The organism is Sphingomonas sp. (assembly GCF_019749955.1).
Classification (GTDB): Bacteria; Pseudomonadota; Alphaproteobacteria; order Sphingomonadales; family Sphingomonadaceae; genus Sphingomonas.
The window spans coordinates 1-109830 of sequence record NZ_JAIEPC010000014.1 but is presented as its reverse complement, the minus strand read 5'-3'; the positions used below and the strand labels follow the sequence as shown (position 1 = coordinate 109830).

112 protein-coding genes, 2 tRNA genes and 2 pseudogenes (1 of these 116 only partly in view) are annotated in these 109830 nt (G+C 65.7%); 68 read left to right on the top strand and 48 right to left on the bottom strand.

Annotated features, from left to right (window positions below):
• The 3 genes in view from mnmG to K2W81_RS04750 are tightly spaced (at most 57 nt apart) and all read right to left on the bottom strand, a layout consistent with a single transcriptional unit that may run on beyond the window.
• A protein-coding gene (mnmG, locus tag K2W81_RS04760; protein WP_294101869.1) for a tRNA uridine-5-carboxymethylaminomethyl(34) synthesis enzyme MnmG crosses the window boundary here: on the bottom strand, positions 1-1486 show its 5' portion. It extends 350 nt beyond the left edge of the window; only the first 1486 of its 1836 coding nucleotides appear in the window; its start codon is at positions 1484-1486; the stop codon falls past the left edge of the window.
• Positions 1487-1543: 57 nt separating this feature from the next.
• Positions 1544-2827, bottom strand: coding sequence for a tRNA uridine-5-carboxymethylaminomethyl(34) synthesis GTPase MnmE (gene mnmE / locus K2W81_RS04755; protein WP_294101868.1), 1284 nt, complete (start codon positions 2825-2827; stop codon positions 1544-1546).
• Between the two features lie 5 nt (positions 2828-2832).
• Positions 2833-3063: a DUF6489 family protein gene (locus K2W81_RS04750; RefSeq protein WP_294101867.1), complete on the bottom strand. Its 231-nt coding sequence runs from the start codon at positions 3061-3063 to the stop codon at positions 2833-2835.
• Between the two features lie 48 nt (positions 3064-3111).
• Here K2W81_RS04750 and K2W81_RS04745 point away from each other — a divergent pair, with 48 nt between their 5' ends.
• Positions 3112-3591, top strand: a complete 480-nt coding sequence (locus K2W81_RS04745) for a methylated-DNA--[protein]-cysteine S-methyltransferase (protein ID WP_294101866.1) — start codon at positions 3112-3114, stop codon at positions 3589-3591.
• Positions 3592-3635: 44 nt separating this feature from the next.
• Here the strand turns inward: K2W81_RS04745 and rho are convergent, their stop codons facing one another.
• The 3 genes from rho to hemE form a co-directional block, all read right to left on the bottom strand.
• Complete coding sequence (gene rho / locus K2W81_RS04740) at positions 3636-4892, bottom strand: transcription termination factor Rho (RefSeq protein WP_294101865.1); 1257 nt, start codon at positions 4890-4892, stop codon at positions 3636-3638.
• 171 nt (positions 4893-5063) lie between these two features.
• Positions 5064-5519 (bottom strand): CopD family protein, encoded by a 456-nt coding sequence (locus tag K2W81_RS04735; RefSeq protein WP_294101863.1) that lies wholly within the window; start codon positions 5517-5519, stop codon positions 5064-5066.
• Position 5520: 1 nt separating this feature from the next.
• Entirely contained in the window at positions 5521-6546 is a 1026-nt protein-coding gene (gene hemE / locus K2W81_RS04730) for a uroporphyrinogen decarboxylase (protein WP_294101961.1), read from the bottom strand.
• A gap of 294 nt (positions 6547-6840) precedes the next feature.
• Between hemE and K2W81_RS04725 the strand changes: the two genes are divergently transcribed.
• The 11 genes from K2W81_RS04725 to K2W81_RS04675 all read left to right on the top strand — a co-directional run bounded on the left by K2W81_RS04725 (position 6841) and on the right by K2W81_RS04675 (position 13630).
• On the top strand, positions 6841-7656 hold the full coding sequence (locus tag K2W81_RS04725) for a pyruvate, water dikinase regulatory protein (protein WP_294101959.1): 816 nt from the start codon (positions 6841-6843) through the stop codon (positions 7654-7656).
• Positions 7653-8249, top strand: a complete 597-nt coding sequence (locus tag K2W81_RS04720; RefSeq protein ID WP_294101862.1) for a nucleoside triphosphate pyrophosphatase — start codon at positions 7653-7655, stop codon at positions 8247-8249. Before K2W81_RS04725 ends, K2W81_RS04720 begins: the two co-directional genes overlap by 4 nt.
• The gene (locus K2W81_RS04715) at positions 8246-9052 is read left to right on the top strand and encodes a shikimate dehydrogenase (RefSeq protein WP_294101861.1); all 807 of its coding nucleotides are present in this window, start codon (positions 8246-8248) and stop codon (positions 9050-9052) included. The genes K2W81_RS04720 and K2W81_RS04715 overlap by 4 nt, the downstream gene beginning before the upstream one ends.
• Complete coding sequence (coaE, locus tag K2W81_RS04710; RefSeq protein WP_294101859.1) at positions 9049-9642, top strand: dephospho-CoA kinase; 594 nt, start codon at positions 9049-9051, stop codon at positions 9640-9642. Before K2W81_RS04715 ends, coaE begins: the two co-directional genes overlap by 4 nt.
• A gap of 8 nt (positions 9643-9650) precedes the next feature.
• Entirely contained in the window at positions 9651-10340 is a 690-nt protein-coding gene (dnaQ, locus tag K2W81_RS04705) for a DNA polymerase III subunit epsilon (RefSeq protein WP_294101858.1), read from the top strand.
• A gap of 37 nt (positions 10341-10377) precedes the next feature.
• Entirely contained in the window at positions 10378-10950 is a 573-nt protein-coding gene (raiA, locus tag K2W81_RS04700) for a ribosome-associated translation inhibitor RaiA (RefSeq protein WP_294101857.1), read from the top strand.
• Between the two features lie 85 nt (positions 10951-11035).
• On the top strand, positions 11036-11503 hold the full coding sequence (locus K2W81_RS04695; protein ID WP_294101856.1) for a PTS sugar transporter subunit IIA: 468 nt from the start codon (positions 11036-11038) through the stop codon (positions 11501-11503).
• The gene (locus K2W81_RS04690; RefSeq protein WP_294101855.1) at positions 11493-11963 is read left to right on the top strand and encodes a PaaI family thioesterase; all 471 of its coding nucleotides are present in this window, start codon (positions 11493-11495) and stop codon (positions 11961-11963) included. The genes K2W81_RS04695 and K2W81_RS04690 overlap by 11 nt, the downstream gene beginning before the upstream one ends.
• Entirely contained in the window at positions 11960-12298 is a 339-nt protein-coding gene (locus tag K2W81_RS04685; protein ID WP_294101854.1) for a DUF1491 family protein, read from the top strand. The genes K2W81_RS04690 and K2W81_RS04685 overlap by 4 nt, the downstream gene beginning before the upstream one ends.
• Before the next feature lie 153 nt (positions 12299-12451).
• Positions 12452-13087: a cell wall hydrolase gene (locus K2W81_RS04680; protein ID WP_294101853.1), complete on the top strand. Its 636-nt coding sequence runs from the start codon at positions 12452-12454 to the stop codon at positions 13085-13087.
• 54 nt (positions 13088-13141) lie between these two features.
• Positions 13142-13630: an MmcB family DNA repair protein gene (locus tag K2W81_RS04675; RefSeq protein ID WP_294101852.1), complete on the top strand. Its 489-nt coding sequence runs from the start codon at positions 13142-13144 to the stop codon at positions 13628-13630.
• 19 nt (positions 13631-13649) lie between these two features.
• On the opposite strand, the gene K2W81_RS04670 is transcribed toward K2W81_RS04675, so the two are convergent.
• Positions 13650-14270: an ankyrin repeat domain-containing protein gene (locus K2W81_RS04670; RefSeq protein WP_294101958.1), complete on the bottom strand. Its 621-nt coding sequence runs from the start codon at positions 14268-14270 to the stop codon at positions 13650-13652.
• Positions 14271-14341: 71 nt separating this feature from the next.
• On the opposite strand from K2W81_RS04670, the gene K2W81_RS04665 reads away from it, so the two are divergent.
• The 3 genes from K2W81_RS04665 to K2W81_RS04655 all read left to right on the top strand — a co-directional run bounded on the left by K2W81_RS04665 (position 14342) and on the right by K2W81_RS04655 (position 16141).
• A complete protein-coding gene (locus tag K2W81_RS04665) occupies positions 14342-14944 on the top strand; it encodes an SCO family protein (protein ID WP_294101851.1) in 603 nt (200 codons plus the stop codon).
• A gap of 85 nt (positions 14945-15029) precedes the next feature.
• Entirely contained in the window at positions 15030-15464 is a 435-nt protein-coding gene (locus tag K2W81_RS04660; protein ID WP_294101850.1) for a YcgN family cysteine cluster protein, read from the top strand.
• Positions 15461-16141, top strand: a complete 681-nt coding sequence (locus K2W81_RS04655; RefSeq protein WP_294101849.1) for a SprT family zinc-dependent metalloprotease — start codon at positions 15461-15463, stop codon at positions 16139-16141. Before K2W81_RS04660 ends, K2W81_RS04655 begins: the two co-directional genes overlap by 4 nt.
• Here K2W81_RS04655 and K2W81_RS04650 read toward each other — a convergent pair.
• Positions 16117-18213 carry a transglycosylase domain-containing protein gene (locus tag K2W81_RS04650; RefSeq protein ID WP_294101848.1) on the bottom strand — a complete coding sequence of 699 codons (2097 nt, stop codon included), beginning with the start codon at positions 18211-18213 and terminating at the stop codon, positions 16117-16119. The genes K2W81_RS04655 and K2W81_RS04650 overlap by 25 nt on opposite strands.
• A 55-nt stretch (positions 18214-18268) precedes the next feature.
• Positions 18269-18667 carry a peptide-methionine (R)-S-oxide reductase MsrB gene (msrB, locus tag K2W81_RS04645; RefSeq protein ID WP_294101846.1) on the bottom strand — a complete coding sequence of 133 codons (399 nt, stop codon included), beginning with the start codon at positions 18665-18667 and terminating at the stop codon, positions 18269-18271.
• Positions 18668-18847: 180 nt separating this feature from the next.
• Here msrB and K2W81_RS04640 point away from each other — a divergent pair, with 180 nt between their 5' ends.
• Positions 18848-19312, top strand: coding sequence for a nuclear transport factor 2 family protein (locus K2W81_RS04640; RefSeq protein WP_294101845.1), 465 nt, complete (start codon positions 18848-18850; stop codon positions 19310-19312).
• A gap of 178 nt (positions 19313-19490) precedes the next feature.
• Here K2W81_RS04640 and K2W81_RS04635 read toward each other — a convergent pair.
• Positions 19491-19577: transfer RNA gene (locus tag K2W81_RS04635), tRNA-Leu, on the bottom strand.
• Between the two features lie 122 nt (positions 19578-19699).
• On the opposite strand from K2W81_RS04635, the gene K2W81_RS04630 reads away from it, so the two are divergent.
• Positions 19700-21058: an MATE family efflux transporter gene (locus K2W81_RS04630; RefSeq protein WP_294101843.1), complete on the top strand. Its 1359-nt coding sequence runs from the start codon at positions 19700-19702 to the stop codon at positions 21056-21058.
• On the opposite strand, the gene K2W81_RS04625 is transcribed toward K2W81_RS04630, so the two are convergent.
• Positions 21030-21722: an MJ0042-type zinc finger domain-containing protein gene (locus tag K2W81_RS04625; protein WP_294101841.1), complete on the bottom strand. Its 693-nt coding sequence runs from the start codon at positions 21720-21722 to the stop codon at positions 21030-21032. The genes K2W81_RS04630 and K2W81_RS04625 overlap by 29 nt on opposite strands.
• A gap of 183 nt (positions 21723-21905) precedes the next feature.
• Here K2W81_RS04625 and ftsE point away from each other — a divergent pair, with 183 nt between their 5' ends.
• Genes ftsE through K2W81_RS04605 form a run of 4 tightly spaced genes read left to right on the top strand, consistent with a single transcriptional unit; the run spans position 21906 to position 24731 of the window.
• Complete coding sequence (gene ftsE, locus K2W81_RS04620; protein WP_294101840.1) at positions 21906-22619, top strand: cell division ATP-binding protein FtsE; 714 nt, start codon at positions 21906-21908, stop codon at positions 22617-22619.
• A 5-nt stretch (positions 22620-22624) separates the two neighbouring features.
• Positions 22625-23512, top strand: a complete 888-nt coding sequence (locus K2W81_RS04615; protein WP_294101839.1) for a permease — start codon at positions 22625-22627, stop codon at positions 23510-23512.
• A complete protein-coding gene (locus tag K2W81_RS04610) occupies positions 23509-24045 on the top strand; it encodes a YdcF family protein (protein WP_294101838.1) in 537 nt (178 codons plus the stop codon). Before K2W81_RS04615 ends, K2W81_RS04610 begins: the two co-directional genes overlap by 4 nt.
• On the top strand, positions 24042-24731 hold the full coding sequence (locus K2W81_RS04605) for a 1-acyl-sn-glycerol-3-phosphate acyltransferase (protein ID WP_294101837.1): 690 nt from the start codon (positions 24042-24044) through the stop codon (positions 24729-24731). Before K2W81_RS04610 ends, K2W81_RS04605 begins: the two co-directional genes overlap by 4 nt.
• 147 nt (positions 24732-24878) lie before the next feature.
• On the opposite strand, the gene hisC is transcribed toward K2W81_RS04605, so the two are convergent.
• Positions 24879-25973 (bottom strand): histidinol-phosphate transaminase, encoded by a 1095-nt coding sequence (gene hisC, locus K2W81_RS04600; RefSeq protein ID WP_294101836.1) that lies wholly within the window; start codon positions 25971-25973, stop codon positions 24879-24881.
• Between the two features lie 63 nt (positions 25974-26036).
• Here hisC and K2W81_RS04595 point away from each other — a divergent pair, with 63 nt between their 5' ends.
• Positions 26037-27152 (top strand): homoserine O-acetyltransferase, encoded by a 1116-nt coding sequence (locus K2W81_RS04595; protein ID WP_294101835.1) that lies wholly within the window; start codon positions 26037-26039, stop codon positions 27150-27152.
• Positions 27149-27739, top strand: coding sequence for a methionine biosynthesis protein MetW (metW, locus tag K2W81_RS04590; protein WP_294101834.1), 591 nt, complete (start codon positions 27149-27151; stop codon positions 27737-27739). The genes K2W81_RS04595 and metW overlap by 4 nt, the downstream gene beginning before the upstream one ends.
• Before the next feature lie 150 nt (positions 27740-27889).
• Here the strand turns inward: metW and ssb are convergent, their stop codons facing one another.
• Genes ssb through K2W81_RS04575 form a run of 3 tightly spaced genes read right to left on the bottom strand, consistent with a single transcriptional unit; the run spans position 27890 to position 30561 of the window.
• On the bottom strand, positions 27890-28411 hold the full coding sequence (gene ssb / locus K2W81_RS04585; protein WP_294101833.1) for a single-stranded DNA-binding protein: 522 nt from the start codon (positions 28409-28411) through the stop codon (positions 27890-27892).
• A gap of 10 nt (positions 28412-28421) precedes the next feature.
• Complete coding sequence (locus tag K2W81_RS04580; RefSeq protein ID WP_294101832.1) at positions 28422-30287, bottom strand: ferrous iron transporter B; 1866 nt, start codon at positions 30285-30287, stop codon at positions 28422-28424.
• A 13-nt stretch (positions 30288-30300) separates the two neighbouring features.
• Positions 30301-30561, bottom strand: coding sequence for a FeoA family protein (locus tag K2W81_RS04575; protein WP_294101831.1), 261 nt, complete (start codon positions 30559-30561; stop codon positions 30301-30303).
• Positions 30562-30698: 137 nt separating this feature from the next.
• Between K2W81_RS04575 and K2W81_RS04570 the strand changes: the two genes are divergently transcribed.
• Genes K2W81_RS04570 through K2W81_RS04560 form a run of 3 tightly spaced genes read left to right on the top strand, consistent with a single transcriptional unit; the run spans position 30699 to position 31927 of the window.
• Positions 30699-31091, top strand: a complete 393-nt coding sequence (locus K2W81_RS04570; protein WP_294101830.1) for a hypothetical protein — start codon at positions 30699-30701, stop codon at positions 31089-31091.
• Positions 31084-31626, top strand: coding sequence for an RNA polymerase sigma factor (locus K2W81_RS04565; RefSeq protein ID WP_294101829.1), 543 nt, complete (start codon positions 31084-31086; stop codon positions 31624-31626). Before K2W81_RS04570 ends, K2W81_RS04565 begins: the two co-directional genes overlap by 8 nt.
• Complete coding sequence (locus K2W81_RS04560; protein WP_294101828.1) at positions 31619-31927, top strand: hypothetical protein; 309 nt, start codon at positions 31619-31621, stop codon at positions 31925-31927. Before K2W81_RS04565 ends, K2W81_RS04560 begins: the two co-directional genes overlap by 8 nt.
• Before the next feature lie 3 nt (positions 31928-31930).
• Here K2W81_RS04560 and K2W81_RS04555 read toward each other — a convergent pair whose 3' ends face one another.
• Both K2W81_RS04555 and K2W81_RS04550 read right to left on the bottom strand, forming a co-directional pair.
• Positions 31931-32596: a COQ9 family protein gene (locus K2W81_RS04555; protein ID WP_294101826.1), complete on the bottom strand. Its 666-nt coding sequence runs from the start codon at positions 32594-32596 to the stop codon at positions 31931-31933.
• A gap of 10 nt (positions 32597-32606) precedes the next feature.
• The gene (locus K2W81_RS04550; RefSeq protein WP_294101825.1) at positions 32607-33473 is read right to left on the bottom strand and encodes a DMT family transporter; all 867 of its coding nucleotides are present in this window, start codon (positions 33471-33473) and stop codon (positions 32607-32609) included.
• 119 nt (positions 33474-33592) lie between these two features.
• Here K2W81_RS04550 and K2W81_RS04545 point away from each other — a divergent pair, with 119 nt between their 5' ends.
• On the top strand, positions 33593-34684 hold the full coding sequence (locus K2W81_RS04545; RefSeq protein WP_294101824.1) for an alkene reductase: 1092 nt from the start codon (positions 33593-33595) through the stop codon (positions 34682-34684).
• A 192-nt stretch (positions 34685-34876) separates the two neighbouring features.
• On the opposite strand, the gene K2W81_RS04540 is transcribed toward K2W81_RS04545, so the two are convergent.
• Positions 34877-36250, bottom strand: coding sequence for a cytochrome P450 (locus tag K2W81_RS04540; RefSeq protein ID WP_294101823.1), 1374 nt, complete (start codon positions 36248-36250; stop codon positions 34877-34879).
• 73 nt (positions 36251-36323) lie between these two features.
• Positions 36324-36743 (bottom strand): 6,7-dimethyl-8-ribityllumazine synthase, encoded by a 420-nt coding sequence (gene ribH, locus K2W81_RS04535; RefSeq protein ID WP_294101822.1) that lies wholly within the window; start codon positions 36741-36743, stop codon positions 36324-36326.
• A gap of 532 nt (positions 36744-37275) precedes the next feature.
• Here ribH and K2W81_RS04530 point away from each other — a divergent pair.
• Both K2W81_RS04530 and K2W81_RS04525 read left to right on the top strand, forming a co-directional pair.
• Positions 37276-38004, top strand: a complete 729-nt coding sequence (locus K2W81_RS04530; protein WP_294101821.1) for a hypothetical protein — start codon at positions 37276-37278, stop codon at positions 38002-38004.
• On the top strand, positions 38001-38402 hold the full coding sequence (locus K2W81_RS04525) for a hypothetical protein (protein WP_294101820.1): 402 nt from the start codon (positions 38001-38003) through the stop codon (positions 38400-38402). The genes K2W81_RS04530 and K2W81_RS04525 overlap by 4 nt, the downstream gene beginning before the upstream one ends.
• A 6-nt stretch (positions 38403-38408) precedes the next feature.
• Here K2W81_RS04525 and ribB read toward each other — a convergent pair whose 3' ends face one another.
• The 5 genes from ribB to K2W81_RS04500 all read right to left on the bottom strand — a co-directional run bounded on the left by ribB (position 38409) and on the right by K2W81_RS04500 (position 42464).
• Complete coding sequence (ribB, locus tag K2W81_RS04520; RefSeq protein WP_294101818.1) at positions 38409-39710, bottom strand: 3,4-dihydroxy-2-butanone-4-phosphate synthase; 1302 nt, start codon at positions 39708-39710, stop codon at positions 38409-38411.
• A gap of 49 nt (positions 39711-39759) precedes the next feature.
• On the bottom strand, positions 39760-40386 hold the full coding sequence (locus tag K2W81_RS04515; RefSeq protein WP_294101817.1) for a riboflavin synthase: 627 nt from the start codon (positions 40384-40386) through the stop codon (positions 39760-39762).
• Positions 40387-40412: 26 nt separating this feature from the next.
• Positions 40413-41381, bottom strand: a complete 969-nt coding sequence (gene ribD / locus K2W81_RS04510; RefSeq protein ID WP_366932212.1) for a bifunctional diaminohydroxyphosphoribosylaminopyrimidine deaminase/5-amino-6-(5-phosphoribosylamino)uracil reductase RibD — start codon at positions 41379-41381, stop codon at positions 40413-40415.
• The gene (locus K2W81_RS04505) at positions 41378-41689 is read right to left on the bottom strand and encodes a hypothetical protein (RefSeq protein WP_294101813.1); all 312 of its coding nucleotides are present in this window, start codon (positions 41687-41689) and stop codon (positions 41378-41380) included. Before K2W81_RS04505 ends, ribD begins: the two co-directional genes overlap by 4 nt.
• A 91-nt stretch (positions 41690-41780) precedes the next feature.
• On the bottom strand, positions 41781-42464 hold the full coding sequence (locus tag K2W81_RS04500; RefSeq protein ID WP_294101811.1) for an energy transducer TonB: 684 nt from the start codon (positions 42462-42464) through the stop codon (positions 41781-41783).
• Positions 42465-42609: 145 nt separating this feature from the next.
• On the opposite strand from K2W81_RS04500, the gene K2W81_RS04495 reads away from it, so the two are divergent.
• The gene (locus K2W81_RS04495; protein WP_294101810.1) at positions 42610-43545 is read left to right on the top strand and encodes a ribose-phosphate pyrophosphokinase; all 936 of its coding nucleotides are present in this window, start codon (positions 42610-42612) and stop codon (positions 43543-43545) included.
• A 30-nt stretch (positions 43546-43575) separates the two neighbouring features.
• Here the strand turns inward: K2W81_RS04495 and K2W81_RS04490 are convergent, their stop codons facing one another.
• Positions 43576-44172 carry an HAD-IA family hydrolase gene (locus tag K2W81_RS04490; RefSeq protein WP_294101809.1) on the bottom strand — a complete coding sequence of 199 codons (597 nt, stop codon included), beginning with the start codon at positions 44170-44172 and terminating at the stop codon, positions 43576-43578.
• Between the two features lie 15 nt (positions 44173-44187).
• Entirely contained in the window at positions 44188-44718 is a 531-nt protein-coding gene (locus tag K2W81_RS04485; protein WP_294101807.1) for a sterol desaturase family protein, read from the bottom strand.
• 119 nt (positions 44719-44837) lie between these two features.
• Here K2W81_RS04485 and sucC point away from each other — a divergent pair, with 119 nt between their 5' ends.
• From sucC to K2W81_RS04430, 11 genes and pseudogenes are all read left to right on the top strand, one after another.
• Positions 44838-46037 (top strand): ADP-forming succinate--CoA ligase subunit beta, encoded by a 1200-nt coding sequence (gene sucC / locus K2W81_RS04480; protein ID WP_294101806.1) that lies wholly within the window; start codon positions 44838-44840, stop codon positions 46035-46037.
• Positions 46034-46741 (top strand): hypothetical protein, encoded by a 708-nt coding sequence (locus tag K2W81_RS04475; RefSeq protein WP_294101805.1) that lies wholly within the window; start codon positions 46034-46036, stop codon positions 46739-46741. The genes sucC and K2W81_RS04475 overlap by 4 nt, the downstream gene beginning before the upstream one ends.
• A gap of 115 nt (positions 46742-46856) precedes the next feature.
• Positions 46857-47099, top strand: coding sequence for a hypothetical protein (locus tag K2W81_RS04470; protein WP_294101804.1), 243 nt, complete (start codon positions 46857-46859; stop codon positions 47097-47099).
• A gap of 18 nt (positions 47100-47117) precedes the next feature.
• On the top strand, positions 47118-47867 hold the full coding sequence (locus K2W81_RS04465; RefSeq protein ID WP_294101802.1) for an electron transfer flavoprotein subunit beta/FixA family protein: 750 nt from the start codon (positions 47118-47120) through the stop codon (positions 47865-47867).
• Positions 47868-48068: 201 nt separating this feature from the next.
• Positions 48069-49010 (top strand): FAD-binding protein, encoded by a 942-nt coding sequence (locus K2W81_RS04460; protein ID WP_294101801.1) that lies wholly within the window; start codon positions 48069-48071, stop codon positions 49008-49010.
• A gap of 262 nt (positions 49011-49272) precedes the next feature.
• Complete coding sequence (locus K2W81_RS04455) at positions 49273-49887, top strand: hypothetical protein (protein ID WP_294101800.1); 615 nt, start codon at positions 49273-49275, stop codon at positions 49885-49887.
• 18 nt (positions 49888-49905) lie between these two features.
• Positions 49906-50013 (top strand): annotated as a pseudogene (locus tag K2W81_RS04450) (FAD-binding protein); the annotation flags it as partial.
• A gap of 190 nt (positions 50014-50203) precedes the next feature.
• Entirely contained in the window at positions 50204-52564 is a 2361-nt protein-coding gene (locus K2W81_RS04445; protein WP_294101798.1) for a TonB-dependent receptor, read from the top strand.
• 77 nt (positions 52565-52641) lie between these two features.
• Entirely contained in the window at positions 52642-53250 is a 609-nt protein-coding gene (locus tag K2W81_RS04440; RefSeq protein WP_294101797.1) for a bifunctional 2-polyprenyl-6-hydroxyphenol methylase/3-demethylubiquinol 3-O-methyltransferase UbiG, read from the top strand.
• A gap of 327 nt (positions 53251-53577) precedes the next feature.
• Complete coding sequence (locus tag K2W81_RS04435; protein ID WP_294101795.1) at positions 53578-54816, top strand: dipeptidase; 1239 nt, start codon at positions 53578-53580, stop codon at positions 54814-54816.
• 131 nt (positions 54817-54947) lie between these two features.
• Entirely contained in the window at positions 54948-55370 is a 423-nt protein-coding gene (locus tag K2W81_RS04430) for a hypothetical protein (RefSeq protein ID WP_294101793.1), read from the top strand.
• 10 nt (positions 55371-55380) lie between these two features.
• Here K2W81_RS04430 and K2W81_RS04425 read toward each other — a convergent pair whose 3' ends face one another.
• Positions 55381-56385 (bottom strand): histone deacetylase family protein, encoded by a 1005-nt coding sequence (locus K2W81_RS04425; RefSeq protein WP_294101792.1) that lies wholly within the window; start codon positions 56383-56385, stop codon positions 55381-55383.
• 113 nt (positions 56386-56498) lie between these two features.
• Between K2W81_RS04425 and K2W81_RS04420 the strand changes: the two genes are divergently transcribed.
• The 3 genes from K2W81_RS04420 to K2W81_RS04410 all read left to right on the top strand — a co-directional run bounded on the left by K2W81_RS04420 (position 56499) and on the right by K2W81_RS04410 (position 59061).
• On the top strand, positions 56499-57797 hold the full coding sequence (locus K2W81_RS04420) for a sodium:proton antiporter (protein ID WP_294101790.1): 1299 nt from the start codon (positions 56499-56501) through the stop codon (positions 57795-57797).
• A gap of 148 nt (positions 57798-57945) precedes the next feature.
• Positions 57946-58137 carry a hypothetical protein gene (locus K2W81_RS04415; protein ID WP_294101788.1) on the top strand — a complete coding sequence of 64 codons (192 nt, stop codon included), beginning with the start codon at positions 57946-57948 and terminating at the stop codon, positions 58135-58137.
• A gap of 39 nt (positions 58138-58176) precedes the next feature.
• On the top strand, positions 58177-59061 hold the full coding sequence (locus tag K2W81_RS04410; RefSeq protein WP_294101786.1) for an SPFH domain-containing protein: 885 nt from the start codon (positions 58177-58179) through the stop codon (positions 59059-59061).
• A 138-nt stretch (positions 59062-59199) separates the two neighbouring features.
• Here K2W81_RS04410 and K2W81_RS04405 read toward each other — a convergent pair whose 3' ends face one another.
• A complete protein-coding gene (locus tag K2W81_RS04405) occupies positions 59200-60813 on the bottom strand; it encodes a lysine--tRNA ligase (protein WP_294101784.1) in 1614 nt (537 codons plus the stop codon).
• A 54-nt stretch (positions 60814-60867) separates the two neighbouring features.
• On the opposite strand from K2W81_RS04405, the pseudogene K2W81_RS04400 reads away from it, so the two are divergent.
• The 3 genes and pseudogenes from K2W81_RS04400 (at position 60868) to K2W81_RS04390 (ending at position 65175) form a co-directional block, all read left to right on the top strand.
• Positions 60868-61881: pseudogene (locus tag K2W81_RS04400) on the top strand (cupin-like domain-containing protein).
• Between the two features lie 39 nt (positions 61882-61920).
• Positions 61921-64623 (top strand): ATP-dependent DNA helicase, encoded by a 2703-nt coding sequence (locus K2W81_RS04395; protein WP_294101783.1) that lies wholly within the window; start codon positions 61921-61923, stop codon positions 64621-64623.
• Positions 64624-64632: 9 nt separating this feature from the next.
• Positions 64633-65175 (top strand): histidine phosphatase family protein, encoded by a 543-nt coding sequence (locus K2W81_RS04390; protein ID WP_294101782.1) that lies wholly within the window; start codon positions 64633-64635, stop codon positions 65173-65175.
• Positions 65176-65304: 129 nt separating this feature from the next.
• On the opposite strand, the gene K2W81_RS04385 is transcribed toward K2W81_RS04390, so the two are convergent.
• Positions 65305-65826: a DUF177 domain-containing protein gene (locus K2W81_RS04385; protein WP_294101781.1), complete on the bottom strand. Its 522-nt coding sequence runs from the start codon at positions 65824-65826 to the stop codon at positions 65305-65307.
• Positions 65823-66341, bottom strand: coding sequence for a ubiquinol-cytochrome C chaperone family protein (locus K2W81_RS04380; protein WP_294101780.1), 519 nt, complete (start codon positions 66339-66341; stop codon positions 65823-65825). The genes K2W81_RS04385 and K2W81_RS04380 overlap by 4 nt, the downstream gene beginning before the upstream one ends.
• Before the next feature lie 133 nt (positions 66342-66474).
• On the opposite strand from K2W81_RS04380, the gene bamE reads away from it, so the two are divergent.
• Positions 66475-66966, top strand: coding sequence for an outer membrane protein assembly factor BamE (gene bamE / locus K2W81_RS04375; protein ID WP_294101779.1), 492 nt, complete (start codon positions 66475-66477; stop codon positions 66964-66966).
• A gap of 135 nt (positions 66967-67101) precedes the next feature.
• Positions 67102-67608: an RcnB family protein gene (locus tag K2W81_RS04370; RefSeq protein WP_294101778.1), complete on the top strand. Its 507-nt coding sequence runs from the start codon at positions 67102-67104 to the stop codon at positions 67606-67608.
• A gap of 58 nt (positions 67609-67666) precedes the next feature.
• Here K2W81_RS04370 and pbpC read toward each other — a convergent pair whose 3' ends face one another.
• Positions 67667-69799 (bottom strand): penicillin-binding protein 1C, encoded by a 2133-nt coding sequence (gene pbpC, locus K2W81_RS04365; protein ID WP_294101777.1) that lies wholly within the window; start codon positions 69797-69799, stop codon positions 67667-67669.
• 1 nt (position 69800) lies between these two features.
• On the bottom strand, positions 69801-75557 hold the full coding sequence (locus tag K2W81_RS04360) for an MG2 domain-containing protein (RefSeq protein ID WP_294101776.1): 5757 nt from the start codon (positions 75555-75557) through the stop codon (positions 69801-69803).
• A 146-nt stretch (positions 75558-75703) separates the two neighbouring features.
• Here K2W81_RS04360 and K2W81_RS04355 point away from each other — a divergent pair, with 146 nt between their 5' ends.
• The 5 genes from K2W81_RS04355 (at position 75704) to K2W81_RS04335 (ending at position 81569) form a co-directional block, all read left to right on the top strand.
• On the top strand, positions 75704-77077 hold the full coding sequence (locus K2W81_RS04355) for a glycosyl transferase family protein (RefSeq protein ID WP_294101957.1): 1374 nt from the start codon (positions 75704-75706) through the stop codon (positions 77075-77077).
• The gene (locus K2W81_RS04350; protein WP_294101775.1) at positions 77074-78102 is read left to right on the top strand and encodes a hypothetical protein; all 1029 of its coding nucleotides are present in this window, start codon (positions 77074-77076) and stop codon (positions 78100-78102) included. The genes K2W81_RS04355 and K2W81_RS04350 overlap by 4 nt, the downstream gene beginning before the upstream one ends.
• Positions 78103-78152: 50 nt before the next feature.
• The gene (locus tag K2W81_RS04345) at positions 78153-79067 is read left to right on the top strand and encodes a sulfite exporter TauE/SafE family protein (RefSeq protein WP_294101774.1); all 915 of its coding nucleotides are present in this window, start codon (positions 78153-78155) and stop codon (positions 79065-79067) included.
• 38 nt (positions 79068-79105) lie between these two features.
• Complete coding sequence (locus tag K2W81_RS04340; protein WP_294101956.1) at positions 79106-79822, top strand: TIGR02186 family protein; 717 nt, start codon at positions 79106-79108, stop codon at positions 79820-79822.
• 136 nt (positions 79823-79958) lie between these two features.
• Complete coding sequence (locus K2W81_RS04335) at positions 79959-81569, top strand: DUF87 domain-containing protein (RefSeq protein WP_294101955.1); 1611 nt, start codon at positions 79959-79961, stop codon at positions 81567-81569.
• Between the two features lie 35 nt (positions 81570-81604).
• On the opposite strand, the gene K2W81_RS04330 is transcribed toward K2W81_RS04335, so the two are convergent.
• On the bottom strand, positions 81605-83077 hold the full coding sequence (locus K2W81_RS04330; protein WP_294101773.1) for a M23 family metallopeptidase: 1473 nt from the start codon (positions 83075-83077) through the stop codon (positions 81605-81607).
• A gap of 234 nt (positions 83078-83311) precedes the next feature.
• On the opposite strand from K2W81_RS04330, the gene K2W81_RS04325 reads away from it, so the two are divergent.
• The 6 genes from K2W81_RS04325 to K2W81_RS04300 all read left to right on the top strand — a co-directional run bounded on the left by K2W81_RS04325 (position 83312) and on the right by K2W81_RS04300 (position 88908).
• Entirely contained in the window at positions 83312-85813 is a 2502-nt protein-coding gene (locus K2W81_RS04325) for a helicase-related protein (RefSeq protein WP_294101772.1), read from the top strand.
• A gap of 1 nt (position 85814) precedes the next feature.
• Positions 85815-86117 carry an RNA-binding S4 domain-containing protein gene (locus tag K2W81_RS04320; protein WP_294101771.1) on the top strand — a complete coding sequence of 101 codons (303 nt, stop codon included), beginning with the start codon at positions 85815-85817 and terminating at the stop codon, positions 86115-86117.
• 36 nt (positions 86118-86153) lie between these two features.
• On the top strand, positions 86154-86492 hold the full coding sequence (gene fdxA / locus K2W81_RS04315) for a ferredoxin FdxA (protein ID WP_294101770.1): 339 nt from the start codon (positions 86154-86156) through the stop codon (positions 86490-86492).
• A gap of 283 nt (positions 86493-86775) precedes the next feature.
• A complete protein-coding gene (locus K2W81_RS04310; RefSeq protein ID WP_294101769.1) occupies positions 86776-87309 on the top strand; it encodes a CarD family transcriptional regulator in 534 nt (177 codons plus the stop codon).
• Between the two features lie 131 nt (positions 87310-87440).
• A complete protein-coding gene (locus K2W81_RS04305; RefSeq protein ID WP_294101768.1) occupies positions 87441-88157 on the top strand; it encodes a head GIN domain-containing protein in 717 nt (238 codons plus the stop codon).
• A 37-nt stretch (positions 88158-88194) separates the two neighbouring features.
• Entirely contained in the window at positions 88195-88908 is a 714-nt protein-coding gene (locus K2W81_RS04300) for a head GIN domain-containing protein (protein WP_294101954.1), read from the top strand.
• Here K2W81_RS04300 and K2W81_RS04295 read toward each other — a convergent pair.
• On the bottom strand, positions 88905-89303 hold the full coding sequence (locus K2W81_RS04295) for a DUF1489 family protein (RefSeq protein WP_294101767.1): 399 nt from the start codon (positions 89301-89303) through the stop codon (positions 88905-88907). The genes K2W81_RS04300 and K2W81_RS04295 overlap by 4 nt on opposite strands.
• Positions 89304-89339: 36 nt before the next feature.
• The gene (mgtE, locus tag K2W81_RS04290) at positions 89340-90752 is read right to left on the bottom strand and encodes a magnesium transporter (protein ID WP_294101766.1); all 1413 of its coding nucleotides are present in this window, start codon (positions 90750-90752) and stop codon (positions 89340-89342) included.
• A gap of 123 nt (positions 90753-90875) precedes the next feature.
• On the opposite strand from mgtE, the gene K2W81_RS04285 reads away from it, so the two are divergent.
• Entirely contained in the window at positions 90876-91331 is a 456-nt protein-coding gene (locus tag K2W81_RS04285) for a peptidylprolyl isomerase (protein WP_294101765.1), read from the top strand.
• Between the two features lie 20 nt (positions 91332-91351).
• On the opposite strand, the gene K2W81_RS04280 is transcribed toward K2W81_RS04285, so the two are convergent.
• A complete protein-coding gene (locus tag K2W81_RS04280) occupies positions 91352-92242 on the bottom strand; it encodes a LysR substrate-binding domain-containing protein (protein ID WP_294101763.1) in 891 nt (296 codons plus the stop codon).
• Positions 92243-92548: 306 nt separating this feature from the next.
• Here K2W81_RS04280 and K2W81_RS04275 point away from each other — a divergent pair, with 306 nt between their 5' ends.
• Entirely contained in the window at positions 92549-94840 is a 2292-nt protein-coding gene (locus K2W81_RS04275; protein ID WP_294101760.1) for a CDC48 family AAA ATPase, read from the top strand.
• Here the strand turns inward: K2W81_RS04275 and K2W81_RS04270 are convergent.
• Both K2W81_RS04270 and K2W81_RS04265 read right to left on the bottom strand, forming a co-directional pair.
• Complete coding sequence (locus K2W81_RS04270) at positions 94794-96119, bottom strand: MFS transporter (protein WP_294101758.1); 1326 nt, start codon at positions 96117-96119, stop codon at positions 94794-94796. The two genes, K2W81_RS04275 and K2W81_RS04270, sit on opposite strands and share 47 nt — an antisense overlap.
• The gene (locus K2W81_RS04265; protein ID WP_294101757.1) at positions 96116-96433 is read right to left on the bottom strand and encodes an antibiotic biosynthesis monooxygenase; all 318 of its coding nucleotides are present in this window, start codon (positions 96431-96433) and stop codon (positions 96116-96118) included. The genes K2W81_RS04270 and K2W81_RS04265 overlap by 4 nt, the downstream gene beginning before the upstream one ends.
• A gap of 137 nt (positions 96434-96570) precedes the next feature.
• On the opposite strand from K2W81_RS04265, the gene K2W81_RS04260 reads away from it, so the two are divergent.
• The 3 genes from K2W81_RS04260 to K2W81_RS04250 all read left to right on the top strand — a co-directional run bounded on the left by K2W81_RS04260 (position 96571) and on the right by K2W81_RS04250 (position 99494).
• Positions 96571-97797, top strand: a complete 1227-nt coding sequence (locus tag K2W81_RS04260) for a histidine-type phosphatase (protein WP_294101756.1) — start codon at positions 96571-96573, stop codon at positions 97795-97797.
• Positions 97798-97867: 70 nt separating this feature from the next.
• On the top strand, positions 97868-98212 hold the full coding sequence (gene rpoZ / locus K2W81_RS04255; RefSeq protein ID WP_294101754.1) for a DNA-directed RNA polymerase subunit omega: 345 nt from the start codon (positions 97868-97870) through the stop codon (positions 98210-98212).
• A gap of 187 nt (positions 98213-98399) precedes the next feature.
• Positions 98400-99494, top strand: coding sequence for a DUF5700 domain-containing putative Zn-dependent protease (locus K2W81_RS04250; RefSeq protein ID WP_294101752.1), 1095 nt, complete (start codon positions 98400-98402; stop codon positions 99492-99494).
• Between the two features lie 88 nt (positions 99495-99582).
• Here the strand turns inward: K2W81_RS04250 and K2W81_RS04245 are convergent, their stop codons facing one another.
• Positions 99583-100254: an RlmE family RNA methyltransferase gene (locus K2W81_RS04245; RefSeq protein ID WP_294101750.1), complete on the bottom strand. Its 672-nt coding sequence runs from the start codon at positions 100252-100254 to the stop codon at positions 99583-99585.
• Between the two features lie 10 nt (positions 100255-100264).
• Positions 100265-101332: a Ppx/GppA phosphatase family protein gene (locus tag K2W81_RS04240; RefSeq protein ID WP_294101748.1), complete on the bottom strand. Its 1068-nt coding sequence runs from the start codon at positions 101330-101332 to the stop codon at positions 100265-100267.
• Between the two features lie 172 nt (positions 101333-101504).
• Between K2W81_RS04240 and K2W81_RS04235 the strand changes: the two genes are divergently transcribed.
• Positions 101505-101578, top strand: a tRNA-Gln gene (locus K2W81_RS04235).
• Positions 101579-101592: 14 nt separating this feature from the next.
• Here the strand turns inward: K2W81_RS04235 and K2W81_RS04230 are convergent.
• The 8 genes from K2W81_RS04230 to K2W81_RS04195 all read right to left on the bottom strand — a co-directional run bounded on the left by K2W81_RS04230 (position 101593) and on the right by K2W81_RS04195 (position 107979).
• Positions 101593-102183, bottom strand: coding sequence for a tail fiber protein (locus K2W81_RS04230; protein WP_294101747.1), 591 nt, complete (start codon positions 102181-102183; stop codon positions 101593-101595).
• 12 nt (positions 102184-102195) lie between these two features.
• A complete protein-coding gene (locus tag K2W81_RS04225; protein WP_294101744.1) occupies positions 102196-102729 on the bottom strand; it encodes a tail fiber protein in 534 nt (177 codons plus the stop codon).
• A gap of 69 nt (positions 102730-102798) precedes the next feature.
• On the bottom strand, positions 102799-103320 hold the full coding sequence (locus tag K2W81_RS04220) for a tail fiber protein (RefSeq protein WP_294101743.1): 522 nt from the start codon (positions 103318-103320) through the stop codon (positions 102799-102801).
• 489 nt (positions 103321-103809) lie between these two features.
• A complete protein-coding gene (locus K2W81_RS04215) occupies positions 103810-104145 on the bottom strand; it encodes a cytochrome C nitrite reductase (RefSeq protein ID WP_294101741.1) in 336 nt (111 codons plus the stop codon).
• A 14-nt stretch (positions 104146-104159) separates the two neighbouring features.
• Positions 104160-105356: a molybdopterin-dependent oxidoreductase gene (locus K2W81_RS04210; protein ID WP_294101740.1), complete on the bottom strand. Its 1197-nt coding sequence runs from the start codon at positions 105354-105356 to the stop codon at positions 104160-104162.
• Positions 105349-105936, bottom strand: a complete 588-nt coding sequence (locus tag K2W81_RS04205) for an NADPH-dependent FMN reductase (protein WP_294101739.1) — start codon at positions 105934-105936, stop codon at positions 105349-105351. The genes K2W81_RS04210 and K2W81_RS04205 overlap by 8 nt, the downstream gene beginning before the upstream one ends.
• Positions 105937-106000: 64 nt before the next feature.
• A complete protein-coding gene (locus K2W81_RS04200) occupies positions 106001-107065 on the bottom strand; it encodes an LLM class flavin-dependent oxidoreductase (protein ID WP_294101738.1) in 1065 nt (354 codons plus the stop codon).
• Positions 107062-107979: an aldo/keto reductase gene (locus tag K2W81_RS04195; RefSeq protein ID WP_294101737.1), complete on the bottom strand. Its 918-nt coding sequence runs from the start codon at positions 107977-107979 to the stop codon at positions 107062-107064. The genes K2W81_RS04200 and K2W81_RS04195 overlap by 4 nt, the downstream gene beginning before the upstream one ends.
• 29 nt (positions 107980-108008) lie before the next feature.
• Between K2W81_RS04195 and K2W81_RS04190 the strand changes: the two genes are divergently transcribed.
• Together K2W81_RS04190 and K2W81_RS04185 are read left to right on the top strand one after the other, a co-directional pair.
• Positions 108009-109085: a Gfo/Idh/MocA family oxidoreductase gene (locus tag K2W81_RS04190; protein WP_294101736.1), complete on the top strand. Its 1077-nt coding sequence runs from the start codon at positions 108009-108011 to the stop codon at positions 109083-109085.
• 89 nt (positions 109086-109174) lie between these two features.
• The coding region (locus K2W81_RS04185) for a TonB-dependent receptor plug domain-containing protein (RefSeq protein ID WP_294101734.1) at positions 109175-109830 on the top strand (656 nt) is incomplete at its 3' end.

Below are 109830 nucleotides of genomic sequence, written 5' to 3'. Positions count from 1 at the left end.
CATCATCTACCAGATTTGCGCCGCGCTCATTGAGGAGGCGCGCGATGAGTGGTTGGTCGAGCCTATCCCGGATCGCAGCACGCGCTGCGGCCCGGCCAGCAAAGCGCGCGCGGCGCGCAGAACCGAGCGCGCCCGCTGCCTCGGCGATGTCGGCCAGCCGGGTTTCGGCATTATCGGCGCGCAATTGCAGCCGATATTCCGCCCGCGCGGTGAGCATGCGATAGGGTTCGGTGACGCCGTGGAGCACCAGATCGTCGATCATGACGCCAAGATAGCTCGACGCGCGATCAAGCAACACCGCGTCAAGTCCCAGCGCATGCCCCGCCGCATTCAGCCCCGCGAGCAACCCCTGCCCCGCCGCTTCCTCATAGCCGGTCGTGCCGTTGATCTGACCCGCGCAATAAAGACCGGGACAGGCGCGCAAGCCCAGCGTCGGGTCGAGCGCGCGCGGATCGACATAATCATACTCAACCGCATAGCCCGGAGCGAGAATCGTCGCGGATTCAAGGCCCTCGATCGACGCAATCATCGCTGCCTGGACATCGTCCGGCAGCGAGGTCGAAATCCCGTTGGGATAGACCAAAGGATCGTCGAGCCCCTCCGGCTCGAGAAAAATCTGATGCCCATCACGGTCACCAAACCGATGGATTTTGTCCTCGATCGACGGGCAATAACGCGGCCCCTGCGCGTCGATCGCCCCAGTAAAGAGCGGCGAGCGATCGAGCGACGCGCGGATGATGTCGTGCGTTCTCGCGTTGGTGCGGGTGATTGCGCAGAATAGCTGCGGTAGCCCACGTGATGTCGTGATCGGCGACATTGTCCAGCCATCCGCGTCCGATGGCTGTTCGGCCAGCCGCGCCCAGTCGATCGTCCGGCCATCGAGTCGCGGCGGCGTCCCCGTCTTCAGTCGCGCAATCGGCAGCCCGAGCGCGCGCAACTGTACGCCCAGCCGTGTCGCAGCCTGCTCGCCGACCCGGCCGCCCTCGCCGCGCGTTTCGCCGCAGAACAACCGCCCGCCGAGGAAAGTGCCGGTCGCCAGCACCACGGCGCGCCCGGCAATGATCCGACCATCAGCGAGGATCACGCCCGACAAGCTGTCGCCCGCAAAAGCCAGTTCTGCGGCCTCACCAGCAACAACCGTCAGCCCCACCTGCGCCGCAAGCATTGCCTGAATCGCAGCCGCATAGCGCCGCCGGTCGGCCTGCACGCGCGGCCCCTGCACGGCGGTGCCCTTGCTGCGGTTGAGCATCCGATAATGGATGCCGGCGGCATCGGTCGCGCGGGCGATCAAGCCATCGAAGGCGTCGACTTCACGCACCAAATGGCCCTTGCCGAGCCCCCCGATCGCCGGATTGCACGACATCGCGCCGATCTTGGCTGGATCAAAGCTGATCAGCGCGGTGCGCGCGCCGCGCCGCGCCGCCGCCGCGGCGGCCTCGGTCCCGGCATGCCCACCGCCGACAACGATGACATCGAACTGTTCCATGCGAAGGTCGCTAGTGGCGCGCCGCCGCCAAGTCAAAGCGATGTTCCACGTGGAACATCATTTGCCGATGCAGAAGCGGCCGAACAGCGCATCAAGCATTGCCTCAACGTCAACGCGCCCGAGCAAGCGATCGAGGGCGCGCCGCGCGATACGGAGTTGCTCGGCAACGATCAAAGAATCGTCGGTGCCGATCGCCGCCACCAGCGCTGCGTGGCATTCGGCGCAACAGGCGCGTTGCCGTGCATTGAACGCGACACTGTCCTCGCGCGGCAAGAGACGCTCAGCGTGACCCGTGATCGCTGACCATAGCTGGTCGATCCCCAATCCGTTCCGCGCCGACACAATCAGCCGGGCACCATTATCGCACGCGCCCCGCGCATCGGCGCGCGGATAGAGCCAAATGGCCGAGTCGGCATCGGCGGGCGGCGTATCGTCCAGCCAGAGCACAACATCAGCGCCCGCTGCCGTTTCCTTGGCGCGGGCAATGCCGATCGCTTCGACCATATCGTCGGTAGCTTCAGCCAGCCCAGCGGTATCGGCAAAAACATAGGCAATGCCGTAGCGTACCACCGGCACTTCGATCACATCGCGGGTCGTGCCTGCAATTGGCGAGACAATCGCGGCCTCGCGCCCGACCAGTGCATTGAGCAAGGTCGATTTGCCGGCATTGCGTGGCCCCGCGAGCACCACACGCACCCCGTCACGCAGGCGTTCGACGGGCGGCTCGGCCAGCGCGGTTTCGATCGAGGTGGCCAGCGCCGATAGCGCCGCCGCGATCTTCGGATCAGCCTGTTCGCCGACATCATCTTCGTCGGAAAAATCCAGCGCCGCCTCAACCTGCGCCGAAATCATCAGCAAGTCACTCGCCCACCCCGCGACTGACCGGCTCAGTCGACCTTCGACCGAGGTCATAGCGGCGCGGCGCTGGCGCTCGGTCTGCGCCATCAGCAAATCACCCAGACCTTCGGCTTCGGCGAGATCGATCCGCCCGTGCATCAGCGCGCGCCGGGTGAACTCGCCCGGCTCGGCACCGCAGAGCCCTTCCATGCGGCCAAGTGCTGCCAAAACCACAGCGACAACCGCGCGCCCGCCATGCAGGTGCAGCTCAACCAGATCCTCGCCCGTCGCCGTCGCTGGACCCGGGAAGATCAGCACCAGGGCCTTATCGAGCAGCTCGCCGGTCAGCGGGTCGACCAACGACCGCACCCCGGCACGCCGTGGCTCAGGGAGATCACCCGCAAGCATCGCTGCCGCGGCCAACGCGCGCGGGCCGCTGATGCGGATGATCGCAATCGCGGCCGGCGGCGCGCCGCTCGCCAGCGCAAAGATGGTGTCGGCCATGTCGCTCAGCCGGGGCGACCACCACTCTCGAACAGTTTCTGCCAGAATTTCATGCTCGCTTCACCCATCGGCGCCCAGCTTCGCATGACGGCTTCGAGCATTTCGGGCTTGAGGGTGCCGTCCATCGAATCGAGCAGCGTCGCGATGTATTTTTCGTGCACCGGCGTGAAATCGGGCAATCCCATCACCCGGCGTGCCTCTTCCGGCGTGCATTCGACTTCGACATTGATTTTCAAGGCAACAACTCCGCTTGAGGCCAAATGATCCTCGGGCCATGATATGTCATGTATGCGCGCGATCAGGCCAGTATCGCAACGCCGATCGGCGTGGTGACGATCATTGCGCGCGGTGAAGCGATCGATTCGGTTCATATCGGCGATGCCGCCGTTTCACGTGGAACATCGGAAACGGCCCGTAACGCCGCCGATCAGCTCGAAGCCTGGTTCGCCGGGGAACGCCAGGATTTTGCGCTGAACCTGAAGGCGCCAGTCACCCCACGCGGCATGGCGCTTCGCGACGGCCTGATCGCGGTCGGTTATGGCGTGACAATGAGTTACGGCGAACTCGCGCGTCGGCTCAGCTCAGCACCACGCGCGATTGGCCAGCTCTGCGCGCGCAATCCCTATCCGATTATCGTGCCGTGCCACCGTATCCTGGGATCGGGTGGCGTGCTCGGCGCCTATTCGGCAGGCGATGGCCCGACAACAAAGGCCTGGCTGCTGGCGCATGAACAGCGCCACCAGCCGTCCGCGCTGACGGCTTAAGCCGAACCCGACTTACTGGTTCCCCGCCCTAATGGTTCCCCGTCCTACTGATTCATTGAGTCGAAGAATTCCTCGTTGGTCTTCGATTCCTTCATCTTGTCGAGCAGGAATTCCATCGCGTCGATCGTGCCCATCTGCATCAGGATGCGGCGCAGCACCCACATCTTCGAGAGCTTGGCCTTGTCGACCAGCAGTTCTTCTTTGCGCGTGCCCGACTTGCCGACATCGAGCGCGGGGAAGATGCGCTTGTCGGCGACCTTGCGATCGAGCACGATCTCCGAGTTACCCGTGCCCTTGAATTCTTCGAAGATCACTTCGTCCATCCGACTGCCGGTATCGATCAGCGCAGTAGCAATGATCGAGAGCGATCCGCCTTCCTCGATATTGCGCGCGGCACCGAAAAAGCGCTTCGGCCGCTGGAGCGCATTGGCATCGACGCCGCCGGTCAGCACCTTGCCCGACGACGGCACGACCGTGTTGTAGGCGCGGCCAAGCCGGGTGATCGAATCGAGCAGGATCACGACGTCCTTCTTGTGCTCGACCAGACGCTTGGCCTTTTCAATAACCATTTCAGCAACTTGAACGTGGCGCTGCGCAGGTTCGTCGAAAGTCGAGCTGATGACTTCACCCTTCACGCTGCGCTGCATGTCGGTCACTTCCTCGGGCCGCTCGTCGATCAGCAGCACGATCAGGAAGACTTCAGGGTGATTGTCGGTAATCGCCTTGGCGATATTCTGGAGCAGCACGGTCTTGCCGACGCGCGGCGGTGCCACGATCAGCGCACGCTGGCCTTTGCCCTGCGGGCTGACGATGTCGATAACGCGGGCCGACTTGTCCTTGACGGTCGGGTCATAGGGGTCGAGCGTCAGCTTCTCGTCGGGATAGAGCGGCGTCAGATTGTCGAAATTGACGCGGTGACGCACCGCTTCGGGATCGTCGAAGTTAACCGACGTCAGCCGGGTCAGCGCGAAATAGCGTTCGCCATCCTTCGGCCCGCGAATTTCGCCTTCGACGGTATCGCCCGTACGCAGCCCGAATTTGCGGACCTGGTTGGGTGAGATGTAGATATCGTCCGGTCCCGCCAGATAATTGGCTTCGGGCGAGCGCAGGAAACCGAACCCGTCGGGCAGCACTTCGATCGTGCCCAGCCCCATGATCTGCTCGCCATTTTCCGCCTGGACCTTCAGGATCGCGAACATCAGATCCTGCTTGCGCAAGGTCGAGGCACTTTCGACCCCGAGCGATTCGGCCATCTCGACGAGCTGGGCGGGGGTTTTTTTCTTCAGGTCGGCGAGATGCATGGGGAGATTTCCGGGAAAGAGGCAGATCAGGCGGGGGAGCGCATCGGTCGGCGAGAAGGGCACGACGAGGCTGGAGGATACGCTATGCGCTGCACATCAGCACCGCATAGGTTGGTTAAAGAATTAGGCATCGGGCGCGGCCAAGTCAAGCAACGCGCCCACAGATTGCGGTCAGAAGGGCTGGACGATCGCCAGCATCACGATGAGCGCGACCGACACGCCGGGGATTTCGTTCGCCAACCGCAGCGTTCGACCGGAGAGCTTTGCCTGCCCCTTCGCCAGCGCCTTGGAATAGCCCACCGCCCAGCCGTGGAAGCCGCTCAGCAGCAGCACGATCACCAGCTTGCTATGCAGCCAACCGAGATGCGGCACGCCACTGAATAACCCCACATGCGCGGCGAGCATCAGTCCGAGCACCCACACCACCACCAGCGATGGACCCAGGATGATTGATCGCAGCTTCGATTCGCGTTCAATCCAGCGTTCAGCTTGTGGTCCGGTCAGCCCGTCTTCCTGATGATAGACGAGGTAGCGCGGCAGCATGAACAAGCCGGCCATCCAGAAAATCACAAACACCAGATGCGCGGTCTTCACCCAGGGGTAAGCGCTGCCCAACCAACCCGCCATGCTATCGCCTCACTCTCGCCACCAGCGCATCGACATGCGGGATCGGGGTATCCTGCAATATCCCGTGGCCCAGATTGAAGACATGCGGCCTTTCGGGGAAGGCGTTGAGTACGCGGTCGATCGCGCGGTCGAGCGTCTCACCGCCGGTGATCAGCGCGAGCGGATCGAGGTTGCCCTGCACCGGCATTTCGGGCGGTAGGACGCTATTGGCCCAGACCGGATCTAGCGTTTCGTCGAGCCCCAGCGCATCGACGCCGGTTTGGGTTGCATAAGCCACCAGCTTGGCGCCGGCGCCCTTGGGGAAACCGATAATCGTCGCATGCGGCACCCGCGCGCGCAATTTGGCGACGATGGCGGCATTGGGCGCGATCACCCAGTCCTCAAACTGTTGCGGCGAGAGGCTCCCCGCCCAGCTATCGAACAGCTGGACCGCATCAACCCCGGCGGCGAATTGCGCGACCAGATACTCGACCGTCACCTCGGCAATCGCATCGATGATCTCACCGAAAGCCTTGGGGTCGCGATAGGCATAGCGGCGGGTCTCGGCTTGGTCCTTGCTGCCGTGACCTGCGACCATATAGGTCGCGACCGTCCAGGGGCTGCCCGCAAAGCCCAGAAAGGTGGTTGTGGGGGCCAACTGGGCGGCGACCTTGCGCACGGTCGCATAAACCGGCTCGAGCCGCTCAGGCACCGCTTCCAGCGCCGCCAGCGCATGATCGACCAGCGCGGGTTTGAGCTCGGGCCCTTCGCCGGCCCCGAAACGCAGATCCTGCCCCATGGCCGAGGGGACCATCAAGATATCGGAAAAGAGGATGGCCGCATCGAAATCGAACCGGCGGAGCGGCTGGATCGTCACTTCGGCCGCCGCATCGCTATCATTGACCAGATCGAGAAACCCGCCCCTTTCGGCGCGCAACGCCCGATATTCGGGCAGGTATCGTCCGGCCTGACGCATCAGCCAGATCGGTCGGCGCTCATGACGCTCGCCCTTCAAGGTCGCGAGCAAAGGCTTTGGTACGGACAAGATCGCTCTCCCTTACTTCATTATAGAATCTTAAAAGAAGGATGTTGAGATTGTTGGTCGGTGAGCAGTGGGGCTTAAGCAACCGCCCCGCAATTGCCAACAGCTTGACCGCCCCAGGCCGCGGATTCGCGAGCGAGTCGATGGCGGCATCCCCATTATCCACAGTCTGTGGGGTGAATCACCGCCTGTCGATGAGCATGTGGATAGCCGGGCGATCGATCCACAGCACGCGCTGGCTTGGCGGCTCGGGCGAGTTGCGCTAGGTTTTTTGCGCATGTTTTCCACATATCCGTCCCGCTGATGCGGCTCCACCTCCACCTCCTGTCGGATTCGACCGGCGAGACGCTCGAAAACATCGCCAAGGCGGCGCTCGCGCAATATGACGATGTCGAGACGATCCGTCATTTCTGGCCGATGGTGCGCAGCGAAGCGCATCTCGAACGCATTTTGCAGGAAATCACGCAAAATCCGGGGCTGGTGCTGTTCACTTTGGTCAATCCCGCGACGCGGCGCACGCTCGAGGCGCAGTGCCGCGCGCTCGGTCTGCCCGCTGTCGCACCGCTCGATCCCGTCACCGATGCGCTGTCGGGGATGCTCGGCCAGCGGGCCAAGGCGCGGCCAGGGCGCCAGCACATGCTGGACGCAGCCTATTTCGAGCGGGTCGAAGCGATCCAGTTCACGATCGCCCATGATGACGGCATCGGGCATGAGGATTGGGAAGAAGCCGATATCGTCCTCGCGGGTGTGTCGCGATCGTCGAAGACGCCGACGTCGATTTATCTCGCCAACCGCGGGTTCAAGACCGCGAATATCCCGATTGTGATCGAGCTCGAACCGCCGCCCGCGCTGTTCACGCTCAAGCACCCGCTGGTCGTCGGGCTGACGACCAGCGCCGACCGGCTGATTCAGGTTCGCCGCAACCGGCTGTTGTCGCTCAACCAAGCGCCTGAAACCGCCTATGTCGACCAGGAATCGGTCACGCGCGAAGTCGCTTATGCGCGGCGGATGTTCGCCGATAATGGCTGGCCGGTGATCGACGTCACGCGCCGCTCGATCGAGGAAACTGCCGCTGCAATCATCGCGCTGGTCAGTGAACGCGGGGCGCGCGCGTGAAGCTGATCCTCGCGTCGCAAAGCACATCGCGCCGCGCGATGCTTGACGCCGCCGGGGTTCCCTTCACGGCCATCCCCGCCGCGATCGACGAACTGTCGTTCAAGCAAGCGATGCTGGCGGACGATGTTGCGCCGCGCGACATTGCCGACCGGCTTGCCGAGCTGAAAGCGGTGCGGGTGTCGGGCGCGCAGCCCGAAGCGTTGGTGCTCGGTAGCGATTCGATTGTCGTGCTCGCCGACGGGACGTTGCTCGACAAGCCCGAGAGTCGGGCGCAGGCACACGCGCACCTGACCGCAATGTCGGGCAGTGCGATCATGCTGATCAGTGCGGCGGTCATTGCCGAGGCCGGACGGCCGGTCTGGCGTCATGTCGCCACCGCGCCGCTCCATGTCCGCGCGCTGTCGCACACTTTCCTTGAGGCGTATCTCGACGCCGAATGGCCGGCAATCGCGGGCTGTGTCGGCTGTTTCCGCATCGAAGGGCTGGGGGTACAATTGTTCGAGCGGATTGAGGGCGATCATTTCACGATATTGGGCATGCCGTTGCTGCCCGTGCTCGACTATTGCCGCACGCGCGGGGTGCTGGTCGCATGACCTATGCCGAGGTGATCGGCGACCCGATAAGCCATTCGAAATCGCCGCTGATCCACCGCTTCTGGCTGGAAGCGCTCGGCATGACTGGCGATTACCGCGCGGCTCGTGTCGACGCTGATGGCCTCGCCGGTTATTTCGCCGCGCGCCGCGACGATCCCGACTGGCGCGGGTGCAATATCACCATCCCGCACAAGATTGCCGCGCTCGACCATGTCGCTGATCCCGGCGGCGTGCGCGAGTCGATCGGGGCGATCAACACGGTGTTTCGCGGCGACGGCGGCGTGCTGACCGGCACCAACACCGATGCCGGTGGCTTTTATGCGCCGCTCGCCGAAGTCGACCTCGTCGGCAAACCGGTCGTGGTGATCGGTGCGGGCGGTGCGGCCCGCGCGATTCTGTTCGCGCTGTCGCGGCTTGGCGTCGGCCCGGTGACGTTGCTCAACCGCAGTCCGCTCAAAGGCGCCGCCTTGCTCGCGCGGTTTGGGCTCAAGGGGCAGGTGCTGCCGCTTACTGCACCGCTCCCGCCAGCTGCGCTGCTCGTCAACGCCAGTCCGCTCGGCATGGCCGGGCAACCGCCGCTGACGATCGATCTCGCGCCGCTGCCCGATGGCGCGATCGTCTACGACATTGTGTATGCGCCGCTCGAAACCGAGCTGCTCGCTGCCGCCGATGCGCGCGGGCTGGCGACAATCGACGGGCTTGAGATGCTGATCGGGCAAGCTGCGTTTGCGTTCGAAATCCTGTTCGACGCCGCCCCGCCGCGCGACCGCGATGACGATTTGCGTGCGCTGCTGACCGCATGATTAAATTGGGCCTCACTGGATCGATCGGGATGGGCAAGTCGACGGTGGCGGCGATGTTTGCCGATGAAGGTGTGCCGGTGTTCGACGCAGATGCCACCGTGCACCGGCTGCAAGGACCCGGCGGCGCGCTGTTGCTCGCGATCGAGGCGGCTTTTCCGGGAACAACGGGCGGACAAGGCGTCGACCGCGCGGCGCTGTCGGCCACCGTGTTTCACGACGATGCCGCGATCAAGCGACTCGAAGCGATCGTCCATCCCGCCGTCGGGGCTGCGCGCGCCGCATTTCTGACGGATCATGCGGCCGCGCCAATCATTGTGTTCGATGTGCCCTTGCTGTTCGAAACCGGCGGCGACGCCCATGTCGACAAGATCGCGGTGGTTTCAGCCAGTGCCGATGTTCAGCGTGCGCGCGTCCTCGCGCGCCCGGGCCAGCATGCGGCAAAATTCGACGCGATTCTCGCACGTCAGCTCCCCGATGCACAAAAGCGCGCGCGGGCGGATTTCGTGATCCCCACCGACGTACCCCTCGATGTCACCCGCGCGGCGGTGCGCAACGTGATCGCTTGCCTGTTGGCGTATGAAGGCGGATAATGTGACCAATGCGTGAAATTGTCTTCGACACCGAAACCACCGGCCTCAGCTTTTCGGGCGGAGATCGGCTGGTCGAAATTGGCTGCATCGAAATCATCCACCGCGTGCCGACCGGTGCAAGTTTCCACGTCTATGTAAACCCCGAACGCTCGATGGCGGCGGAGGCCTATGCCGTGCACGGGTTGTCCGATGCGTTTCTGGCCGACAAAAAGCGCTTCGCCGATCATGCAGATGAGCTGCTCGACTTTCTCGGCGACAGCCCGTTGGTGGCGCATAATGCGAGTTTCGATTTCGGCTTTCTCAACGGCGAACTGAAGCGCTGTGGCCGGGTGCCCGTAGCGCTCGACCGGATGGTCGATACATTGGTGATCGCGCGCAGCCGCCACCCGGGCGCCAAGCATTCGCTCGATGCTCTCTGCACCCGTTATGGCATTGATCGCAGCCACCGCACCTTGCACGGCGCGTTGCTCGACGCGCAATTGCTGGCCCAAGTCTATGTCGAGCTGACTGGCGGGCGCCAGATCGGGCTTGAGCTGATCGAGGACGTGGACACTGCCGCCATCGGGCTTGCGACGCTCAACCCACCACCGAGCGTCGTGCGCCCCGCCCGTCACTTCGCGCCGAACGCCGACGATCTCGCGCGCCATGCCGATTTTCTGAAGACCGTCACGCAGCCGCTCTGGGGAGCAAGCGGCTAACCCTGCCCGCGCATCTGCGCCATTTATGGAGGTGAGTATGGAGATCCGTCTGTCCGGCCATCAGGTCGATACCGGCAACGCGCTCAGAACGCTCGTGACCGAACGGCTTCAGGGGATCGCCGAGAAATATTTCGCCCGCGCGCTGTCGGCACAAGTGACGATGGGCAAGGGGCCGCATGATGCCGGCTTCACCTGCGACATCGTCGCGCATGTGATGCACGGGGTGGTGCTGAAGGGCAGCAACCGGGCGATGGAAGCGCGCAATGCCTTTGAAGGCGCGGCGGACAAGATCGAAAAACAACTGCGGCGTTATGTTCGGCGGCTGAAGGACCGCCACGCCGGGAATGGCGCCAATTCGGCGCTCGACGATGCCGGCTACACGCTGTTCGCCGAGCCCGAGCCCGAGCAGGAGCCCGAGGATTTCCCCCCGATCATCGCCGAAACGCGCGTCGATGTGCCCGATGCGACCGTGTCGGACGCGGTGATGATGCTCGATTTGCGCAACACTGTCGCGCTGCTGTTCCGCAACAGCGGCACCGGCGCCCATAACATGGTCTATCGCCGGGGTGATGGCACGATCGGCTGGGTCGAACCCGACCGCGGACGGTGACTGCTTCCGCCGGGGCGTGATAGGCGCTAAGGCGCGCCTCTCGCCCCCGCCGTGCGGCGGCGGTCGCCCCGCGTCAGGAACAACCATGATTCGATTCAACGACTTGCTGCTGCCGGCGACCGTGATGGCGGGCGTCAGCGTCTCCAACAAAAAGGCGCTGCTCAACCAGCTCGCGGCGGCAGCAGCGCAGGCCTATGGCCTCGACGCCAAGCCGGTTGCGAGCGCGCTCGCCGATCGTGAACGGATCGGTTCGACCGGCTTTGGCGGCGGCGTTGCGATCCCGCATGGCAAGCTGGCGGGCCTGCCGCACATCATCGGCGCGTTTGTCCGGCTCGCCACCGCGATCGATTATCAGGCGATCGATGAATTGCCGGTCGATCTGGTGTTCATGATGTTGTCACCCCCTGATGCAGGCGCCGAACATCTGAAGGCGCTCGCGGGCGTGTCGCGGCGGCTGCGCGACCAAGGCTTCGTCGCCAAACTGCGCGGCGCAGGCTCGGCCGATGCACTCTATGTGTTGTGGACCGAGGATGAGGCGCGCGATGCCGCCTGAACGCGGTACGGGCGCGCACGGCGCGGACGCGCATTACCGCGCGCTCGAATCGCTCTACGCCGCCGCCCCGATCAACCAATTGTTCGACTCAAAGCTTGAAATCACCGGCAGCGGTACGTCGCGGATCCGCTTCATGATCGACCAGCAGCAGTTTCACGCGGCCGGCGCGGCGCATGGCACCATCTATTTCAAGATGCTCGACGATGCGGCCTTTTATGCGGCCAATACGCTTGTCACCGATCGATTCCTGCTGACGACGCAGTTCAACCTGCTGTTCACGCGCCCGCTCGGCGAAGGACCGGTGGTGGCCGAGGGGCGCTGGATCAATGGCCAGCGCCGCGTGCTGATCGCCGACGCACGGCTGATCGATGCCAGTGGCGAGGAAGTCGCGCGCGGCACCGGCACCTTCATGCGATCGCGCATCGCGCTGGCGACCTTGCCCGGCTATCGCGCCGGATGAGCAACCGGCTGCCGACGCATTTGCTGGTCGGCGCGCTGCTCCGTCGCGTCAATGATGCGGGTGGGATGGCGATGGTGCTGGCAAAGGGTGATGCTGATGCCGGCGCACTGCTGCTGATCACGGGTGAAAAAGGTCAGAATTACCGTGCGTTGGAGCGCGGTATCGGGCCAGGTGGCGCGTCGGCGCTGGTCGAAACCGGCCCGTCGGACGCCGATCCGATCGCGCTGACCGATTATTGGCAGCGGCGCCGTGCGCGCGACCCCGATTTATGGGTAATTGAACTGGATATCGCACAAGCCGAACGGTTCGCCGCTGAAACGATCGCTTTTTATTGACCCGTTAACGCGATGCGCGCAACGGGGCCGCCTCGAAAACGCGTTGTGCTGGCTGATGTGCGATATCGGTCGGTTACGCAGTCGGGGGGCACGCCCGGAACGATGACCATAGGGTCGATCGATCCGCGCACCCACCGCATAATATGACGGTCAATGCACTTTCCGATCCGAACTGCCGCCCTTGCGGCAATGCTCTGCGCGTCGACCCTGGTCGCAACCGGCACGCCCGGTCTGGCCTTTATGCTCGACAAGCCGCTCCTCGTGACTCCGCTCACGCCCAAGAACGTCCCGGTCCCGACAGTGGTTCCGACCGAGACGACGTTCGAAGCCCTGGCACCGATTGATACGCCTGCCCCGGTTGCGCCCGTTGAGCGCCCGGTGTCGCTTTCCGACGCTGTCGCTACCCAGACGCTGTCTGATGAGGTGAGCGAGGATCTGCGCTGCCTCGCCACGGCAGTCTATTATGAAGCCAAGGGCGAGCCGCTCGCGGGCCAGCTTGGCGTCGCCCATGTGATTCTCAACCGCAGCAAATCGGGCCGCTTCCCGCGCACGGTGTGCGGCGTGGTGACGCAGCCCGGCCAATTCTCGTTCGTGCGGGGCGGCCAGATGGCGTCGCCGGGCGTCGCCAATCGTGCCTATCGCACCGCGCTTGCGGTTGCCCAACTCGCGCTCGACCGCCAGTGGGAAAGCCCGGTCGCCAGCGCGATGTATTTCCACGCCACGCGGGTGTCGCCCAATTGGGGGCGCCAGCGCGTCGCGACGATCGGGCGCCACGTCTTCTACCGGTGATCGCGGCGCGTAACGCGCTTCCAATTGTTCGTGTAATGTTCTAGCCGGGCAGCGATGAACTCGCTGCCCGACCCGTTTGTGCCCAGCCCCGCCGACCGGCTCTGCGCTGCCGATGTCGTGCGCGGCGTGACGCGCATGTTCCTGCGCCATGATCTGGTGGCGATCGGCGAAGTCCCGCTCGACGGCGGGCGCCGCGCCGACCTGATGGCGATTGATGCGCGCGGGCACATCGTGATCGTCGAGATCAAGGTGTCGCGCGCTGATTTGCTGGGCGACGGCAAATGGCCCGATTATCTGGCGCATTGTGATCGCTTCTTCTGGGCCGTGCCGCTGGGTTTTGACATCAGCCCGCTCGACACGCCGGTGTTTCTGCCCGAACGAACGGGCGTGATCATTGCTGACCGTTATGATGCGTCGATCGTCCGCGAAGCGCACAGCGTGCCGATTGCGGCGCCAGCCCGCAAGCGCGAGACGCTTGCCTTTGCCCGCCGCGCGGCGCGGCGGTTGACGTTGCTGATCGATCCCGACGCCGAGGCGATTTAGCCGCAGCTTGGGGCAGCGCTTAAAGCGACGGCCCCACAGTGGCGCGGCGATCACGCTTGGGGATGGCGGCGAACAACTCGGCCAGCGTCTGGAAGCGCTTGTCCTCGGTTGCATAGTCGCGCGCCGAACGACCGGCGATATTGTCGACCTGATCGGCGTCGGCGCCCGCCGCCAGCAGATCGCGGGTGACATTGATGTTGCGCAGCTGGACGGCGCGGATCAGCGGCGTCTCCCCCGCCCGGTTCGCCAGATTCACATTGGCGCGACCCTTGATCAGATACGAGATCACCGAATCGGCGCCCGCCGACACCGCCGCCAGCAGCGGCGTGTTGCCGCGCAGGTCGCGCAGGTTGGGATCGGCGCCCTTTTGCAGCAGAAAGCGCGTGTAGAGCACGTCGTTGCGCTTCGCGACGATGTGGAGCGCGGTCTCGCGGGTACTGTAATCCTGCGTGTTGACGATCGTCGTGCCGGGCTTGTTGAGAAATTCGGTGATTTCCGCGCCCTTGCTCGGATCGCTCTTGGCCTCGCGGATCGCTTCAAGAAACTTGTAGCTGTCCGACTGGCCGAGTTGGGCCATCGCGGGACTGGCGATCACAAAGGTGCCGACCATCGCGGCGATATGAAAGCTGCGCAAAGTCATCGTCACTCATTACCCCTGCTACGATCGGTACGCGCCCTTGGCAGGGCTTGCATCGGCTTCGCTACCAGATCATGGCTGACGATGCCATGAACCACCGTCATTTCGTGAAGCTTGCCCTGGCCGCGCTGCTGTTGCTGCCCGGCTGCTCGCCGCCTGTCGAAACGCCGCCGCTGGCAGGGGCTGCGATCGGCGGGCCTTTCACCTTGACCGACCAGGATGGCAAGCAAGCCAGCGACCGCGATTTTGCGGGCAAGTTCCGGATCATCTATTTCGGCTATACCTATTGCCCCGATGTCTGCCCGGTCGATGTCCAGAATCTCGCCGCTGGGTTGAAGCAGGTCGAGGCAAGCGACCCCAAGCTCGGCGCCCGCATCGTCCCGATCTTCGTCAGCGTCGATCCGGTGCGCGACACGCCGCCGGTGCTCAAGCAATTCGTGCGCGCCTTTCATCCGCGCATGGTCGGGTTGACCGGCACGCCGCAAGCAATCGCAGCGGTCGCCAAGGAATATGCGATTTTCTATCAGCCGCAGGGCAAGACGGCTGATGGCGGCTATACCGTCAACCATTCACGCCAGGCCTATTTGTTCAGCCCCGACGGCAAGCCGCTGGCCTTGCTCTCGCAAGATGGCAAGCCCGAGGTCATCGCTGCCGAAATCCGGCGCTGGGCGCGATGAGCGCCCAATTTCTAACGCCACGCGCGATGAGCGCCCAATTTCTAACGGCACGCGCGACGAGCGCCCATTTCAAACGGCGCGCAAGATGAGCGCGCGCTTCTGGGAGGACATACCGCTCGAAAAGCTTGATCGCGCGCAATGGGAGGCGCTGTGCGACGGCTGCGGCAAATGCTGCATCCACAAGCTTGAGGATGACGAGACCGGCGAGCTGTTCCCGACCAATGTCGCGTGCCGCTTGCTCGACCGGCGCAGCGCGCAGTGCACCAATTACAAGCACCGCCACGCATTCGTCCCCGAATGCGTGCGGCTGACGCCGGGCAAGCTCGCGACGATCGACTGGTTGCCCTCGACCTGCGCCTATCGCTTGCGCGCCGAGGGGCAGCCGCTGGCGGAATGGCATTATCTGGTCTGCGGCGACCGTGAAGCCGTCCACCGCGCGGGCATTTCGGTGCGCGGCTGGACGATATCCGAAGACGATGCCGGCGACCTCGAATTCCATGTGACCGACCGGGAGCTATGAGCAGCGCGCCACCGATCGCGGTGGTGCGTCATCCGCGTGCGCGCTGCGCCCGGCTCAGCATCGATCCGGCGACCGGCGTGGTGAAACTCACGCTGCCGCCGCGCGCGCCGCTCGCGCCGGCGCTGCGCTGGGCCGAGGAAAAGCGCGGCTGGATTGCCGCCGAGCATGCCAAGCTGCCGCAACCGCAGCCCTTTATCGACGGCGGTAGCGTGCCCTTTCGAGGGGCGCCGCTGACGATCGCCTGGGATGCGAAGGCGCCGCGCCGGGTGGTGTTCGCTGGCGATCATCTGGTGTCCGGTGGGCCGATCGAAGGGCTGTCGGGGCGGATCACGCGCTGGCTGCGCGCGCAGGCACTGGCGCTGCTGAGCGCGGAGACAGCGGAATTTGCCGACCGCGCAGGCGTCACCGTGGCCCGGGTGAGCATCGGTGATCCGCGCGGGCGCTGGGGCAGTTGCTCGTCGAGCGGCGCGATCCGCTATAGCTGGCGGCTGATTCTCGCGCCCGACTATGTGCGGCGCGCGACAGTGGCGCATGAAGTCGCGCACCGCGTCCATATGCACCACGGTCCGGCGTTCCACGCGCAGGTCGCAGCACTCGTCGGTGCCGATGCCGATCGGTCGCGCGCGTGGCTCAAGCGCCACGGCGCGGCGCTTCACTGGGTCGGTCGGTCGCTCTGAGGGCGGGCCGCCGGGGGCGAACGGCGCGGGGTGGCGGGTCGATCGAGCGCGCGGTCGAGCCAATCCTCGTCAAGCCGCTCGCCGGACGGTCGGTAACGCGCCGTGGGCGCTGACGGCGGCAGCGCGTCGGGCTGCTGATCGGGCGCCTGATCGACCGGAGGCCCCGCCGGCGGTTCGACCGGATTGCCATCGGGGTCGACGAACAGGCCATTGTCGGGCTCGCCGAAGTAATTTTCCTCGCCAAACCCGGCGGCTTCGTCGGGCAACGTCACGCCGGTGTCGAATTGTTCGACCGGGCGCTTGGCGACCGCGACCTTCATGAAGTCGGCAAAGGCGCGCGCAGGCGCCGTACCGCCATGCAGCCCGCGCACCGATTGCGCATCGTCACGCCCCATCCACACGCCGGTGGTGAGGCCGCTCGAGAAACCGAGGAACCAGCCGTCCTTGGTCGAGGTGGTCGTGCCGGTCTTGCCCGCGACCGGTCGCCCGATCTGCGCGGCCTTGCCGGTGCCGGTGTTGACTGCAGTTTGCAGCAGGTCGGTCATCGACTGCGCGACGAAGGGCGCGACAAGGACATGGCTGCGATCGACTTCATGCGCGTAAATGGTGACGCCGTTCGCGGTCACTTTGGTGATGCCATAAGGGGTCACCGCCACGCCCTTGTTGCCGACTGACGCAAAGGCGCGCGTCAGATCGATCAGCCGCACGTTCGACGTGCCGAGCACCATTGCAGGGTAAGTGTTGATCGGCGTGGTGATGCCAAAGCGCCGCGCCATGTCGGCGATCGTCGCGAAGCCCACTTCGTCGCCGATTTTTGCCGCAACGGTGTTGATCGAATAGGCAAAGGCATTGCGCAAGGTCGTCGGGCCGATATTGCGGCGCGAGTCATTTTTGGGCGTCCATTCGCCGATGGTGACGGGTTCGTCGACGACAGCGTCTTCGGGTTTATGCCCTGCTTCAAGCGCGGCGAGATAGACGAACAGCTTGAACGCCGATCCCGGCTGGCGCTCGGCCTGGGTTGCGCGGTTGTAGATCGACGACACATAATCCTTGCCGCCAACCATCGCCCGCACCGCGCCGTCGCGGTCGAGCGAGACGAGCGCGCCTTGCGTGCCGGCCGGGGCATTGGCGCGGATCGCGGCATCGGCCGCCCTTTGCGCGCCGAGATCAAGCGTCGTCCACACTTCGAGCGGGCGGGTCGACTCATCGATCAGCACTTCGAGCTGCGGCAGCGCCCAGTCGGTGAAATAGCGCACGCTGTTCTGCTTGGGCTCGGGCACGAAGCGCACGTCTGCCAACTCGATCTTGCCCGCTTCGCCGGGCGCGATCTTGCCGGTTTCCTCCATCAGCCGGATGACCACGCCCGCGCGGCCCTTGGCGGCGTCGATATCGGCGGTCGGCGAATAATGCGACGGCGCCTTGACCAGCCCGGCGATGACGGCGGCTTCGGTCAGGCTGAGCTGTTCGGCGCTATGGCCGAAGAATTTGCGCGCGGCTGCATCGATGCCATAGGCACCACCGCCGAAATAGACTTTGTTCAGATAGAGTTCGAGGATCTGGTCCTTGGTGAACTTGCGTTCGAGCGCGAGCGCGATGATCGCCTCGCGGACCTTGCGACCGACCGAATAGCTGTTGGTCAGGAAAATCGTGCGCGCAACCTGCTGGGTGATCGTCGATGCGCCCTGCAATCGCCGCCCGGTGCCGCGATTGACGATCGCGAATTTGGTGATTCGGGCAAGCGCGATCGGGTCGACGCCGGGATGCGAGAGGAAACGGCGATCCTCGACCGCGATCGTCGCGTCGCGCATCACTTGCGGGATTTTGTCGTACGACAGCCAGTCGCCGAAGCTCGGCCCCAGCGACGCAATCACCGTGCCATCGGCGGCATGGACGCGGATCATCTGGCCGTTGGGCGATGATTTCAATTCATCGAAGCTCGGCAAGCTCGCGCGTGCAACATAGACGGCGACGACCAGCGCAGCGAACGCCACCAGCGCCAGCCCGAACAGCAACTGGATCGCCAGCACAAGCCGACGCCGCCACAGGGGTTTTTTCAGGGAAGCACTTGCCATCGAAGCTCGGCGGAATAGGGCTTAACGTGCGACGCGACAAGCGCTTCGATAGCGTTCAGTCACCGCGCGGCCGAAAATCAAGGCTCAGCGAATTCATGCAATAGCGCAGCCCCGTCGGCGGCGGGCCGTCTGGAAACACATGGCCAAGGTGCCCGTCGCACCGCGCGCAGCGCGATTCGATGCGCCGCATGCCGTGGCTGGTGTCGGTGTGGTCGGTCACGTGATCGGCACCGATCGGCTGCGAAAAGCTCGGCCAGCCCGATCCCGAATCATATTTGTCGGCGCTGTCGAACAAGTCGAGCCCGCAGGCGGCGCAGGCATAAATGCCATCGGCCTTGTTGTCGTTATATTTGCCTGTGAAGGCGCGCTCGGTGCCGGCTTCGCGCAGCACATGATATTGTTCGGGGCTCAGCCGCGCGCGCCATTCGCTTTCGGGCAGGTCGATCTTGTCCATTTGGGCTCTCCAGACGCGGCTTGGGTGGTCGCTCCCATAAATGGAGCCGCCGCAGCGATCGACAAGAGGTGCCGTGTCGCGCGCGCGGCGTCGATGCTCAATCGGCACCATAACAAGCGCTTTTGGTGTGTCACCATACTGGGCTAGACGAGCGCCGAACCCCCGCCCGGAGACTCGACCATGGCCCGTCCCCCGCTGCCGCCCTTTACTGCTGATACCGCCGCGCAAAAGGCGCGGCTCGCCGAAGACGCCTGGAACAGCCGCGACCCCGAGCGAGTGTCGCTGGCCTATAGCGAAGACAGCCGCTGGCGGACGCGGGAAGAATTCTTCAACGGGCGGCCCGCGATTGTCGATATGCTCACGCGCAAATGGGCTTCCGAGCATGAATATCGGCTGGTCAAGGAAGTCTGGGCCTTCACCGACGACCGGATCGCGGTGCGCTTCGTCTATGAATGTCATGACGCCAGCGGCCAATGGTGGCGCTGCTATGGCAATGAGCAATGGCAATTCGACGGCGAAGGGCTGATGACCCGGCGCGAGGCATCGGTGAATGATGTGAAGATCGACGAAGCGGGGCGGCTGTTCCGCTGGCCGCTGGGGCCGCGACCCGCCGATCATCCGGGGCTGAGCGATATGGGGCTTTAGGCCCGGATCGCGCGGCGCGACCTACCTGCCCCCGTTCGTTTCGAGCGACGTCGAGAAACAGGCCAAAGGCGGCGCGCAAGCGTCTCTCGACTTCGCTCGAAACGAACGGGTCGAGGTAGGCAGGTCGGATTCCGGGTGGGGGAGTGACGCCGCCTGAGGGTCGGCGGCGTCCAATATCTGGTGCGGTCGAGAAGACTCGAACTTCCACGGGCTTTCGCCCACAACGACCTCAACGTTGCGCGTCTACCAGTTCCGCCACGACCGCACGTGATAGACCGCCGGCATCGCCGGTGGCTGGCAGGAGCGCGCCCGTAGCAAAGCCCTTGGCGGCTTACAAGCGGCAATGATCATTGGCGTCGGGGAAGCAGCCGCCTATGGCGCCTTGCGATGACTTTTGCCCAACGCCTTGCCCCCGAAGCGCGCCAGTTGCTCGGCCTCGCGTGGCCGGTGATGCTGACGAGCCTCAACTGGACGATCCTGCATGTCACCGATGTCATTGTTGTGGGGTTGGTCAGCACCGAACAAGTCGCAATTCTGGGGGGCAGCCGGGCGCTGACGTTCATTACCATCGTCGCCGCGATTGGGTGCCTGTCGGGCATCCTCGTCTTCGCATCACGCGCCGACGGGGCCGAGGATTTGCCGGAGACGGGGCAAGTGCTGCGCGACGGGCTGGTCTTGGCGCTGGCGCTCGGGCTGGTGATTGGCGCGGCGATGGCGGTGTTTGCGGTGCCGATGCTCGGCTTGATGGGCGTGGCCCCGCAGCAGCTTGACGCGACCGCGCATGTTGTACGGCTGTTCGCCATCGCCTTTCCGTTCCAGCTGGTCATGATCGCGATCAGCTTTTTTCTGGAAGGCGTCAGCCGGCCGCAGCGTGTGACGATCGTCAATGTGTCGATCCTGCCGGTCAATGCCGTGCTCGCCTGGAGCTTGTCGGGCGGGCATCTGGGTTTGCCGATGCTCGGTGCGGGCGGCGCGGCGCTGGCAACCGCGATCGCCTCGGCGATCGGCGCGGTCGGGATGGTCGCCGCCGCCTGGACGCTACCGCGGGCGCGGGCGCGCGGCCTGCACGATCTGCGGCGCGCCGCATGGGCCTCGGCACCAGTGCGCGCGTGGCGGCTGTTCGTGTTCGGGCTGGTGCCGGCCATTGCTTCGGGGCTTGAGCTTGCCGGTTTCTCCATCCTGATCGCGTTGTCGACGCAGCTCGGCGCGCCGACCGCGCATGCCTTCCAGATCGTGTTCGCGGTCCATAATGTCACTTTCTCGGTCGCGATGGGGCTGGGGTCGGCGACCGGCGTGCGTGTGGGCAACGCGATTGGCGAAGGCGTGCCCGATCAGGCGCGGCGCCGGACGTTGATCGCCGCCGCCTTGACCGCCGCCCTGATGGGCATCCTCGCGACGTTGTTGATCGTCGGTGCAGGCGCGGTCGTCGCGGCGTTTCCGGCGACGCCCGAAGTCCATCTGCTCGCGCTGGGCATGCTGCCGCTCTGGGCCGGGTTTATCCTGTTCGACGGGGTGCAGCTCGTTTTCGTCTATGCACTGCGCTCCGTCGGCGATCAGGTGGCGGCCGGGATTAACTCGATCATTGCCTATTTCGTCGTGACGGGCGGGCTGGGCGTGGTGCTGGTCGGACAGGGCTGGGGCGCGACCGGACTGGTGCTGGCCTCGGGGCTTGGGATGCTGGTCGCCGCGCTGCTCAGCGGATTACGCTTCGAAAGCGTCAGCCGGCGATCCCCGACGCAAAGCTGAGCCGCAGCGCCTTGCCGTTATTGGGGACGTCGAGCGTCAGGCTGCGGAATTCGACCACACCCTTGGGGCCGACGACGCGGGCTTCGGGCGTGATCGTCCACGTATAGACCTGGCGCCCCTGCGCATCGAGCAGATCGGCGCGCAAATCGGTGACCGGCAACCGCTTGCCCGTCGGGTTGATGATCCGCCCGCTGACGGCAAAGGCTTCCGAACCGCTCGGCAGATCATGGCGATCGATCGGATTTTGCTCGATCCGCAGCGGCGTGTCGGCAGCGGCAATCAGCCCGAACTGACTGGCAAGGCCGGTTGCCCCTGAGGCACTGATCACGCCGACCCCGATCAGCATCGTGACGCCGGCGGCGACGGCAATCATCGTATAACGGCGCGCCGGATTGCGGCGCGGGCGGAACGGCGCCTGATAGCCGAAAGCGTCATAATCGGTTTCGGCCGCAGGCGCTGCGACCGGCGGCACAGGCTCAGCGGGCGGTGGGGTTACGGAGGGCGCGGCAATGGCCGATACGCCCGCCGCGAGCGCCTCGGCCGCAGCGCCTTCCTGAAACCAGCTATGCTTGCAATTGGCGCAGCGAACAGTCCGACCGTCAGGCCCAATGGCAGTATCGGGAACCAGATAGCGTGTCCGGCAGGCGGCGCATTCGAGGATCATGCTGACATTGTTTCGTCTGGGGTTTCGTCTGGGGTTTCGTCTGGGGGTGGTAACGGCCCGCCCGTTGTTGCAACTACGCGCGAATCTAAGCACGAGCGGCGCCTGTGTGGCAAGGGGCAGCTTGAGTGGGCGGCGCGCGCATGCGATGGCGCGTCATCGGCAATCGGGAGCGTCGGCGCCGGCATGGCGAATATCGTGCAGTTCGAAAATGTGGGGCTGCGCTATGGCAACGGCGACGAGACGCTCACCGACCTCAGTTTCACGCTGTCGACCGGCGCCTTTTATTTCCTGACCGGCGCGTCGGGCGCGGGCAAGACATCGCTACTGAAACTGCTGTATCTCGCCCAGCGACCAACGCGCGGGCTGATCCGGCTGTTCGGCGAGGATTTCGGGGCGATGCCGCGCGGCCGCCTGCCGGGCTTTCGGCGGCGGATCGGCGTGGTGTTTCAGGATTTCCGGCTGCTGCCGCATCTGTCCGCCTATGACAATATCGCGTTGCCGCTGCGCGTTGCTGGCTTGCCCGAGGCCGATGTCGATGCGCCGGTGCGCGAAATGCTTGCCTGGGTCGGGCTGACCGATCGCACCACGGCCAAGCCGCCGACACTGTCGGGCGGCGAGCAGCAGCGCGTCGCGATTGCCCGCGCGGTGATCGGGCGTCCCGAGATTCTCGTCGCCGACGAGCCCACCGGCAACGTCGACCCTGACATGGCCGAGCGGTTGCTCCACCTGTTCGACACGCTCAACCGGCTGGGGACGACAGTGGTGGTCGCGACGCATGATTTCCACCTGCTTGGGCGGATCCCCAACGCGCATATGATGCGGCTCGACAAGGGGCGATTGCTCGACCCGACCGGATCGCTGCGCTTTCCGCCAACGTCGCCGTCGGGCGAGGCCTGACGGCGATGGCGGCGCGCGTCCCCTATGCCGACCGGCGCTTGCTCGATGCCGGGCGCCAGACGCGGGCGATGGTGTGGATCATGGCGATCATGCTGTTCCTGACCGTGCTGACCGGCGCCTTCGGACTCGGCGCGCTGGCGGCGTCGCAAACGCTCGAGCGCCAGCTTGCCGGGCGGCTGACGGTGCAGATTGTCGAAGCCAATGGCCCGGCGCGCGAAGCCGCCGCCGCCACGGCGCTCGCGCAGTTGCGCGCGATGCCGCAAGTCGCGCGCGCGGTGCCGGTCGACCGCGATGCACTGGCGGCGATGCTGCGGCCTTGGCTGGGGGAGCAGGGCGCCGATCCGGACCTGCCGATCCCGGCGATGATCGACATCGAACTGCGTGTCCCCAGCGATGCGGCGGTGGCCGAGGTGACCAAGGCGGTGCAGCGTACCGCGCCGAGCGCGCGGATCGATCGCTACGAAAACTGGATGTCGCCGGTCGCGGGCTTCATGCGGGTGATGATCGCGCTGGCGGTCGGGCTGATCGTGCTGATGGCGGCGGCGACCGCCACGGTGGTTATGCTGGCCGCGCGCGCCGGGCTCGACAGCCACCGCGCGACGATCGAAGTGCTGCACATGCTCGGATCAACCGATACCCAGGTCGCGCGGCTGTTCCAGCGGCGGATCGCGATCGACACGCTTTATGGCGGCGTCGTGGGGACTTTGCTCGCGCTGGTGACGATCGGCTTTGTCGGGACGCAGATCACCGCGCTCGGCTCGGACCTGCTCGGCGGGATTGCCTTTGGTGCGCGCGACTGGGTGTTGCTGATCGCGTTGCCGATTGCCTTTGCCCTGTTGGCAACGGTCGCCGCGCGGCTCGCGGTGCTGCGCGCGCTGAGTCATTATCTGTGATCCGCCGGGTGGTTGCGCTGATCGCCTTGGCCTGGGTGCTGGGCTTTGGCTGGTTCATGCTCGCGTTGCCGGGACCGGCCGATGCGCGGCCGACCGATGCGATTGTTGTGCTGACGGGGGGCGCCGGACGCATCGACCGCGGGCTCGACCTGCTGCGCGCGCACGCCGCCAAGCGGATGCTGGTGTCGGGCGTCGATCCCAAAGTCCGCCTGATCGATCTGGCGGTCGAGTATAAAACCCCGCCTGCCGTGTTCGCCTGCTGCATCGACCTTGGCCGCGAAGCCGTCGATACGCGGTCGAATGCGGAGGAAACGCGCGATTGGGTCCGCCGCCACGGCTATAAATCGGTGCGGCTGGTGACGTCGGACTGGCATTTGCGACGTGCGCGGCTCGAACTGGCCTATGCGCTCGGCCCCGATGTCACGGTCAAAGGCGATGGCGTCGCCGGCAATCCGCGCGCGCCGCTGCTGCTGGCCGAATATAACAAATATCTGCTGCGGCGCTTTGCGCTCGCGTTCGGACTCGGCGGATGATCGCCTGGGTGCGGACGGCGATCTTTGCGCTGCTGTTTTACGGCGGATCAGTGCTGTTCGTGCTCGCGACGCCGATCAGCGCGCTGTTCGGGCAGCGCGCGCTGGTCGCCAATGTCCACGGCTGGATTCGCTGGCACCGGCTGGTCGCGTGGCTGAGCCTTGGCATTACCTGCCGGTTCGAGAACCGCCCGCCACCGGGGCAATATTTCTACGCGGCCAAGCATCATGCGATGCTTGAGACGTTCGAACTCGCGCTTGAGCTCGGCGATCCGGTGATCGTGATCAAGCGCGAGCTGGCACAGATCCCGCTCTGGGGCTGGGCGGCGCGGCGCTACGGCATGATCGTGGTTGATCGCGATGCTTCGGCGCCCGCGCTTCGGCAAATGATCCGCGAAGCCAGGGAAGCGCTCGCGAGCGGGCGATCGGTGCTGATCTTCCCCGAAGGCACGCGGGTGCCAACGGGCGCAATGCCGCCGCTCAAATCGGGCTTTGCGGGGATTTATCGCGCGCTCGGCCTGCCAGTCGTACCGATCGCGATCGATTCGGGCGTGGTCTGGCCCAGGACCGGGCCGAAGCGCGGCGGCGTGGTGACCTTCCGCTTCGCCGATCCCGAGCCGCCGGGGTTGCTCCGCCCCGAGATCGAAGCGCGCACCCATGACGCCATCAACGTGCTGGAACCGCGGTAGCGCAAAAATGGGCTGAATGGATTTACCTATGATCCGTTCGTGCTGAGCTTGTCGAAGCACCGTTCTTCTTTTTCGGGCCGGTGGAAAAAGAAATACAGCCCTTCGACAAGCTCAGGGCGAACGGAGGCAGCTTGGCCCGAAGGCCCACTAACCGCCGACGACATCGCGTAACGCTGCTGCCAGCCCGCGCGTCTCCTCCTCGGTGCCGATCGTGATGCGCAACCCGTGCGGCAGGCCCTGTCCGGGCAGCCAGCGCACGATATAGCCGCGCTCCATCAGGCCCTTATAAGCTTGCTCGGCGCTGACATCGCCTTCGAACAGCACGAGCAGGAAATTGGCGTGGCTCGGCACCGAGCGCAGGCCCTTGTTGCCAAGCGACGCAACTTCACCCGCCAGCCACGTGCGCCACTGCGCGTTATGAGCGCGGGCGGCATCGACAAAGGCTTCGTCGTGGAGCGCAGCGACGGCGGCGCGCTGGCCTGCGGCGGTGACGTTGAACGGCAGGCGAATGCGGTGCAGTGCCTCGATGATCGCGCTCGACGCATAGCCCCAGCCGATCCGCTCAGCCGCCAGCCCGTAGATCTTCGAAAAGGTCCGCGTGACGAGCACATTGGGCGCGGACATCGCCAGCGCGAGCCCGGCGTCATCCTCTTCGGCGCTCAGATATTCGGCATAGGCTTGGTCGAGCACCAGCAGCACCGTCGGCGGGAGTGCTGCGTGGAGCCGCGCAATTTCATCGCGGGGCGCGAAGGTGCCGGTCGGGTTGTTCGGATTGGCAATGAAGACGATCCGCGTGCGATCGGTGACGCACGCCAGCACCGCATCGATGTCGGTCGCATAGTCCTTGTCGGGTGCGACAACCGGCGTCGCGCCGACACGGCGAGCGGCGATTTCGTACACCGCAAAGCCGAACTTCACGAAAATCACTTCGTCGCCCTGCCCCGCAAAGGCACCGGCGGCGAGGTGGAGGATGTCGTCCGACCCGGTGCCATAAATCACCCGCGCCGGATCGAGGCCGTATTTTGCCGCCACCGCCTCGCGCAGGATCGCCGCCCCTGGATCGGGATAGCGATCGAGCGAGCGGCTCTCGGCCTCGAGCGCCGCGCGCGCGGCGGGAGAGGTGCCGAGCGGATTCTCGTTCGCCGAGAGTTTCACCAGCTTGCGCCCGTCATCGGCGGTCGATCGACCGGGGACATAGGGGGCAATGGCCATCACCCAGGGTTTTGGGACAGGAGCGTTCATGGCTCTCGCCCCTAGCGGCTGCGCATTGACAAGCCAAGCACGCGCGCCCTAGCCGCTTTGCCCATGTCGCACGACGCGCGCTTCGGCCTTGGCCGCACGATTTTGCTGGCCGGACCGCTGCCGCTCGATTCGGGCGCCAGCCTTGCGCCGGTCGAGATCGCCTATGAAACCTATGGCGCGTTGGATGCGGATGGCGGCAACGCGATCCTCATCTGCCATGCGCTCACCGGCGACCAGCATGTCGCGAGCCCGCACCCGATCACGGCCAAGCCCGGCTGGTGGGCGCGGATGGTGGGGGAGGGGAAGCCGATCGACCCCGCGCGGCATTTCATCATCTGCGCCAATGTGCTCGGTAGTTGCATGGGGTCGTCAGGCCCCGCGAGCCTTGCCGGTGATGGCGCGCCTTATGCGATGCGCTTTCCGGTCATTACGATCCGCGACATGGTCCGTGCGCAGGCGATGCTGCTCGACCATCTCGGCGTCGGCGTGCTGCGCGCGGTGGTCGGCGGGTCGATGGGGGGGATGCAGGCGCTAAGCTGGGCCGCGACCTATCCGGCGCGGGTGCGCGCCACCGTGGTGATTGCCGCGACGGCGCGGCATACGGCGCAGAACATCGCCTTTCACGAAGTCGGGCGGCAGGCGATCATGGCCGATCCGCGCTGGCTGGGCGGCGATTACTACGCCACTGGCGAGCCGCCGAGCGCAGGCCTCGCGGTGGCGCGGATGGCAGCACACATCACTTATTTGTCCGAAGCCGGCCTGACCGAGAAATTCGGGCGCCGGTTGCAGGCGCGCGAAGCCAAGTCGTTCGGCTTCGATGCCGATTTCCAGGTCGAAAGCTATTTGCGGCATCAGGGAATCAGCTTCGTCGATCGGTTCGACGCCAACTCCTATCTCTATATCACCCGCGCGATGGATTATTTCGATCTCGCCGAGGAACATGGCGGGAGGCTCGCCAACGCCTTCAAAGGCACCGCGACGCGCTTCTGCCTCGTCAGCTTCGATACCGACTGGCTCTATCCGACGGCTGAGTCGCGCAGCATCGTCAAGGCGCTCAACGCAGCGGGGGCAGCGGCGAGTTTTGTCGAACTGTCGAGCCCCTTCGGCCACGATGCCTTTCTGCTCGACAGCCCCGAGCTCAACCGCGTGGTCGACGGTTTCCTTAGGGCGCCCGAATGACGCTGCGCCCCGACCTCGCGGTGATTGCCGCCAATGTCGCGCCGGGCGCGCGTGTGCTTGATGTCGGCTGCGGCGATGGCGCGCTGCTCGCGGCATTGCGCGACGAGCGCGGGGTGGACGCGCGCGGGCTGGAAATTGATTCCGAAAACGTCGCGGCGGCGGTCGCGCGCGGGCTGTCGGTGATTCAGGGTGATGCCGATGACGACCTTGCCGATTATCCGGCGGCGAGCTTCGACTATGCGATCCTCAGCCAGACGCTCCAGACGACGCGCGCGCCGCAGCTGGTGCTCGATCAATTGCTGCGGATCGGCGCGCGTGCCTTCGTATCCTTCCCCAATTTCGCGCATTGGCGGGTCCGGGTCGCGCTGCTGACACAAGGGCGGATGCCAGTGACGCGGTTGCTGCCCGAACGCTGGTATGACACGCCCAACATCCACCACGTCACGATCGACGATTTCCGCGATTTGATGCGCGCGCAAGGCATTGCGGTCGAGCGCGCCTGGTATTTGTCGGGCGATCAGCAGCGCGGCGCGATGGCGGCGAACCTGCTCGCCGAACATGCGGTGTTTTTGCTCAAGCGGGGGTAGGGCGAGCTCGTGCTGCGGTTGGTCGAAGCTCAACATCCCCACCCGTTCGTGTCGAGCGAAGTCGAGACACGGGCACTGGGCGAGTCGCTTGTGGCCCGCCCCTCGACTGCGCTCGGGACGAATGGGTGGTGGGGGTAGATCAAATAGTGCCTAAAACGGAATCTCGTCGTCAAAGCCATCGGCCGGGCCGTCGTTGAAGCCACCGCCGCCCGCACCACCGCGATCGTTGAATCCACCGCCGCGGCTCGGCGCGCCGCCACCGCCGCGCGATCCGCCGCCGAAATCATCGCCGCCGCCGCCGCTCATGCCGCCGCCACCGCCCGCGCCGTCGAGCATCGTCAGCACCGAGTTAAAGCCCTGCAGCACGATTTCGGTCGAATAGCGGTCCTGCCCCTGCGCATCCTGCCATTTGCGCGTCTGCAAGGCGCCCTCGATATAGACCTTGCTGCCTTTGCGCAGGAAACGCTCGGCGACATTGGCGAGGCCTTCGCTGAAGACCTTCACCGTGTGCCATTCGGTGCGCTCCTTCTTCTCGCCCGAATTGCGATCCTTCCAGCTTTCCGACGTGGCGATGCGCAGTTCGACCACTTTGCCGCCATTCTGGAAAGTACGGCTTTCGGGGTCGCGCCCCAGATTGCCGACCAGGATCACCTTGTTGACGCTGCCCGCCATATGTCTCTTCCTAAAGCCCGAGTGCCACGGCGGCCCAATAAGTCGCCCCAGCAGCGACATATGCCAGCGCGAACAGATAGCCAACCATGAAGGCGGGCCAACGCCACGAGTTGGTTTCGCGCCTTGTGACGGCAATCGTCGAAATACACTGGGGCGCGAACACGAACCACATCAGGAACGCGAGCGCCGTCGGCAGCGACCAGCGTTTTTGCAGCGCTTGCGTGATCGCCGCCTGCCCGCGTGCGTCGTCGGGGGCATCGACGGCATAGACGGTACCGAGCGCCGCCACCGCAATCTCGCGCGCCGCCATCGCCGGGATCAGCGCGAGCGCAATGTCGCGGTCGAAGCCGATCGGCTTGGTCACCACCGCCAGCCCATTGGCGATGCGCCCGGCGACCGAATAGTCCACCGGGCTGATCGTGCTGCCGACGGGGGGCTTGGGAAAGCTGAGCAACAGCCACAGCACGACGGTCGACGCGAGAATGATCGTGCCGGCGCGCCGCAGGAAGTTATAGGCCCGGCTCCACAGCCCGATCGCGACATCGCGGAAACGCGGGAGCTGATATTTGGGCATTTCCATCATGAAGCCCGACGATACGCCCTTGGTGACCGTCCGTCGCAGCACGATCGCCGCGACGAACGCGCCGACGATGCCGAAGACATAGAGCGTGAACAGCACCAGCCCCTGCAAGCCGATGAAGGGCAACACCTCGCGGTTGGGAATCATTGCGCCGATCACCACGGTATAGACCGGCAGCCGCGCCGAGCACGTCATCAGCGGCGCGATCAGGATCGTCGTCAGCCGGTCCTTCTCATCCTCGATCGTGCGCGTCGCCATGATGCCGGGCACCGCGCAGGCGAAGGACGACAGCAGCGGAATGAACGCGCGGCCCGATAGCCCCGCCACCGCCATCACCCGGTCCATCAGGAAGGCCGCGCGGACCATATAGCCCGATGCCTCAAGCAGCAGGATGAACAGGAACAGGATCAGGATCTGCGGCAGGAACACCAACACCGCGCCAACACCGGCGATCACGCCTTCGGTCAGCAAGTCGCGGACGAATCCGGGCGGCAGCAGCGCCGTGATGCCTTGGCTCAACTGGCCAAAGCCCGCATCGATTGCATCGGCGGGCACTTTGGCCCAGCTGAACACCGCCTGGAACATCAGGAACAATATCGTCAGCAGCAACACGGTGCCCCAAACCGGATGCAGCGCGATGCCGTCGAGTCCGTGGGTGAAGCGCCGGGTCGGCGTTTCGGACACGATCGCGCGCATCGCGATGCCGCGCGCGCGGCGCTGGAGCGTGGCGATATCTTCCTGCACGCCGCCATCCCCGGCGCGCAACCGGATCGCGCCGTCTTGCCCGATCGTGGTGGCGAGCTGGTCCTTGAGGTCGTCGAGCCCGCGCTTGCGCACCGCCACCGTCGCCACCACGGGCACGCCAAGTTCGCGTGCGAGCGCGGCGGGATCGAGGATCAGCCCATCGCGCTCGGCGAGATCGACCATATTGAGCGCGATCACCACCGGCACGCCGAGCGCAATCAGCTGGAGCGCGAACCGCAAGTGATTGTCGAGATTGGCGGCATCGAGCACGATCACCAGCGCATCGGGCAGCCGCTCACCGGTCTGCGTGCCGGTGATGACGTCCCGGGTCACGCGTTCATCAGGGCTGCCGGGGTCGAGGCTGTAAGCGCCGGGCAGGTCGACCAGTTCGACCGGGCGGCCATCGGGCAGGACCAGCCGCCCCGATCGCCGTTCAACGGTAACGCCGGGGTAATTGCCGACTTTCTGCCGCGCACCGGTGAGGGCATTGAACAGCGCGCTTTTGCCGGCATTGGGATTGCCGACCAGCGCCACCAGCGGCGCGGGGTTCATCAGTGGGGGGCGATCATTCGGCGGGCGACAGCGGCGAAACGTGGATCGCGCCCGCAACAGCGCGCCGCAGCGCCACCGTCATCCGGCCGATCCGGCACGCAATCGGACCCTTGCCCAAAGTTGCGCGGTGCAACACTTCGACGCCGACACCTTCGTCAAACCCCAGCTCGCGCAACCGCCGCGCTTCAGGATCGGCGAGCCGCGACCAATCGATCATGCTCACCGTCGCCATCTGGCGCAGCGCAAGCTTTTCAAGACTGACCCGACTCTGCATGCTCCTGAAATAGGCTTCCTGCGAGTGATTATCAATAACTATCGCGAGCGCGCGTCGGCCAAAAAAGTGCCCGTCCAACATCCAATCGCGCCATTTCGACCGTCTTACTGGCAGGGAAGCGGTAAAGAGGGATTGTCATGAATCAAATTATCGACCTTTTGAGCTGGTCGGCGCCCGGCATCCTGTTGCTGGTGGGACTCATTCAGGTGCTGCGGCTCATCCATGCCGCGCTGCTCCATCTGACGTTGCGCAAGGCGATCAGCATCAATGCGCCGATCGCGCGTGATCTGGTCGACAAGATCGACCAGCGGATGGACCGCCAAGGCGAGCTCCCCGGGGATGATCGCAACGGGCTGGTGCTGATTGCGCTCGGGCTGGCGATTGCCGGTTACGGGCTGATCCAGCAGGATGGCACGCTCCGCTCGATGCTGGGGGCAGCGCTGTTTCCGCTGTTTGTCGGCATTGCCCTGTTGATCAGGCGTTGGCTGGTCGCGCGCGCCATCGCCAGCGAAATCGCGACGAGTGGATGACGACGACGTCGCCCTCAACCGGCGCGTGGTATCGGGCGACCGCCGCGCCTTCGCGACGCTGGTCGAGCGGCACGAAGCGCGGCTCCGCAGCTTCCTCGCGCGCGTGGCAGGCGCGGAGGATGCCGATGATCTGGCGCAGGAAACATTTCTGCGCGCGTGGCGCAACGCGAGCGCGTTTCGCGGTGCAGGCAGCTATCGCGGCTGGCTTTTTACCATCGGCTGGCGGGTGTTCATCGATTCGACGCGGCGCGCCCGGATCGACCGCGCGCTGCGCACCGCCGAAAGCGACCGGCTGGGCGATGCCCATCTCCCCGCTGGCGGCGACGCGCAGATCGACACCGCGCGCTTGCTGGCGGCGCTTGATCCACTCGACCGCGCCTGCGTCATATTATGTCACGGCCAGGGGTGGTCGCACCGGGAAGCGGCGATGATCCTGAAGATGCCGCTGGGATCGCTCAAGACGCGGCTGGCGCGCGCAACGCGCCGGTGCGAAGCGATGCTCAACGCGCCGCCGGGGAGCCCAATCAATGACTGAACCGACCCTCCGGCTGCGGGCCATGCTCGAAGACGCGCCCCGTGCGCCCGACCGCGCGTTCGTCAATCAGATCGACGCGCTGGTGCAGCTCGATCAAGCCTATGCGTTGCGGCGGCGGCGCGCGTGGCGGCGCTTCGCAGGCGATGTCGTCGTCGCGAGCGCTATATTGGTGCCGGCGCTCGGGCTTGGACTGACATCGGCGCCTGGCCTGATCAACAGCGATCACGCGGCCTTCATCGTTTCGACGATGCTGCTGGCGCTCGTCGGCTGGGCGGCGACGAATCGCTGGGCCAGCAGCTGAGGATCAGACGACCGGGTAGCGCAACCGGCCGATGAAGCGCGACAGGCTCGGCAGATTTTCGGTGCGCGCGACGAACCCCGCCTTGGCCTTTTCGAAACGCATGATCCCCTCGATCCGGCGCGCGAGGAAAGCGCTTGTGTCGGCCCACGCCTCGCTTTCGTCGTTCAGGAACACCGTGATCGTCGCGGCATAGACGCTGCCGAGAATCGCGCGCTTGGTATAATGGTTGTAATCGGTCGCGGTGTCGCCCGCCTGGCGCCACATCAGATCGACGCTGCGCCAGCCGAGCCGGGTCGCGCGCGCCAGATTCTGCGGCATCGCCAGAATCGCGACCGCACGGCGCAGCGCGTCGCGGTACGGGGCGAGTTCAGCGAGCCGGGCCTCGACCTGATCGGCGATGCGCGCGCGGATTTTGCGTTCGGCGAGCGCTTCGGCGGGGAGCGCCGCCACCATCACCGCGTCGACATGCGCGAACCATGCATCGATCATCGCGACGGGGCCGTCGTTGAAAGCGAGTGCTGCGACATCGGCATCGACGCCTGCCTGTTCGGCGGCCAGCGCCACCGCTTCGCCGGTCCAGCCATCGAAACCGGCATTGGCGGCAATCAGCGGCGCAAGGCCAAGGCGGATTTCGTCGAGCGTGGCGTCGGCCGGGATCGGAGTCGTCATGGTACGCATCTTAGCGCCCCCGCCGCACCAGCACCAGCGCGGCAGCGACCAGCACCGCACCCGCAAGGTCAGCAAGCCCCAGCCGCTCGTCATAGACGATCCAGCCGACGGTTGCTGCCACCACCGGCTGCACCAGCAGCGCAATCCCGACGATCAGCGGCGACAATTTGCCCAGCGCATAGATCATCATCCCCTGGCCGAGCACCTGGCTCGCCAGCGCCAGCCCGATCAGCGCGCCCCACTGCGTCGGCACGATGCGCTCGCCGAGCAGGATCGCGAACAGCAGCAGCGGCGCGATGCTCGCGAGCGTCGACAGCGCAAGCGCGGGCAGCGGCGGCATGGTTTCGCGCGCGCGCGCCATCAGGATGAAATAGGCAGCATAGAGCACGCCCGCGAGCAGGCAGAACAGATCGCCCGCCAAATGGCTCGGATCGAGCTGATAGGATTGACCCATCAGCAGGCCCGCGCCGACGCAGGCAAACAATAGCGCGACGCCTTGCATCCGGCTGGGCAGCGCGCGCGCGACGACGAAGCCATAGACGGGGAAGATCAATGTCGCCGAATTGCCGAACAGCGTCGCATTGGCGAGTGTTGTCTGGAGGATGCCGATGTGCCAGCTCGCGAGATCGGCGGCAAAGCACACCCCTGCCAGCGCGACGGTGACCCATAGCCCGCGCGCGAGCCCGTGCGGGCGCCAGCCGCTGCCGAGCGCCATGACGACGAGCAGCGGGGCTGCCAGCGTGATCCGCCAAAAGGCCGAGGCAACCGGCCCGGTGTCGGCGAGCCGCACGAACCACGGCCCGAACGCCAGCGCGATATTGGCAATGACCACCGCGACAAAGGCGCGGGCCGGGGGCGGGTGATCGGCGGCGGTCATGCTCGGTTTGGGGCGCTCTAGTTTTTCTTGGGGGTTGGTGCCGTGCGGCAAGCGCTGTAGCGCGCTACATGACGTTCGTCGCCTGTCAAAGGCACGCACCATCGCTCAAGGAGTTGCCCATGCCGAACCTGTTCGATCCGATCCAGCTGGGGGCGATCACCGCCGCCAACCGCGTGCTGATGGCGCCGCTGACGCGCGGTCGCGCGACCAAGGCGCATGTGCCGACGCCACTGATGGCCGACTATTACGCCCAGCGCGCGAGTGCCGGCCTCATCATTTCCGAAGCCACGGGCGTCAGCCGCGAAGGCCTTGGCTGGCCGTTCGCGCCGGGGCTTTGGACCGACGAGCAGGCCGAAGCGTGGCAGCCGGTGACGGCGGCCGTGCATGCAGCGGGCGGCAAGATTATCGCGCAAATCTGGCACATGGGGCGCGTCGTCCATTCGAGCTTCAATGACGGCGCCGCGCCGGTCTCGTCGTCGGCGACCACCGCGCCGGGGAAAGCGCACACCTATATCGGCCGTCAGCTCTATGATCAGGCGCGCCCGCTCGAGCTGAGCGAAATTGCCCGCCTGCTCGACGATTATGCGCGCGCTACCAAAAACGCGATCGCCGCCGGCTTCGACGGCGTCCAGATTCACGCTGCCAACGGCTATCTGATCGACCAGCTCCTGCGCGACGGCAGCAACCACCGCACCGATGCCTATGGCGGCGCGCCCGAAAACCGCATTCGCCTGCTGCGCGAAGTCACCGAGCGCGTCGCGTCGGTGGCGGGCGCTGATCGCACCGCCGTGCGGCTGTCGCCCAATGGCGATTCGCAAGGGGTGGACGATAGCGACGCGGCAAGCGTGTTCGTTCCCGCTGCCAAGGCGCTTGCGGAGATCGGCATTGCCTTCCTCGAACTGCGCGAACCCGGCCCCGACGGCACATTCGGCCGCACTGATGTCCCCCGCCAGTCGCCCGCGATCCGGCAGGTGTTCACCAACCCGCTGGTGCTCAATTCGGATTATCTGAGCGCCGAACAGGCCCAGGCCGCAATCGATTCGGGCGTGGCGGATGCGATTGCGTTCGGGCGGACTTTCCTTGCCAATCCCGATCTGCCCGCGCGGCTGAAGGCGAAGGCGCCGCTCAACTCCGACGTCATGGCGACATGGTACAGCCAAGGGGCGGAAGGCTATACCGACTATCCGGCGCTGGAGGCGGCGACGGCTTAGGGATTTTGGTTCACGCGGAGGCGCGGAGCGCGCGGAGAGAGGATTGGTTGGCGCAGAGGCGCAGAGAAGGGCGTCGTTGCGAAGCAGCGTTATTTCACTTCTCTGAGATCTCTGCGCGAAACCCTTTTGCTCCGCGCGCTCCGCGCCTCCGCGTGAACGATCCTTCGCAGCGAGGCACTGTGCCGACCGGCTTCAGCCGATCGGCACGAACTTTAGCGGCAGCCCGTCCGTCGGGCGCGGAATCGGCCACGCCTGCCAGTCCTTGCCCGACCCTTCGTCGAGTTCGATCCGGTAGCGGCGGAGCAGTTGCGCCACCAGAATCCGCGTCTGCATCTCGGCAAAACGCAGCCCCAGGCACATATGCGCGCCGCCGCCGAACGGCACCCAGGCATATTTGTGCCGCGCCCGCGCGACGTCGGGGGCAAAGCGCATCGGATCGAATTTTTCGGGCTCGGGCCAATGTTCGGGCATGTGATGTGTATAGGCGGGCGACACCCCGACCGATGTCCCGGCGGGAATCGTATAGCCGCCGAATTCGAATGCCTTCAGCGCGCGGCGCGGCAGCGACGGCACCGGCGGCATGATCCGCAGCGCCTCGCGAAAGGCGTAATCGGTCAAGGTCAGCCGGTCGAGCTGGCCATGCGCCAGCCCGTCATCGTCATTCAGGCCGAGCGCCATCACTTCGTCGCGCAACTTGTCCTGCCATTCGGCGTTGCGCCCAAGCAGCATGATCAGCGATGTCGCCGACGAGGTGATCGTGTCGTGCGCCGCCATCATCAGGAAATTCATGTGATCGGCAATGGCGTCGTCCGACAGCGGCTGACCCGCCTCGTCGGTCGCGCGGCAGAAATGCGAGAAGAAATCCTGCCCGTCACCCTCACGCCGCTTCGGGATTTCCCGCTTGAACAGGTCGATCAGATAGGCGCGCGCCATTGTGCCTTTGCGCATTTTCGATCCCGGCAGCGGGATGCGGATCGGTGAGACCGATGCCTGGACTTCATCGACGAACGCCTGGTTGATCCGTTTCGCGTCGTCGCCCAGTTCCATGCCCAGAAAGCTCTCGGCGGCCAGATCGAGCGTCAGCGCCTTGATTGCGTCGTAAAAGCGCATCGGCTTGTTCGCCCAGCCACTCACCGCGCGCGCGACGCCGCGGTTGAGCCCTTCGGCATAATGGCGCATCGGCTCGGGCTTGAACGCGACCGACAAGGTGCGGCGATCGGCGCGGTGCTTGTCGAAATCCATCAGCATCAACCCGCGCGGGAACAGCAGGTTGAGCAAAGGCCCCCAGCCTTGTTCCGACGAAAAGATGCGCTCGCGGTCGAACAGCACCAGCTCATTGGCTTCGGCCCCGAGCAGCGTCACCATCGAGCCGCCAAGGCCATTGTTGCGATAGATCGCGCCGTAACGGGCGACCATGCGTTTACCGAAAGCGGCAGGATCCCTCAGCATTTCGAGGGTATTGCCGATCAGCGGCAGCCCGTCTTCGCCGGGAATATGGCGCAGGTCGCGGCCAGGTTGCCTGGGCAACCAGTGCGGATTGGCCTGATAGGTATGGGCATAGGCCATAGGTGTGCGCTCCCAGCGTTACTTACACGGATATAAGTAACGCGCGCCGAGCCGCCAAGCCCCGTAATTGTCGCTACGCAAAGCGGCCCTTGATCTCAAGCATTGCGAGCGCTGCCTTGGCGGCCTCCCCGCCCTTGTCCTTCTCGGTCGGACGCGCGCGGGTGAGCGCTTGGGCTTCGTTCTCGGTCGTCAGGATGCCATTGCCGATGCACAGGCCGTCCATGCTCAGCGCCATCAGCCCGCGCGCGCTTTCGCCCGCGACTATCTCGAAATGATAAGTTTCGCCGCGAATGACCACGCCAAGCGCGACATAGCCGTCATAGCGCCCGCTTTCGCTCGCAAAGGCAATCGCCGCCGGGATTTCGAGCGCGCCCGGCACCGTGATCGTCTCATGGATATGCCCTGCATCCTCAATCGCGGCGCGTGCGCCGTCGATCAGCAGGTCGTTGAGATGGTCGTAAAAGCGGGCTTCGACGATCAGGATGCGGGCCATGGGTGTTCCTCCGGAATGCCGAATTGCGGGTGTGATTTGCCTTGACGGCTCAGGGCCCGTCTACCCGCCATTGGCGCGCGCGCAAGGCCCAGCTTTCGAACCTTTAACTTGCAATGTCGGAAAATTTTGCTGATCTGTTCTCACCGCTCTGAGATGGAGCGGTATCATGGAATTGTCAGCAGCGTCGGACAGGCGCGCCTTTGCCCATTGGGTGAGAACGGGTCGATTGCCCTGTGGTGGCACGGCTCAAGCCATCGAACTCAAGTTCAACCCCTACCACGACCCGCGCAACGGCAGGTTCACCTTCGCACCGGGCGGGCCCTCGATCGCCCGCAGCGTCAATTTGGTGCGGCGGTCGGCAGGGACGGCGCGTGCGGGGTCAGTTACGACTGGGGTCAGCGGACCTGCAACCCTCAAGGCGCCGGAACTGCCAGCGTCAACGCCAGCCGCGCCTTCGACAGTGGCCTTCGCCCCGACTCGGCCCGGACCGCCGATGGGTCGAGGTTCCAACAGCCGCGCATTCGAAAAGCCGATGACGCTCGAACAGGCCTTTCCAGGCCTGCGCAATGCGCCCGGCGGCGCGATTATTGCGGTAGCGGACGGCTTCTTCGACTTCACCGGGCCAGCGAATGCCGCCATTGGCGAGTTGGCCGACAATTATTCCCGTCAGATCAAGGCCGAAATCAAGTCTATCGACCCAAACTGGCGATATGACAGGCTGGGTCCGGTAGAAACGATTCAGGGGAAGATCAACGAACTGAACGACCTTCGCTTCCGCCGGGCGGAGGTATACCTTCGTGTCAAGGGCGATGCCCGACCGCTGCAAGTTGAGACTTTGCAGTACGTCCAGGCGCGCGCTGACATCGCCTATGCGCGGGGCTTGGCGAAGCTGACTTCGGGCAGACTTCGTATCCGTCTGTCAGATCAGGAGGCGCTCGGAAATTTCATTGATCGAGAGGTGCGAAAAGACTTGCGCGAACGCCTCGGTTCGGTGGGCATCAATTGGAGGACGAACCCCACAGTTCGCGTGAATGCGCGAGAGTACGATACTTCGGGAACTGATCGCACCTATCGTCGCCCCGATGCGCGGGTCGCGCGGGCGGCCTTCGATGTAACGCTCACTCGCAAAACGGCGACTACGCCTCAGGTCAAGGGCTTCTTCAACGCTGACTTCCAGCCAAGCAGCGTTATCATCATTCGACCCAGCCAGCTCGGCGCCGATCATACTTACGCCATCCCGCGCCCGGAGACAAAGCGATGACAGGACTACATACTCGTCAATATGGAAAGATAAATCTCTATATCCCCGGGACTTTCAGCGAAATCTACGACTTGCTGGGTTCCATGATGCTTGGTGCCCCCAAGTTTACCGATGAAACGGGGGTTTTTTGGTATCGAGACATCGACAGCACCTTCTACCAACTTACTGAGAGCTTTGGAATTGTACGCCGCAATCTAGGTGAGGAACGTTACGCCGCGCTGATCAACCTTGCCGCGCGCGCCAAAGCTCTATTCGTCGCAGACCCCGACGACACCAACGGCAAGACCGATGAGGGCTACAAGCTCCTGTACGAAATCGAGGACTTGATCCAAGAGGCGCGTCGCAAGCGCGTCGAGGGCAAACAGTCAGACGAAGAAGGCCGAGTCACCGGCGACTGATTCGCATCACTCCCCCGCCGTGCACGGGATCGGGCGTTCGCCGACGATGCTCAGGCCATAGCCCTGCAGCCCGACCAGCGTGTGGTGGGTGTTGGTCAGCAGCACCATGTCCTGCACGCCCAGCTCCGCCAGCACTTGCGCGCCGATGCCGTAATCGCGCAGCTCCTCGACCTGCGGGTCGCCCGCGCCCTTGCCTTCGTGGCGCAGCGCGATGAAGCGCGAGACAATGCCCTGCATCGGCTTGTTGATCACGACGATGACGCCGGACCCTTCCTCGGCAATCAGCTTCATCGATTGCGCCAGCAGGCCCGAACGTTCGGATTCCTCGCCGAACACGTCGACGAACATCGACATGGTGTGCATCCGCACCAGGGTCGGCTGGTCGGGCGCGATCTTGCCCTTTTGCAGCGCGATCAGCTCGTCGCCGGTCGCTTTGTTGCGGAAGGTCATCGCGCGCCAGTCGCCGCCCCAGCGGCTGGCGAAATTCATCTCGGCGGTCTTTTCAACCAGATGATCGTGGCGGCGCCGGTACGCAATCAGATCGCGGATCGTGCCGATCTTGAGCCCGTGGCGCTGGGCGAAGGGGATGAGGTCATCCATCCGCGCCATCGTGCCATCGTCCTTCATGATCTCGCAGATCACGCCCGACGGGTTGAGCCCGGCGAGCCGCGCGACATCGACCGCCGCTTCGGTATGGCCCGTGCGCACCAGCACGCCGCCGTCGCGCGCGACCAATGGGAAGACATGGCCGGGGGTGACAATCTCGTCCTTGCCCTTGGCCGCATCGATGGCAACGGCGATGGTGCGGGCGCGGTCGTGCGCCGAAATGCCGGTGGTGACGCCGTCGCGGGCTTCGATCGAGGTGGTGAACGCGGTTTCGTGGCGGGTGCCATTGGCGCGGCTCATCAGGCCTAGCCCGAGTTGATCAACACGCGCTTTCGACAGCGACAGGCAGATCAGCCCGCGGCCATGCGTCGCCATGAAATTGATCGCATCGGGCGTCGCCATTTGCGCCGGGATGACGAGGTCGCCTTCATTCTCGCGGTCCTCGTCATCGACCAGGATGAACATGCGGCCGTTGCGCGCTTCTTCGATGATTTCCTCGATCGGCACGAGCACATCGCCGTCGTCGCTGGCGAACAGCACGGCTTCGAGCTTGCGCAGCGTCTCGGCGGTCGGGTTCCAGTCGGGCGCGTCGATATCGCGCAGGGTATTGGCGTGGAGTCCGGCGGCGCGCGACAGGCCCGAGCGCGACATGCCGCCTTCGGTGACGAGGCGACGGATGCGATCGATCAGATTGGTGCTCATGGAGCCTGAATATCACATCACAATGTGATTACAAGCTCGAATTATCACATCATCGTGTCAGGGCGCGATATTGTTCCATGCGGAAGAGATAGCGTGCCAGCACGTCGATTTCGATATTCACCGGCTGGCCAACGGCCAGCGCGCCGAGCGTCGTGACGCTTTGCGTGTGCGGAATCAGGTTGATCGAAAAATGCGTGCTGCCGTCGCGCTGGTCAGCGACCTCGTTGACGGTGAGCGACACGCCATCGACCGTCACCGAACCCTTGGGGGCGACATAAGGGGCGAGGGTCGACGGCAGGCTGATATCGATCCGCTTCGAATCACCATCGGGCGTGACGCCAACAATCTCCGCGATCCCGTCGACATGCCCGGTCACGATATGCCCGCCGAGTTCGTCGCCCAGCTTCATCGCGCGTTCGAGGTTGAGCCGGTGCCCGGCTGCCCAATCGCCCTGCGCGGTGCGGCGGACCGTCTCCCCCGACACATCGACCGCGAACCAGCCCGGCCCCCCGGGGGGAGATTTGTCGACGACGGTCAGGCACACGCCCGAGCAAGCGATCGACGCGCCGAAATCGATCGTCGCGGTGTCATAGCTGGTGCGGACGACGACGCGGGTGTCGCCGCGAACCTCGACCGACTCGATCGTGCCGATATCGGTGATGATGCCGGTGAACATGGCTGCTTCCCCTCCAACCCCGATGATCAGGCCCGGACATAGGCATCGAGCCGGTCGCTGCCAAGCATCCGGCTGTCGACCAGCCGCCAGCGGCCATGCGCCTCGGCCAGCGTGCCGAGGCCAATGTCGCCAAGCGCGGCCTTGCCCGCCCCAATCAGGATCGGCGCGCGGTAGAGCAGCAGCCGGTCGACGAGATCAGCGGCGAGAAATGCCGCCGCCGTCGCGGCGCCGCCTTCGACCAGCAGCTCGTTGACGCCCTCGAGCGTCGCGATGTCGGCGGGGCTGGCGATCACGGTCCAGCCCTCGGGCGCGGCGGTGCGCGAGAGCAACACCCGACGCGGCGCGCGATCCTCCAGCCCCGGCAGCCGCACGTCGAGGCGCGGGGCATCGGCGTCAAAAGTGCCGCGCCCGACGAGAATGGCGTCATGCCGCGCGCGTTCGAGATGGGTATGCGCGCGCGCCTCAGGTCCGGTGATCCACTGGCTTTCGCCGCTCGCCGTCGCAATCGCGCCGTCGAGCGATGTCGCGAGCTTGAGCGTCACGGCGGGTCGGTCTAGCCGTTGGCGGGTGAGGAACCCGATCATGGACGCTTCGGCATCGGCGCCGCGTACGCCGATGCTCAGCGCGATGCCGGCCCGCGTCAGGCTTTCAAACCCGCTACCATCAACGCGGTGGTGCGGGTCCTGGATCGCGGCGACAACCCGCGCAACCTTTGCCGCGACCAGCAGATCGGCACAGGCAGGTCCGCGTCCCGGCAGCGCGCAGGGTTCGAGCGTGACGTACGCGGTGGCACCCCGTGCGGCATCGCCTGCCTCGGCCAACGCCATCGCTTCGGCATGCGGCCGCCCGCCTGCTTGCGTCCAGCCGCGCCCCACAACGCAACCCGCCTGCACGATGACGCAGGCGACGCACGGATTGGGTGCGGTCCGCCCGCGCCCGCGCTCGCCGAGTGCCAGCGCCGCCCCCATCCAGCGCGCGTCGTCAGCGGGCGTCAGAAGCCGTAGGCCTTGAGCTTGTCGTCGAGCCGCTTGAATTCGGCCTGTTTCTTCTTCTTCAGCCGGTCAAGTTCGGCCAGCTCGCGATCCCGCACGACCTTGTCGATCTGCTGCTGGGCATGGATTTCGGCATCGGTGCGGTCGGCCCGCCACTGCTCGACATAGATGATGTTGCGCTTGTACGGCACGGTGATGCTCGACGAATCATTCGCCATCACCGTGACGATCAGCATCGTCAGCGCAATCGCGCCAAACAGCCCGCCGATCTCGTACACCGGTCGGCTCGCCAGATAGCGGCGCAAGTCCATGATCGCACTAAATGGGGCAAAGCGGCGGAAGAACGACATCGCTGCAAGATAGGATGGGGGCGCGCGCGCGACCAGCCCCCTTTTTCCCGCGCTATTCTTCGGTCAGCACGAAATTGACGCGCATCCGCCGCCAGCGTTCAATCGGCTCACCGCCGCGCGTGGCGGCGCGAAACCGCCATTTGCTCAGCGCTTGACGCCGCGTCGTTTCGAAAAACGCGTCGCTCGCCGCGCTGATCTTGTCGATCTGCTTCACCCGGCCGTCGGTGCCGATCAACACATTGACGATCACCAGCCCCTCATGCCCCAGGCGCCGCTCGTCGCCGGGATAGAGCGGCTGGAAATCGCGCGCATAGCGCGGATCGACAACGGGCTCGATGAGTACCGGTGGCACGGGTGGCTCGATGACCGTGCCGGTGCCTGTGCCAACCCCTGAGCCCGTGCCCGGAGGCGCGTCGACCGTCACCGGATCGCCTTGGGTCAGGCTGGGGCCGGTCGGCGGTGTCCAGACCTCGACTTTGGGCTGGTCGGGCCGTGCTTCGTGGCGCGGCGCGGTCTTGAGCGGATCGCGCTGCTGCGGCTCGGGTTTGGGGGGCGGTGCGGGATCGGGTGGCGTTGGTACCGTATAGACGATCAACGGCCCGTTCAGGTTGATCTGGTCGGTAATCTGCGGGCCAGCAAAAATGATGCCGGCCACCGCCAGCGCCATCACCGCCGCCGACAAGGCCAGGCTGGCAGGGCGCGCGCCATCGGCCGGCGCATAACGCGTCGTTTCCATTGCCTTTCTCCATCCTCAAGTCGCCCCGAGTCGTTGCTCCGAGGAAACGCGATGATACATCATTACATGCGCGATGCAAGCAGGGCCTTGCGGCGGAGCGAATCAGCGTTCTATTGGCGCAAACGGCTCGCCAGGGGATGCTGCGATGAAATTGATGACCGGCAATTCGAACCTGCCGCTGGCCAAGGCCGTCGCCGATTATCTCGAAATCAAGGTCACCGACGCGAGCGTGCGCCGCTTCGCCGATGAAGAAGTGTTCGTCGAGATCAACGAAAATGTCCGCGGCGAAGATGTCTTCGTGCTCCAGTCGACCGGCTATCCGGCGAATGACAATCTGATGGAGCTGCTGATTTGCATCGATGCGCTCAAGCGCGCGTCGGCCAAGCGGATTACGGCAGTCATTCCCTATTTCGGCTATGCCCGGCAGGATCGCAAATCGGGGTCGCGCACGCCCATTTCGGCCAAGCTCGTCGCCAATCTCATCACTGTCGCGGGCGCCAGCCGCGTGCTGTCGATCGATTTGCACGCGGGGCAAATCCAGGGCTTTTTCGACATCCCGACCGACAATCTGTTCGCGGCGCCCGTGATGTCGGCGGACATCCTCGCGCGCTATGGCGGCAAAAATTTGATGGTGGTCTCACCCGATGTCGGCGGCGTGGTGCGCGCGCGCGCGCTGGCGAAGCGGCTCGACAACGCCCCGCTCGCGATCGTCGACAAGCGCCGCGAGCGCGCGGGCGAAAGCGAAGTCATGAATATCATCGGCGATGTCGAGGGGCGCTTCTGCATCCTGATCGACGATATCGTCGATTCGGCGGGGACGCTGTGCAACGCGGCGGCGGCACTGAAGGCGGCGGGGGCCGAGGAAGTGGTCGCTTATTGCACCCATGGCGTGCTGTCGGGCGCGGCGGTCGCGCGGGTCGAGGGGTCGGCGCTCACCGAGCTCGTCATCACCGACACGATCGGCAGCCACGAAGTGGTGAGCGGCGCGGGCCACATCCGCCACCTGACAATCGCGCCGCTGTTGGGGGAAGCGATCCGGCGGACGGCGGATGAGAGCAGCGTATCGTCGCTGTTTGACTAGGGGCGACAGCAAAGCACAGCGATGTCGCTGTTACTGCGGCAGCAGCGATCGCAACGTCTCCTTGCCGGTCCATACCGCAGCCGCCCAGCCACAATCGATCGCTGCTTCGACATTGGCGATCTTGTCGTCGATGAAAAACAGCGCTTTTGGCTCAAAGCCGGTGCGCGTTTCGATCGCGCGGTAGAAATCCGCTGACGGCTTGGCGCAGCCAAGCGCGGCCGCATAATGCAACCCGTCAAACGCGTCCTGAAAGCCAAGTTCGGTCCAGATGTAGCGCGCTCGCTCGTGTTCCTGCACGGTTGCGAGATGGATTTGCACCCCGCTCGCGCGCAGCGATGCGAGTTCATCGCATAAATCGCGGTTCACATGGGCGTCATTGCTGAACCAATAGTGGATCAGCGCGGCATATGGCAGATGGGGCGCGATGTCGGCCAGCACCGGCTCGAGCCTTTCGCGCAAGCACGCGCGACCGTGAATGATGTCGTCCCAATGCCGATCGAAAAAGGTGTCTTGCAGCTTCGCCGTCGAGACGCCGAGATCGCGTTCGAGATGGGCGCTCCACCCGCCCGGCTCTGGATGAACCAGCAAGACGCCGTCGACATCGACCATGATCGCTTTGATCGTCATCGATCGCTCGACGCGTTAAACCCGCTCGACCACGCGCCCCGATGCATCCTGCGCGCCCGCCGCGCGAACGCCGTCGAGGCCCCGCCGCTTAAGCTCGGCCTTCAGATCCTCAGGCTTCGGCGCGATGAGAAAACCGAAGCTCACCGTGCCTTCCTTGGTCTCGACGACATGATGCAGCCGGTGCGCTTGCACGATCCGCTTCATATAGGCCGAGCGCGCAACATAGCGGTTGGGCCAGCGCTGATGGACGATGATGTCGTGAAAGCCGAGGTAGATCGCGCCATAGCCCGCGATCCCCGCCCCGACCCAGGTCGCCCACATCCCCCAGGTCCCGCTGGTGCCGAGCAGCAGCAGTGCGATCGAGGGGGTCGCGAAAATCACGAAATACCAGTCGTTGAGTTCCCAAAAACCCGTGCGCGCCCGGTGGTGGCTTTCGTGCAGGAACCAGCCGAAGCCGTGCATCACCCAGCGGTGCATCACATAAGCCACGCCTTCCATCACGGCGATGGTCAGCACGAACAACCCGACGGCGTAGAGGATCGACATGCGCTTTCTATAGCCGCCGCCGTCGGGCTTGGCGAGCCGTCCCGAGTGCGGTCTGGATTCGCTCCCGCGACTGTGCTTAGGGGATGCGCAAATCCCCTCCCGACGCAGAAGGCGCCCGCATGAACATTCACGAATATCAGGCCAAGGAACTGCTCGCGACATTCGGTGTGCCGGAGCCTGCGGGCTTTGCCGCGATGAGCGTCGAGGAAGCCGTCGAAGCGGCGGGCAAGCTCCCCGGGCCGCTTTATGTCGTGAAGGCGCAAATCCACGCCGGCGGGCGCGGCAAGGGCAAGTTCAAGGAACTCGGCCCTGACGCCAAAGGGGGCGTCCGCCTCGCCCGCACGCTCGACGATGTCCGCGCCGCTGCTGCCGACATGCTCGGCAACACGCTGGTGACGGTGCAGACCGGCGAGCATGGCAAGCAGGTCAACCGGCTTTACGTTACCGACGGCGTCGACATCGCCAAGGAATTTTACCTCGCGCTGCTCGTCAACCGCGCGTCGGGCCGCATTGGCATGGTCGTGTCGACCGAAGGCGGCATGGACATTGAAACCGTCGCGCATGACACGCCCGAAAAGATCCACACGATCGACATCGACCCGGCGACCGGCTTCATGCCGCATCACGGGCGGTCGGTCGCGAACGCGCTCGGCCTGACCGGTGATCTCGCCAAGCAGGCGGCCAATGTCGCCTCGAAGCTCTATGACGCGTTCCTCGGCACCGATGCCGCGCAGATCGAAATCAACCCGCTCGCAGTGACGGATGACGGTAAGCTGCTCGTGCTCGACGCGAAAGTCGGCTTCGATTCGAACGCGCTGTTCCGCCACAAGGACCTGATGGACCTGCGCGACGAGACCGAGGAAGACCCGGCCGAACTCGAAGCGTCGAAGTATGACCTCGCCTATATCAAGCTCGACGGCGACATCGGCTGCATGGTCAATGGCGCCGGGCTGGCGATGGCGACGATGGACATCATCAAGCTAAACGGCATGTTCCCCGCCAATTTCCTCGACGTCGGCGGCGGCGCGAACAAGGAAAAGGTGACGGCGGCGTTCAAGATCATTCTCGCCGATCCGAATGTGAAGGGCATCCTCGTCAACATCTTCGGCGGCATCATGAAGTGCGACATCATCGCCGAAGGCATTGTCGCGGCGGCGAAGGAAGTGAATCTGTCGGTGCCGTTGGTGGTCCGGCTTGAGGGGACGAACGTGCAGGCGGGCAAGGACATCCTCGCCAACTCAGGCCTCGCGATCGTGCCCGCCAATGACCTGGGCGATGCGGCACAGAAGATTGTCGCCGAGGTGAGGAACGCGGCTTGAAGCGCGGGCTCGCCATCGCTGGGGTAATCCTAGGGGCTATGTCAGCCCCGGCCATTTCGGCTGAGTCGCCAACGCAGGCGCCGCGCTTTTCCGACATGACCTGCGAACTGCATGTTTGGGCAATGGGGCGGCCGAACTTCCATCCAAAACCCAACGCGTTCATTCGGATTACCCCACCGACCGATGCCGATCGCGCTGACCCCAATTCGACCGTCAACGTCTTCAACGGCGTCAAGCGGGTCGCAGCATTCTCCGAAACGCAATTGAATGCGCTCTTTCCGGGGGCGCGCTCGGTTCGAATCGTCCGTCATGATCAGGTGATCGACATGGACACCACGCCGCTTGCGTCAATCAAGGCCCCGTTGGCGGCGCGCGCGGGCGAGTGTTATGCCGATTTGGTGGTCGCCAACCTCTACGCGCTCTTCGCCAGCAACAAGCCATATTCGGAAGTAAACCCGGCTGTGGGGCCCGTCGGCGACGCCATTGTCCAACTCATGGCTGGCGGCGATCGGATGGTAATCGATTTCTGGCTACAGCAATGGCCAGCGCGGAAGGGCGTGCCGTTCGTTTTTCGGCGGAAAAACGACACACCTTTGCCGCATGTTCGGCCGGGCACCTCGGCGATGGCCGACGCGGCGCGGGCCTCTGCAGACCTTAATCTGGCAAAATTTGCTGCCGATGCTGACGCCGCACGCCGACGCTAGCCTTGGCTGGGGCTTGACCTGCCGCCTAAGGTCTGGCCAAGCCCTGATGATCCGGGCACTAGGTTGGCCAACGCCATCCGTTCCCATCGCGAAAAAGGCAGCGTAAGATCGGCGCATGACCGAGAATGTCGAGAACCTGATTCTGGAGCATCTCAAACGCTTTCAGGCGACGCTTGACAGCGTGCAGCGCGACATCCGCGAGCTGAAAATCCGGCAGTCGGAAACCCACACGGCCGTCCTCGCGCTGCGCCGCGATCAGGTGACCGATGCCGAAGTTACGGCTCATATGCAGGCGCAGATGGACAGGTTCACCGACAGGCTTGACCGGATCGAGCGCCGACTCGATCTGGCCGACTGATTTAGGAAGAGGAAGCAGATGAAGATCCTGGTCCCCGTCAAGCGTGTGCTTGACTATAACGTAAAGCCCCGCGTGAAGGCGGATGGGTCGGGTGTCGACCTGGCCAACGTCAAGATGAGCATGAATCCGTTCGACGAGATCGCGGTCGAAGAAGCGATCCGTTTGCGCGAAAAGGGTGCCGCGACCGAAGTGATCGCGGTGTCGATCGGCGAGCAAAAGGCGCAGGAAACGCTGCGTACCGCGCTCGCCATGGGTGCCGACCGCGCGATCCTGATCGTCAGCGAAGACAAGGTCGAGCCGCTCGCGGTTGCCAAGCTGCTCGCCAAGGTGGTGGCCGAGGAAGCTCCCGGCCTGATCATCCTCGGCAAGCAGGCGATTGACGACGACAACAACCAGACCGGCCAGATGCTCGCGGGCCTGCTCGGCGTCGGCCAGGCGACCTTCGCCAGTGCCGTCGTGGTCGAAGGCGACAGCGTCACCGTGACGCGCGAAGTCGATGGCGGGGCGGAGACCGAAAAGCTCCCGCTGCCTGCCGTGATCACCGTCGATCTGCGCCTCAACGAGCCGCGCTATGCGTCGCTCCCCAACATCATGAAGGCCAAGTCCAAGCCGCTCGCGCAGAAAACCCCGGCCGATTACGGTATTGACGTAACGGCGCGGATCACGACGCTGAAGGTCGTCGAGCCGGCCAAGCGGACGGCAGGCATCAAGGTGGCGGACGTCGACGAACTCGTCGGCAAGCTCAAGGCAATGGGAGTCGTCAGCTAAAGCGACGTCCCCAACCCCGTTCGCTCTGGTGAGCAGGTCGTCAAGCCCCCCGGGCTTGACTAAAACGTCCGGGGGACGGTTTACCTGCTCACTGTCGAAGGGCTGCCTTTTCTTGGCAACGGCGGAAGTAGAAGAACAGGGCTTCGACAAGCTCAGCCCGAACGGTTTGCAGGGATCGGATCCCTAGGAAAGGTCAGGACTATGAAGGCGCTCGTTTGGGTTGAACATGATGGTAGCGTGGTCAAGGATGCCACGCTCGCGACGGTGACCGCCGCGTCGAAGCTCGGCGACGTCCACCTGCTGGTCGCAGGCCACAATGTCGGCGCGGTTGGTGAGCAAGCGGCGAAGATCGCCGGCGTCGCCAAGGTGCATGTCGCCGACGATGCGGCCTATGCGCATGCGCTGGCCGAAAATGTCGCGCCGCTGATCGTCGAGCTGATGGCCAATCACGAAGGGGGTCACGACGCCTTCGTCGCGCCCGCCACCACCAACGGCAAGAACATCGCGCCGCGCGTCGCCGCGCTGCTCGACGTGATGCAGATCAGCGACATATTGTCGGTCGAAAGCCCCGACACCTTCACGCGCCCAATCTATGCCGGGAACGCGATCGCAACGGTGCAGACGAGCGACAAGAAGCTCGTCATCACCGTGCGCGGCACGGCGTTTGAAAAGGCATCGATGGAAGGCGGCTCGGCCGCGATCGAAGCGGTGGGCACCACCGGCGACACCGGCAAATCGACCTTCGTCTCGGCCGAAATCGCCAAGTCGGAGCGCCCCGAACTGACCAGCGCGAAGATCATCGTCTCGGGCGGGCGCGCGCTTCAGAACAGCGAGAATTTCCACGAGATCATCGAACCACTCGCCGACAAGCTCGGCGCGGGTGTCGGTGCAAGCCGCGCGGCAGTCGACGCGGGCTATGTCCCCAACGACTATCAGGTCGGCCAGACCGGCAAGATCGTCGCCCCCGAAGTCTATATCGCGGTCGGCATCTCAGGCGCGATCCAGCATCTGGCGGGGATGAAGGATTCGAAGACGATCATCGCGATCAACAAGGACGAAGACGCCCCGATCTTCCAGGTGGCGGACATCGGCCTGGTCGGCGATCTGTTCAAGATCGTGCCGGAGTTGACCGGCAAGCTCTGACGGCTTGCAGTAGCGATAAGCAAGGGACGCTGCGAGATGATCGCGGCGCCCCTTTTTTTTGGGCGATTGATGGCACCGAGCCGCAACGACAATTTGGCCCAGCCCCATTCAATTTTGGCTGATGATACCTGATCTTAACGGGCGCCCGCTACGCTGCGGGAACGGCCCTTGGATTTTTCCGATCGCGATCGGCCGTGTTCTGTCGGGGGAATGAACGGGATCGTTGCTTTGCCGCTCGGTCCTGGGGAGGGCAAAGATGGTATTGAAGCGCAACCTGCCGATTGACATCCTCGTGCTGGCTATTGTCACCGTGCATGTCTGGGCACTCACGATCGCGTGGCAGATTTTCGATCTCAATCACCGTCTTTCGCTCCCGCTTCGGTCCGAATCCGATGCGTGGTTGATGACGCTCACCGGGCTGATCTTCGCGTTCCTGTTCTTCGCAGTCATCCTGTCGGCGTGGAGCTTCATCCTCAGCGTCCCGACATTCTTGCTGGCGGCGCACCTGGTCCTTCACCGCTATGGGGTCGCGAACCGCTGGTTGGTCGCATGCGCGATAACGGCAGGGTTGGTCGGGGTTCTGACCCATTTCGAGGTCTTGCGATATGGCCTGTCAAAAGCCGACACTGTTGCTTCGCAAAGCGCGCGCGCGCCAAAGCCCAGGCCACCAACCCTGCGTGACATCGATCCTGCGCTGCCGCCGATCCCGTTGAACACGATGACGGAAGGCGAAGCGAGGGCAGCGCTGGAAAAATCAGCGGAGGCCCGCATGCGCGCGAAATGTGATCCGCCCAAGGATGCGTTCATGGCCGAAATTTGTGCCACCGCGAGGGAAGCTGAAAAAAACTGGCAGGCGGAGACTGACGGGGCGCGTTGAGCTGAGAGGAAGGCAACGCAGGCGGTCGTGCCATTTGCCGACAAGGTCGGCGCGAGCCGCGCGGCAGTCGATGCGGGCTATGTCCCCAACGACGATCAGGTCGGCCAGACCGGCAAGATCGTGTCGGCGCTGACGGGCAAGCTTTTTGACTGAACCGCCGCAATCATTACCTGAATGGGCGCCGCGAGCCGATCCCGGCGCCCTTTTCGCGTGCGCGATTGGGGCAAGCCGGTGCGATCGAGCGGCTCTACTTCCGACCTGCGTCAAGTACTATATACAGTCGAATATATCGAGTCGTGGAACGGGGGCGGTCAGGATGCGGGCAATCGGATGGGCACTCAGCGGCTTGGCGCTGACGATCGGGCTGTCGGTCCCGGCGCAGGCCAGAACCGATCCTGCCGACCCCGTAGCTCAGCCCGAGCCCGACGCCGTCACCATCACCGCGCGCCGCCGTCCCGAAGACCCGCAGAAAATCCCGATCTCGCTGTCGGTGGTCGGCGCCGATCTGATCGAGAAATCCTACACGGTGAACACGCGCGACCTGACCCTGCTGGTGCCCGCGCTCAATTACTCATCGGCCAATCCGCGCAACACCGCCTTCACGATTCGGGGCTTGGGCAGCAGCGTGGTTGCGGTGAGCCAGGCCAATGACGGGCTCGAGCCCGGCGTCGGCTTCTATGTCGATCAGGTCTATCACGCGCGGCCCGCAACGGCCGCGTTCGATTTCGTCGATCTCGAGCGCGTCGAAGTGTTGCGCGGGCCGCAGGGCACGGTGTTTGGCAAGAACACCACCGCGGGCGCGATTCACCTCATCACCAAGCCGCCGAGCTTCACGCCCGAATCGACGACCGAAATCTCCCATGGCGATTACAATTTCTTCCAACTCCGCGCCGCCGCCACGGGGCCGATCCTTGGTGACACGATCGCCGCGCGCCTCTCCGCGCTGATCACCCGGCGCGACGGCGTGATCATCAACGCGCGCAACGGTCAGGACCATAATGACGTGTCGAACCAGGCTTTGCGCGGCCAATTGCTCTGGGCGCCGTCGACCGATCTCAGTTTCAAGCTGACGGTCGATTATGCCAATTTCCACAGCAACTGCTGTACCCAAGTCTATCTCCGCGTCGGCCAGAGCCTGCGTCCCGCCGCCCGGCAATATCCCGCGCTTGCCGCCGGGATCGGCTACACCCCCGCCAGCACCAATCCCTATGACCGGCTGACCGACATCGATGCCGATCTCGGCGTCGACACCAATGAAGGCGGCATTTCGCTGATCACCGACTGGAAGATCGGGCGAGTAGGAACGCTCACCTCGATCAGCGCGTGGCGCTTCTGGCGCTGGGATGCGGCGAACGACCGCGATTATACCGGCATCCCGATCCAGCTGACGCAGCACATCCCCTCGCGCCAGGACCAGTATAGCCAGGAAATCCGGCTGGCGTCGGACGGCGATCACCGGCTGGGCTATGTCGCCGGGCTCTATTATTTCTACCAGAAGATCAGCGGGCGCCCGATCAGCATCTATGGCCCGTCGGCGGCCTATTGGCTGCTTGGCCCGGCGCCGCAATTCCCCGCCAATCTGCTCGACGGCTATGGCACCGACGGCCGCACCCGCTTCCGCACCGACAGCTATGCGGCGTTCGGCGAGCTTGACTGGCGCGTCACCGACGCGCTGCGGCTCAGCGGCGGCTTGCGCTACACGCAGGAGGACAAGTCGGCGAATTACGAGACTTTCGTCTTCGGCGGCCTCGCCACCACCAACGCGACGCTGCGCAATGCCCAGCTCAGTGTGCTCCGCCCGCAAAGCTATGCCGCCGCCAATCGCGAGGGGAGCCTCTCGGGCCGCGCGAGCATCAGCTACACGCCGGTGCCCGCGATCACGGCCTATGCGAGCTACGCGCGCGGCTCCAAATCGGGCGGGATCAACGTGTCGGGGCTACCACTCGATGCGCAGAACCGCCCGGTGCTGTCGACGGCAGTGATCCGGCCCGAGCTCAACACCACCTATGAAATCGGCTTCAAGTCGCAATTGTTCGACAACCGGCTGATCCTCAATGTCGACGGCTATTATACAGAAGTGCGCGATTTCCAGGCGACGATCGTCGATTCATCGCAGACGGTGGCTTTGCGCGGCTACCTGTCGAACATCCCGCAAGTGAAGGTCACGGGCGTCGAGGCCGAAGCGACCGCGCGGCTGACGCGCGACCTGTCGCTGCGCGGCGCGCTCGCTTTTGCCCACGGCACCTATGCGCGCTACCCGCAAGGGCCGTGCCCGCTCGAACGCCAGACCAGCGCGACGACGGCATGCGACCTGACCGGACGCCCGCTCGCCGGGCTGCCGCGCTGGTCGATCACGCTCGGCGGCGATTACAGCCGCCCGCTGCCGCTCCTCGGCGCCGGGGCGAGCGCGTTCGTCCATGTCGATAGCAACTGGCGCAGCGGCTATTTCGGCGACCCCTCGCTGTCGCGCTTCACCTATATCAACGCCTACAACCTCACCAACGCCAGCCTTGGGGTACGCTTCGGCAAAGGCTGGGAAGTCGCGGTCTTCGCCCGCAACCTGTTCGACGCGAATTACATCCAGAACGTCACGATTCAGGCGGGCAATTCGGGCCTGATCCTCGGCACCCCAAGCGATCCGCAGGTGGTGGGGGTGACGTTAAGGGTGCGAAGTTGAGGGGCGGGATTTGGTGGATTCTTGCGCGTCTCCTTTTGCGGGTGCATCTTCGGTTTCCGGTCATTCGCGGAAGACACATGCAGGACGTTCTGGAAGGGTACGCGAAAGCGGCGACAGCGGATTTCATCGCTGCGTATGACGGGCTTCCACCAGAACGCATATATGAACACGTCATCGACTTATTCCCAAACCGCAATGCCAAGGTTGCAGATATTGGAGCTGGGACGGGTCGAGATGCAGCGTGGTTCGCGTACAGAGGATACGATGTGCTAGCCGTCGAGCCGGTTCGCGAACTTCGCGAGTCTGGTCAAGCGCTCCATGCTGCCCCAAATATTAAGTGGCTGGATGATCGCTTGCCACATCTTGGCGCAGTGCCGGCTCACGGCACGTTCGATCTCGTGACCCTCTGCGCTGTGTGGCAGCACCTTACCGACGAAGGTCGGGCAATCGCCATGCCTCGCCTCGCGACGATGATCGCACCGAGCGGTATGCTCATTATGTCGCTTCGGCACGGCCCCGGCGCGACGGGTCGCAGGGTATTTCCTGTGTCCTCCGGCACGACGATCGAAACGGCACGGGCTTGTGGACTCCGCCTCATACGTAGGCAGGATGCTAATTCCGTCCAAGCGGGCAATCAGGCTATGGGTGTTTCTTGGACTTGGCTCGCCTTCGAGAAGGTCGGCTAACTGGACGCTTTAAAACGGGGCTGATTGTCGCACTCTAGGGCGAAAGCGGCCCACTCCCAAACGTCACCCCGGCCTTGTGCCGGGGCCTACCGGGCGGCTGGACGAGGCGCTCTAGACGTTAGGGTATCGCTGGCGGCGCAGTAGGCCCCGGCACGAGGCCGGGGTGACAGGGAAGGACAAGGGGAAAGATGGGCCGCCAAATCCCCCTCTGGCAAAGTCGGAAATCATCGCTCATCGTGCCACCAAGCCGGTTCCCGTCTGACCCCAACAGGGGGTACCCCCCTGGGATGGTCGTAACCTTTGTAACCTTTCGCGAAGGAAAGTTCGATGCTGCTCGCCCTCCTCCTCGCTGCGACCCCCCTCGCTGCCCCTGCCGACGACGCGGCACTGAAGGCGCGGGTCGAGCGGCTGCTCACTGCCACGCCGGTGATCGACGGGCATAACGACCTGCCGTGGGAAATCCGGGTCAATCACGACGCCAAGGTCGAAGCGCTCGACCTGACCAAGGATACCTCCAAACTCCCCAAGCCGCTCCAGACCGACATTCCCCGGCTGAAGAAAGGCCATGTCGGCGCGCAATTCTGGTCGGTGTGGATCACCGCCGACAATCTCGGCCCGCGCGCGGTGGTGATGACGCTCGAGGAAATCGACATCGTCAAACGCTTCGTCGCCGCCAATCCGGGCAGCTTCGAAATGGCGGGCACCGCCGCCGACATCCGCCGGATCAGCAAGGCGGGCAAGATCGCCTCGCTGATGGGGGTCGAGGGCGGGCACCAGATCGATGGGCGGCTGTCGGTGCTGCGGCGCTATCACGATCTTGGCGTGCGTTACATGACGCTCACCCACACCAAGAGCCTGCCCTGGGCCGATGCCTCGACCGATGATCCGCGTTCGGGCGGCTTGAGCGGCTTCGGCAGGCAGGTCGTGGCGGAAATGAACCGCATCGGCATGATCGTCGACATCAGCCATGTCTCGGATGCGACGATGGCGGCGGTGCTGGCCGCGACAAAGGCGCCGGTGATGGCGTCGCACTCCTCGGCACGCGCGCTCGACAATGCCCCGCGCAACATCCCCGACGACCTGCTCGCGAAAATCGGCGCCAATGGCGGCGTGGTGATGGTCAATTTCTACCCCAGCTTCACCTCGCAGCCGTGGCGCGACTGGGACAAGGCGCGGACGGATTATGCCAAATCGATCGGCGCGGCGGCTGAGCCCTATGGCGCCAATGCCCCCGCACCGATGGTGGCGTGGGACAAGGCGCATCCGCAGCCGCTCGTCACGTCGGCGACGATCGCCGACCATGTCGAGCATATCGCCAAGGTCGCGGGCAAGGCGAGCGTCGGGCTGGGGAGCGATTATGACGGGATCAACGGCACATCGCCGACCGACATGACCGGGGTCGATGGCTATCCCGCGTTGTTCGTCGAACTCGCGCGGCGCGGGTGGACCGATGCCGAGCTCGCGGGCTTGGCGCAGGGCAATATCCTGCGGGTGATGGAAAAGGTCGAAGCCGTGGCGGCGGGGATGGCGGGGATGCCGCCGGTCGATGCGATCGACCGGCCTTGAATAAGCGCGGCGTGAAACCGCACGATTCAGCGCAGCGCAGGCACGGCTTACCCGCGCGCTGTCAGTCGCGATAACCCGATGTTAGCAAAGGCGAATTATCCTTCCGCTGTCATTGCAGCGAGGGGAGAAAGATGGTGGTCAGGTTGGTGATGCTCGGTGGTTTCGGTGTCCTCGTCGTCGGGGCGATGGCGGTCCATTATGCCGATCGCTCGCTCAATTACGTTGAGGTGCAGGCGCGCGTCGATAATGTCAGTTCGGAATGCCACCTTGAGCGTACAACCAACCACATCGTCAGCCGCCGGCGCGAATGGACGCGCGACATGGACTGCGATCTCGCCAAGGAACTGCGGGACGAAGATCCCGACATGAAGGGGATGCACATCAAGCGGACGACCAAGGTGATGCTGCGCTACACTTCGCCGGTCGACGGCCAGATCCACAGCGGCAGCTATTATGTGTCGAGCAAGGACGACGAACAAAAGGCGCCGCAGCCGGGCAGCGTGGTCGGCATTCTCGCCAACACGTCGAAGCCGGACAAGATCCAGCGGCTCTGACGTCGCCGCGTCAGAAGCCTGACAGGAAGCTTGCCAGATTAGCGCCGAGCGCCTCGACGGCATAGCCGCCTTCCATCAGCAGCACGCTCGGCCAGCCGCGCGCGGCGATGTCGGCGGCGAGCACGGCGTAATCGGGGGTGGCGAGCTTGAAATGGCTGATCGGGTCGCCTTCCCATGTGTCGGCGCCGAAGCTGACGATCAGCAGGTCGGGGCCGAACGCCGCGATGGCATCGAGCGCGGTGGCTTGCGCCTGTCGGAACGCGCCCAGCGTCGCGCCTTGCGGCAGCGGCAGGTTGAGCGTCGCGCCCGCGCCTGCCCCTTCGCCGCGTTCATCGGCGTGCCCCCAGTAAAAGGGGTAATCGGTCGCCGGATCGGCGTGGATGCTGGCGTAGAACACATCGCTGCGCTCCCAGAAGATATCCTGCGTGCCGTTGCCGTGGTGGTAATCGATGTCGAGGATCGCGACCCGCGCCGCGCCTGCATCGCGCGCCGCCTGAGCGGTGATGGCAGCAGCGTTGAGGTAGCAATAGCCGCCCAGATAATCCGCCCCGGCATGATGCCCCGGTGGGCGACAAAGCGCGAAGGCGGCGCGCTCGCCTCCTTGCACGGCGTCGAGCGCGGCGAGCGCCGACTGCACGCTCCAATAAGCGGCGTCATAGCTGTCGGCAGTGAGCGGCGTCGACGCGTCGAAGCTGTAGCGCCCGATCAGCGCGTCGATCCGGTCGAGATTGAGCGGCCGCCGCCCGACTACGGGCCAGACATAGCCGATCACATCGCCCGGCCGCCCTGCCTCGGCCCAGCGCGCGGGCGCGGTTTTGAGGAAATCGAGATAATCGGCGCTGTGGATCGCGCGGATCGCCGCCTCGCCGCGATCCGCAGGCGCCTCGACCTCGCCGATCCCGGTCAGCAGTGCTTCGGCGCGCGCCGGGCTTTCGGCATAAGCGGTGAAGCCGCCATTGTGGAGCTCCTGCAAGGGGGCATGGTCAAGCTGGCGGGGCGAGAAGAAACGGCGCATCGGGCATTCCTACCCGGTCGGCACCAGAGCGCAATGGGGCCGCCCGCCCCGATGATTCGACCGTGGCGGTCGAATTTAATAGCCACCTCTCGGTCTGCGGCTATCGTGGCGCCATGACGCTTGACCCCTTCGAGATGACGGCGCTGATCCTTGCCGCCACCACGCTGGCGAGCTGGATCAATGCACGCACGCTGAAGCTCCCGGTCGCGGTGGGGCTGCTCGTTTTCGGGCTGCTGCTGAGCGCCTGTGTCGGGCTGGCCGATCTGGCCATGCCCGGTCTCGGCATCGGCGCGTTGTTCGGCTCGATCGAGCAGCAGATCGATTTCCCCTATCTCGTGCTCAATATCTTGCTCGCCTATCTGCTGTTTGCGGGCGCGATGAACGTCAATGTGGCGGCGCTGATCGGGCGCGGCTGGGCAGTCGGCGCGCTCGCGCTGATCGGCACGGTGATCACCACCATCCTGATCGCGCTGGCGTTCTGGAGCAGCTGTCGGCTGCTCGGGATCGAAATGCCGCTCAGCTGGGCGCTGGTGTTCGGCGCGCTGATTACGCCCACCGATCCGATCGCGGTGCTGGCAATGACCAAGCGGACCGATCTTGAACCCGGGCTGCAGGCGCAGTTGGAGGGCGAAGCTTTGTTCAACGATGGCGTCGCGGTCGTGCTGTTCAAGGCGCTGCTCGCCTATGCTGCGGGGGCGGGCGCGGGCGGGGCGGCGGGGCATATGGACCTCGCGCTGCTGGCCGAACATGCCGCGATCGAGGCGGTTGGCGGAATCGCGCTGGGGCTGGTGGTGGCGGTGGTGGCGGTCTGGATCATGGGCGCAGTCGACGACTGGATCACCGAAACGCTGATTACCTTTGCCAGCGCGACATTGGTCTATGCCGTCGCGCTCAACCTTGGCCTGTCGGGGCCATTGGGAGTCGTCGCGGCGGGGCTGGTGATGGGATCGGACTGGTCGGAGCGCGCAATGGCGCCGCGCGCGACCGCCTATATCCACAGCTTCTGGCACGTGATCGACGAGGGGATGAACGCGGTGCTGTTCTTCCTGGTCGGCATCAAGGCCTTTTCGCTCCAGCTGTCGCCTGTGGCGCTGGTGCTGATGGCGAGTGCGGCGGCGATGGTGCTGGCGGCACGCTGGATAACGGTGTCGGCGCTGGGTGCGGGGCTGATGCTGGCCGGGAAGAAGTTGCCGCTCAAGCTTTACAACGTGCTCACCTGGGCCGGGGTGCGCGGTGGGCTGTCGATCGCGCTGGTGCTGTCGATCCCCGATTTTCCCGGTCGCCAAACGATTTTTGCCGCAGCCCTTGGCGTCGTCGTCTTCTCGATCGTGGTCCAGAGCATGACGATGGAGGCGCTCGCGCTCAGGACTGGCTATGGCAGCGCCAAGGCCGACCCCGAACCGACGCATTGATCACGGGGCGAGGACGGGACCGCAAGTTGCACGGCGCGCAATCGTGGGTGCGAGCGTCACAAATCGACCGATTGTCGTTCCGCGCCCGTGCCAAGCGGCGTATAACCGCGAGCGTGCAAACGGCGCATTGGAGCAAGGTATAAGGCGGATGAGCGTGGGCCTGTGGATTGCGGCAGTGCCGATTGGCATTGCCCAGTTGTGGCTGTTGCTGTTCGTCGTGCCTGCGCTGTTCAATGCGCACACGTCGGCTGGCCTTGCCGCCGCAATCCTGCTCGCGCTGGCCGTCCCGGTGGCGATGGCCGCCGAAATCACCTCGCGCCGCCGCCGCTTGGACGGTTAGCGCACCGGGCATTCCCGCACGGGCGCTGGGAGAGCAAAAATGGCTTATTCGAGTGAAGTCGCCCTGCCGCGCTTCGGCGCGTTGCGGCGGATGGGGTTGCTGGGGCTGGCGCTGGCGTTGATCGTCGTGCTCGGCCTGTTGCTGACGAGCAGCTTTGCGCGCGTGCAGCCGGGCTATGTCGGCATTCGCGTCAACAACATCGGCAGCGACGCCGGTGTCGTCTCGCAGTCGCTGCCGGTCGGCTGGTATTTCGCGCCGCCGGGGACCAACATTTACGAATATCCGGTGTTCACGCGTACCTATACCTGGACCAAATCGCCGACCGAACAGACGACGGTCGACGAAAGCTTCGCGTTTCAGGACAAGAACGGGCTGGGTCTGTCGGCCGATGTTGCGGTTGCCTATCACGTCGACCCAACCCGCGCGCCGATCCTGTTCTCGCGCTATCGCAGCGACATGGACGCGATCATTTCGGGGCCGCTGCGCAACGCGATCCGCAACGCAATCGTCGAGCGCGCGTCGCAGCTTGGGGTCGAGGAGATCTATGGCCCGCACAAGAGCGAGCTGGTCGCGACCGCGCTGCGCCGCGTGCAGGGCTATTTCGCGCCAGTGGGCTTGCAGGTTGAGCAGCTTTACTGGGCGGGCAATATCGTCGTCCCCGACGCGGTGCTCCAGCAGATCAATGCGAAGATCGCCAATGAGCAAGCCGCGCTTGCCGCCCAAGCCAATGTCGCCACCGCCAAGGCCAATGCCGATGCGCGCATCGCCAAGGCGCGCGGCGATGCTGAAGCGATTCAAGTGGAGGCCGAAGCGATCCGCACCAACCCGGAAATCGTCAATCTGCGCGCGGTCGAGAAATGGGACGGCAAGCTGCCAACCTACACCGGCGGCGGCGGCCCGCTGCCGTTCATTCAGGCGAAGTAAGCAAATCCTCCCCCCGGAACGGGGGGAGGGGGACCATGCGCAGCATGGTGGAGGGGGCCGGGCCGCAAGCAAATCGCCCGTGGCCCGGCCCCCTCCGTCGGCCTGCGGCCGCCACCTCCCCCTGTGAAGGGGGAGGATTTAGTTGGCCAACGCCTCGGCGATCAGTTTGCGCGAGTTGTCGATCCCGTAGAGCGCGATGAAGCTGCCCATGCGCGGACCCTGGCTGGTGCCGAGCAGCGTTTCGTAGAGCGCCTTGAACCAGTCGCGTAAGGTTTCGAACCCTCCCAAATCACCGAACTGCGTCTTGCCGATTTCATAGACAATGTTCTGGATATCCTCGGCAGACGTATCGGCTGCGAGCTTCGCCAATTCGGCATCGAGCGCTTCGAGCGCGGCACGCTCCACCCCTTCGGGCGCACGCCGTTGGAGCGTGGGGGCCACGAAATCGCGGTTATACGCCAGCGCCTTGTCGATCAGATTGTCGAGCGCCGGGTAGGTCGCGGGGTCGGCATCGGCGACATAATTGCCCAGATACCCCCACACCTGCTCGCGCGTCGCCTGCGCGCCCATCACCCCGACAAGGTTGAGCAACAGCCCGAACGTCACCGGCAGCGCTTCTTCGGGCGGCGGGCCATTGTGGATATGGTGGACCGGATTGCCGAGCCGCTGTTCGACCGGCTGCTCGGCATAATTGGCGCGGAACTGCCAGTAATCGTCGATCGCGCGCGGGATCACGCCCATGTGCAGCGACTTGGCCTTGCGCGGCTCGCGGTAGATGTAGAAGGCCAGGCTCTCGTCCGAGCCATAGGTCAGCCATTGTTCGAGGCTGAGCCCATTGCCCTTCGACTTCGAAATCTTCTCGCCCTTCTCATCAAGGAACATCTCGTAATTGAAACCCTCGGGCGGGCGGGCGCCCAGCACCCGCGCGATCTTGCCCGATTGCGTCACCGAATCGATCAGGTCCTTGCCCGACATCTCGTAATCGACGCCCAGCGCGACCCAGCGCATCGCCCAGTCGACCTTCCACTGGAGCTTGGCCTGCCCGCCGAGGATCGACTGGATGATCCGCTCGCCCGCATCATCGAACGCAATCAGCCCGGCATCGGCGTCGATCACGTCGACCGGCACTTGCAGCACCACGCCCGACTTGGGGCTGACCGGCAGCACCGGCGAATAGGTCGCGCGCCGCTCGGCGCCGAGCGTCGGCAGCATCACGTCGAGGATCGCTTGGAAATTGCGCAGGACGCTCTTCAGCGCGTCGTCAAACCGGCCGCTGGCATAGTAATCGGTCGACGAGGCGAATTCATACTCGAACCCGAACTGGTCGAGGAACGCCCGCAGCATCACATTGTTGTGCGCGGCGAAGCTCTCGTGGCAACCGAACGGATCGGGAATGCGGCTGAGCGGCTTGCCGAGATACTCGGCCAGCATCGCCTTGTTCGGCACATTGTCGGGCACCTTGCGCAGCCCGTCCATGTCGTCGCTGAACGCGATCAACCGCGTTGGCGTGTCGGACAAAGTCTCGAACGCGCGGCGGACCATCGTCGTGCGCAGCACTTCGTTGAACGTGCCGATATGCGGCAGCCCCGACGGGCCGTAGCCCGTTTCGAACAGGATCGCTTCGCCACCGGGCTTGCCGCCCGGATAGCGCTTGAGCAGCTTGCGCGCTTCCTCATAGGGCCAGGCCTTGGAGTCGGTGGCGGCAGCGCGCAGCGCGGCAGCGTCGATGGGGAGATGTGCAAATGTCGTCATGGGGCTGCGGTCCTAGCGAACCCGGCGCGCGACTGCTAGACCTACGCGCGCGCCATGCCGAGCCTGCCCCGCCCCATCACCGAGCGCGCGCCTGTCGACCGCGCGACGTTCGAAGCCGAGATCGTGCCCGCCGCACAGCCGGTGGTGCTGCGCGGTCAGGTTGCTGACTGGCCGCTGGTCGCCGCCGCACGGACATCTAGCGACGCCTTTGCCACCGCTTTGCGCGCACAAGCCAACGACGTTGCGGGCGAAGCGTGGTTCGGCGCGCCTTCGATCAAGGGCCGGTTCGGCTTCACCGATGATCTGGCGGGGCATAATTTCGACCGCCGCCTCGCGACGATCGATCAATTGCTCGACCTGATCCTGCGCCAGTGCGACGATGGAGAACCGTGGAGCGTCTATGCTGGCGCGCTGCCGGTCGCCAAGCATCTGCCCCGCTTCCGTGCGACTCATCCGATGCCGCTGATTGATGCCGATCGCTACATGCTCGTGTCGTTGTAGCTCGGCAATCGTACCAAGACGGCGGCGCATTGGGACTTGCCGCAGAATCTCGCCTGCGTCGTCGCCGGTCGTCGCCGCTTCACGCTGTTCCCGACCGATCAGGTCGCCAATCTCTATGTCGGGCCGATCGATTTCACGCTTGCCGGGCAACCATCGAGCCTTGCCGATATCGAGGCGCCCGATTTTGCGCGCTTTCCGCGCCTCGCCCAAGCGTTCGAGCAGGCGCTGACGGTCGAGCTTGAGCCCGGCGACGTGCTCTACATCCCCAGCCTGTGGTGGCACGGGGTGACGGGGCTGGAACCCGTGGGGGCGATGATCAACTATTGGTGGCGCGATGGCCCCGCGCGAATGATGACACCGATGCTGTCGCTCAAGCACGCGTTGATGACGATGCGCGGGCTTCCGGCGAATGAAAAGGCGGCGTGGCGGGCGATGTTCGACCATTATCTGTTCGGCGACGACCCGGCTGCGCATCTGCCCGAGCATGCACGCGGCGTGCTCGGCGACTTGACGCCTGAGGCACTCGCGCGGCTGATGGCCGAACTTGCCGCCGCGCTTCGCCGCTAACAAGTTGCCAATCTGTTCCCAATCGCCGACAAGCGGTTGGTGATCGATCTCCCCTATCCGGCGCTCCACGCAAGCCATGGCGGCATCTGGGCAGCGGGCGAAAGCACGCGCTCGCTGTCGCGCGGCGAAGCAATCCGCATGGCGGCGGACACGCCGATGATCCTGCTCAACGCGCCGCTGGTCGCGCAGCGGCTGGGCTATGCCGAGCTGTCGGGGCTCGACGTGCTCGAGCTGTTCGCGTTCCTGTTCCCCGCGCGCTTCATGGTGCCGACGCCGAAGGGGCTGGCGGCGGCGGTCGGCCTGGAAGTGCCGCAGCGCGATCAGGACGTGGCGGCGTTCCTGCGCGCCGCGACCGAGCGCCTGCTGGCGGTACCGGCGGGCGAGTGGCCCGAACGCGAGGGGGCGTGGACTTCGCTCCAGACGCTGGCGCGGTTGCGCTGGCCCTGGGCGCCGCTGCTCGTCGACCGCCTTGCCAAGCCCGCCAAGGGTGAAGCGTTCCTGTTCACGCGCCTCCCCGAATGGACTGAGGCCGCGCCGCGCCCAGCCCCGCGCACGGTGACGCTCGATGCTGGTGACGCCCGCGCGCGGCTCGCCACGCTCACCGGTGCCGATGCCGAGCAACGCCCGGGCCAGCGCGCCTTTGCCGATGCCGCTGGCGCGGCCTTCGCCCCGCGCGACCGCCGCGATTCGCCCAATCTGGTGCTCGCCGAGGCCGGGACGGGGATCGGCAAGACGCTCGGCTATCTCGCGCCTGCCTCGCTCTGGGCCGAGCGCGCGGGCGGCGCGGTGTGGGTGTCGACCTTTACCAAGACGCTCCAGCGCCAGCTCGCGCATGAAACCGCGCGGCTGTTCCCCGATCCTGCGGTGCGGCGCGCGAAGGTGGTGACGCGCAAGGGCCGCGAGAATTACGCCTGCCTGCTCAATCTGGAGGATGCGCTGCAAGGCGGGTTCGCGGGGCGCGCGGCGATTCTTGCGCAGCTGGTGGCGCGCTGGGCGGCCTATACCGCCGATGGCGACATGGTCGGCGGCGATCTCCCCGGCTGGCTGCCAACGCTGTTCCGGCGCACCGGCGCGATTGCGCTGACCGATCGGCGCGGCGAGTGCGTCTATGCCGGCTGCCCGCATTACCGCAAATGCTTCATCGAGCGCGCCGCGCGCGCGTCGGCCGATGCCGATATCGTCATCGCCAATCACGCGCTGGTGATGGTCAACGCGGCGCGGGGTCGGGAGGTGGCGACGCGCCCGACGCGTTATGTGTTCGACGAAGGGCATCATTTGTTCGATGCCGCCGACGCAATGTTTGGCGTGGCGCTGACGGGGGCCGAGACGATCGAATTGCGCCGCTGGGTGATGGGGCCGGAGGCGAACGCGCGGGGACGACGGCGGGGGCTCGCCGCGCGGCTGTCCGATGTCGCCAGCTACGACACCGGCGGCGCCGAAGCGATCAACGCCGCTGCCCGCGCGGCGCAGGCGCTGCCGGGCGAAGGCTGGCTCCAGCGATTGGGCGAAGGCGCACCGTTCGGCCCGGTTGAGGCCTTGCTCGCCGCCGTGCGCGGCCTTGTCTATGCGCGCGGCGAGGGCAAGGACGATGCAGGCTATGGCCTCGAAACCGAACTCGCCGAGCCTGACGCCGGGCTGATCGAGGCCGCCGGACCCGCCGCCGCCGCGCTCGCCGCGCTGCATCAGCCGCTGGTCGCGCTCGGGCGACGGCTCGACGCGGTGCTCGATGAAGGCCCCGACTGGATGGACGGCCCGGCGCGCGCCCGCATCGAAGGCGCGATTGCCTCGCTCGGCTGGCGGGCGGAAACGGTTGCGGCGTGGCTGGCGCTGGTCGCGCGGATCGGTGGGCCGACCGATCCCGATTTCGTCGACTGGCTCGCGGTCGAGCGCGTCGAGGGGCGCGAATATGACATCGGCCTGCACCGCCGCTGGCTCGACCCGACCCGACCCTTTGCCGAGATCGTGCTGAAACCGGCGCAAGGCGCGCTCGTCACTTCGGCGACGCTGACGGCGGGCGGCGGCTGGGATGTGGCGGACGCACGCACCGGGGCGATCCATTTGCCCGCGCCGCCGGTGCATTTCGAAGCGCTCAGCCCGTTCGATTATGCTGAGGCCGCTGAAGTGCTGATCGTCACCGATGTGAAGCGCGGCGACACCGCGGCGCTCGCCAATGCCTATGCCCGGCTGATCGTCGCGGCGGGGGGTGGGACGCTGGGGCTGTTCACCGCGATCCGGCGGCTGCGCGCGGTGCATGCCCGCATCGCCGATCGGCTGGCGCGCGAAGGGCTGCCGCTCCACGCCCAGCATGTCGATCCAATCGACACGGGCACGTTGGTCGATATTTTCCGCGACGATGCGCGCGCGTCGCTGCTCGGCACCGATGCCTTGCGCGACGGCGTGGATGTGCCCGGCCATTCGCTAAGGCTGGTGGTGCTTGAGGGCGTGCCCTGGGCCAAGCCGACCGTGCTCCACGCCGCGCGGCGGCTCGCGGGCGGGGGTGCTGCCTATGACGACCGGCTGGTGCGCGCGCGGCTCGCGCAGGCGTTCGGGCGGCTGATTCGCCGTGCGGATGATCGCGGCGCCTTCGTGCTACTGTCGGCGGCGATGCCCTCGCGGTTGTTGTCGGCGTTTCCCGAAGGCGTGCCGATTGCGCGCGTCACCCTCGACGAAGCGGTCGCGCGGGTGCAATCACGCCTTTCAACCGTCACATCGCTGGGGCATGAGGTTCGCGCAACGACATAAAGAGAGGCGATGAAAAGGCTGACCCTGCTGCGCCACGCCAAATCGGGCTATGGCGACCGCGACCAGCGCGATTTCGACCGCGTGCTCAACGCCCGCGGCGAGCGGGCCGCCGTCGCCATCGGTCGCGCGTTAAAGGCCGAAGGCGCGCGCTTCGACCGCGTCATCGCGTCCGACGCTGCGCGCGTTGCCGGGACGATCGCGCTGGTCGAGCGCGGGCTTGGCGCCGCACTCGACCCGATCTGGGAGCGGCGCATTTATTTGGCATCGGCGGCGACCTTGCTCGAAATCGTCCAGACGCAGCCCGATAGCGCCGATCATGTGCTGCTGGCAGGGCATAATCCGGGGCTTGAGGATCTGGTGCTGATGCTTGTCCCCGAGCGCGCCGACGATGCCTTGCGCGCCGCCGTGTATGAAAAGCTCCCGACCGGCAGCCGGATCGAACTCGAATTCGATGTCGACAGCTGGGCCGCCGCCGATGCCGCGCGGATCACCCGCTTCACCCGTCCCCGCGATCTCGACCCTGAACTCGGGCCGGATGAGGATACCGATTGACGCCCGCTGTCTCCCAATGCTCCGTTCGTTTCGAGCGCAGTCGAGAAACAGGCCGCAAGCATCGCCACGCGTGTCTCGACTTCGCTCGACACTAACGGGCCGGGGTGGCCCACTTAGCGATGACTCGCTCTAGCGCTTCAGCTTGTCCCTAAGCGCCGCCAGCGCACCGAACGGCCCCGCTTCCTCCTCGGCAACCACACCCGCCGCGCGCAGCGATTCTGCTGCCTCCGGTCCGCGCGGGAAGGGATCGAGCGCGAGCGCCATCGTTTCCGCCGCTGCCTCGCCCAGATCGATCGCGCTGCCCGCATAGGGGATCGTGTCGAGCGCATCATCGGCCAGCTCGATCTCGTCGCCGTCGGGCACCTCAGCATCGGGCACGAAACGCAGCGCGACGGCCTCATCGACGTGCGTTGTCAGCGGCGCGCCGGTGACGACACAGGCTTGCACGACATCGGCCTCGACCTGGCCCGTCACGACAATGCCGCTGGTTTCTTCGTGGAGCGACAGCGTCGCCGTCAGCCGGTCGACGCTGACCAGCCCGAATCTTACTGCAAGCGCCGCACGCTCGCTCGCATCGGCCTCGATGGCCACGCTGCGCGGTCGCGCGCCGATCGCGTCGATGCGCTCGGGCCGCGAAAATTCGGGCGTCACGCGAGCATGCCGGCAATGATCACCGGGCTCGGCTGTTCAGCGAGGCGCGCGGCGAAATCGCTCAGTGCCTCGGCGACATGCCTCAGCGCAGCCGCGCCCGGATCAACCCCGCGATAAAGATTGCGCAGCAACGGCGTGCGCAGGTCGCCTGCCGCCAGCCCCTCGCGATAGGCACCGAGTCGCCCGCCGAGCATGCTCACCATCTGGCCGACATATTTGCCCAAGCCGACATCGCCGATGCCGCTCTGGCGCAACTGTGCGTCCATGTCTTCGATGAATGTTTCGGTCAGCGCGACCGATGCCGGCGCCGCCGCCGGATCGGCCTCGAGCCGCAGCAAGACCAACGACAGGATCGCGGCGATCATGTCGAACCGCCCGTCCATCGTATCGGGCACCGCGCCCGCGAGATACCAGTGCGGCTCGCGCCCGCGCGCGACAATCGCGGCGTAAAGCGCCGCCACCCCGCTGTCGTCGGTGGTCGCGCCGCCGAATATCCCGCCCAAAAATCGCTTCATGCCATGCTGCCTTGCCAACTGCCTTGCCAACTGCCTTGTTTGCGCCCGATCCCCGGCATATTGAGACTGCGCGCTGGTGATGCAATGCGTGTGCGGCGTGCAGCGGCGATGATCGCCTGCTTGGAGGAACTGGATGCGGTTGATTTCGACGCGAGTGGCGTTTGTGGCAGCGATGGGCGCGCTGGCGATGACCGGCGGCTGCACGCCGCTGCGCGGGCATCAGGGCTATGTGATCGATCCCGATCTCGTCAATTCGGTCCAGCCCGGCGTCGACAATCGCCAGACCGTGGCGAAGGTGCTCGGCAAGCCGACCTTCACCAGCCAGTTCAACGAAGGCGAATGGTTCTACGTCTCGCGCGACACCCGCTATTTCGCCTATAATCTGCCCAAGCCCAAGGTGCAGACGGTGCTGCGCATCCGTTTTGACGACAAGGGCGTGGTGAGCAACGTCGATCGCACAGGGGTCGATCAGGTCGCGTCGATCACGCCTTATAGCAAGATCACGCCGACGCTGGGGCGCAAGCACAGCTTCTTCCGCGACGTGTTCGGCAATATCGGTGCGGTCGGCGCGGGCGCGAACCCGCAAGGACCGGGCGGTGGCGGCGGCGGCGGCGGGCGCCCCTAATCCGCTGTTACATTTTGTGACAACGCTTGCGGGCGGCTGACCAAGCCGTTCCCGGCGCATTCAGGCCGACTCGGCCATATCGGATCCCGACAGCGACATAAGCGTTGCTGTCCGACCGACTATGGGAGTTGTACCATGCGTAAGATAATCCTTCTGACCTTGCTGGCAGCGGTCGCGACTCCGGTTGCGGCGCAGGCCCAGTCGCAAGCCGAAGTCCGCCGCAGCCAGCGCGACCTCCGCGAAGAACAGCGCGATCTCAACCAGGCCTATCGCTCGGGCGACCCGCGCCGCATCCGTGACGAACGCGATGATGTGCGCGACGCGCGCCAGGAATTGCGCGAGGACCGGCGTGACCGCGATCGGGCTTGGGGCCGTGACGACTGGCGCGGTTATCGCGACCGCAACGCGGGGCTCTATGCCCGCGGCGGCTGGCGCGCGCCCTTCCGCTATAATGCGTTCCGCAGCGGCGTGCGGATCGCGCCTGCCTATTATGGCCCGCGCTACTTCATCGCCGATCCGTGGCGCTATCGCCTGCCGCCCGCACGTGGTTACCAGCGTTGGGTGCGGCATTATGACGATGTCCTGCTCGTCGACACCCGGCGCGGCGTCGTGATCGATGTCTATCGCGGCTTCTGGCGCTAAGCCCATAGGCTAGGCGCGCGAGCGGCTCGGGGAGGCAATTTCCCGGGCCGTTTGCGTCTCAGCGCACCGTGAACGCGACTTGATCGACGACATGTCCGGCCAGATCGACAAGCCGGATCAGGTGCCGCCCCGGTCCAGCGAGGACGAGCGGTTGGGCGTCTGCCGCGCCGAGATCGCGCTTGTCGAGCCACAGCCGGTGCGTCGATGCCTGCCCCGACACGCCGATGGCGAGGCGCTGGCGGTCGATCGGGATGTCGGGATCGAGCGCATAGACGCTGCCCGACACCGGGTTGGTGATGCGCGGGCGCCGCGCGGTTTCCGGCGCCGCGCCGAACTGCGCCTGCGCGGTGCCGGTAAGGAAATATTCGAGCCGTGGCTGCTCGATCTTGTCGACAAAGGCGATTCGCCGCGTGTCGATGCCCCGTGGCGGCGGTGGTGCCGACGCGTCGCCCTGATCGAGCGCGCGCATCACGTCGCGCCACACCGGTGCCGCGCCGCTCGTGCCCGACACCGCGCGCATCGGGTCGCCCTCCAGATTGCCGACCCAGACGCCGACGGTGTAGCGCCGGGTGAAGCCGATGCACCAATTGTCGCGCAGTGCCTTTGACGTGCCGGTCTTCACCGCCGACCAGAAGGGCAGGCTGAGCGCCGAGTCGAGCCCGAAGGTGACCGCGCGGGCATTGGAATCGCTCAGCATATTGCTCACCAGCCAAGCGGTCTGCGGGGTCGTGATCGCTTTGTCGGGCACGAGCGGCGCGTCGGGCGTCAACCGCAACGGACTCCAGCGACCACCCCGCGCAAGGCTGCGATAGGCAGCGACCTGTTCAAGCAACGTGACTTCGGCTGAGCCAAGTGCCAGCGAAAAGCCATAATATTGGCCATCCTCGACCAGCCCGTGATAGCCGGTATCCCACAGCCGGTCGCGAAACGGCTCCACGCCCACCAACAGCAAGGTGCGCACCGCCGGTACGTTAAGCGACCCGGCGAGCGCGGTGCGTGCCGACACCGGCCCTTTGAAATCGCGATCATAATTCTGCGGCACATAAAGCCCGCTCGCGGTGTCTAGCTGGACGGGCGAATCGTCGAGGATCGACGCGGGGGTCAGATAACCATGCTCGATCGCTTGCGCGTAGAGGAACGGCTTCAGCGTCGATCCGGCCTGACGATAGCTGTTGGCGCCATCAACTTGCGCCGCCGTCGACGCACCGCCGACGCCGCCGACATAGGCGCGGACTTCGCCGCTCTCGTTGTCGACCACCACGACCGCGCCGTCGCGCGCGCGGCTGCCGCCGAGGCCCTTGAGCTGGCGGGTCAGCGCCACCGTCGCCAGCCGCTGGATCCGCGCGTCGAGCGTCGAGGTGATCCGCAGGCCGGGCTTGGTGAGCAACCGGCTCGCGAGATGCGGCGCGAGGCCGGGATCGAGCGCGAGCCGCCGCTGCGGCCCGAGCATGGCCCACGCACCGCTTTCGAACCGCGCGCAATCGCTGGTGCGCGCATAGCGGCACACGCGCCGCGCTATCGCTGGCGCGGGCGCCTGCGGATCGGGCAGCAGCGCGGCGAGCAGCAGCGAATCGTCGCGCGACAAGGCATCGGGGGTCTTGCCAAACAGCCCGAGCGCCGCCGCGCCCACGCCTTGCGCCTCGCCGCGAAACCCGGCGAGGTTGAGATAGGCCTCAAGAATTTGCGCCTTGCTCCACCGCGCCTCGATCGCCCAGGCCGCGCGCATCTGGCGTAGCTTGTCGCGCCACCCGCGCGATCCGGGGGCGTCGAGATCGGGCGCGAGATAGGCGGCGAGCTGCATTGTCAGCGTGCTCGCGCCGCCACGCGGTCGCTGGGCGATCCGGTCGCGCGCCGCGCTCGCAATCGCGAGCCAGTCGACGCCGCCATGGCTGTAAAAGCGCTTGTCTTCGGCGCCGAGGATCGTGTCGCGGGTGACCGGCGCGACCTTGTCAATTGGCGTCCACGCCAGCCGCCGCGTTGCGAAATTGACGCGTGCCGAATCGATCAGCACGCCGTTTCGGTCATAGAGCCACGCTTCGGATGGCTGCCACGCGCGGCGCACTTGCGCATAATCGGGCATCGGCGGCGGCCGTGTCGCGAGGTCGAGTCCGGCGAGGCTGATCACTGCCAACACCAGCGCAGCGATCGCCAGCCGCGCCGGGGTCAGCCATCGCCCAACAACACCGCCCATTTCAGCGCGGCGCCACCGTCACTGGCGCATTAGGCAGATCGGCATGGATCGCGGGCGAATACATCGCCTCGACATGCGTCGGCGGCAGGTTGAAGCGCCCGGTGCCGTTGAGCCGCACCGAATAGGTCACGCTCGTCGTCCCGCGCGGCAACCACGCGAAATAGCCGCGCCACGTCGCCCCGCCGCGCTCGATATAGCTTGGATAGCCACCCTCGCTGCCGCCGATGTTGAGCAGGCTCGACTGGTTGGCCTGATCGCCAAGGATCGTCGCGCCTGCGGGCACCGGATCGCTGATCACCACCCAGTTGCGCTCGGCCGACGCCTCGACGGTGATCGTCACCTTGATCACGTCGCCGCGCGTGTAGCGCCCGGCGTTTCGCGCCTGCACCACCTCGACCTTGCGCGCGATCTTATAGCCCGCAAACAGCGCCGATTTGAGCGGCACGGCGGCCGACACCGACACCATTGCCCATGGCCCCGCCCCGCCCGACTGGCTCAGCACCAATGGGACGCGCGCGGCGGGCAGCGGGAAGGACAGCAGCCGCTGCGGTTCGGCAAGCGGCCAGCCGCGGCTGAGCGTCGCGCTGCCGAGCGAGGCGGTCGTCACCCCGGCAATCGCTTCTGCCGGATAAAGCGCCGCGAATTTGCGCGCGGCGATCGTGCCCCAGGCATTGGCGGGAGTCGTATCCCAATGGCCGCGTTGCTGGCGCAGCGCGACGCCGACCATCATCTTCGGGCCTTCGTCCTGCCAGCCGGGCTTGCCCAGCACCGCAATCAGCGCCTTGATCGCGCCTTCGTCGCCCGATGACATCAGCCACCACGCCGCATTCGACTGATCGCTGAGATCGAGCCGGGTGCCTTCATACACCAGCCGCGTCCGCAGCACCGCTTCGCCCGCGCCGCGCAAGGCCTGCGCATTGGCGAGCCCCGGCGTGCGATCGATCGCGACGAGATAATCGGCGAGCTGCGCAGTCGGCATGTCCTTCGGCACGATCTGGAGCTGGCCGAGCATCGCCGGGGTCGCTGCCCCCGCGCGTGCGAGCGCGGTAAAGGCAGCCAGCCGGCGCAGGCGGACATCGCCATAGCTTTCGTGGTTCAGCCGTCCGTCGATCACCGCCTTCAGCCCGTCGATCATCTTCGCACGCGGGCCGTCGGGGATCGGCAGGCCCGCGTCGCTCGTCAGCGCCAGGACATAGGCGGTCAGCGCTTCGGACCCGTCGAGGCTGTCCGACGGCCAATAGCGCAGCAGCCCGTCGGGCGCCTGATAGGTCGGTATATCGCCCGCGAGCGTCGTCCAGCCGCCCGTGTCGCCCGTCGCGACGATCCGCGACAGCCGCTGCTCGAAGCAATTATACGGATAGGCCGTCATATAACTCCGCACCCCGGCAAGCGGGGGCGCGAGCGTGTCGGCAAGGCGAATCTCGACGCTGCCACGCCCGGCCAGCGCGCCTGCGGGGGCGCCAATCGGGATCGGCCCGCTGCCGACGCGCGCGAGGGTGGAAGCCCAAACCTCGATCGGCACCGCGGGCACAATCTGCTGGGTGACGCCGATCTGGTCAGCGGCCTTGCCGTCGGCGGTCTTGGCCTGCACCTGCCAGCGCAGCGAGCCGATCGTCTCTGGCGCCGTCAGGTTCCACATCACCGGCGCAGCACCGCCCGCCGGGATCGTAACGGTCAGCGGCCGACCGGTCGCGATGGCGGGGGTGACGGCGACGGTCGCCGTCACCGTCATCGGCTTGGTCGAGCCATTGCGCAGCGTGAATACTGCGCCGAACTGGTCGCCGGTGCGCACGATTGGCGGAATGCCGGAGAACAGGCTGAGGTCCTGCGCCGACCGGATTTCGCTTTCGCCACTGCCGAACAGCTGGGCGCCATCAGTCGCGACCGCGACCAGCCGGAACGCGGTCAGCGCGTCGTTGAGCTGCACCGGCACCCGCGCATGCCCCTTGGCATCGAGCGCGACGCGGCCTTTCCACAGCAGAACCGGCTGGAAATTCTCGCGGTTGAGCGCCGCATTGCCGCCTTCGCCACCGTCACCACCGGCGACGACGGCCTTTTTGCCGAAATGGCGCTTGCCGACGACTTGCGTCTGCGCGGTCGCGGTCAGCACCGAGAGCGATCGTTCGCCCATCATCGCGGTCAGCACATCGGTGCTGGCGTTGGGCGCAATCTGATCGAGCGCGCTGTCGACCGCGACAAAGGCGACATCGGCGCTGGCGGCAGGCTTGCCGTCGGGGCGCGTCACCGCGACATCGACTTGCGCGACATCACGCGCGGCATAGCGCGCCTTGTCGGCCTTCACCGTCACGCCGAGCTGATGGCCTTCCCAACCGACCTTCACCTTGGCGATGCCCATGCGGTACGCAGGCTTCGACAGATCGACGAGCGCGGTCGCTTCGGGCGCGGGTTCGGGCTTCGAACTAATCCCCAGCCAAGCGCCGATATTGCTCAACCAGTCCCAAAATCCCGGCTGCACCCGCCCGCGCACCGCGAGCACCGACACGAACACATCGGGCGCGTAGCTCGACGGCATTTTGACCTCGATCACTGGATCGGCGCCCGACAGCTCGGTCACGAAATGCGACAACACGCCTTCGCGCTCGACAGTCACCAGCGCGGTGGCGTTGCGGAACGGCATGCGCACCTGGAATTTGGCGGTTTCGCCTGCCTTATAGGTCTGGCGCTCGGGGATCACGTCCATCCGGTCGCCATTGTCGCCGCCGAACCACCAGTCGTCTTCGCCCGCCAGCCACACCGATTGCGTCGCGCGCGCGACATTGCCCTGCGCGTCGGAGGTGGTGGCGACGGCATAGACTTCGCCCGAGACACCGGGGTTGATCTTGCAGGTCGCGAGCCCCTGCGCATCGGTGCTCGCCGAACAGGCCGCGGCGAGCTTGGTCGTCTTCATCTGGTTGTCATAGGCGTAGAAACCGCCGATCAGCCGCCGCCGCGCGGTCAGAATTTCGCGGCTGTAGAGCGCGACCGAAATCGCCTGCCCCTTGATTGGCTTGCCATCGGTGTCGAGCGCCACGAAGCGCAGCCGCAGATCATCGGCCTTCATCAGCCAGCCGTCGGTCTTGACGCCGAGCTGCACGGCGGACGGGTAGATCGCAATCGAGCGCGACGCGGTCAGCGTTTCGCCGTTCGCATCCTGATAATCCATCTCGACGCGCATATTGGCAGCGCCGTCGAGGCTTTGCGGAATCTCGACCGATTGATGCGCCGTGCCATCGCCGCCGAGCTTGACCGGCAGGGTCTGCGTCGGCGGCAGCGGGCTTTCCTCATCCTCGCCGTCGCCGTTGAGCGGCTTGACGCCCTCGGTCAGCGCTTTGCCGCCGAAGTTATAGCCTTCATAGCCATCGGGCGCCGACACCCCGCCGAACCAGCCGATGCGCAGATCGACCGGCAGGTTGGAAGCGCCCCCGCCGGAGAGAAAGCCCACGAACAGATCGAGCGGCAGCGATTTGGGTCGCACGGCGGCTTCCTTCGGCCCGGACACGGTCGCGCGCATCGTCGGCAGGCGATATTCGTCGACCTTGAACGACTGGCCCGAACTGATCGTCTCCTCGCCGCGCATCACTTGCACGTCATAATCGCCCATCGGCGCGCCTTGCGGGGCGGCCCAGGCGCTTTCGCCGATGCCGCTCGCGTCGATCGTCAGCGGCAAGTCGAACGATGTGTCCGACCCGCGATGCTGGAGATGCAGCGTGCCGGTAAAGCCGCCCGCGAATTGGAAACCGGCGGCCACGGGCGAGCGCAGGATATGCTTCATGTGGATCGTCTCGCCCTGGCGGACGAGCGCGCGATCGAACACGGTGTGGAAGATATCGCCCTTGGCTTCATAACCATAGGGCAAGTCGAAGTCATAAGGGCGGATGCCTTCGCCCCAGTCGGTCAGGGTGAAGCTGAAATCGCCGTCCTTGCGCGCCGACACCATCAGCGGGTGCGCGCCCGATCCGTCCTCGGGGCAGCTGCCGTAGGTTTCGGGATCGGGCAGACCTTTGGTGAAGATGATGGCGCCCTTGGCATCGGTGCGGCCGCTGACGAGGGTCTTGCCGTTGCAGCTGTCGGTCACGCGGATATCGGCGCCGCCGACGGGCTTGGCGCCGTCGAGCGTTGTCACCCAGGCAAGGCTCGCGCCGCGCCCCCATTTGAAATGGACGCTGAGGTTGGTCACCAGCGCGGCGCTGGCGACATAGCGCGGCGCCTTGCGGCCGAGCAGCGCCGCGCCCAATTGCGGGCTCGCCATTTCGACCACGTAGAAGCCGGGTTTGGCGAGCGGCACGCCGACGACTTCGAAATCCTTGCCCTTGCCCGGCAACCCGACCTTGAGCGCGGTCCCCTGTCCGGCGCCGAGGATCGACTCCGATCCGGTGTCGTTGATCGTCACGGTCTCGCCGCCGCGTTGCTCGTCATGGCTTTTATAGTCGTCGGCATCGTCGACAAGGCGTAGCCAGCGCGCGATGTCGCCGTCCGACCCTTCGACGCGCAGCGACTGCCCGCCGATCGTAAGATTGCGCCCTGCCAATTCGGGTTCGATATTGCGCACGGTCACCGGCAGCATGCCGCCTTGCTTGGCTTCGAGAATGCCGAAGCTTGCGGCGAATTTCACCAGCGGCGGCGCTTCGTCGAAGCGGATGTCGAGCGGGAAGCGCGCAGCATTTACCAGCGGGCGACCGCTTTCGTCCTTGATGCCTGCGGGCAGGATCAGCCTGGCCTTGGTCGCCGGCGGGAGGGGCGAGGCAAAGGCAATATCGCTCGTCGTCGCTTCGGTGCGCACATCGCCGCGATCACCGTCGCTGCCGAATTTGGGCGCGATCGATTTGCCATCGGGCGTTTCGATGCGGATTTGCTTGGCGAGCGCCATCGGGATCGGCGCGGTGAAGCGAACATAAGCCTTTTCGACCGGCGAACAGCCCGCCTGCGGATTGACGCGCGAACATTCGAAGCGCGCGGTGAAGGGCTTCCGCACCGTAAAGTCGAAGCGCTGGTCAGCACCCGCGAGCTTGTCGCCCGCGCCCGCAATCTGCCCCGACCACACCAGCGCCATATCGCGCCCCGGCGGCAGCGGGCGGCGGCACTTGAGCGCGGTCACCGACGCGAGCGCCGCCTTGCGCGCCGCCAAATCCTTGGGCAGCGACGCGGGCAAACCGGCTTCCTCAAGGAAGCTGCTGGTGCGGTAATCGTCAGTGCCGAGTTCGCCGAGCAGCTTGGCGGGCAGATCATCGCCCAGCACATCGACCGGAATCTTCTCGCCAATGCCATCGACCGCGCAATACGCATTCGCCGCAACCGAAGCGCGCGTCGCGGGCATATTGGCGGCGACCAAGAATACCTGATCCTCCTCGACATCGCTGCCGTACCGCCCCGGCAGCACCGCGCGCGCAACTGGCCCGCCCGCATCGACCGTAAAGTGCTGCTGGCCGCCGACGGCAACGCCCGCCACCGTCTTCAACCCTTCGACCAGATCGAAGCTGCACTGCGTGCCGCCCGGCAGCGGCGCCTTGAATTCATGGACCCAGCTCTGCTGGTCGATCCAGCGGCCCGTGCCTTCGACCGCGCAGGTTACCTTGAACGGCGCGGCGGCGCGCGGATCGCCGAGCGCCACGATTGGCGCGCTGAAGCGCACCGTGAAACGCTCGATAGCGCCACCGCCGACGCCGGGGGTGGCCATCACAACTTGCGGGCTGGAGTCGGCTGAGGCAGCAAGCGGCGCAAAGGCGAGCGCGAGCAGGGCGAATCGTACCGCGAGCTTCATGTCTCACCGCTCCCCTATGACCAACTCGACGCTATGGCGCGGTATCCGACAAGTCCAGCGCCGAATGGCGGAATCCCGCGCGATTTGCGCGATTTCGCGCCGCTGTGCCACAAGGCGTTCGGCACGATCTCGGGGGCATTGTGAGCATCGTTGCGGGCATCGTGGCAGGGCTGGACAGTGTGGCGCGCGAAGCGATGCTGTTCGCGGGCGTCGGCTTCCTGATCGGCGGGCTCGATGATCTTGCGGTCGATCTTGTCTATTTTGCGCGTCGGGGGTGGCGGCGCAGCGGTGACGCCGATCGCGGCCTCAGCGCGCCCGAAGCAGCGGTCGGGCACATCGCGATCTTCGTGCCCGCCTGGGATGAAGCGAGTGTGATCGGCGCGATGCTGACGACCGCGCTCGACCGGCTCGATCACCCCGATTACCGTCTCTACGTCGGCACCTATCCCAATGATCGCGCGACGATCGATGCAGTGGCGGCGGTCGCCGAACGCGACGCGCGGGTGCGGCTGGTGATCGGGTCACGGCCGGGGCCGACCACCAAGGCCGATTGCCTCAACACGCTGTGGCATGCGCTGCGCCGGGATGAAGCCGATGGAGCCCGGGCGCGCGCGATTGTGCTGCATGATGCCGAGGATGTCGTCCACCCTGCCGAGCTGCGCGTGTTCGAAGCGCTGATCGGCGATTATGCCGCCGTGCAACTGCCGGTGCGGCCCTTGGTCGATCGCGCCGCGCAGCTGGTGTCGGGCCATTATGCCGATGAATTCGCCGAAGCGCATGCCAAGCAGCTTGTGGTGCGCGCTGCACTCGGTGCTGCCTTGCCGCTCGCGGGGGTGGGCTGCGCGATCGAGCGGTCGATGATCGATGCCATTGCAGTGGCGCGCGGCGGCGACCCGTTCGATGCCGCCAGCCTGACCGAGGATTATGAGCTGGGGCTGGCGATTGCCGGATTGGGCGGGCGGGGTGTGCTCGCGCGCGTTCGCGACGACGACGGGACAATCGTGGCGGTGCGCGCCTATTTCCCGGCGCGGTTGGCCGATGCCGTTCGCCAGAAGGCGCGGTGGATGACGGGGATTGCACTCGCCGGTTGGGACCGGGTCGGCTGGGGCCGCGCCTTCGACCTGTCGGACCATTGGATGCGGATGCGCGATCGTCGCGCGCCGCTCGCGGTATTGGTGCTCGGCGCCGCTTACCTCGCTGTCGTGACCTGGGGTCTTGCGGTGCTGCTCCACTGGACGACTGGCAGCGCGCCGCCCGCCCTGGTCCCGGCTTGGCTATTGGTGATCAACAGCGTCTTGCTCGGCTGGCGGCTGGCGATGCGCATGGCCTTTACCGGCGCCATTTATGGCTGGCGTCAGGCTTTATGGTCGCTGCCGCGCGCCTTTGTCGGCAATGTCATCGCGCTGCTGGCGGCGCGGCGGGCGATCCTGCGCTATGTCGCGATGCTGCGCGGTGGACCGCCGGTGTGGGACAAGACCACGCATGCCTTTCCCGACCTGAGCGGCGAGGCGCGGCGATGAGCGGCCGGCCGCTGCGGTTTTTGGGCGTCGTGCTCGGCGGCTGGGTCGCGGTGCGCGTGATGCTGTTGTCGCAACCGGTGCCGGGAGTCGGGGTGGCGACAAAGCAGACGCCAAAGCCGCCGATAGCGCACTTGCCGCGCACATCGATAGCTTGGGATACGATCCCGCCAGCGGCGCCGTTCGCTGCGCCACGTCCCCGCTCGTTTACCGTCGCGACCGCTCATCCCTTTGTGGCCTCGCCGTGGCAGCGCCACCCCGGCGACCCCGATCGGGTGGCGCTGGCGTTGCTGGGGCTCACGCGGCTTGGGCCTTCGGAGCCGGTCGGCGTGGTTGCGGCGGTACGCGACGATCCCGCGACCACGCCCGCGCTTGCCTTCCCAAAGCCTGCCCCCGGCGCGTCGCGATTGTCGGGGAGCGCATGGCTGATCGCCCGCTCGGGCAGCGGCCTTGGCCAAAGTCCCTTGGGGGGTCAGCTCGGCGGGTCACAAGCGGGCATCCGCGTGGCCTATGCCATTGATCGCCAGCGTCGCGTGGCGCTGGTCGGTCGCGTCGCGACGCCGCTGGCGGGGCCGGGGCGCGAGGCTGCGGTGGGGGTCGAGTGGCAGCCGACCCGCGCGCCGGTGCGCATCGTTGCCGAACAGCGGCTCGCGATCGACGGCGGCGGTGGTGGTCCGGCGATCGGCGTGGTCGGCGGCGTCGGCCCGGTGCCGATCGGCAATTTTCGGCTTGAGGCTTATGGTCAGGCCGGGGTGATCGGGCGCGGGCGCGGTGTTGGCTATGCCGATGGCGCGGTGCGGATCGACCACCCGATTGCCAAGCGGCACGGCGTCACGCTCGCGGCGGGCCTCGGCGCGTGGGGCGCAGCGCAGCCCGGGGCCGAGCGGATCGATGTCGGGCCAGTGCTCGCCGCGACCGTGCCGATCGCCGAGCGCCGGATACGCGTCGCGCTCGAATGGCGCGCGCGCGTCGGCGGGCGGGCCGCGCCGGGATCGGGCCTTGCGCTGTCGATTGGCGGCGATTTCTGACGCCATTGCGCTTTGCGCTCGGCTACCGAAAGCGATAGGCCGGGGTCGGCATGGACATCTACCTCCCGATCGCGAATTTGAGCGTCAATGCGCTGGTGATCGTGCTGCTTGGCGGCGGCGTGGGGCTGCTGTCGGGCTTGTTCGGTGTCGGCGGCGGGTTTCTGACGACGCCGCTGCTGATCATCTATGGCATCCCGCCCACGGTCGCCGCGGCTTCGGCCGCCAGCCAGGTGACGGGCGCGAGCGTGTCGGGCGTATTCGCGCATCTGCGCCGCAAGGGCGTCGATTTCAAAATGGGCGGCATCATGGTCGCGGGCGGGATCGTCGGCACCTTGATCGGGGCGGGGCTTTTCCGCCTGCTCCAAGCCAGCGGCCAGATCGATACGACGATTGCCATCATCTATGTCCTGCTGCTCGGCTTCATCGGCACGACGATGGCGCGTGAATCAATCGCGGCGATCCGGGCGATGCGAACCGGTCAGCCGCTGCCCGCGCGCAAACGGCGCCATCACCCGCTGATCGCATCGCTGCCGCTGCGGACGCGCTTCTATCGCTCGGGGCTGTATATCTCGCCGCTCGCGCCGCTGTTGCTGGGTGTTTTTGTCGGCATTTTGACGATCCTGCTCGGCGTCGGCGGCGGCTTCATCCTGGTGCCCGCCATGCTCTATCTGCTCGGCATGGGCGCACAGGTCGTCGTCGGCACCTCGCTGTTCCAGACGTTGTTCGTCACCGCGATTGCGACGATGGTGCATGCCACGACGACCAAGGCGGTCGACATCGTGCTTGCTGCGCTGCTGCTGCTCGGTTCGGTCGCAGGCGCGCAGATCGGCGCGCGGTTCGCGACCAAGGTGAAGCCCGAATATCTCCGCTTCGCGCTCGCCGTGATCGTGTTGCTGTTGGCAGTGCGGGTGGCGATCGGGCTGGGCTGGCGACCCGATGAGATTTATTCGGTCGAGCTGTTGTGAAACGCGCGCTGGCCCTGCTGCTCGCGCTGCCGCTGCTGATGGGTCAGGCCAAGCCCGTGCTGGTGCCCGATGTCTCGCAGCGCAACATCGAGATCGCCTATAGCTTCACCGGCGCCGAACTCTTGCTGTTCGGTGCGATTCTCTATCCCGGCGGCCGCGTGCCCGAAGAGCGCGATGCCGATATCGTCGTTGTCGTCAAAGGGCCGTCACAATCGATTCTGGTGCGCGAAAAGCAGCAGATCGCGGGCATTTGGGTCAATGCCGCGCGGGTCCGCTATCTGTCGGCGCCAAGCTATTATGCGCTCGCCTCGTCCAAGCCGATTGACGCGCTGCTCGACGAACGCAGCCGCGCTATCTACGAAATCGGGCTCGACAGTCTGCAACTCTCACCCGCCAGCGGCGACGCGCCTGACGAAAATGCGCGCTTTGTGCGCGGCCTCGTCGACCTCAAGCGCCGCAGTCGCCTCTATGTCGAAGCGCCGGGCGCGGTCGAGATCACCGATGGCGTGCTCTACCGTGCGCGGCTGACCATCCCGGCGCGCGTGCCGGTGGGGCGGTTCACGGCGGAGACGTTCCTGATCCGCAAGGGGCGCGTGCTGGCAGCGGCGGTGCGGGAGATCGACATCCGCAAATCGGGGTTCGAGCGGTTCGTCGCGCGCGCGGCCGATCGGCATTCGATCAGCTACGGGCTGGCCGCGGTTGCGCTATCGGTGCTGTTCGGCTGGGCGGCGGGATGGATCGCGCGTCGGCTTTAGGCGGAACGTCCATACGCTAAATTTACCAATTGGCTGCCAAGGATGCGCTCCACAAAGTGCGCTTTTCGGGGTCTTGATTTGCATGAACGACCACCTCACCACGCCGACCCATGCGCCGACCGGCGCCGGTGCGCCCATGCATTATGATTTGTCGCGCGGGTTTGGCATGGTGTTCGAAATTGCCGGTTCGTCGAGCCAGGTGCTGCTCGACGCCGCCGCGATGGAAGCGCTCAGCAGTCATGAGGATCCCGTCGTTGCATCCGCCGGTCAAGTCGGCAGCCAGGTCAAGATGCGCGTCGGCAATGCCTGGCTGATCGCCAATGTCCGGACGTTGAAGTTGCTCGACGGGCATGACGACAGCATCGTCGCCGCGATCGACTTCCTTGGCGAAGGCGATGAGGAAAAGCTCACCGGGAAACTCTACCGATTCCGCCGCGGCGTGACGCGCTATCCGACGCCGGGGACGCCCGTCTTCCCGGTATCGACCGGCGATCTCAAGCAAATCTACGCGGCCGACGACCGCGCATATGTCGATATCGGCACCGTCTATCCGACGCGCGACATTCGCGCGGCGCTCTATGTCGATGCGCTGCTCGGCAAGCATTTCGCGCTGCTGGGCTCGACCGGCACCGGCAAGTCGACCGCGGCGGCGCTGATCCTCCACCGCATCTGCGAGCTCGCGCCGTCGGGCCATATCGTGATGATCGATCCGCACGGCGAATATGGCGCCGCGTTCAAGACCAATGGCGCGATCTACGACGTGTCGAACCTGCAAATGCCCTATTGGCTGATGAATTTTGAGGAGCACTGCGAAGTGTTCCTGACGACGTCGGGTAGCGAGCGTCAGGTCGATGCCGATATTTTCGCCAAATGCCTGCTCGCCGCGCGCGGCAAGGGGCGGATTGGGCAGGAAATCGCCAAGCTGACGGTCGACGCGCCGATCCCCTATCTGCTCTCCGACTTGACCAACATCATTACCAATGAAATGGGCAAGATGGACCGCGCAGGCGACACTGCGCCCTATATGCGGCTCAAGAGCAAGATCGACGAGATCAAGGCCGATCCGCGCTACAGCTTCATGTTTTCAGGGATGCTCGTCGCCGACACCATGGCCGACTTCATCGAACGCGTGTTCCGCCTGCCCGGTGACGGCCGACCGATTTCGATCATCGACGTGTCGGGCGTCCCGTCCGAAATCACCTCGGTGGTGGTCGCGGTGCTCAGCCGGATGGTGTTCGATTTCGCCATCTGGTCGCGCAACGAGCCGCAACGCCCGATCCTGCTCGTCTGCGAAGAAGCGCACCGCTACATCCCCAACGAAGCCAATGCCAATGGCTCGTCGGTCGGCAAGATCCTGAGCCGGATCGCCAAGGAAGGCCGCAAATATGGCGTGTCATTGGGGCTGATCACGCAGCGGCCATCGGACTTGGCCGAAGGCGTGCTGTCGCAGTGCGGCACGATCATTTCGATGCGGCTCAACAACGATCGCGACCAGTCGTTCGTGCGCGCCGCCATGCCCGAAGGCGCGCGCGGTTTCCTCGATTCGATCCCCGCCTTGCGCAACCGCGAATGCATCGTCTGCGGCGAAGGTGTGGGCGTGCCGGTGCGCGTGGCGTTCGACGATCTCGAAGAAATCAAGCGTCCCGCCTCGGCCGATCCGCTGTTTTCGGAACTGTGGCGCGAAGTCGGTCAGGAAGAGGAAATCATCGGTCGCACGATCAAGCGCTGGCGCGCGCAGGGGCGCTGAGCGCGGTCCAAGCAAGGACGGTGTGAAGCGCCGCCTCAGCGACCGGCGGGTTTGACCGCGAGCAGGTTGGCGACACGTGCCCGGAAGCTGCGCAGCACATCGCCGCTCAGGCGTTGGATCGAGGCAAAGGCCATCGAGCGCGGATTGATCGGGTTGCCGTTCTTCCACAGCTCATAATGGAGATGCGGGCCGGTCGACAGGCCGGTTGAGCCGACATAGCCGATGACTTGACCCTGCGCGACCCGGGTGCCGGGCGCGACGGCGATTCGGCTCATATGGCCATAGCCCGTCGCGAGGCCATCGCCGTGCGTGAGCTTGACGAAATTGCCATAACCGCCGCTGCGACCGGCAAAGGCGACCACGCCGTCAATCGCGGCGCGGATCGGCGCGCCATAGGGAGCGCCGATATCGAGCCCCTTGTGAAAGCGTTGGGTCCCGTAAATCGGATGCCAGCGCATGCCGTAGCTTGAAGTCAAATGACCATCGACCGGCATCGACATGCCGCCCTTGCGCTCGCCGACGCCATTGGCGTCGAACCAGCCGGACTGGTCGCCCTGATCCCAGCGGAAGAGGCGCAGCGCGCTGTTGTCGCGGTCGAGCCCCGCGTAGAGGAGGTTGCCGAGTTGGACTTCGCCGGTGGCCGCGCGTCGCTGGGCGATCGCAATGTCGAAAATATTGGTCGGCGCCACGTCTGACCCGATCGATATCCGGCTCGCGAGCGCCCGAATATAGGACTCGACGGCCTTGGCGGGGACACCGGCGGCGCGTGCCGAGCGATAGAGCGACTGGCCGACCAGCCCACGGATGCGCAGCGGGGTATCGTCGATCGCGATTGGCTGCGGGGTCACAACGAGCGCGCCACCGACGCGCGAGACGGCAATGTTGAGGTCGAACCGCGCACGAAAGCTCATCGCCTCAAGCGGGCGCGGGACAGTCTTGTTCGGGCGGCGGCCAAGTGTCAGGTCGAGCTGCGTGCCGGGATTGAGGCTGTCGAGCGCGACGGCGCGACCAATCAGACCGGCCACGACGCCGGCTTCGTCACCGCCGACACCGGCGCGTTTCAGCACGTCGCGCAGGCCATCGCCGCTGCCGAGCGTCGCGCTGCGTTCCTCGATCGGGCGTTCGGGGACTTCGGCGAGCGGCTGGGCGAGATCATTGGCGCCCATGCGGTGGCCGGTCGTGGCACCCCAGGCGAGCGGCGCAATCGCCTGCGCGCGCGCATCGTCCCAATCAGCGCCCGCGAGCGGGGCAGGCGAGGCCCCGGCAATGGGACGAATGCCAGGCGCAAGCAGGCACGCGACCACAATCAGCGAGGTGCAGGTGGCAAGGCCGCGCCACCAATCGCGCGAGCCGATCCGCGCGCCGAGATCGGGGGTCCAATCGATGTCGGCGAGCCGGTCGTGCAGTGTGGCGAATTGTGGAGTGGTCTGGGCGCGCTCGACTCGGCCGAAAGTCAGCGCTGCTGCGCCGCCGCCTTGTTCCCCACTATAGTCGCTGCGTAGAAACACAGCCGCTCCCAAATGCTTCGGCGCGCGTTCCGCTGGTGCAACGCCCGGTGACGACGACTGTGGGCGCTGAATCCTAAAGTCAAATTAACCGGTCGGGTCGGGAACAAACTTTGCGGTGAGCCGTTGCAACGCGCCGACCAAAGGATTTGCACCGAGTCGGACGCTTTCGGGCCGAAAATTTATGGCCGTGGAGCGGTTGCATCGCGGCGGGTGGCGCGCGATCTTCGATCGATCATGACCGACTTCGCCCGCGCCCCGGTCACTGCTGTGCTTGGCCCGACCAACACCGGCAAGACGCACCTCGCGATCGAGCGTTTGTGCGGCCATTCGAGCGGGATGATTGGCTTTCCACTGCGGCTGCTCGCGCGCGAAGTTTATGACCGGGTGGTCAAGATCAAGGGGCCAAAGGAAGTCGCGCTCATCACCGGCGAGGAACGCATCGTGCCGCCCGGCGCGCGCTGGTTTCTGTGCACCGCCGAAAGCATGCCGCTCGACCGCGAGCTCGGCTTTGTCGCGCTCGACGAGGCGCAACTGGGCGCCGATCCCGAGCGTGGGCATGTCTTTACCGACCGGCTGCTGCGCGCGCGCGGTCGGGACGAGACAATGATTCTGGGCTCGGAAGCGCTCCGACCGATGGTCAAGGCGCTGGTGCCGGGGGTGGAGATCATCAACCGCCCGCGCTTTTCGACGCTGTCCTACGCAGGTGCGCGCAAAATTTCGCGGCTCCCCAAACGCTCGGTGATTGTCGCCTTTTCGGCCGAGGAGGTTTATGCCGTCGCCGAAATGCTGCGGCGATTGCGCGGCGGCGCGGCGGTGGTGATGGGGGCGCTATCGCCCCGCACCCGCAACGCTCAGGTCGCGATGTTCCAGGCCGGCGAAGTCGATTATCTCGTCGCGACCGACGCGATCGGCATGGGCCTCAACATGGACGTCGCGCATGTCGCCTTCGCCAGCCTGCGCAAATTTGACGGGCACCGGCAGCGCCGCCTGACCGTCGCCGAAATGGCGCAGATTGCGGGGCGCGCCGGGCGCCACCAGCGTGATGGCACGTTCGGTGCGATCAGCGAGGAAGGGCCGGGGGCTTTCACGCCGGAGGAAGTCGAGGCGATCGAGCAGCATCATTTCCCGCCGCTCCAATCACTCTACTGGCGCGAAGGCGAACCCGATCTGTCGAGCATCGACGCGCTCATCGCCGATCTTGAGCAAAAACCCTTCGCCGATGTGTTGCGGGCGGCGCCGCAGGCGATCGACCTCGCGGTGCTCAAACGGCTCGCCGAGGAGGATTGGGTGCGCGCACGTGTGCGCGGGCCACGCGGGGTTGCTCGGCTATGGGCGGCATGCGGGCTGCCCGACTTCCGCAAGCTCGGGCTCGATCCGCACCAGCGCTTCGTGGCAAAGCTGTTCGGCTATCTATCGGAAGGGCAGGGGCATATTCCGCACGACTGGTTCGCTGCCGAACTCGCGCGCCTCGATACGGTCACCGGCGATGTCGAGACGATTGCGGGGCGGATCGCGGCCGTGCGGAGCTGGGCCTATATCGCGCATCGCCCCGACTGGCTCGCCGACCCGCTGCACTGGGCCGAGCGCACGCGCGGGGTCGAGGAACGGCTGTCGGACGCGCTGCACGCGAGTCTGCGCCAGCGCTTCGTCGACACGCGTACGACGATGCTGATGCGCCAGATTGGTGCTGACGCCGGGGCCTTGCCGCTCACAATTGGGCCGCAGGGGGAGGTCATGGTCGATGACCATATCCTCGGCAAGCTCGATGGTTTTCGCTTCGTCGTTGCCGCCGATGCGCGCGCCGCCGACAAGCGCCTGCTGCTGGCGGCTGCCGAAAAGCGGCTCGGGGCCGAGCGCGCGCGGCGTGCGGCGGCCCTGGTCGCGGCGGACGACAAGGCATTCGCGCTGGTCGACGCGGTCGGCGCGGCGCCCGCGCTGGCCTGGGCGGGCCTGAGTGTGGCGACGCTGCGCCCCGGTCCGGCGCTCACCCGCCCGCGCATCGATCTCGACCGCGCGCTCGACTGCCTCGACAAGGAAGTGCGGGACCGGATCCGCCAGCGGCTGGCGGACTGGGTCGCAGCCCAACTCGAACGCCATGCGCCGCCGCTCGCGCGGATCGAGGCCATTGCGCGCGACGCGACTGCGTCAGCGGCGTTGCGGGTAATCGCCGCGACGCTCGATGCCGGCGCCGGCTTTGCCGCGCGTGCGCCGATCGGCGACAGCGTCGACCCGCTCACGACTGATGATCGCCAGCGGTTGCGGCGCGCCGGGGTGACGATCGGCGCGCTCGATCTGTACGCTGGCGCCTTGCTCAAGCCGCAGGCGGCGCGCTGGCGCCACGCTTTGCTGGCCGCGCGCCGCGATCAGCCGCTGGCGGCGGCGCCTCCACCCGGCGCGACCGTTCTTCCACGCGGCCAGCCGCTGGCGAGCGGCTTTCGCGATATTGGCGCGCAGTCAGTGCGGCTTGATCTGGTCGAGCGGATCGCGCGCGCGGCGCATGACGCGCGCAAAGGCGCCAAGCCCTTCGCGCCCGACCCGGCGCTCGCCACCTCGATCGGGATTACCCCGGCAACGCTGGCGAAGCTGATGACGCAGCTCGGCTTTCGCACGGCGCCCGCGCAGGAGGGCGCGCCGCGCTGGCTGTGGCGCGGGCGTCCGGCGCGGGTGAAAGCGGTCGCCGCCCCGCCACGCGGCGCCTTTGCGGGCCTCGCTGACTTGATGGTCCGGCAGGGCTGACATGCCGGGGATGCCGGAGACCGCGACGATGCGGCTCGACCTGTTCCTCTGGTATGCGCGCCTGGCCAAGTCGCGCAGCATCGCTGCGGACCTCACCCGCAGCGGCACGATGCGCCTCGACGGTCGCCGGGTCGAGCGCGCGCATGCGCCGGTGCGAGTCGGCTCGGTGCTTGCCTTTGCGCAAGGGCCGCTCATCCGGATCATCCGCGTCGTGGCGCTGCCGCAGCGGCGCGGCCCCGCCGTTGAAGCGGCCGGGCTCTATATCGACCTAAGCCCAGTTGACGGACCCCAAAGCGCGCAATAGCAGTGAGGCGAAGAGCATCAGGGGAGTTTATCGCGCATGACCTACGTCGTCACCGACGCCTGCATCCGTTGCAAATATATGGATTGCGTCGAGGTCTGCCCGGTCGATTGCTTTTATGAGGGCGAGAATATGCTCGTCATCAACCCCAATGAATGCATCGATTGCGGCGTGTGCGAGCCCGAATGCCCCGCCGAAGCGATTCTGCCCGATACCGAGAACGGCCAGGAAAAATGGCTCGAACTCAACGCAACTTTCTCAGGCCAATGGCCGAATGTCACGCGCAAGCGCGAAGCGCCCGCCGATGCCGATGAGCACAAGGGCGAATCGGGCAAGTTCGACAAATATTTCACCGAAAATCCGGGCCAGGGCGACTGATCGACGCGACCGTTAGCGCGGTCGCAGCCGCCCATACCGCGATTTTGTGCCAAAAAAGGTCGGCCCGATACGCTGTAGCGCGTCGGGTGGCGCGCTTTATGCCACAAGTTGCTGGTAATTTTATTACGACTATGTTAAACAGGCTCGGACGGAAGCGATTCACACCCGCTTGCCGCGTGGAGACCTGCACACCCTCTCATCCCCGATCGCCCTGACCGTCCGTCATCGCATGGCCGGAAGCAGGCGCGCATATCGGGAAATGACCACAGAAAGGCTTTCAAGAATGGCTGCCAAGGCGCTGTCCTTCGACGTCGGCGATTATGTCGTTTATCCCAAGCACGGTGTTGGCCGTGTCATCGAGCTCCAACGCCAGGAAATTGCGGGGATGCAGCTCGAACTCTATGTCCTGCGGTTCGAAAAGGAACGCATGACGCTGCGGGTCCCGACCAACAAGGCCGAAAGCGTCGGCATGCGCAAGCTGTCGAGCGACAAGACGCTGCGCGAAGCACTCGATACGCTGACCGGCAAGCCGCGCGTCAAGCGCACCATGTGGTCGCGCCGCGCGCAGGAATATGAAGCCAAGATCAATTCGGGCGACCTTGTGTCGATCGCCGAAGTGGTCCGCGACCTGTTCCGCGCTGACGACCAGCCCGAGCAAAGCTATTCGGAACGCCAGATCTTCGAAGCCGCCACCAGCCGCCTCGCGCGCGAACTGGCGGCGATGGAGCAGGTCGATGAGCCGACCGCGCAGGAAAAGATCCTCGAGATCCTGCGCAAGGCTGCCGCGATCCATAACAAGGACAAGGAACTCGCTTAAGCGAAGCCCTTGTTGACGAAAATCGGGGCGGTGCCACTTGCGTGGCGCCGCCCTTTTCGTCCCGATAGCAGCACGATTTGCGCTATCCTCGAATGTGTGTTATAAGTCCAATACACTTTGGGAGAGACTCGATGCGCGTAATCCTGCTGGCGATGATGATGCCGCTCGCTGCCTGTTCGGCTTCGGCGCGCGAAGGCGACAAGGATGTGGGCCCCGCCGCCAGCCGTAGCTTTGCCGTGCGTGACTTTACCGGCGTGGAACTGCGCGGGTCGGACGATGTCGACATCAAGATCGCCAACGAGTTCACCATCCGCGCCGAAGGGCCGCAGAAAGTCCTCGACCGGCTCGAGATCGAGCGTGTCGGCGATACGCTGCGGATCAGCCGCAAGCGTGACGGCACCTGGAGCTGGGGCAACAGCAAGAGCGCGCGCATCTTCATCACCATGCCGCGCATCGCGACGGCGCGCATCGCCGGGTCAGGCGACATGCGGATCGGGCGCGCCGAAGGGCCGCGCTTCGCGGCATCGTCGGCGGGGTCGGGCAGCATGACGATCGCGTCGCTCAACGCCCCTGACGTCGAAATGTCGGTCGCTGGATCGGGCGATATCGACGCGACCGGCCAGACCGATAATCTCGAAATCAACATCGCCGGATCAGGCGAAGTCAAGGCGCGCGGGCTGAAGGCCAAGTCCGCCAATGTCTCGATCGCCGGATCGGGGGCTGTCGTTGCTGACGTCGCTGGATCGGCGACCGTCTCGATCATGGGGTCGGGCGATGTCGATCTGGGGGCGGGCGCGACCTGCACCACGACCAAGGTTGGATCGGGCGACGTGCGGTGCGGCAAATGACTTGCGTCTAGGGCAGGCGGGATGCGACATCGTGCCGATGCTCGTTCGCGCCGTCGCCTTTACCCTGCTTGCCGTGTCGCTTGCCATGTCGCTTGCCACTGGCGCGCCCGCCGCCGAGCGCAGCTATAGCGTCACCAGCTTTGACCGCATCCGCATCGATGGCCCGTTCGACGTGCGGGTCAAGACCGGCAGCGCGCCGAGTGCGCAGGCCGAGGGCGACCCGGCGGCGCTCGACGGGCTGACGCTGACGGTCGAGGGGCAGACGCTGATCGTGCGGCGCCAGCAAGCGGCATCGGGCACGCGCGACCCGGCACCACGACTGCTGACGATCACGCTTGGCACGCCGGTGCTGCGCGGCGTCAACGTCAATGCCGGCGGGCGGCTGTCGGTCGACCGGATGGTGGCGCAACGGATCGACCTGTCGATCAACGGCGCGGGCACGCTGGGCGTGACGGGCGTGGAGGCCGATCAGCTCAACGCAACCGTCACGGGCGCAGGCACGATGACGCTTGCAGGCAAAGCCGGGCGCGCGCGCTATCTCATCACTGGCCCGGGCGGCTATGAAGCGACCAAGCTGATCGCCAACGACATCTTCGTCACTGCGACCGGCCCCGGCGAGGTGCGGGTTGCGGCGCGCTACACCGCCGATATCGTGTCGAGCGGACTCGGCACGGTCACCGTCGCGGGCACGCCTGCCTGCCGCGTCCGCGCGACCGGCGGCGGCGCGGTGGTCTGCTCACCGAAGCGTTAGAGCAGCGCCAGCGCCGCGAGATCGCGCGCCAGTCCGGCGGGCAGGGTCTCGCCGCTCTCGCCTACGCCAAGGTCGACCGGCGCATCACTCGCCTCCAGATAGCGCCAGCCCTGATGCGCGCGTTTCGGGATCGGCCGCACCGCGACCAGCGGCATGCCGAGCAGGATCGCGACCTTGCCTTCAAGCGCCTCGCCAAAGCCGATGATCGGCGACCGCGCGACGAGCTGGTGCTTCAGGATCCAGAACAGCGACCCAAGCCCCGCGATTTCGGCATGCCGCTTGGGCAGATAGCGCGTGGTCAGGAACAGCGGGCCTTCGGCGTCGCGCACCGCCAGCCGTTCAGCCAGATGATCGAGGCTTTGTGCGCCGAACGCGACTTTTGAGAGATGGAGCATGACCGCTGACTTGGCCCCGCGCGGCCCAGCGTCAAGTCACCCGACCAGCCCGGTCACCGTCGCCAGCCCCAGAAACGCAAAAAAGCCCATCGAATCGGTCGTCATCGTGACAAAAATCGACGACGCGACAGCAGGGTCCGCGCCCATCCGCTCGAGCGTGACGGGCACCATCACCCCCGCCAGACCGGCGATCACGATATTGGTGAGCATGGCGGCGGCAATCACCGCGCCAAGATGCGGGTTCTGGAACACAATCGTCACGCCAACGCCGATCACCACCGCAATCGTCGCGCCATTGAGCACCGCGACGCGCAATTCGCGCACGATCGACCGCAAGGTATTCGACTGGGTGAGCTGATTGGTCGCGAGCGCGCGCACGGTCACGGCCATCGTCTGCGTCCCCGCATTGCCGCCAACGCCCGCGACGATCGGCATCAGCGTGGCGAGCGCGACCATCTTGGCGATCGTCCCCTCAAACAGCGCAATGATCGACGAGGCGAGAAGTGCCGTAAACAGGTTGGAAATCAGCCAGCGCACGCGCGCTTTGTAGCTGTCGATCACGGGCTCGTTGATGTCGCCATCGCCCGCGCCCGATAGCCGCAGGATATCCTCACCGGCTTCCTGGCTGATGATGTGGACGATGTCGTCGACGGTGATCATGCCGACCAGCCGCCCGGCGGTATCGACGACGGCGGCGGAGATTAGTGCATATTTCTGGAAGCGCAAAGCGACTTCCTCCTGGTCCATGTCGACCGGAATCAGCGTCTGTTCGCGCTGCATCACATCGCCGACGCTGACCGAGCGCGGGGTGCGCATGATCCAGCTCAGATGGCACGACCCGATCGGCTTGTGCGCCGGATCGACGACGAACACTTCCCAGAAATCGGTGGTCAGCTCGTCATTGCCGCGCAGATAATCGAGCACATCGCCGACGGTCCAATGCTCGGGCACCGCGATAAGCTCGCGCTGCATCAGGCGGCCGGCCGATTCCTCGGGGTAGGACAAAGCCTCTTCGATCGCCGCGCGATCATCGGGGTCGAGCGCGCGCAACACTTCGCGCTGGTCGGCGGCGTCCATGTCCTCGATGATCGCGACCGCGTCGTCGGTATCGAGTTCGGAGGCGATGTCGGCGACCTCGCTCGCGCTCAGCGAATCGATCAGGTCTTCGCGGACATAATCGTTCATCTCGGCGAAGACGTCGCCGTCGAGCAGATCGGTGATCGACTTGGCGAGTTGGGTGCGCGCCTCGGCGGGCAGCAGTTCGAACAGATCGGCGATGTCGGCGGGGTGCAGCGGCTCGACCAGCGCGCGCGCGCTTTCGGGGACGCCGTCATACACCGCGTCGAGCACCTTGCGCACGAATTCGGGCTTCAGCCGGTCGTCGGCGTCGAGCTGGTTGCTGTCGGGGCCCAGGGCCTCGCCCACGCTGCCGAGTTCGGTCTCGCTCATCACGCACCTCCCGTCAGAACGCCTGTTCGCGCCTTAGCGCGGCGGCACCGCAAAGCCAATCATTTGCCAGCGGGCAGCGGCTTGGCTAGGGCGCGCGTCGACACTGCAAAGGACACCCTGTTGATGACCGATTCCTTCTCCACGTTGGTGATGACGCTCGACGGCGGCGATGTGACGATCCGGCTGCGCCCCGATCTCGCGCCGGGCCATGTCGATCGGATCACCAGCCTCGCCAACGAAGGCTTTTACGACGGCGTCGTCTTCCACCGCGTGATTGCGGGCTTCATGGCGCAGGGCGGCGATCCAACCGGGCGCGGCACCGGCGGGTCGAAGCTGCCTAATCTGAAGGCCGAATTCAGCCGTGAGCCGCATGCGCGCGGCGTCTGCTCAATGGCGCGGACCAATGATCCGAACAGCGCCAACAGCCAATTCTTCATCTGCCTTGACGACGCGACGTTTCTCGACGGTCAGTATACGGTTTGGGGCGAAGTGATCGAAGGCATGGAACATGTCGACGCGCTGCCCAAGGGCGAGCCGCCGCGCGCGCCGGGCAAGATCGTCAGCGCACGGGCGTCCTGACCTCCGCGACGAGCCCCCGCCTAGCCAGCGGGGGCTTCCAGCGCGCCAATCAGCCATTCGTGGAACAGCTTGACCGGGCGCTGCATCAGCGCGCGCGGGCGGCAGACGAACCAATAGCTGTACGGGCTTTCGACACGGATATCGAACAGCCGCGCGAGCCGCGCGTCATGCGCATCTTCGAAATGGCTTTCGTGCATGAAGGCAACGCCTAACCCCTGCGCGGCGGCCTCAAGCATCAGCGCGCCCGAATCGAAATGATCGACCGCGAGCGGTTCGATCTCGCCGACGCCTGCCGCGAGGCACCACGCCGTGAAGGTGTCGGGCATGTCGCGGTGGACCAGGGCGGTCACTGTGCGGAGCTGCTTCGGCTCAGTGATCGGATCGGGGCCGTCGACCATGGCCTTGCTGCCGATCACCAAAATGCGGTTGCGGTCGAGGCGGCGGGCGTACAGCGCCGGCTCGACATCGCGCGCAAGTACGATGGCCGCGTCGAGCCCTTCGCCCAGCCGCGTGATGCCGTGCCCTGCCGTGTCGATGTCGAGGTGCAACTCGGGGTGGCGCGTCCGCAATTCGGGCAGGCGCGGGAACAGACGCTGCGACGCGAACAGCGGCAGCACGCCGAGCCGCAGCCGCTGGACATCGGTCGCGCTGGTCAGCGCTTCGACCGCATCGGCAAGCATATCGATGGCCGGGGCAATTTGCGCGATCAGCCGCTCGCCATCGGCATTGAGCGACATCGCCTGATGGCGCCGGTCGAACAAGGGCCGCCCGATGAAGCGTTCGAGCGCCTGCACGCGGCGGCTGAGCGCGGGGGCCGACAGCGCGAGCTCCTGCGCGGCGGCTTTGACTGATCCCAGCCGGGCAACCTGGACGACGGCCTCGATGGCGGTGAGTGGTGGCAGTCGGCGCATTCCCCCCCCTGTCCGTTGGTGCAGTGCGGCAGTGATGACACCGCTGCCATTGGATTATTTCACAAGGCTAGCAACGAATGCAATCAACGCAATCGCTGTTTGTCATTTCGCACTTGCGGAAGGCTATGCTGCACTGCACATAAGGGAGGCCTTTCAGGCATCCTCTCCTAAAAACTTTCATGAGCCGATCCCCAAGGGGGTCGGCTCCTTTTTTGTGCACGCGCAATTCCGGCGTGCGATGACTCGCACAACGCCGACGCGCATCCTATGTCGCTCGCCTGATGGCGCGACAAGGAAAAGACCGACATGGCCGATAGCGACTCTGCACTGCGCAAATTGCAGGTGGCCAATGCTCGCCCCGAAGATAGCGGGCGCGGCCTCGCGCATCTGCCGCGCGCACTGATGACCGCGCTTGGCCTCGCCGAAGGCGATGTCATCGAAATTATCGGCAAGCGCAGCACGCCCGCGCGGGCCGTCGCACCCTATGCCGAGGACGAAGGCCTCGAAATCGTCCGGATTGATGGGCTTCAGCGCGCCAATGCCGGGGTCGGCTCGGGCGAATTCGTCAGCGTGCGCAAGGCCGAATCAAAGCCCGCGACGCGCGTCGTCTTCGCCCCCGCGCAGCAAAATCTGCGGTTGCAGGGGTCGGCGGCGGCGCTCCAGCGCACCTTTCTGGGTCGCCCGCTGACGCAGGGCGATATCGTCGCCACCGCCGGGCAGCAGCGCGTCGACAATATGCCGCCGCAACTGCGCCAAATGCTCAACGCGCCCGCCTATGCGCTGCAGGAAGTGCGGCTGGCGGTAATCGCGACAGTGCCCAAGGGTGTCGTTCATATCGATCCGACGACCGAGATCGAGCTGCGCGCCGAATATGAAGAACCCAAGGAATCGCGCCGCGCCGATGTGACTTATGACGATATCGGCGGGATGGGGCCGACGATCGACCAGCTCCGCGAAATGGTCGAGCTGCCGCTGCGTTACCCCGAGCTGTTCCAGCGCTTGGGCGTCGATCCGCCCAAGGGCGTGCTGCTGCACGGGCCACCGGGAACGGGCAAGACCCGGCTCGCGCGCGCGGTGGCGAATGAAAGCGATGCCAATTTCTTCCTGATCAACGGCCCCGAAATCATGGGCGCGGCCTATGGCGAATCGGAAAAGCGGCTGCGCGATGTGTTCGATCAGGCGACCAAGGCGGCGCCGTCGATCGTCTTCATCGATGAAATCGATTCGATTGCGCCCAAGCGCGGCCAGGTGTCGGGCGAGGCCGAAAAGCGCCTCGTCGCGCAATTGCTGACCTTGATGGATGGCCTCGAATCGCGCGCGAATCTCGTCGTGATCGCCGCCACCAACCGGCCCGAAGCAATTGACGAAGCGCTCCGCCGTCCGGGCCGCTTCGACCGCGAGATCATCGTCGGCGTCCCCGATGAGCGCGGGCGGCGCGAGATTCTCGGCATCCATACGCGCGGCATGCCGCTTGGCGACCAAGTCGATCTCGATGAGCTGTCGCGGATGACCTATGGCTTCGTTGGCGCCGATCTGGCGGCGCTGACCCGCGAAGCCGCGATCGAAGCGGTGCGGCGGATCATGCCGCGCCTCAACCTGAGCGAAGGCACGATTCCGCCCGAAGTGCTCGACGATCTGTCGGTGACGCGCGAGGATTTCACCGGCGCGATCAAGCGCGTCCAGCCGTCGGCGATGCGCGAAGTGATGGTGCAGGCGCCGAGTGTGCGCTGGGACGACGTCGGTGGCCTCGACGACGCGCGCGAGAAATTACGCGAAGGCGTCGAACTGCCGCTCAAGGACCCCGATGCCTTCCGCCGCCTCGGCATCCGTCCGGCCAAGGGCTTCCTGCTCTACGGCCCGCCCGGCACTGGCAAGACCTTACTGGCCAAAGCGGTGGCGCGTGAGGCGCAGGCCAATTTCATCGCCACCAAATCATCCGACCTGCTCAGCAAATGGTATGGCGAAAGCGAGCAGCAGATCGCCAAGCTGTTCGCCCGCGCGCGCCAAGTCGCGCCGTGCGTGATTTTCATCGACGAACTCGATTCGCTGGTGCCCGCGCGCGGCGGCGGGATGGGTGAGCCGCAGGTCACCGAGCGTGTGGTCAACACGATCCTTGCCGAGATGGACGGGCTTGAGGAGCTGCAATCGGTGGTGGTGATCGGTGCCACCAATCGCCCGAACCTGATTGATCCGGCGCTGCTCCGTCCCGGGCGGTTCGACGAGCTCATCTATGTCTCGGTCCCCGACCGGGCTGGACGCGCGCGCATCCTGGGGATTCAGACCACCAAAATGCCGCTCGCCGACGATGTCGATCTCGACGATCTCGCCGCGCGCACCGATCATTATTCGGGCGCCGATCTGGAGGATCTGGTGCGCCGTGCGGGGCTTGCGGCTCTGCGCGAATCGCTCGACACGCCCAAAGTGACGCACGCGCATTTCGAAACCGCGCTGAAAGACTCACGCGCGTCGGTCACGCCCGAGATGGAGGCAGAATATGCGCAAATGGCATCGAAGCTGAAGCAACAGGCGGCGTCGCTTCAGCCGCTCGGCTTTATATCACCGGGTCAGCTTCGTCCTCGCTCGGCGCCGATCGAATAGGGCTACGGAGCGCGACCCAGGCATAGCCGAACATCAGCGCCAGCGCGGCAGCGGCGACCAGATAGGGGAAGGGCTTGTACATTTCGTACAGCCCGACCCCGATCGACGGCCCCAGCACAAACGAGGCGCCGTTGATCGATGTCACCTTGCCCGCGACCGAGCCTTGTCCACCCGGCCCCACCGCGAGCGACGATCCGGCGGTGAAACCGGGCCGGGTAAAGCCGAACCCCGCCGAGGCGAGCGCATAAGCGAGCGCGATGCCATAGAGCGAGGTCGCCATCCCGGTCAGCGTCGTGCCAATCGCGGCGGCTACCAGCCCGACCAGCACCAGCCGCCGGGGATCGAGATTGAGCAGCGGGATCAGCCCCCATTGCACCAACAGCGCCGCGCTCGCGCCGAGGATCAGCACCAATCCGGTCGGCTGCAGCGCCTCGACCGGCGCGAGATGGAGCCGGTCGATCACGAGGAAACCGATCGTCTGCCCGGTCATCGCCTGCGCATGCCCCATTACCAGCCCCGCGATCATCCAGCCCCGGATGCGCGGGTCGAAATAGCCGACCTTTTCGATGCCTTCTGCGGTGGCCGCCGTGATGCTCGCGCCGCTCGACTGGCCGCCGATCGACGGATAGGCGGTCGCCGCCCCATGCGCTGCGGCCATGCCACGATCGTCGGCGAGCATCCGGTAGACGGCGATCACCATTACCAGCCCGAACACCGCGCCGATAAAGGCCGGACCCGCCAAACCAACATGGACGCCACCGATGCTGCCCAGCACCAGATAGGGCGCGACCGCTGGCCCGAGGATCGTGCCCAAGCCAAAGGCCGAGCCGATCAGCGTCAGGGCCTTGGTGCGTTCGGCGCGGGTGGTGCGGCCCGCCACCAATGCCTGCACGGCGGGCGGCGCGGCTGAGCCAAACGTGCCATAGACCAACCGCCCGCCGATAAACGCGACAAAGGCGGCGGGACCGCTGATCCAGCCATTGATCCCGGCCATCAGGAAGATGCCGCAGAGCGTCAGCGAGACAACGAACCCGGCCATGCCGAGCAGGATCATCGCACGGCGCCCCTGTCGATCGGACCGGCTCGCCCAGATCGGCGCGGCGATCACCCACAGCAATGCCGAGACCGAGAATGCCGCCGCGACGCCGCTATCGGGCACCTTGAGGATGCGCCCAAGCGCGGGCAGCACCGATTGTAGCGCGGTATTCCCCGCCGCGATGGTCAGCATCACCATGAACAGCAGCGCGAAGTCGCGGTCGAAGCCGCCGGACCGGCTCATGCGCGCTGCCAGTCATAATCGCGCTCGACCTTGGCGACGACGAGGTCGTAGCGCGCATACCAGCGGTCGCGCCCCGCGTCGCGGATCAGCTTATGCTCGGGGTCGTCGCGCCACGCCTTGGCGGAGGCTTCGTCGGTCCAATAGCTGACGGTGATGCCAAGCCCGTCGGCACCCCGCGCGCTATGGAACCCGCAATAGCCGGGCTGAAGGGCAGCGCGCGCTTCCATTGCATCGGCAGCGGCGGCATAGCCTTCGGCGTCAGCATCGGTGCGTACCGACGTGAAAATCACCGCGATCTGCCCTTTGCGCGTCATGATCTCCGCTTAGGCGCTGCGGGCAGGGGCGCAAGTCCCTTTGCCCTCACCGCGGCGTGTGCGGTTGATTGAGAGGGCGCGCTATGATTGATCAGGCGGTCGAGCCCATCAGCTTTGGGTCAAGGAGAGCAATGATGATGAAGCGTCGCAACCTGCTTTTGATCCTCGCCCTCGCGGCGGGCGCCGGATCGGCGGCGCCGCCCGCCCAGCCCGACGGCGCACTCAAGCTCGAACGCGCGGTGCTGCTGATGCGGCACGGCGTCCGCCCGCCCACCAAGGCGCCGCCAATGCCGGCGGGCATTGCCGCTGATCCCTGGCCGAGCTGGTCAGTCAAGCCCGGCTATCTCACCCAAAATGGCGCGCGCGCGATTGAGGCGCTTGCCATGTCTGACCGCGCCGAATGGGTGAAGGCAGGGCTGCTGCCCGCCAGCGGCTGCGGCGCCAAGGGGCTGGTCCGGCTGATCGCCGACACCGATCAGCGCACGATCGCGACCGCCGATCATTATGGCGCCGGACTGCTGCCTGGATGCCCGGTCGCCAATGAACACCGGCCCGAAGGTGCCGAGGACCCGATCTTCTCGCCGATTGATCTGGGGGTGACGCCGGTCGATGCTGCCGCCGCCGACCGGGCGGTGCGCACCGCGATTGGCGGCGGCGGGCTGGCGGCCGTCGAGACGCGGATGAAGCCGCTGCTCACCCAGCTCGATACCATCTTGTGCGGCAAGCCCGCCCCGACGTGCGGCCTGTCGCGCTTGCCGAGCGGTTTCAGCACCAGCGCCAATGCGCGCCCCAAGCTCAGCGGCGCGCTCGATCGTGGCTCGACCGCGGCGCATATCCTGTTGCTCGAATATGCCGACGGCAAGCCTGCCAGCGAAATCGGCTGGGGCCGCGCGACGGCGACCGATATCGAGCGGCTCGGCGCGCTCCATGCGACCGAATTCGCGCTGCTCGCGCGCCCGCGCTATCTCGCCGCGCGCAACCTGTCGGGAATTGCGCCGCTGATGCTCGGCGCGCTGTTCGATCCGCGCGCTGACGCACCCCGCGTGACCATGCTGTCGGGGCACGACACCAATGTCGCCAATCTGGGCGGGCTGCTCGATCTGCACTGGCGCGTGCCCGGCTTTGCCACCGATGACCCGACCCCGGGCGGCGCGATCGTGCTGGAATTGCTGCGCGACGCCAGCGGCGCGCACTATGTCCGCGCGCGCTATCGCTCGCAAACGCTCGACCAGATCCGGCGCGGCGGGGCGGGCGCGGCGGTCAGCGTCACGCTGCCGCTGCCGGGGTGTAGCGCGCGCGGTGTCACTGGCCTGTGCACCCGCGCGGCGTTCGAGGCGCTGATGAAGGCGCGGCTCGCGAGCTGACGGCGGAATTCTTGACTCAGCGGGGCGTGCCGCCTAAGTGCACGCGCTTCCAGACAGACAAGGATGTGCGATGGCGCGCGTTACCGTCGAAGATTGCGTCGACAAGATTCCGAACCGTTTCGATCTCGTGCTGCTCGCGGCGCAGCGCGCGCGCCAGATTTCGGGCGGCGCCGAGCTGACGATCGATCGCGATCGCGACAAGAATCCCGTCGTTGCCTTGCGCGAAATCGCCGAGGAAACGGTGCGCCCGCCGCATCTCGAAGAATCGCTCGTCCAGAGCCTGCAGCGCGTGCAGGTCGATGATGACGATGCGCCGGACGAAGTCGGCTCGCTCTCGGCGTCGGCCGAAGCACTGCGGCTGACGGCTGCCGCCCCCCCGCGCAACCAGAATCTGGGCGCGGATTACGAAGGCTGAGGCCCAAGTCTAACGCGCAAGCGTTAGACGCGGAATCGCCGAAGCCCGGCCGACGGTCGCGCAGGCTCGTCCCTGCGCGTACCGATCGACGACGCGGCTTTGCCGCGGCACGCGTCCGCCGGCGGCTCTTGACTACAGACGTAAGCGATATAATCCCTGCGCCATCCTCCCGGAAAAGGACTCGCGAATGGGATTCCTGCGCACCCTGATGATCGCGCTCACCGCGCTCGCCATGGCGCCCCCCGCGCAAGCCGCCGATCTCAAGCTCAACATCGATGCCAGCGCTGCGCGCGCCGTCCTCGATGCGCTCGAAACGCCCGCCCTCGATCTTGAGCGCGCGCGGGCCATCGCACGGCTGCCCGGCAATCATGGCCTGATCCGCAAAGCCAAAAGCTATGGCCGCCCCGCCGACGATGAGAGCTTCGCCACCGCGCTGGTCGCCGCCGCGCGCAACGACGACAAGGCGCCCGATCCCGGCAGTTTCGCCTTCGGCCGCGTGCGCCCGCATATCGCGCAGTTGCGGCAGGTGCTCGCCGATCTCGAAAATCCAGCGACCGGGCTGATCGACGCGGCCAAGCGCCGGATCGCGCTCTACGCGCCACCGGGCCTCGACGCGGCGATCACCGGCTATTTCGTCGTGGGCGGCACCTCGGGCGGATTCGCGTTCGGCGATCCGCAATTCTTCCTCAATCTCGATTATTTCCCCGACGCCGTGCTCGCGACGACGATTTTGGAGCATGAGCTTTATCATGCGGTTCAGGGCGCGGCGGCACCCGGCAAGGCGGGCGTGGCGGCGATCAACCGCTGCGTCGCGCGGACAAAACAACCGGCGCATATCGACGACCTGTTCGGCTCGCTGATGATGGAGGGGACCGCGAGCGCGGTCGGCGACGTGCTCGCGCTCCCCAAAGACGCGACCGGCGCCGTCGCTGCCGAACGCAAGAAATTCGCGCGAAATGTCAGCATGATCAGCCGAAGCGTGACGTTGCTGGAATTGTCGACCCATGCGCTGGCGACGCATACTGTCGATTATGACAGCATCTATGACCTCGGCTTTTACGGCGACGAGATCCTTTATTCGCTTGGCTATGTGATGGCCAAGGCGATCGAGCGCGAGCGAGGGGCGGGGGCGATTGCCGCACTGATCCGCGATCCGACGGGCGTGCGCTTCGTGAACGTCTATCGCGGGCTGAAGGGCTATGGGAAATCCGCCGACGCACCGGCGTTGGGGGCAAAGACGATTGCGCTCGCGCAGCGGATGGCGGTTTGCGCGGTTAAGTGAGGGGAGGGGAGCGTCGCGGCAAAGCCGCGCCGTCGGTCGGGGCTTTGCCCCGCCGTCCGGGGCCGGTCCGCAACGCGGATTAGCTAAGCTAATCCACTGACCGGCCCTTGAACCCCTGCGCCACGACATACCATTCGCTCGAATCCTTGCGGCTTGCAGGCGGCTTGGCGTGTTTGACGGTGGCGAAGTTGCGCTTCAGTTCGGCGACCAGCTCGCTGTCGGCGCCGCCCGCCAGTACCTTGGCGACAAACGCACCGCCGGGCCGGAGCACATCATAGCAAAACGCCGCCGCGCACTCGACCAGCCCCATCGTGCGCAGATGATCGGTCTGCGGGTGGCCAACGGTGTTCGCTGCCATGTCCGACAGCACCAGATCGGCTGGCCCCGCGAGCGCTTCGATCAGCATTTCACTCGCACGCGCATCGTTGAAGTCGAACTGGAAAATCGTCACGCCCTCGATCGGGTCAACCGGCAGCAGGTCGATGCCGACAATCGCGGCGCCGGGCACTTGCTTGCGCACGACCTGGCTCCAGCCGCCCGGCGCGATGCCCAGATCGACGACGCGCTTCACCCCTTTCAGAAAGCCGAAGCGCTCGTCGAGCTCGATCAGCTTATAGGCGGCGCGGCTGCGATAGCCTTCGGCCTTGGCGCGCTTGACATAGGGGTCGTTGAGCTGGCGTTCGAGCCAGCGCGTCGATTGTGGCGATCGCCCGCGCGTCGTCCGGACGCGGGTGCGCCCGCCCGATCCGCCCCGGCTCATCGAACGCGGCTCATGCGTTAGGACCGTGCATCAGGCGGCGCAAAATGCCTTCGCGAATGCCGCGATCGGCGACACCGAGCCGCTCAGCCGGCCACAGATCGAGGATCGTCTCAAGGATCGCGCATCCCGCCACCACCAGATCGGCGCGCTCGGCACCGATGCACGGCAATTGGGCGCGCTCGGCAATCGACTTGCTCGCCAGATCGGCACTGATCGCGCGCATCGCGCTGGCCGGGACGATCAACCCGTCGACGGCGGCACGGTCGTAGCGATCGAGCGCGAGATGGACGCTCGCGAGCGTGGTCACCGTGCCCGACGTGCCGAGCAGACGCGGGCGCTTGATGCCGCGCGGCAGGCGATCGGCAAAGTGCGCCATGCTCTCGCCCACCAGCGCGCGCATCCGCGCATAGACCGCCGCGCGCCCCGCCGCGCCCTCGCCGGTCCCCGCGCTTTCGGTGAGCGAGACGACGCCCCACGGCGTGCTGTGCCAGTCGAGCACGGTCGGCACGCGCGTCGCCGTGTCGACCAGCACCAGCTCGGTCGATCCGCCGCCGATGTCGAACACGAGTGCGGGATCGTCGCCGGGTTCGAGCAGGATGTGGCAGCCGAGCACGGCCAGCCGTGCCTCCTCTTCGGCGGTGATGATGTCGAGCGCGATGCCCGTCTCGCGATAGGCGCGCTCGATAAAGGCCGCGCCGTTTGATGCACGGCGACACGCCTCAGTCGCGACCGAGCGCGCGAGCACGACATTGCGGCGGCGCAATTTGTCGGCGCAGATCGACAGCGCAGCGATCGTGCGGTCCATCGCCGCATCGCTCAACCGCCCGGTCGCCGCCAGCCCTTCGCCGAGCCGGACGATGCGCGAAAAGGCATCGACCACGGTGAACCCCGACGCTGCCGGGCGCGCGATCAGCAAGCGGCAGTTATTGGTGCCCAGGTCGAGCGCGGCATAATGACGGACGTCGGGCCAGCGTGCGCCGCCTGCCTGCGGAGACGTCGCCTTGGCGCGCCCCGCTTCACGCCCCCCTTCACGCCCTTTATCGCGCCCCGTCGGCGCCTGGGCGGAAAATTGCCCCATGCCGTTTCACCATAAGTGTTTCCGGCCCGAGGCTTTTGCCCCCTCCGGTGCTTGGGGCCAACGATACCGCAGTGCGGCGGGCGCGGCAAGCGCAGTGGGGGGCGCGAAAAATGGAGAGACGTCAATGCCCGCGTTGACAGCCGCAGGTCCCCCGCTTAAGCCGCGCCAGCGTTGCCCCGTCGTCTAAAGGTAAGACCACGGACTCTGACTCCGTTAATTGAGGTTCGAATCCTCACGGGGCATCCACGCTGTCGGCGCTGTTATGGCCGGACCGGCCATACGCCATTGACGGCAATGAAGAAACCCATCGCCAGATAGGGCTGGCGGTTCTCGTGCGCGCCACCACCGCCAGTGGCCGGGAAAGTCGTCATCGACGGGCCGCGGAACGCGACCGTCGGGCCGGCGTTCGGCGCAGCATAGGTGTTGAAATTGGCATCGGCGGTCGGCGGCGGATTATTGACCACACCGCGCGCGAGATAGGTGCCGGCTGGCGTCGTAATGGCATCGTCGGACCCCACGTACGCCCGCGTCTTCGCATTATGGCTGTGCGCTGCAAGTTCCGCCGTCGAAAGAGTGACTGCGTCGGCACCGACGCGCGCGCCCAACGCGCGCGGGGTCAGCCCGCTGCCCGTCCCGGTGCCCATCACTGCCGCGCCCGGCAGGGACGGGTTGGTGAGGTTGTTCAGGTTGGGCAGATTGAACGCGGTCCCGCTGCCGCCAAAGGTGTTGCCAATCACGGCATAGAGCGCCTGATACTGGCTGATCTGAACCGAGGCGCCGTTGCAGGCCATCCAGCCAGTCGGGGCGAAGTTAAAGGGAAAAAGGCGGATTTCACCAATGAAACTGTCCATATTATCCCCGCTTTACGGCCGAGCCGGAAAAAAGCCATTGAGGCTGATGATGTAGGTCAGCGCCATCGTCGACATCATATTCTCGTGCTGGGCCGACGCACCCGACTGGCCGACGGTTGCCGGTGCGAGCACGCGCTCGGCCGAAAAGACGCCGGCGGCGGCGAGATAATTGCTCGTCGGCGCGGTCGTCGCGGCGAGATTGACCGAATTGCCCGGCGTCGTTGTCGTTGCTGCCGTCGTCGTCGCGTTGATCAGATGGTTGTGCGCCGGCAGCTGGCTGGCGTTGAGCGAGACCTTTTCGGTGCCGCCGGTTTGACCGAGCGTGCGCGCCGTCAAACCCGTCCCCTGGCCTTGACCGATCGGCACGCGGCCGCGCAGGTCGGGCAGGCCGAAAGTGGTCGTGCCATTCCCGCCATAGGTCGTGCCGATCAGCGCATAAAGCGCCTGATAGTCGTTCACCGACAACAGGCGGCCGTCACAGATGGCCCAGTCCTGCGGGGCATAATTGCCCGCGAACAGGCGGATTTCTCCGATAAAAGGATCCATTCATTCCTCCTTGCGGGCGACCGGATGATGCATCTGACGCGAAGATCGTCGGCACCATGTCGCCGTCGGTTATTGGCGTGACGGGTACAGGCCTTGCGTGGCGATACAATAGTTCAACACCAGATACGGCTGCATATTGGGGTGCGCCGCGCCAGCGCCCGCGGTGTCGACCGTCGCCGCCGTGAGCTGCGCATCGACCGCGCCGGTGCCGTAGATTGGCCGTGGCCCGGGATAGGCGGTACTTTCACCCGCGACCGCCAGCATCATACCGGTCGCATTGAGCGCGGTCGCGGGCGCGTTGACCGCGTTCAGGACGTGGAGGTGCGGTGGAATGGTGGCGGGGGTCAGCGCGACCGTTTCTGCGCCACCGACTCCGCCCGACGCCATATTCGGCGCCTGTACCGCGACGCGACCGTTGAAATTGGGTAGCGCGAAAGTCGTCTTGCCATCACCGCCGAAGCGCGTGCCGATCAACGAATAAAGCGCGGCGTAACTTTGGATCGGGAGAACCGCGCCATTGCACAACGCCCAGCCTTGGGGCGCGTAAGCAAAGGGCAACAGCTTGATTTCGCCAATAAAGGGGTCGGACATGCGCTATCTCCCAAAGTCGACCTTCGACGAATATTTGTCGTCAAGCTATCATTGCGATTCCGAAATGGTCAACCGCCGGTTTTACCAAAGCGAACGGAAACTATTGAAATGATAGCCACGTCAATGCAGATGGCACGCAAGGCCGACAACGCAAGAGATTAGCGACATCAGCCATGCGCGATATAATCACCGGCCAAGCGACAGCAACGCGCTGAGTGGCGCTCCATTAACGCCACGGGACAGCGCTTAAGAACGCATGCACGTCCCGTCAAAACTGGCGTCGGGCCCGATCTGAGCCTTGTTCAGGCCAAGAATTTGTACGGTTGGCTTGGCCCACGGCGCGCGCGGCTGGACCTGATTAACCTGATTCTGCTGCTGCATTGCATTACCCCGAAGTCGTTGTCTGACGCAGCAGTTAACCCAAATCGACACCGCCGACAAGAATCTGTTACGCTAAACTTTGGTAGCAATTGCTCCGGATCGGATTGATCAGGGTCTTGGGGAGCCCTGCGTTGGCAAGGCCATCAACCCCGCGACCAGCCGTTCGTCATCCGCAGGGTCGATCGGCGCGTGATAGACGGTGCGCATCTTGGCAATTTCGGCGGCCCAGGTCTTGGCGTTTAGCTTCGGCTGGGTCGTGAGCATTTCGGCCGAGTGGCAGCCGGTGCAGTTTTGCGCGACCAATGCTGTAGCAGCGCCCACGGGGAGTGTCGTGCGATCCTCGGGCAGAGTGATCGATTTGCTGGCGAACGTGAAGCCCGGCGCCAGGGCAGGTTGCGCCGTGGGCGGCTCGCCGCAGCCCGACAGCAACAGCATAGCCAGCATTGCCCCCGTGCGCGTCATGACGCTTGCACCGTAATGGTTTCGATCGTCCCGCGCTGATAGCCGCTGGGGTTCCACACCGGGTCGCTCGTCTGCACCCGCCCGTCACTGGCGGTGCAGCGCACGCTCAGCGTCTGGCGTCCGGGCGACAGCGGCGGCGTGATCGCGGTCCAGCTGCGGAAGCTGTAGCGGCCATAATCGATGCCCAAGGTTGCCGGGCTCCACGGCCCGTCGTCGATGCGATAATCGACCCGCGCAACGCCCACCGCACCACCCATCGCCAAGCCGACCAGCGAGAAGGGCTGCCCCGCCTTGCAGGTCGCGCCGTCACGCAGGTTGGTGATGAAACTTCGCGGCACCATCGCGCCGATCGGGGTGCTGTCAAAATCCTTGGTGCCGGGCGCGACGCTCGCATGGGGCGCCGTCGGGATCTTATAGGCCTTGGCCATCCAGAAATTATCGTCGGGCGCGGTCAGCACGTCGATCCGGTCGAGCGCCTTGATCCAATAGGTTGAGAACCAGCCCGGCACGACAAGGCGGATCGGGAAGCCGTTGAGCATCGGCAGGGCTGCGCCGTTCATCGCAAAGGCAATCATCACCTCGCCGTCGCGCGCATGGTCGACGCTGAGCGACTTGGCGAACCACGGCGCGCCGTCGATTGGTGGGCGGTCGAGCCCCGACAGCCGAACCGCGACCGCACCCGGCTTCACCCCGGCGAGGTCGAGCACGTCCTTCAACCGCACGCCGGTCCAGCGCGCATTGCCCATCGCGCCGTGGCCCCATTGCGCGCCCGCAACGCGGGGGGTGAAAAACCCGCGCGAATTGCCCGAACATTGGTTGACGGCGGCAATTTCAACGCGGGGCAGCTTGAGCAACTCGCCCAGCGACAGCGCGCGCGGCGTCGCCACCGCACCGCCGATCCGCAAGCGAAATGCGGCGGTGTCGACCGACAGCGGAATGTCGGGATAATGCCAGCGAACATAGAAGCGATCATTCGGGGTAAAGACATGCTGGCCGAACACATCCCACGGCGTCTCGAGCAGCGGCGCGCGCGTCCGCTGGACGATCATCGCGCCCTTTTCGGGAAAGTCGCTGGCGATTGGCCGCGCGCCGTTGTCGAAGCCGAGTTGGGCGATTTGCTGCGCCCAGAGCGGCGCGGTGGCGGCGCCCACGCCGAGCGCGCCCAGTGCGGCCCGGCGCGACAGCTCAGCCATTGGCGGCGAGCGGCGCGAAGCGGGCGACTTGCCGCCCGACGAGCGCGAGCTGCTCGCCGACGGCAGGATCGCTCGATCCGCCTTCGTCGTCGAATTTGGTGACCTGCGTATTGATCGCCGCCGCAAAGGGCGTCGGCCAGCCGCGCAGGGCGTGGACGATCGAGCGCAATGCGGCGATCGTGCTGCCGGTCGCCTGCCAGCCATAGGCCGTCGCGATCAGGCCAACGGGCACGTCGGCGAGGTAAGGCCGCTCGTCGCGCGCGGTTTCTTCGAGCAGGTCGAGCGCGTTCTTGACGAGGCCCGACAGGCTGCCGTGATAGCCGGGGCTGGCGATGATCAGCGCTGACGCTTGCCGCACGGCATCGACAAAGTCGCGCTCGGCCTCGGTTCGATCGGTTGTCTTCGGATTATAGAGCGGCAATTGCGCCAGTGCATCGCCGCCGAACAGGCGCGTTTCGAACCCTTCGCGCGCGGCACTGTCGAGCGCCATGCGGAGCGCGCGTTCGGTCGAGGCGACGCCGCCGATCGATCCACCGATACCGACGACGAGCGGGCGGGGGGAAGGGTCCAAATCGCTCACGCCAAGGCTCCGTGGATCATCGAGTCCGCGATAGGCGAGCCCAGCCGCTTCGACAAGCACGGTGCTAGAGCAAGCCGTGGTCGATGTGCGGCAGCACGTGACGTGCCACCAGATCGGCCTCGGCGGCGTGCGGATAGCCCGACAGGATGAACGCTTCGATCCCCATCGCGCGGTAATCGTTGAGCTTGGCGAGCACCTGATCGGGATCGCCGACGATCGCCGCGCCACAGCCCGAGCGCGCGCGGCCAATGCCGGTCCAGAGCTGCGGCTCGGCATAGCCTTCGTCATCGGCACCTTCGCGCAAGGCCGCTTGCGCCGCGACGCCCGCCGAGGTCGAATCGAGCGATTTGGCGCGGATCGCGGCACCCTGCGCATCGTCGAGCTTCGACAACAGCCGCGCGGCGTAAGCGCGGGCTTCGCTTTCGCTTTCGCGCACGATCATGTGCGCGCGGTAGCCGAATTTGAGCGTGCGGCCGTATTTCGCCGCGCGCGCGCGCATGTCGGCGATGATCTCGGCAACGACCTCGCGCTTGTCGGGCCACATGAGGTAAACGTCGCAGCCCTTGGCGGCGGCTTCGCGCGCGTCTTCGGACAGGCCGCCGAAATAGAGCTGTGGCGCCTTGCCCGACAGCGTGCCGATGCGCGGCGGGTCGAGCTTCAACTTCCAGAACTCGCCGACATGATCGAGCGGCTCGCCGTTGAGCAAGGTCTTCAGGATATGCATTGCCTCGACTGTGCGCGCATAGCGCGGCGCCGAGGCGAGCGTCTCGCCGGGCAAGTCGGACGAAATGATATTCACTTTCAGCCGCCCGCCGAGCATCCGGTCGATCGTCGCAATCTGGCGCGCGAGCTGCGGCGGCCAGCTTTCGCCGACTCGCACTGCCATCAGCAGCGCGAGGCGGCGGAGCATCGGCGCAATCCCGGCGGCAAAGGCGGTCGTGTCTAGCCCAAGCGCATAGCCCGACGGCAGCAGGATATTGTCGAAACCGCCGGTTTCGGCCTGCATCACAATGTCGCGGCAATGCTCCCAGCTCGATTTGAGCATCGGATCGGGGACGCCCAGAAACTCATAATCGTCATCGCACAGCGCCGAGAACCAGCTGATTTCGCACGGTGGCAGGTCGGTCACGGCAGCCGCTCCCCACGCGACGCGACGAGCACGTCGTACCAGGACTGGCGCGTCCAGCGGCATTTGAACGCTTCAGGAATTTCGGCGATGCGCGCGGCGTTCTGCGTGCCGACGATCGGGATTGCCCGCGCCGGATGCGCCATGATCCAGCTATAGGCGGCGGCAGCGCGCGACACGCCTGCTTCCTGCGCCACCACATCGAGCGCCGCACAGACCGCGCGGGCGCGGTCATCCTGCGGATCGCCGATCCGCCCGCCGCCGAGCGGTGACCAGGCAAGCACCGCCATATCCTCGGCCATGGCGAGGTCGAACAACCCGCCCTCGATCGGCTCGATCGCGAGCGGTGAGACTTCGGGCTGGGTCGAGGCAAGCGGGATCGTCAGAAATGTCGCGAGCGCGCGGTGCTGCTCGATGCTGTGGTTCGACACGCCGATCGCGCGCACCTTGCCGCTCGACACCATGGCTTCGAGCGTCCGCGCGACTTCCTGCGGGTGCGCGAGGATATCGGGGCGGTGGATCTGGTAGAGATCGACATAATCAGTCTTCAGCCGCCGCAACGAAGCCTCGAGTGCGCCCATCACATAAGCGGCACTCGAATCATAGGGCACTGGCGGGGTGATCCCGCCCTTGGTCGCCAGCACCATCCGCGCGCGCAGCGAAGGGTCCGCCGCGAAAACATCGCCGAGCAAAGCCTCGGCATCGCCGAACCCGCCGCTGCCGTCGAAGCCATAAATATCGGCGGTATCGAACAGCGTCACCCCGGCGTCGAACACGGCGTCGATCAGCGCGCGCCCTTCAGCGGCGCTGCGACCGGCAAAGCGCCACATCCCCCAGGCAATCGGGCTGACGGCCAATCCGCTCTTGCCGAGGGGACGGGAATCGGGTGTAAGATCACTATAGGACATCGTTGTCATACATAGAGGCGCAGGCGTTGGTAGAGCAAGTGCGATATGGCCTGGTCGGCACCGGGATGATGGGTGTCGAGCATCTCAACAACCTCGCGATTACCCCCGGCGCGGTCGTGACGGCAATCGCCGACCCGGTCGAAAGCTCGCTCGGCTGGGCGCGCGCGGCGCTCGGCGCGCGTGCAGACGGCGTCGAGGCGTTCGACAGCGCGGTGGCACTCGCCGCATCGGGCCGGTGCGATGCGGTGATCGTCGCCAGCCCCAACCACACCCACCGCGACATACTCGTGCCCTTGTTCGACGCGGGGTTGCACATTTTGTGCGAAAAGCCGCTCGCGACGACGATCGAAGACGCGCGCTGGATCGTCGATCGGGCAGCGCAGACGCCGGGCATTTTCTGGACCGCGATGGAATATCGCTACATGCCGCCCGCCGCCGCGTTCATCGCCGATATTCATGGCGGTGCGATTGGCGCGCTGAAAATGCTGTCGATCCGCGAACACCGCTTTCCGTTTCTGGTCAAAGTCGGCGACTGGAACCGCTTTGCCGCCAACACCGGCGGGACGATGGTCGAAAAATGCTGCCATTTCTTCGATCTGATGCGGCTGATCACCGGCAGCGAACCGGTGCGCGTCTATTGCTCGGGCAGCATGGACGTGAACCACCTCGACGAAGATTATGACGGCCGCCGCCCCGACATCATCGACAACAGCTTTACCACCGTTGATTTCGCCAATGGCGTGCGGGCGATGCTCGATCTGTCGATGTTCGCCGATGGCGCCGAAAATCAGGAAGAGATTACCGCCGTCGGCGATGCCGCGCGGCTCGACGTTTTCATTCCCGAAGGCGCGATCACCCGCTCGCCCCGGGTCGGCTTCGGCAATCCCAAGCAGCCGAGCCGACGTGTCGTCGAGGTCGATCAGGCCGCGCTGGCGGCGGGCAGCCACCACGGTTCGACCTTCTATGAGCACCAGCGCTTCATCGCGGCGGTGCGCGGCGAAGGGCCGGTCGAGGTGTCCGCCCATGACGGATTGATGGCCGTCGCAATCGGCGCGGCGGCGGAGCTGAGCGCGCGGGAGCACCGCGTGGTCGACATGGGCGAAATGGGGATTTAGCGAGCAAGCAAGACTTGGCGGCGCCCAAAAAAGCATAATGCTGCACCGCCGACGAAATTCGATCAAATAAGTAAGAGGGAGGAATTGACATGACCAAGACAGTTTTGATGGCGGGGGTGGCGACGTTCGCCATACTGACCGCAACGCCCGCTTCCGCACAGACCAATCCAGCGAAGCCCGCCGATGCCGCTGCGCCGAAACAGGCGACGGATCCAGACGCCCCCCCTGAGGTGGTCGTCACCGCGCAAAAGCGCAGCGAGCGGCTGCAGGACGTGCCCGTCGCCGTCACTGTCGTCTCAGGCGATGCGCTCAACAGCCTCAGCCGGGCCAATCTCGAAAGCGCGCAATATCTGGTGCCGTCGTTCACCGTCCTCAAATCGGGAACGACGCTCAACCAATCGCTGTTCCTGCGCGGTGTCGGTACAGCGACGTTCTCGATCGCGGGCGAGCCATCGGTGTCGACCGTCGTCGATGGCGTTGTCTACAGCCGGTCTGGTGAAGCCTTTAGCGAACTCGTCGATATCGATCAGCTCGAAGTGCTGCGCGGCCCGCAGGGAACGCTGTTCGGCAAGAACGCGTCGGCAGGTGTCATCACGATCACGTCGAAGCGGCCGACCAGTACCTTTGGCGGCTATGGCGAAGCGGCCTATTTCACCGACAGCGAGTACCGCTTTCGCGGCGCGGTCAATGTGCCACTCGCGGAAGATATCCGCACGCGCCTGACGGGCTTTTATTCGACCTATGA

Excerpts from the sequence above, each read along its gene's own strand:
- mnmE (WP_294101868.1), bottom strand. The coding sequence starts at position 2,827 with ATGGCCGACACCATCTTTGCGCTGGCGAGCGGCGCGCCGCCGGCCGCG.
- K2W81_RS04745 (WP_294101866.1), top strand. The coding sequence starts at position 3,112 with ATGTATGCGCGCGATCAGGCCAGTATCGCAACGCCGATCGGCGTGGTG.
- rho (WP_294101865.1), bottom strand. The coding sequence starts at position 4,892 with ATGCATCTCGCCGACCTGAAGAAAAAAACCCCCGCCCAGCTCGTCGAG.
- K2W81_RS04735 (WP_294101863.1), bottom strand. The coding sequence starts at position 5,519 with ATGGCGGGTTGGTTGGGCAGCGCTTACCCCTGGGTGAAGACCGCGCAT.
- K2W81_RS04715 (WP_294101861.1), top strand. The coding sequence starts at position 8,246 with ATGACCTATGCCGAGGTGATCGGCGACCCGATAAGCCATTCGAAATCG.
- coaE (WP_294101859.1), top strand. The coding sequence starts at position 9,049 with ATGATTAAATTGGGCCTCACTGGATCGATCGGGATGGGCAAGTCGACG.
- dnaQ (WP_294101858.1), top strand. The coding sequence starts at position 9,651 with ATGCGTGAAATTGTCTTCGACACCGAAACCACCGGCCTCAGCTTTTCG.
- raiA (WP_294101857.1), top strand. The coding sequence starts at position 10,378 with ATGGAGATCCGTCTGTCCGGCCATCAGGTCGATACCGGCAACGCGCTC.
- K2W81_RS04695 (WP_294101856.1), top strand. The coding sequence starts at position 11,036 with ATGATTCGATTCAACGACTTGCTGCTGCCGGCGACCGTGATGGCGGGC.
- K2W81_RS04690 (WP_294101855.1), top strand. The coding sequence starts at position 11,493 with ATGCCGCCTGAACGCGGTACGGGCGCGCACGGCGCGGACGCGCATTAC.
- K2W81_RS04685 (WP_294101854.1), top strand. The coding sequence starts at position 11,960 with ATGAGCAACCGGCTGCCGACGCATTTGCTGGTCGGCGCGCTGCTCCGT.
- K2W81_RS04680 (WP_294101853.1), top strand. The coding sequence starts at position 12,452 with ATGCACTTTCCGATCCGAACTGCCGCCCTTGCGGCAATGCTCTGCGCG.
- K2W81_RS04675 (WP_294101852.1), top strand. The coding sequence starts at position 13,142 with ATGAACTCGCTGCCCGACCCGTTTGTGCCCAGCCCCGCCGACCGGCTC.
- K2W81_RS04670 (WP_294101958.1), bottom strand. The coding sequence starts at position 14,270 with ATGACTTTGCGCAGCTTTCATATCGCCGCGATGGTCGGCACCTTTGTG.
- K2W81_RS04665 (WP_294101851.1), top strand. The coding sequence starts at position 14,342 with ATGGCTGACGATGCCATGAACCACCGTCATTTCGTGAAGCTTGCCCTG.
- K2W81_RS04660 (WP_294101850.1), top strand. The coding sequence starts at position 15,030 with ATGAGCGCGCGCTTCTGGGAGGACATACCGCTCGAAAAGCTTGATCGC.
- K2W81_RS04655 (WP_294101849.1), top strand. The coding sequence starts at position 15,461 with ATGAGCAGCGCGCCACCGATCGCGGTGGTGCGTCATCCGCGTGCGCGC.
- K2W81_RS04650 (WP_294101848.1), bottom strand. The coding sequence starts at position 18,213 with ATGGCAAGTGCTTCCCTGAAAAAACCCCTGTGGCGGCGTCGGCTTGTG.
- msrB (WP_294101846.1), bottom strand. The coding sequence starts at position 18,667 with ATGGACAAGATCGACCTGCCCGAAAGCGAATGGCGCGCGCGGCTGAGC.
- K2W81_RS04640 (WP_294101845.1), top strand. The coding sequence starts at position 18,848 with ATGGCCCGTCCCCCGCTGCCGCCCTTTACTGCTGATACCGCCGCGCAA.
- K2W81_RS04630 (WP_294101843.1), top strand. The coding sequence starts at position 19,700 with ATGACTTTTGCCCAACGCCTTGCCCCCGAAGCGCGCCAGTTGCTCGGC.
- K2W81_RS04625 (WP_294101841.1), bottom strand. The coding sequence starts at position 21,722 with ATGATCCTCGAATGCGCCGCCTGCCGGACACGCTATCTGGTTCCCGAT.
- ftsE (WP_294101840.1), top strand. The coding sequence starts at position 21,906 with ATGGCGAATATCGTGCAGTTCGAAAATGTGGGGCTGCGCTATGGCAAC.
- K2W81_RS04615 (WP_294101839.1), top strand. The coding sequence starts at position 22,625 with ATGGCGGCGCGCGTCCCCTATGCCGACCGGCGCTTGCTCGATGCCGGG.
- K2W81_RS04605 (WP_294101837.1), top strand. The coding sequence starts at position 24,042 with ATGATCGCCTGGGTGCGGACGGCGATCTTTGCGCTGCTGTTTTACGGC.
- hisC (WP_294101836.1), bottom strand. The coding sequence starts at position 25,973 with ATGAACGCTCCTGTCCCAAAACCCTGGGTGATGGCCATTGCCCCCTAT.
- K2W81_RS04595 (WP_294101835.1), top strand. The coding sequence starts at position 26,037 with ATGTCGCACGACGCGCGCTTCGGCCTTGGCCGCACGATTTTGCTGGCC.
- metW (WP_294101834.1), top strand. The coding sequence starts at position 27,149 with ATGACGCTGCGCCCCGACCTCGCGGTGATTGCCGCCAATGTCGCGCCG.
- ssb (WP_294101833.1), bottom strand. The coding sequence starts at position 28,411 with ATGGCGGGCAGCGTCAACAAGGTGATCCTGGTCGGCAATCTGGGGCGC.
- K2W81_RS04580 (WP_294101832.1), bottom strand. The coding sequence starts at position 30,287 with ATGAACCCCGCGCCGCTGGTGGCGCTGGTCGGCAATCCCAATGCCGGC.
- K2W81_RS04575 (WP_294101831.1), bottom strand. The coding sequence starts at position 30,561 with ATGCAGAGTCGGGTCAGTCTTGAAAAGCTTGCGCTGCGCCAGATGGCG.
- K2W81_RS04570 (WP_294101830.1), top strand. The coding sequence starts at position 30,699 with ATGAATCAAATTATCGACCTTTTGAGCTGGTCGGCGCCCGGCATCCTG.
- K2W81_RS04560 (WP_294101828.1), top strand. The coding sequence starts at position 31,619 with ATGACTGAACCGACCCTCCGGCTGCGGGCCATGCTCGAAGACGCGCCC.
- K2W81_RS04555 (WP_294101826.1), bottom strand. The coding sequence starts at position 32,596 with ATGACGACTCCGATCCCGGCCGACGCCACGCTCGACGAAATCCGCCTT.
- K2W81_RS04550 (WP_294101825.1), bottom strand. The coding sequence starts at position 33,473 with ATGACCGCCGCCGATCACCCGCCCCCGGCCCGCGCCTTTGTCGCGGTG.
- K2W81_RS04545 (WP_294101824.1), top strand. The coding sequence starts at position 33,593 with ATGCCGAACCTGTTCGATCCGATCCAGCTGGGGGCGATCACCGCCGCC.
- K2W81_RS04540 (WP_294101823.1), bottom strand. The coding sequence starts at position 36,250 with ATGGCCTATGCCCATACCTATCAGGCCAATCCGCACTGGTTGCCCAGG.
- ribH (WP_294101822.1), bottom strand. The coding sequence starts at position 36,743 with ATGGCCCGCATCCTGATCGTCGAAGCCCGCTTTTACGACCATCTCAAC.
- K2W81_RS04530 (WP_294101821.1), top strand. The coding sequence starts at position 37,276 with ATGACGCTCGAACAGGCCTTTCCAGGCCTGCGCAATGCGCCCGGCGGC.
- K2W81_RS04525 (WP_294101820.1), top strand. The coding sequence starts at position 38,001 with ATGACAGGACTACATACTCGTCAATATGGAAAGATAAATCTCTATATC.
- ribB (WP_294101818.1), bottom strand. The coding sequence starts at position 39,710 with ATGAGCACCAATCTGATCGATCGCATCCGTCGCCTCGTCACCGAAGGC.
- K2W81_RS04515 (WP_294101817.1), bottom strand. The coding sequence starts at position 40,386 with ATGTTCACCGGCATCATCACCGATATCGGCACGATCGAGTCGGTCGAG.
- K2W81_RS04505 (WP_294101813.1), bottom strand. The coding sequence starts at position 41,689 with ATGGACTTGCGCCGCTATCTGGCGAGCCGACCGGTGTACGAGATCGGC.
- K2W81_RS04500 (WP_294101811.1), bottom strand. The coding sequence starts at position 42,464 with ATGGAAACGACGCGTTATGCGCCGGCCGATGGCGCGCGCCCTGCCAGC.
- K2W81_RS04495 (WP_294101810.1), top strand. The coding sequence starts at position 42,610 with ATGAAATTGATGACCGGCAATTCGAACCTGCCGCTGGCCAAGGCCGTC.
- K2W81_RS04490 (WP_294101809.1), bottom strand. The coding sequence starts at position 44,172 with ATGACGATCAAAGCGATCATGGTCGATGTCGACGGCGTCTTGCTGGTT.
- K2W81_RS04485 (WP_294101807.1), bottom strand. The coding sequence starts at position 44,718 with ATGTCGATCCTCTACGCCGTCGGGTTGTTCGTGCTGACCATCGCCGTG.
- sucC (WP_294101806.1), top strand. The coding sequence starts at position 44,838 with ATGAACATTCACGAATATCAGGCCAAGGAACTGCTCGCGACATTCGGT.
- K2W81_RS04470 (WP_294101804.1), top strand. The coding sequence starts at position 46,857 with ATGACCGAGAATGTCGAGAACCTGATTCTGGAGCATCTCAAACGCTTT.
- K2W81_RS04465 (WP_294101802.1), top strand. The coding sequence starts at position 47,118 with ATGAAGATCCTGGTCCCCGTCAAGCGTGTGCTTGACTATAACGTAAAG.
- K2W81_RS04460 (WP_294101801.1), top strand. The coding sequence starts at position 48,069 with ATGAAGGCGCTCGTTTGGGTTGAACATGATGGTAGCGTGGTCAAGGAT.
- K2W81_RS04445 (WP_294101798.1), top strand. The coding sequence starts at position 50,204 with ATGCGGGCAATCGGATGGGCACTCAGCGGCTTGGCGCTGACGATCGGG.
- K2W81_RS04440 (WP_294101797.1), top strand. The coding sequence starts at position 52,642 with ATGCAGGACGTTCTGGAAGGGTACGCGAAAGCGGCGACAGCGGATTTC.
- K2W81_RS04435 (WP_294101795.1), top strand. The coding sequence starts at position 53,578 with ATGCTGCTCGCCCTCCTCCTCGCTGCGACCCCCCTCGCTGCCCCTGCC.
- K2W81_RS04430 (WP_294101793.1), top strand. The coding sequence starts at position 54,948 with ATGGTGGTCAGGTTGGTGATGCTCGGTGGTTTCGGTGTCCTCGTCGTC.
- K2W81_RS04425 (WP_294101792.1), bottom strand. The coding sequence starts at position 56,385 with ATGCGCCGTTTCTTCTCGCCCCGCCAGCTTGACCATGCCCCCTTGCAG.
- K2W81_RS04420 (WP_294101790.1), top strand. The coding sequence starts at position 56,499 with ATGACGCTTGACCCCTTCGAGATGACGGCGCTGATCCTTGCCGCCACC.
- K2W81_RS04415 (WP_294101788.1), top strand. The coding sequence starts at position 57,946 with ATGAGCGTGGGCCTGTGGATTGCGGCAGTGCCGATTGGCATTGCCCAG.
- K2W81_RS04410 (WP_294101786.1), top strand. The coding sequence starts at position 58,177 with ATGGCTTATTCGAGTGAAGTCGCCCTGCCGCGCTTCGGCGCGTTGCGG.
- K2W81_RS04405 (WP_294101784.1), bottom strand. The coding sequence starts at position 60,813 with ATGACGACATTTGCACATCTCCCCATCGACGCTGCCGCGCTGCGCGCT.
- K2W81_RS04390 (WP_294101782.1), top strand. The coding sequence starts at position 64,633 with ATGAAAAGGCTGACCCTGCTGCGCCACGCCAAATCGGGCTATGGCGAC.
- K2W81_RS04380 (WP_294101780.1), bottom strand. The coding sequence starts at position 66,341 with ATGAAGCGATTTTTGGGCGGGATATTCGGCGGCGCGACCACCGACGAC.
- bamE (WP_294101779.1), top strand. The coding sequence starts at position 66,475 with ATGCGGTTGATTTCGACGCGAGTGGCGTTTGTGGCAGCGATGGGCGCG.
- K2W81_RS04370 (WP_294101778.1), top strand. The coding sequence starts at position 67,102 with ATGCGTAAGATAATCCTTCTGACCTTGCTGGCAGCGGTCGCGACTCCG.
- pbpC (WP_294101777.1), bottom strand. The coding sequence starts at position 69,799 with ATGGGCGGTGTTGTTGGGCGATGGCTGACCCCGGCGCGGCTGGCGATC.
- K2W81_RS04360 (WP_294101776.1), bottom strand. The coding sequence starts at position 75,557 with ATGAAGCTCGCGGTACGATTCGCCCTGCTCGCGCTCGCCTTTGCGCCG.
- K2W81_RS04350 (WP_294101775.1), top strand. The coding sequence starts at position 77,074 with ATGAGCGGCCGGCCGCTGCGGTTTTTGGGCGTCGTGCTCGGCGGCTGG.
- K2W81_RS04345 (WP_294101774.1), top strand. The coding sequence starts at position 78,153 with ATGGACATCTACCTCCCGATCGCGAATTTGAGCGTCAATGCGCTGGTG.
- K2W81_RS04340 (WP_294101956.1), top strand. The coding sequence starts at position 79,106 with ATGGGTCAGGCCAAGCCCGTGCTGGTGCCCGATGTCTCGCAGCGCAAC.
- K2W81_RS04335 (WP_294101955.1), top strand. The coding sequence starts at position 79,959 with ATGCATTATGATTTGTCGCGCGGGTTTGGCATGGTGTTCGAAATTGCC.
- K2W81_RS04325 (WP_294101772.1), top strand. The coding sequence starts at position 83,312 with ATGACCGACTTCGCCCGCGCCCCGGTCACTGCTGTGCTTGGCCCGACC.
- K2W81_RS04320 (WP_294101771.1), top strand. The coding sequence starts at position 85,815 with ATGCCGGGGATGCCGGAGACCGCGACGATGCGGCTCGACCTGTTCCTC.
- fdxA (WP_294101770.1), top strand. The coding sequence starts at position 86,154 with ATGACCTACGTCGTCACCGACGCCTGCATCCGTTGCAAATATATGGAT.
- K2W81_RS04310 (WP_294101769.1), top strand. The coding sequence starts at position 86,776 with ATGGCTGCCAAGGCGCTGTCCTTCGACGTCGGCGATTATGTCGTTTAT.
- K2W81_RS04305 (WP_294101768.1), top strand. The coding sequence starts at position 87,441 with ATGCGCGTAATCCTGCTGGCGATGATGATGCCGCTCGCTGCCTGTTCG.
- K2W81_RS04300 (WP_294101954.1), top strand. The coding sequence starts at position 88,195 with ATGCTCGTTCGCGCCGTCGCCTTTACCCTGCTTGCCGTGTCGCTTGCC.
- K2W81_RS04295 (WP_294101767.1), bottom strand. The coding sequence starts at position 89,303 with ATGCTCCATCTCTCAAAAGTCGCGTTCGGCGCACAAAGCCTCGATCAT.
- mgtE (WP_294101766.1), bottom strand. The coding sequence starts at position 90,752 with ATGAGCGAGACCGAACTCGGCAGCGTGGGCGAGGCCCTGGGCCCCGAC.
- K2W81_RS04285 (WP_294101765.1), top strand. The coding sequence starts at position 90,876 with ATGACCGATTCCTTCTCCACGTTGGTGATGACGCTCGACGGCGGCGAT.
- K2W81_RS04280 (WP_294101763.1), bottom strand. The coding sequence starts at position 92,242 with ATGCGCCGACTGCCACCACTCACCGCCATCGAGGCCGTCGTCCAGGTT.
- K2W81_RS04275 (WP_294101760.1), top strand. The coding sequence starts at position 92,549 with ATGGCCGATAGCGACTCTGCACTGCGCAAATTGCAGGTGGCCAATGCT.
- K2W81_RS04270 (WP_294101758.1), bottom strand. The coding sequence starts at position 96,119 with ATGAGCCGGTCCGGCGGCTTCGACCGCGACTTCGCGCTGCTGTTCATG.
- K2W81_RS04265 (WP_294101757.1), bottom strand. The coding sequence starts at position 96,433 with ATGACGCGCAAAGGGCAGATCGCGGTGATTTTCACGTCGGTACGCACC.
- K2W81_RS04260 (WP_294101756.1), top strand. The coding sequence starts at position 96,571 with ATGAAGCGTCGCAACCTGCTTTTGATCCTCGCCCTCGCGGCGGGCGCC.
- rpoZ (WP_294101754.1), top strand. The coding sequence starts at position 97,868 with ATGGCGCGCGTTACCGTCGAAGATTGCGTCGACAAGATTCCGAACCGT.
- K2W81_RS04250 (WP_294101752.1), top strand. The coding sequence starts at position 98,400 with ATGGGATTCCTGCGCACCCTGATGATCGCGCTCACCGCGCTCGCCATG.
- K2W81_RS04245 (WP_294101750.1), bottom strand. The coding sequence starts at position 100,254 with ATGAGCCGGGGCGGATCGGGCGGGCGCACCCGCGTCCGGACGACGCGC.
- K2W81_RS04240 (WP_294101748.1), bottom strand. The coding sequence starts at position 101,332 with ATGGGGCAATTTTCCGCCCAGGCGCCGACGGGGCGCGATAAAGGGCGT.
- K2W81_RS04230 (WP_294101747.1), bottom strand. The coding sequence starts at position 102,183 with ATGGACAGTTTCATTGGTGAAATCCGCCTTTTTCCCTTTAACTTCGCC.
- K2W81_RS04225 (WP_294101744.1), bottom strand. The coding sequence starts at position 102,729 with ATGGATCCTTTTATCGGAGAAATCCGCCTGTTCGCGGGCAATTATGCC.
- K2W81_RS04220 (WP_294101743.1), bottom strand. The coding sequence starts at position 103,320 with ATGTCCGACCCCTTTATTGGCGAAATCAAGCTGTTGCCCTTTGCTTAC.
- K2W81_RS04215 (WP_294101741.1), bottom strand. The coding sequence starts at position 104,145 with ATGCTGGCTATGCTGTTGCTGTCGGGCTGCGGCGAGCCGCCCACGGCG.
- K2W81_RS04210 (WP_294101740.1), bottom strand. The coding sequence starts at position 105,356 with ATGGCTGAGCTGTCGCGCCGGGCCGCACTGGGCGCGCTCGGCGTGGGC.
- K2W81_RS04195 (WP_294101737.1), bottom strand. The coding sequence starts at position 107,979 with ATGACAACGATGTCCTATAGTGATCTTACACCCGATTCCCGTCCCCTC.